The organism is Pseudomonas sp. FP597 (assembly GCF_030687435.1).
In the GTDB taxonomy this organism is placed as follows: domain Bacteria; phylum Pseudomonadota; class Gammaproteobacteria; order Pseudomonadales; family Pseudomonadaceae; genus Aquipseudomonas; species Aquipseudomonas lactucae.
Genome location: NZ_CP117432.1, coordinates 4,879,453 through 4,991,437, shown reverse-complemented (window position 1 = coordinate 4,991,437; position 111,985 = coordinate 4,879,453). Strand labels below are relative to the sequence as shown.

Sequence of the window (111,985 nt, the reverse complement as noted above, 5' to 3'; positions counted from 1 at the left end):
AGAGCGTTTCGCTGGTGCTCAGTGATGAGAATTACAAAACGCTGACGACGGCGGCACGCACATTGGGGCTTCAGGTGCTGGGGTGTCCCGGCGACAGTGGCGACAACAACATTGTCCATAACGTTAATGTGCTGTGGAATGGGTTTGGTGAGCGCACCCTGATCGAAATAGTAGGGCCTAAAACATCGGGAGAGCCGGCTGCGCGGCTTGAACTGGATCGACAAGGTGTCAGCGTTCTGAAAGTACTGGACGTAAAGACGCGTCGCTCAGTGTCTTACAAGGCGTGCCTGAACCTGGAGGCGGGCTCCTTATTTGAAAGCAATGGCGCCGAGCCTACAGCCTTGGGCAAACGCAAGATCAATGAGTTTCGGCGGCAGCTACGGGCTTTTGCAAAAACATCTGGCTTATCTGTGGTCGAAGCTTCGATTACCGGCTACGCAGACCGACAGCCATTGAAAGCCAAGGGTGATACCAACCTCGAATTGTCCAGGCGCCGCGCCCTCAGCGTCAGCCAGTACCTGGGCTCGATACTGGTGCCGCTGAGTGAGGACAACAAGAGCATCGTGGGCCGCGGTGTCGCGCAAACGCGTGCTGAATGTCCTGCGGGACTGGCCCCTGCCGATATGTCCAGTTGTTTGTCATCTGATCGGCGTGTAGAAGTCGTGGTGGAGTTTGGTTTGCGACCGTAAAGGTGGGACATAGCGTGCTCCCACCGTTGATTCTTCGTCGGGTCAGAACAGCTTGGTGAACAGCCAGTACAGGCTACCCGACAGCAAAATCGCCGCCGGCAACGTCAGCACCCAGGCCATCAACAAATTGCGGATGGTCCGCATCTGCAACCCACCGCCATTGGCCACCATGGTTCCCGCCACACCGGACGACAACACATGGGTGGTCGACACCGGCAACCCATACATATCCGCCGCGCCGATGGTCAGCATCGCCACGGTTTCCGCTGAAGCGCCCTGGGCGTAAGTCATGTGGGTCTTGCCGATTTTCTCGCCGACGGTGACCACGATGCGCTTCCAGCCGACCATCGTGCCCAGGCCCAATGCGATGGCCACGGCGATCTTCACCCACAGCGGAATAAAGCGCGTGGAGTTGTCGATCTGCTGCTTGAACAGTTGCAGTTTGCCTTGGGTGTCGGCGTCGAAATTGCCGACTTTGCCCTTGTCCATCAAGCGAATGGTTTCGCTGGTCAGGTACATGTCGTTACGCACGTTGCCGACCGCTTCGGCGGGGACCTTGGCCAGGGAGCCGTAGCCTTTTACCTCTTCACCGATATGCCCGGTGAGGGCGGCGAGGGCCGGTACCAACTGCGGGGTGGCTTCCTTGGTGCGCACGTAGGTCGACAGGATCGGCCGCGGATCACCCGGCAACGCCTGCGGCGCGGTTTTCATCAACGCCACCTGGGTCACTTCCGCCACCGCCGCAAACTGCAACGACTGCTCGGCCGGCATGGTGCGGTTCAACGCATACGCCATCGGCAGGGTGCCGACCAGGATCAACATGATCAGGCCCATGCCTTTTTGCCCATCGTTGGAACCGTGGGCGAATGACACGCCGGTGCAGGTGGCGATCAGCATGCCGCGGATCCACCATGGCGGCGGGGTGTCGCCTTTGGGGGCCTTGTACAGCGAGCGGTTTTTCACGAAGGCGCGCAGGGCCAGCAACAGCAAGGCGGCAAACGCGAAGCCGATCAGCGGCGACAGCAGCAGCGCGTAACCGATCTTGATCGCTTGGCTCCAGTCCACACCACTGGTGCCGTCACGCCCGTGCATCAGGGCATTCGCCACGCCCACGCCGATGATCGAACCGATCAGCGTATGGGACGACGAAGCCGGCAGCCCCAGCCACCAGGTGCCGAGGTTCCACAGGATCGCGGCGATCAGCAGGGCGAAGATCATCGCAAACCCGGCCGAGGAGCCGACCTGCAAAATCAGCTCCACCGGCAGCAGGGCAATGATGCCGAACGCCACCGCGCCGCTGGAGAGCAGCACGCCGAGGAAGTTGAAAAAGCCCGACCACACCACCGCGAAATGCGGCGGCAGCGAGTTGGTGTAAATCACCGTCGCTACGGCGTTGGCGGTGTCATGAAAACCATTGACGAACTCGAACCCCAGGGCAATCAACAGCGCCACGCCCAGCAGCAGGAACGGGGTCCAGGTGGTGACCACGGTGCCAAGCTCCTTCATGTCGTGCATCAGGCTGTAGGCGGTGAACAACAGGCCCATGGCGAGCACGGCGAAGAACATGATCACAGTGACCAGCCCGGGTTTCTTGTCCAGCCTGGGTTTGGGATTGGCAGTCGAGGTGTGGGTGGAGGCAGTCAGGGAAGGGGTAGCCATGCCGGAGCATCCAAGTAATGAAGGATGTCGTTCATAGTCATTGCAGAATGTTACAAAGATGCTGCGATAGATCAGTGTTTGTGGAATCGGCTATGTCGCTGGTCTAAAAAACACCGCAGAACCCTGTGGGAGGGAGCAAGTCGAATCGTCGCACCGCCCCTCCCACAGTCGACCGCATTTCAATTAGAGAATTTGCGAAAGGCCCAGCGCCCGGCAATCAAGGTAAACGTCGCGACCAACGCCACCAGAATCCAGAAGCCCTCCGGATCCTGGGATAGCGGCACACCGCCCACGTTCATGCCAAAGAAACCGGCGATGATGTTGATCGGCAGCGCCAGTACCGTCACCACCGTAAGGGTGAACAGGGTGCGGTTGGTTTGCTCGTTGAGGTTGGCGGCGATCTCTTCCTGCAACAACTTGATGCGCTCGCCCAGGGCCGTCAGGTCGTTGATGATCAGCGCGAACTCCTCGGTGGATTTGCGCAGCTCCTTCACGTCTTCCTTTTGCAGCCATTGCGGCGGGCGATTGAGCAGGCGCAGCAGTGAGCCCGGCTCCAGCGCCAGCAGGCGTTGCAGGCGCACCAGCACCCGGCGTGCCGCGCCCAGTTCGGCGCGGTTGGTGGACAGGCGCGAGGACAGCAACTGGTCTTCGATATGGTCGACGCTGATGCTGGTCTTGCGCACGATCTGCGTCAGCACTTCACCCTGGTCGCGCAGCAGGTGCACCAGCAGTTCCAGCGGCGAGCGGAAGTGTTCACCGGCCTTGACCGACGAGCGCAACTTGTCCACCGAGTGCAGCGGTTGCAGGCGCGCGCTGATCAACAGGCGACTGCGGGCGCACACCCACAGCGTGGAAATGTCGGACGAGACCATGCTGCTGAAGTTGAACACCACGTCATTGACCACCGCCAGCAAGGCCGAGTCGACGTGTTCGATACGCGTGGAGCGTGAGCCCTCATGCAGGGCTTCAAAGAATTCTTCCGGCAACTCCAGGTGCGCCTGCATCCAGCGCTCGCAGGCGGCGTGGGCCAGGTTCAGGTGCAGCCACAGGAATTCTTCCGGGTTCTGGGGGCCTGTGAGCGCCGCGAGTGCGGTGGCCGAATCAATCTGTTCGCCCTTGACGCCAGGACGAAAACGAAAACCGTAAAGCAAGCCAAACAGATCGGAATCCTGGTGGCTGTGGTCAATGCTGTGGTTCATGGAGGCTCGCAGAGAAAGCGCCTGTAGGACGTTTCACAGGATCGCGTGGGCGAATCATTGCAAGGCGGTATGACGGTTATGTGACGGTTTAGCGGTGCCCATAAAAAAACCGCGCCACCCGAAGGTGGCGCGGTTTTTATTGGGCTCAACTCAGGTGTCTAGCTTGTCTTCAAGCACAGCACCTGTCTTGGCATTGAGCTTCACTTCAAAGTTCTTGCCAGCGGTGTCGGTCAGATCAACTTCGTAGACCAGTACGCCGCTGTTGTTGTAGTCCAGCTCGGTATCGTTGATGGTGGCGCCAGCATGTTTGGCCACGGCGGCAGCGTTGAGTTTCTCGAAAGGCATCACGGCGCCGGATTTGAGCAAGCCTTCAATCTGGTCCGGACGAACATCAGCCTGGGCCAGGCCGGCAGTCACGGTCAGGGCAGCGGCGGCGAACAAAGCGGTCAAAGTTTTCATGGTGTGTCCTTCTTGGGTGAGCTGTTTAAGTGGCGCCAGATTAACCAGCGCAACTTAACTCATCCTTAATGGCGCACAGCCACCGACCACGTTAGTACTTATAGTCGTTGAGCAGATCCTGCACGCTCGACGACGGCCAGCGCTTGTAGAACTTCAACAGTTCGGCGGCGCGGTTGGTGAAGATGCCATCGACGCCGGCCTTCATGACTTTTTCGAAGTCCACCGGTTCATCCACGGTGTACACGTGCACCAGCAGGCCCTTGTCGTGGGTCAGCTTGTTCATTTCAGGCTTCACCAGGTCGGTGTAGCTCTGGTCACCATGGTCGGTCAGTTCCGCCGACGGGCCGGTGCCGATGGCGCCGAAGCTTTTGGCGTCGTCGACCCATTTTTCGAACTCGGCGGCGTCCTTCGGCTCCTGTTTGGCGTAGTAGGCGGCCTTGGTCGGCTCGCCGGATTCGGCGAAGGTCTGCTTGGATTTCGGCTCGATGCTGCCTTCACCCACCCACAACAGCAGGATCTTCGGGGTATTGGGCATTTCTTTCTGCAGCTCTTTGAGGCTGGCGGTTTCGAAGGTTTGCAGCACCACGCGGCCTTTACCCTGGCCAACGCCGGTGTTGCTCTTGCCGAGCTTGGAGCCGGCGGAGCTCAGCCAGCCTTTGTCCAGCAGCTTGTTTTTCAGGTCGGCTTCGATGCCCGGGAATTGCTTGGGCTCCTTGGTTTCGATGTACAGGCCGGGTTTGTGCTGCGGGTTGCCCTCGGCAATCTTGATGATGTCGTCCAGGCTCAGGATCTTCAGGCCGACGAAGCCAGGACGCGCGCGGTCCGGGTAGGCGGCGTTGAACCAACTGCCGGCGTCGAGGGTTTGCAGTTCTTTCCAGGTGAACTCGTTGGCCGGCGCGTCTTTGCGCTCGGGGAACTTGGTGGCCACGTCAGTGGTGCGTTGCAGGTTGTTGTCATGCAGGGCGAACAGCACGCCGTCCTTGCTGCGCTGCAGGTCCAGTTCCAGATAGTCGGCGCCCAGGTCGCGCGCGACCTTGTAGGCCGCGGCGGTGGATTCGGGCGCGTCGTACGAGGCGCCACGGTGGGCGATCACGGCGGGGTAGGGAATGCCTTCGTTTGTGGCCAGTTCAGCCGGGCTGATCGGGTCGGCAGCCTGTGCCTGGCCCAGGCCGAGCATCAGCGCCAGCAGCAAGGCGCTCTTGGTAAACGTGACCGGCATATGCGAAGTCCTTTCGTGAAGGTAGCTTTGAGAAGGCCTCCTTTTTAACAATTGCTTGCGAAAGGCGCTATCACCAAACCCACATTAACGTGCGCGGACACCAATTTTCTTGGTTTTTTGGCGGCGCATTGCAATACTCCTGCCCCAAACCGGCCCGTTAGAGGCCGGTAATTTCTGCCACGCGTGTAAACCATCTTTCCAGTCCCTGTGGGGCTTTTCATTGAGGTTTACCATGCGCATCACGTCCGAACTTATCTGCCAGGCCGCCGACCAACTCCAGGGTTTTGTCGGCCTCAACCGCAAGACCGGCCAGTACATCGTACGTTTCAGTGAAGACTCCTTCGGCATGGACGTGGCCGACGACGGCATCATCCCCACCGCCGAATTCGTCTGGCTGCCGGGCCCCGAGCAAACCATGACGCTGTCGCGCGAGCGCATCCAGTTGCTGCTCGACCAGAACATCGACGACCGCATCAACATCACCGAGCCGTTGCGCGTGTATATGCGGCGGGTGGAGATTCCACAGATCAGTGCGGTGCGCAGTTTGGTGAGCTAGATGGATACGATTGGTTGAACGACGCAGGATCAAATGTGGGAGCTGGCAAGCCCCTCCCACACATTTTTGCGGTGTTTGCCAGGCAGTGTTTCAACGCTTGAAGCTGTAGGCCCTTTCCACTTTGCACACCCGCGTCTGAAACGCCGAGTACCAAGTGGAGCGCCCCTGCTCACGCACAGCCCGGTGCTCGGCCTGCTGCTTCCAGGCCAGGATCGCCGCCTCGCTGCGCCAATACGACACGGTAATCCCCAGGCCATCCTCACGCGCGGATTCCACCCCGAGAAACCCCGGTTGTTCCCGCGCCAGTTCCAGCATGCGGCCGGCGGCATCAAAGTAACCTTGATCGCCGTCGGTGCGCAGTGAGCTGAAAATCACCGCATAGTAGGGCGGGGCGGGTGTCTTGGCGATCATGCCGACTGCGCCTGGCAGGCCTGGAGCAGGGCGATCGCCAGGGGCGGTGTGATGCCTTTGAGCGCCGCGCGTTCGGGTTGGAACAGGGTGGCGACGTAGAAGGGGTGATCGAGCAACTCCACGGCCCGCAGGTCGCCTGCCGAGTCATGGCCGGTGGGGATCAGGTCGCCCTCCAGCAATGCGCTGGCGAATGCGGGGTTCATGCCGTAGCGACAGCGATAACCTTCTTCGATATCCAGGTGGCCGTAGGCTTCGGCAATGCGCGTGTAGGGCGCCAAACGCAAGGTATCGGTGGTTTCCACCAAGGCGCAGCTCAGGGGCGTGATGACGGCGCGCTTGGCATCGGGCGCCAGTTCGCCATGCTCGGCGTCGACCCAGCCCATTACATTGCGGGCATATTCGAGCACCGCATGTTGAAAACCGCCGCAGGTGCCCAGGAACGGTCGGCGTTGTTCGCGGGCAAAACGGATCGCCCGCAGTGCGCCGTCGGTGTCACGGTAGGGGCTGGCGGGCACGCACCAGAATCCGTCGAAATCGTGCAGGGTGTCGGGGAGTCTGTCCGTGTCGAGCCATTGGGGACGCACGCTCAGGCCCAGGGCGCCGGCGGCCTGCTCCAGTGCCACGGGAATGGCCTGGTGAGCGATGACTCCGGGGTTGTAGTCGCCGATCAGGGCGAGGTGCACAGTGCGAGTGTTCATTGTGTGTATCCCATGGCTTGTGGTGTCCTGGTACGCACTATAGATTGGCGTCCACGCAATCAATATTGGCGTTTGCCCACATGCTCAATGCAGCGACGCACTACTCAATTGACTACCCCGACCTGTCCCTGATCCTCGCCCTGGTGCGTGGCGGCAGCCTGGCGCGGGCGGCGGCGCTGTTGCGGGTGGACGTGTCGACGGTATTTCGCGCGATACGCCGCCTGGAGGCGGCGCTCGGCCAGACGCTGTTTGAAAAAAGCCGCGCCGGTTACTTGCCCACCAGCCTGGCCAGCCATCTGGCGCAGCAGGCCGAGCGCGCCGAGCAAGCCCTGGAAGCCGCGCGCATCGGGGTGGAGCAGGGCGGTGAAGTGATCAGCGGCACGGTGCGCCTGACCTGTACCGACTCGGTACTGCAAGGTCTGTTATTGCCGGCTCTGGCGCAGTTCATGCCGCAGTATCCGGCGCTCACGCTGGAGCTGAGCACCTCCAATGATTTCGCCAACCTCAGCCGCCGCGATGCGGATATCGCCCTGCGCCTGACCAGGACACCGCCCGAGCATCTGGTAGGACGTTGCCTCGGTACGGTGGCGTACCAAGTCTGCGCCAGTGCCGACTACGCCCGTGACCATGCAGGCCGCGCGCTGGCCGAGCTGGCCTGGATCGCGCCGGATGACTTCCTGCCCGACCACCCCACCGTCGCCTGGCGTCGCGAGCATCTGCCGGGCGTACGCCCCAGCTATCGTTGCAACAGCATGTTGTCTGTCACCGAGTTGGTGCGTGCCGGGCTGGGGGCGGCGGCGTTGCCGGATTTTTTACTGGATGAACGCCTGCAAACACTGGGTCCTGCATTGGCCGGGCATGACACCGCGCTGTGGTTGCTCACGCGCCCGGATTGCCGGGCACTGCGCTCGGTGGTGACGCTGTTTGATGAGCTGGCGCGGCATGTGCGCTTAAACACCGGACACAACCAAGTCTAAATGTAGGAGTGGATTACTGAGGTTTTCGTACGAAGTGCTCATGCATTTCGCACGTCAGGCTGTCGATGTGTTCCGTCAGTTGCTTGGTCATTTCGGTCAGCCGGGTGTTTTGTTCCAGCAATTCGAGCAACTGTTTGGTGGTTTGTTCGGCCTGGGCCTGACGCTCGGTATTGGCGATCGCCAGCGCTTCGCGGTGCTGGGCGTCGGCGTCGGATTGGGCTTTGTCGCGTGCGGCCTGGCGCGTCTGGGCCAGCAGGATCAAGGGCGCGGCATACGCCGATTGCAGGCTGAAGGCCAGGTTGAGCAGGATGAACGGGTAGACATCAAAGTGGGTGACGCCGGTCGCGTTCAGCGCCACCCACAGCACCACGATCGCCGTTTGCGCACCCAGAAAGGTGGGGGTGCCGAAGAAGCGTGCGAAGGCTTCGGCCTTGAGCGCAAAGGTGTCGTTGCCGAACGTGGGGGCCAGGTGGGCATGCGGACGGTGGAAACGCAGGTGGTCGACAGGCGCGGTTTTGGGTTTTTCTGGGATCATGGCGAACTCGGGTCATCAACGTTGAGACAGGGTTTCACTATAGCCGTGGCGACCTGTCTGACGCATGAATAACCAAGGCCTGCTCAGCGGCCACCACGCTCATTGGCAAACGCGCTCACCGCCTGCACCGCCTCGCTGGTGCCTTGGCGAATCTGCAGGATCACCGTGCCGGCGCGGTTGGCCAGGTCCACACCCTGGGCGGCGCGGTCGCGGGTGCCGTCCATGCTGTCGATGGCCTGGCGGGTCTCGTCCTGGATCATCGCGATCATGCTGGAGATTTCCGTGGTCGAGCCGCTGGTGCGCGCGGCCAGTTGCCGAACTTCATCGGCCACCACGGCAAACCCGCGTCCTTGCTCGCCCGCCCGCGCCGCCTCGATGGCCGCGTTGAGGGCCAGCAGGTTGGTCTGGTCGGCGATGCCGCGAATGGTGTTGACGATGGTGCTGATTTGCTGCGAACGCTCGCCCAACTTGGCAATCAGGTGTGATGAACTGTCGATGTCGGCGGCAATGTTGCGCATATCGTTGGCGCTTTGCTGGATCACCTCGGCGCCTTTTTCAGCAATGTCCCGGGTGTTGAGGGAGATGTGATACGCCTGGGCGGCGCTTGCCGTATCGGCGGCATGTTGCTGGACCATGTCCGTCACGTCCGAGGCGAACTTCACCACCTTGCACAGTCGCCCGCTGGCGTCGTACACCGGGTTGTAGTTGGCTTCGAGCCAGACCGGCCGGCCGTTTTTATCCACGCGCTCGAATTGGCCGCTGAAGAACTCGCCCTGGTTCAGGCGCTGCCAGAAATCGCGGTATGCCGAACTGTTGGCCAACGCCGGGGTACAGAACAGGCGGTGATGCTGGCCCTGGATCTGCGCCAGGCTGTAGCCCATACGCTGCAGGAAGTTTGCATTGGCCGTAAGGATGCTGCCATCGAGGTTGAACTCGATCACCGCCATCGCCCGGCCGATAGCTTCCAGTTTGGCGTTGGCTTCGCTTTCGGCTTGCAGGCGCGAGGTGACATCCATGGCGTACTTCACCACCTTGACCACTTGGCCGGTGTCATCGCGCACCGGGTTGTAACTGGCCTCCAGCCATACCGATTGACCGTTGCCAGCCACGCGTTCGAACGTCCCGGATTGGAATTGACCACTGCGCAAGTTTGACCATAACTGCTGGTACTCGGCGCTACGGCTGTACGTCGGTGTACACAGCATCCGATGGGGCTGGCCCACGATCTGCTCGGCGCGGTAGTGCAGGGTCTTGAGCAGATTGTCATTGGCCCGCAGCACCGTGCCTTGCAGGTCGAATTCGATCACCGCCATGGAGCGCTCGATCGCGTCCAGCATGCTGGCCTGATGAGCGACCATGTGTTGCAGCGAATGGATGGTTTTTTTATGGGCGTTGAATAGCATGTTCGGTGGCTCGGGCAAGCAAACGTCGTCGGGGTTTTCCATGCGTGGGCGCCTGCCCCGTTCGGCGCCGGGCCTACGGTTGACGTGCTCATTGCCAGCGTCCTGATGCTGACAGCGGGGGGGTAACAGAGGGTTAAGAGTGATCAGCCTGACGAGAAGTTCGCCTCAAGGGCAGGACCTTTTTTGGGATGGCGACCAGTGGTGGCATTTTGCTTTTTTTGCCACCGTCAGCCAGGACATTCAGCCGCGATGTGGTGCGACGGCTTCAAGCCGTATGGGCAATCTGCGCGTCGCTCACATTCACGCGGTTGCGCCCCGTGTCCTTGGCTGCATACAGCGCCCGGTCCGCAGCGTTGAGCCACATGGCGGCATCACTGAAGAAGGGCTGGTAATCCGCCAAACCAATACTCAGGCTCACGCGCAGTTCGGGGATTTGCGGGTTGCGGTAGTTGCTGAAGATTTCGCGCATGCGCTCCATGCGTCGCGCTGCTTCTTCCTGGCGCATTTGCGGAAGAATCACACAGAACTCATCGCCACCGTAACGCCCTGCCAGGTCGTCGTCCCGCAGGTTGCGACGCAACTCCAGGCTCAGTTGGCGCAGTACGGCGTCACCGACAATATGGCCATGGGTGTCGTTGATCCGTTTGAAATGGTCAATGTCGATCAGCGCGATGGTGGCCTGGCTGTGTTGCTGCTGGCATTGGTGGAATTTGAGGTGCAGCAGGTCTTTCCACGAACCGTGATTGAGCAGCCCGGTGAGACTGTCGATGCGGCTCAGGGCACTGAGCGCGCGTTTATGTTCCGACAATTTGATCGCCAACTGGTAGCAGACCATGCCGATGGCCATAGGATAGAGGGTCAGCATCGGCAGGCAGGCATACACCTGCTCCAGGCTGACAGAGGGGTTGAACTTGAAGCCGAACAGCAGAGCGGCCACGGCTGCGCCAAGCAACTGCGCCAGGGCGCCGCGCAACAGCAGACGTTTGCCGCCGGCGGCGACGTTGTTCATCGACACCATCGACAGCAGCGTCACCGTCGTTAACGGGGTGAATTGCAAGGCGGCGGCCCAGAACCCGCTGAACAGGGCGTCATACACCAGATTGCGCTGTTCGGCGTCGTAGGGGACTTTGGCATGGGTTGCCAATTGATACGCCAGGTGCGGCCAGACAACGCCATTGATCAGCAGCAGCACCCAGATCCAGCCAGGCATCGGCAGTGGATACAGGGCGGCGATCACGCCGATGCTGCACATGGCGGCGCCGATGATCCTTGGCCTGTAGATACGCCTGGCGAACGAAAGCCCTTTGCCTTGTCTGTTTTCCATAGATTCCTGGGGCAGCTCGTTTTTGCAGTACGACAGCACGCGCTCGCGGGGCTAACCGTTGATCGGATAAGAAGGGTGAATATTGTCTGTGATTCGCGCAGGAATAATCAGTGGCCTTAGAGGCCATTTGCGCAAAACAGAGGGCGAATGCGTCAAAAGCGACCTTAAATGTCGCGCATACAACCGAGGTTTACGCCTGCCGAGGAGAGACGATTTCGTAACCGGCCAGGAACAGGTCGATGGCCGACTCAATCACGCTGGCCTGGCTGGCTGCATCGAGGGTGGGTTGGCCCAGGGTGATCTGTGGCCAGAAGGCGAAGGCCTTGAGCATGCTCTGGATCTGGTGGGCGGCAAACGCCGGGTCTGTGCAGGAGAGGCGACCGTCTTGCTGGGCGGCGCGTACCCATTGGGTGAAGCCTTCTTCACGCTGGCTCAGGCGGTTGACCATGTCTTGCGCGCGTTCCGGCGAATGGATAGTGGCGGCAATGGCAACTCGGGCCAGATCAAGGAAGTTGGCGTCCGACATCATCTTCATCTTCGCTTCCAGCAAACCGCGCAATTGTTCGCGCAGGGGGCGTTCGCTGGCGTAGCTGACGTCCAGTTGCGCTGCGCTGCTGGCCCAGAGCTGGTGAAGGATCTCGGCGAACAGCTCTTCCTTACTGGGGAAGTGGTTGTACACCGTGCGCTTGGAAACGCCGGCGGTGGCCGCGATCTTGTCCATGCTGGTGACCTCGAAGCCGTTGGCCCGAAACTCGGCGATGGCGGCAGCCACGATGGCTTCGCGTTTGCGGTCGGTGAGGCGTAGAGGGGCAGTCATGGGTAGCGTTCGGCTCTTGGGCGGCAAAATTACACTCGGTAGTTTACTTGCTCCGGATTTTGTTGCAATCTTGAAACTACACTGTGCAGTGTAATTCGTGAGCGGACCGTAGGAGTCACTCTGTAATGGCAACTATCTCTTCCCGTGTCGACCCTTCGCCTGTCGCGCTCCAGCCTGCCGAGCAAGGCCAGGGGCACTTCAGCAACAACCCGCCGGTGCCACACGGTGGGTTTGGCAAAACCTTGCGTATCTTCTGGAACATGCTGTTCAACAAACCACGCAGCACGCGACCGGTGGGAACGATCCCGGTGCAGCCGCTGACCCGCGAGCAATTGTTGGCGGCGCCTGACCACAGTGTGTTTCGCCTTGGGCATTCCACGGTATTGCTGAAAATGCGCGGCAAGTTCTGGGTAACCGACCCAGTGTTCGCCGAACGCGCATCGCCGTTCAGCTGGGCCGGTCCCAAGCGCTTCCATCAACCGCCGATCAGCCTTGAAGAACTGCCCGCCCTGGAGGCGGTGATTCTTTCCCACAATCACTACGACCATCTTGACCGCAAGGCCGTCATGCAGTTGGCCGACAAGACCCAGTACTTTCTTGCGCCGCTCGGCGTGGGCGACCTGTTGATCAAATGGGGGGTGGAGGCCGGCAAGGTCCGTCAACTGGATTGGTGGCAGGGCACCGAGGTAGATGGCCTTCGTTTTATCGCCACCCCTGCGCAGCATTTTTCCGGGCGCGGCCTGTTCGATGCCAACCAGACCCTGTGGTGTTCCTGGGTAATGATCGACGGCCCACGCCGAATCTTTTTCAGTGGCGATACCGGTTACTTCGACGGCTTCAAGCGCATTGGCGAACAGTACGGCCCGTTTGACCTGACGTTGATGGAAACCGGCGCCTACAACGTCGATTGGCCCCACGTGCACATGCAGCCGGAGCAAACCCTGCAGGCGCATATCGATCTCAGGGGCCGCTGGCTGCTGCCGATCCACAACGGCACCTTCGACCTGGCGTTTCATGCCTGGCATGAACCGTTTGATCGCATTATGGCGTTAGCCTGGGAACGCAATGTGTCGATTACCACGCCACCGATGGGGCAGGCATTCAGCCTGAGCCAGCCCGAGCGCGGCTGTGCATGGTGGCTGGAGGTGGAAACACTGGGCGCGCAGGCGCCACTCATGAGCTGATAGCGCTGCTGTCGGAAAAAGGAGTTTGCAAGCTGTTTCAGAGCTGCGACAAGCGCCGGTGAAGGGTGCGATCATCCCCCGAAACAGACTTTTCAGGGGGCGTTCTGATGGAATGCAGCTGTAGGAAATACTGGCGTGCGGGGCTGCCTTGCCCGACGATGCAACCGCCGCCTGCGTTAATGGAACCCGCAGGCACCGCGGCTGCCCATCCTCCCGCCGAGCGCGCGAGCCCGCGCAGTATTGCTTTTGATGTCGAGCCTGCACCGGCTCATCCTGGCGTTCTGGTCCCTGGATACAACGCCCTCGCGCTTCCCCTCAAACCCCTGCGTGACCCTGCGTTGTCATTGATCGCCTTGAGCGGGGTAGACCCGTCAGAGCCCGTGATGGTGGAAGTGCCGCTGGTGCAAAACAACAGCGCTTTTACCTGCGCACGCACCTTGGCTGGCAGGCGCGTGGGGTTTGCCGACCGATATCAGCGTGGCGATGAGCATTGCCCCATCGAACACCGTGCTTCGTTCAGTCGCGCGCTGGATGTGTTGCGCAGCGCCGGTGCGCAGCTGTTGCCGGTGCCGGCACAACTGCCGGATGATGGCCTGTACTTCAACCTGCATACCCGTAATGAAATCGATGAACGGGTGACTGAATATCGGCTGGATGCCCTGGTGTCGGACAGCCAGAGCGATGCCTTCCATGCGGCCTGCTGGAGTGGCTATCCGGTCATCCGCGAGCCACTCGATGACGGCGCGACGCTGTGGTTCTACGCCGCTCGCTGGTCGAGGGATTCGCTGGCAGACCTGGTACAGAGTTATCGCAGCGTGCGTGACCTGATGGACTTACGGCATGGCTTATAGAATTCACATCCTCGGCGCTGCGGGTGCCGGCACCACCACCCTGGGCATTGCCCTGGCCAGACGACTGAACGTCGATTACTTCGACACCGACGACTTTTACTGGCAGCAAACAGAATCCCCCTTCACCGTGGCCCGGCTCAAGGGTGAACGCATCCGTTTGTTGCAGGAGCACACCGCCGGGCTTGAAGGCTGGGTGCTGTCCGGCTCGCTGTGCGGCTGGGGTGACCCGATGATTGAGCAATTCACCCACGTGGTCTTCCTGCGCCTGGACCCGCAAGTACGCTTGCAGCGCCTGCGCCTGCGGGAAGTGCAACGCTATGGTGACCAGATCCTCAAAGGCGGCAGCCGCCATGACAACAGCATCGCCTTCCTGGCCTGGGCCGCGCGCTACGACGAAGGCAACCACAGCCTGCGCAGCTTGCGTCGGCATGAAACCTGGTTGAAGGCGCTGGAGTGTCCGGTGATCCGGTTGGACTCTACGCACCATTCGGTTGAGGCGTTGGTGGATCGATTGATACCGTTGTTGAGCCCATCCACCGAGCGATGACGCCTTGTGCAGTCGGTTCGGCAGGGGGGGTCTCGAATCGCCGAGCACTCATACCCCACCCCGGCGCAAACCCCGGAAAAAACACCAACCCTTCAGCCTCCAGCCGAAAGGCCAATGCCAGGCGGGTCTCATCACCCACGTCAGCCTGGCTTTCAAACTGTTGAATCGCTTCCACCGCTACGCCCGCCTGGCGGGCCAGGTCTTCGCGGCTCCAGCCCAGCATGGCGCGGGCCTGTACGCTGTGTTTGGCGGTGAATTGATGCAGGACGATCTGCTGTTCTACGAAAGAGCTCATTGCCAGAGAGGACATGGGGTTCTCCAGGATTCGACGGGGGAGGGCAAACTATACTGTGTTTTTGTACAGTTGTTTTGACCGCTCATCAACTGATTATTTTTTATTGCTGTCCCGTTTGCGTTACTTTTAGCGATGCCACTCACTTGTCCCCGGAATCTGCTGTGCTCACGTTCAATTGCTCTCAAGCCGCCTGCGACTTTTTCAGCCGTATCCACAAGGGCAAAAAAATCACACCTATTGAAAAAGTCGTAGCCTTGAGTGCTGGCGACACTGAGTTGCAGGCGGACCCTGAGCAATGGTTGGTCCACGCCGCAACGGTCAAACGCAAACATGTGTTGGTAGTCATCCATTTGAAGACGCGCTACAGCATGTTGTTCTTTGATATGGCAAAGGCCGATGACGCAAGCTTTGTGCAGGCCTTTATCCATCGCTGGGTAGACGGCGTGATGGACATGGCTTTGAAGTGCGGCGTACTGGACATGATCGACCCGCAGGCTTGCGCACGTCTAATGAGCGACGCAGGGCAATCCTATCGCCTGCTCCAGCGCGGCGACCGTAGCAGCCAGACGCAAATCAATGAAATCCTCCGAGTGTTCAAATGGAACGCCGAAGACTTCGACTTCGTGACGCAGCCATGGAGCGCAAGGCGCTATGACGTGGGGATCAACCGCACACCCAGAACGATCGCCGGGATAAAAGGCTATGGATGGCCCGACCAGGAAATGCTCATCCATTGGTTGACGGCAGTGGGCGGCGTGGACGCGGCAACAGCCCAACGAGCCCGCGAGCAATATCGGCAGGCATCTCTGTCAGGCGCAATGCCCTGACATGCTTATAGCCCCGGCGCCTCCCGAATAATCAGGTGGTCCAGGTTCTCGATATTGGCACTGAACACGCCGAACGTCTGCTCGGGGTTTTTCTTGCTGGGCACCTGTTTCAGTTCCGGCGTCACGCCGTAGAAGAAGCAATACAAGGCCCGCTCGCTGTCCACCGCGGCCTTGATCTGTTCCAGGAACGCCGTGCGTTTGCGGTAGTTCTCGATAAGTTTTTTGCTCAGGTAGACGTTGACTGAGTAAGGCTTTTTATCGAGCCACACCTTCTTTTCGAAGTCGATGCGAAAGCTGCTGGTGTAATCCTTGATGGCCTTGATCTTGCCCCAGTAGATCAAGCCCTTGTTGTCCTGCAGGTACTCGATCTTCTTGAAAAACGTCCAGTAGGTCGCGGTGTGGTCGCCGATTTTCAGCGGCATGGACTTGAGCGTGTCCTTGTCGTCGATATTGGAGACGTAGCATTCCACCGGGTGGGCGAACACACTGGTTTTGTCCGGGGTGGTGTCGCTGGCACTGTGAGAGGCGGTCACCCGATGCGCAGGAGACTTGGCGACCTCTTGTGGGACGTTTCCTTCGATACCACTCGCTGGGGGTTTACGTTCGTATTGGCGGCGCGTCAGTACGAACTCCGACGGGAAGTGGTCCTCGCGCTCGTCATCACTTTCACCCGTAGCGGCCTTGTGATTGCTGGCGTAGCGGCAGCCGTCGATATGCCGGGTGCTGGTCTTGTTCTTGAAGTGCGGCGTGCGCAGGTAGTTGACGTTCTTGGCGTTGAAGGTGCTTAGCGCATTACCCGCCTCGAACGCCAGGCGGCAGGCATCGTTGGGGCACAGGAAGCTGTCCTGCTCCGAATCGTAGGCGGCGGTTTCGTCGAAATTCAGGTCTCTTACGTCGTAGATCGACAGTTTGTCGTCGAGACTCAGGCTGTAGGCCGTGTCGAATTTCATGGGGGCTCGGGTCCGTCAGAGGTATGACTGGATATTACGCAAATATCAGTCTTTACGAAGCACAAATGTGGGAGCTGTCGAGCCCCAGCGAGGCTGCGAAGGGAGCGCCTCGGTTCACTTGGCGAGCGCGCTATTTGTATCGATACATTTTTCCGCATAGGCAGCAAGCCATCTGACTTTTATTGTCTTTCCCATCCCGGAGAAGGGTGCCTATGCATCAAACAAAAATCACCTCAGGCAATCAGCGAATTAAAGAGCCCTTCAACGACTGAACGTGTTTGGAAAAGCTGCAATCGCTCCGTCAGCCGCTTGTAGTTAAGCGAAAAAAAGACCTAAATAACGACCTATTTTAAAGGGGGATCTCCATGCAACTCATTCTGGCTGACGTGGCTGTCAGCGTATCCGAACTCAAAAAGAACCCGTCATCCGTCATGAACGGAGCCAACGGCTCGGCGGTGGCTGTCCTGAACCACAATCGCGTGATGGGTTATATGGTACCGGCAAGCGTCTACGAGGCAATGGTTGAACGCCTTGATGAGCTGGAGCTGGTGCAATTGGTCAAGGAGAGGCTGGACGCCAAGGAGGTGCTGATTCGGGTGTCCCTTGATGAGCTGATTGCTGAGGCAGAGGCGGATATCGCCAATGGGCATTGAGTTTAGTATTGAGTGGGATCCAAAGGCATTAAAGGAACTCAAAAAACTGGACGGTACACTTCGTCATCAGTTTTTGCGCAAACTTCAAGAGCGCCAAGATCACCCGCGGGTTCCAGGTGATGCGCTTTATGGAATGAAGGATTGCTACATGATCAAATTACGTGGGGCCGGCTACCGGCTGGTTTACCGTGTTGAGGACGATCGAATAGTCATCCTCGTATTAGCGGTGGGTAAGCGCGAGCGTAGCACTGTCTACGATTCGGCCAAGAGCCGATAAGTATTGAGTTAACCTGGTTTAACCGCTCAACCCCAAGCACCCCATGCTAGTGCGCGACCCTCAAGCCTAAACCGCTCAACTGTGGGAGCTGTCGAGCCCCAGCGAGGCTGCGAAGGGATCGACTCGGTGTTCCACCGATCCCAATTACCCGCATCACCGCTGCAACCGGGCCCGCTTTTTCTTCTTCGCATGAAAGTGCCGAAAATGCGCATCCTGCGCCGCCGCCAACAATTCCCTATCCCCCCGCGTATCGCCCCAGGCCCTGAGCCGATACTCCCCCAGGTCCCCATACACCGCCTCAAGCCGCAGCACCTTGTTCTCACAGCGGCAATTATTCCCCGTGAGCTTGCCGGTCAGCACCCCGTCCACCACCTCAAGCTCAGTCCCGATCAAGCGGATCCCAAGCCGATCGGCAAACGGCTGCAACACCAACGCCGGCGACGCCGAACACAGCGTCACCACCGCCCCCGAGCCCAGCTCCTGCTCCACCGACAACACCCCAGCCGGGCGCATCAACCGCGCCCAATTACGCTGGCAATACTCCTCGGCCTTCTGCTGCACCCAGGTCTTTTCCACGCCCGTCATAAAGGTGCGAATCAACTGCGCCTTCAACTCATCCCGGCTGATCTGCCGCACCAGAAAGCGCAGCCCCGGCACCGCCAGCTTGACCATCCGGCCATAGAACGCGCCGGTGCCGAAGGCAAACTTGAGGAAGGGCACGAAACTGTCGTGGTGGGTGAGGGTGCCGTCGAAGTCAAAGACGGAAAGTACTTTGGCGTCAGCGGGGCCGGCTTCGAGCATGTCTGGGTTCACGGGTTGGCCTCGGTCCTATTTAATAGTTTTAGCGTGCATCAGCTGTGACAGCAGGAGTCTACTCCTGTGCCAATCTTCCGATTTTGGCGTAAAGCCCTTCGGTAAATGCCTCCCGGTCGCTCGACCGGTGACAACGCTGATGGCAGTTGGGGCACAAGGCTACAGCATTGGTGATGCGATCCGAACCCTTCTGGGCCAGGTGCTTGACGTGATGTACTTCAAGAAATGGCAGACCATCGACCTCGAACGGCGCGTTAGAGCCACAGCCTTCGCAGATGCCTTTGGCTTCCTTCAGCACCCAGGCGCGTACTTTTGGATCGCGAACGAAGGAGGTGCTGACGGTGGATACTTTCTGTGGTTGGGCAATGCCGTCCGGTAGTTTTGGGAAAGGTTGTTGCTGCAGTTTGGACGCGCGGCGGATAAGCGTTTGCTCGTCTGCTGTTTGGGCGGCGTCTTCGGATTCGAATACACCCTGCGCTGCGAGGGCTTGGCGGATGCGTTGTTCTACGCCGGTGCCAACATTTTTGGCAGGCTTATAGCCTTCGATGCGGTCCCAGCCCATACGCACAAGCACGGTGGAGATGTTTTGCATGCGGAATTCGATGGAGCCCTTTGCACGGCCTGCCACCGGACCTTCTCGCAGAAGTCGGTTCTCGAGGGCTTTGTTGAAAGGTTGGCCGTTTTTTTCCCAGGCCAACATCTTTAAGTAAGCCTCCACCGCAGCTGCCAGCTCCGCGTCACTCCAGTCCGTTTTGTCTTTCGTTATGTCCATACAGCCGCCGAGGGTAGAAAACCCTCGGACGATACTGAGTAGCCACTATTGAGTCTACGAAATTTCCTACGGGCAGGTCGGAATTGGCAGTCGTCTGTGCTAGTAGATTCGCTGCTTCATTCGGAACGGTTGCATGAGCTTTCGCCACCACGGCGTCTTTGCTCGCTCTCTGCATCAACCGATCCATGGCTGATGTTTTCGTAGGAAGGGTCTTGTTCAATCCAGTGAGCATAAAAAAGCCCTGAACAAGTCAGGGCTCTTTAGTGTTACTTGATTTGGGAATCAATCCCAGCTCAACGCCCCACCCGTCTGATACTCAATAACCCGAGTCTCAAAGAAATTCTTCTCTTTCTTCAAGTCCATAATCTCGCTCATCCAAGGGAACGGGTTAGTCGTCCCTGGATACTCTTCCTTCAAGCCGATCTGCGACAACCGACGGTTAGCAATGAACTTGAGGTAATCCTCCATCATCGCCGCATTCATGCCCAACACACCGCGAGGCATGGTGTCGCGAGCGTACTCGATCTCCAGCTGCGTCCCCTGCAGGATCATCTGGGTCGCTTCTTCCTTCATCTCGGCATCCCACAGGTGTGGGTTTTCGATTTTGATCTGGTTGATCACATCGATACCGAAGTTCAGGTGCATCGACTCATCCCGCAGGATGTACTGGAACTGCTCGGCCACGCCGGTCATTTTGTTGCGGCGGCCCATGGAGAGGATCTGGGTGAAGCCGCAGTAGAAGAAGATGCCTTCCAGCACGCAGTAGTAGGCGACCAGATTGCGCAGCAGTTCCTTGTCGGTGTCGACGGTGCCGGTTTCGAACTTCGGATCGGAGATCGAGCGGGTGTATTTCAGGCCCCAGGCTGCCTTTTTGGCGACCGATGGAATCTCGTGGTACATGTTGAAGATCTCGCCTTCATCCATGGCCAGCGATTCGATGCAGTACTGGTAGGCGTGGGTGTGGATCGCTTCTTCGAAGGCCTGGCGCAGGATGTACTGGCGGCACTCCGGGTTGGTGATCAGGCGGTACACGGCCAGGACCAGGTTGTTGGCGACCAGGGAGTCGGCGGTGGAGAAGAAGCCGAGGTTGCGCATGACGATGCGGCGTTCGTCGTCGGTGAGGCCTTCGGGGTTTTTCCACAGGGCGATGTCGGCGGTCATGTTGACCTCTTGCGGCATCCAGTGGTTGGCGCAGCCGTCGAGGTACTTCTGCCAGGCCCAGTCGTACTTGAACGGCACGAGTTGGTTGAGGTCGGCGCGGCAGTTGATCATGCGTTTTTCATCAACGGCGACGCGGGCGGAGGCGCCTTCGAGTTCGGCGAGGCCTTCGGCGACGTCGAGTTTGTCCAGGGCGGCCTTGGCGCGCACGATGGCGGCCGAATCATTGGCGGTGACGGCGCGGGCTTCCACGGCGGCAGCGGCGCCGGCACCGTCGAGGCGGTCCATGTTGGCTTCGCTGGCGTGGCCGGCGTTGGCGCCTTTGGCGGTTACTTCGCCTTCTTCTTCTTTGTCGAATTCGTCCCAGCTCAGCATGACGTGTCGTCTCCTGCGTGAGGGCTCAAAGGTGCCCGTGTGAAACCGGATGGTTGGGTGTTCACACGGCCCAGGGCCGCGGTGGATCTTAAGGAATCGTTTGTTGCAGCAGCTCGCGCAGGCAAATAAACGGAAATGGCGTAGCGGGTCCTGCATGAGGCTGAGGGGCGCAGCGGTAGGTGCAAGCTCGCGCGCAGGCCTCGGTCTGGTGCTTCGTCCCTGTGTAAAGGGATATTGCAGGCCCGATTTACCCGCGCATTATAGGGAAAAATTCGGGTTTGTGTTGCGGCGGATGGTCTCGGCGAGCGGACAAAAAGGCTGCTATTTGGGCCAGAGTGAGGGTTTGCAGGGGTTTGGCGGGGTAGGAGATTTTTGACGGGCGGTGGCGGTTTTTTACTGAGGCGAGCAATGGTGATCAGATTGTAGATATTTGCATTGCTCTACGATGACGCGCTGCCATAAATTGCTGCAGATCAGCGAGGGGGGCGCTCTAATGCGCACAATTTCAATCATAAAGGATGGCGACGGGCAGAGAATTCATCTGCCGGCGGATATGGCTTACGACGGTGTGGATGAGTTGGACATTAGTCGGGAGGGCAACACGATTATCTTGCGGCCAGCCAGACCCAGTTGGTTATCTCTGGCGGATTTGCCTAGGGCGGATGAGGGTTTTTTGCAAGAGAGGGAAGAGATAATTAAGGGTGTGAGGCCGGAATAGGGGGCGTTTGGCGCTATTGCATCGGTACGGCTGACACCGCTATCGGGGGCAAGTCGAATCGTCGCACCGCCCCTCCCACATTTGAACCGCGTCGTGCCAGGGGCCGGGCCTTTGCCGCAAGAACGATTTCTTGCGGCGAATAAGCTTCCAGCTTGAAAACTGTTTATCCGTTAGAGCAACCATCGCCCATCACGTGATAATTAAGAACATGGCGCTGGCCTTGGGAATCGTCATATTCCATCTTCACCGGTACAACTTCGCAGACATTCGGAACATTGCTCATGGATATAACTTTGGCGACGTCCAGATGGGTGCTGTAGGTGTAGTCCTCAACAACCGGCGCATTCTGGCCGGCCAGTTCGGTGGGGGCTTCGTCGGCCAGGGCGGCGGTTGCACACAGGCTGCTCAGGGCCATCACTACTAACGCTTTCATTTCTCTATTGACCTTCTTCAGGGCGAAAGGGGTCACGGGGCCCTTATGAGGCCGCGTGCGTAACTTAAAAGTTGGGAAGTTCGGATTAACGTTGCCTTCGTGGGGGCTGTTGCGTTGTTAATCTCAGTGCCGGTTGGCGGAATCGATTTTAGGCGTGCGGGTTATATTCATATACCCGTAGTTTTGATAAACACTTTTGGCGGTTTTTGTAACAATCCTGTGGTAAAGGTTTTTTCACAAACTGGCAAAGCGCCGCAGGCCGCGGGCCAGAGGGGCAAAGGAGGATGTCGGGGTAATTTGTAGGGGCTTGTTACTACCATCGTCGAATGGTTCTATAGGCCAGCCCCGGCTACAACAGGGCCATACAAAAACAACGATTGTCACCGAGGTAAGAAAGATGAGTGCGGCTTCCCTGTACCCCGTTCGCCCCGAAGTAGCAGCCAACACGCTGACCGATGAGGCGACCTACAAGGCCATGTACCAGCAGTCGGTGGTCAACCCCGACGGTTTCTGGCGTGAGCAAGCCAAGCGCCTTGACTGGGTCAAGCCTTTCACCGCGGTCAAGCAGACCTCTTTCGATGACCACCATGTCGACATCAAGTGGTTCGCTGATGGCACCCTGAACGTTTCCTACAACTGCCTGGACCGTCACCTCGCCGAGCGTGGCGACCAGGCGGCGATCATCTGGGAGGGCGATGACCCTGCCGAAAGCCGCACCATCACCTACCGCGAACTGCACGAAGAAGTCTGCAAGTTCGCCAACGCCCTGCGTGGCCAGGATGTGCATCGCGGCGACGTGGTGACTATCTATATGCCAATGATCCCCGAAGCCGTGGTTGCCATGCTGGCGTGTGCCCGCATCGGTGCGATCCACTCGGTGGTATTCGGCGGTTTCTCGCCGGAGGCCCTGGCCGGTCGCATCATTGACTGTAAGTCGAAGGTGGTGATCACCGCCGACGAAGGTGTTCGCGCCGGTAAGAAGATTCCGCTCAAGGCCAACGTCGACGACGCCCTGACCAACCCGGAAACCAGCAGCATCCAGAAAGTCATCGTATGCAAGCGCACCAACGGCGCGATCAAGTGGAACCAGCATCGCGACATCTGGTACGAAGACCTGATGAAAGTGGCGGGCACCGTGTGTGCGCCCAAAGAGATGGGCGCCGAAGAAGCGCTGTTCATCCTCTATACCTCCGGCTCCACCGGCAAGCCCAAAGGCGTGCAGCACACCACCGGCGGCTACCTGTTGTATGCGGCCCTGACCCACGAGCGCGTGTTCGACTACCGTCCGGGCGAAATCTACTGGTGCACCGCCGACGTCGGTTGGGTCACCGGCCACACCTATATCGTCTACGGCCCGCTGGCCAATGGCGCGACCACGCTGCTGTTCGAAGGCGTGCCGAACTACCCGGACATCACCCGGGTGGGCAAGATCGTCGACAAGCACAAGGTCAACATCCTCTACACCGCGCCGACCGCGATCCGCGCGATGATGGCGTCGGGCACTGCCGCTTGCGAAGGCGTGGATGGCAGCAGCCTGCGCCTGCTGGGTTCGGTGGGTGAGCCGATCAACCCCGAGGCGTGGGACTGGTACTACAAGAACGTCGGCCAATCCCGTTGCCCGATCGTCGACACCTGGTGGCAGACCGAAACCGGCGGCAACATGATGAGCCCGCTGCCGGGCGCCCATGCGCTCAAGCCGGGTTCGGCGGCGCGGCCGTTCTTTGGCGTGGTGCCGGCGTTGGTGGACAACCTGGGCAACCTGATCGAAGGCGCCGCCGAAGGCAACCTGGTGATCCTCGATTCGTGGCCGGGCCAGGCGCGTACGCTGTACGGCGACCATGACCGTTTCGTCGACACCTACTTCAAGACCTTCCGTGGCATGTACTTCACCGGTGACGGTGCGCGTCGTGACGAGGACGGTTACTACTGGATCACGGGTCGTGTGGATGACGTGTTGAACGTGTCCGGCCACCGCATGGGCACCGCCGAGATCGAAAGCGCCATGGTTGCCCACCCGAAAGTCGCCGAAGCGGCGGTGGTGGGTGTACCGCACGACATCAAGGGCCAGGGCATCTATGTGTATGTCACCCTCAAAAATGGCGAAGAGCCGAACGAGGCGCTGCGCCTGGAGCTGAAGAACTGGGTGCGCAAGGAGATCGGGCCGATCGCTTCGCCGGATGTGATCCAGTGGGCGCCGGGCTTGCCGAAGACGCGTTCGGGCAAGATCATGCGGCGGATTCTGCGCAAGATTGCTACGGCTGAGTATGACGGGTTGGGGGATATCTCCACCTTGGCCGACCCGGGTGTGGTGGCGCATTTGATTGAAACGCACAAGACCATGAACGTCGCGTAAGGCGGGGTAGGTGGGAAAGAGCCCCATTCGGTGTACGCCGAGTGGGGCTTTTTTATGATCTCTCAAAACCACTGAGGATCCCATGTGGGAGGGGGCTTGCCCCCGATGGCGGTGTGTCAGTGCTAACTATGCCAACTGACCCACCGCTATCGGGAGCAAGCCCCCTCCCACATTTGGATTGCATTTCAAGGTTTGTACAAGTGGTGGGTTTGATGGTCTGCGTGTTCATCAGTCCAATAAATATCGGTTTATCACGTAGGAGGTTTCTGAATGTTACCGAGCGGCGCAAATGTGTAACCCGTCGCCCAAACATGAGGCAAAGCGCTACGCCCTTGCCTGGAAAAACCCCATTCCAGACATCCCCTGAAATAAGATTAAACGCCACACTTGCCGTGCCAGAAGGCTTTGCGAATAATAGGCCCGCAATTTGCAGCGTCTACAGGTTTACTGTCTTTTGTCTCTGCATAAATTTCAGAGGCTGTCAATGAGCTGGAACTGCTTTCTCGGTGCTTCTGTAAATTGTTGTCGCATTGAGGAAATATCGGCTTCCGGCCTGTCGTTAGAATGCCGATCACTCGCTCGTCGTCTCCAGTGTTGAACTGGCGTAGGACGCAGCACCGCTTTCGGTTTCACCTTCGCCGCATCGTGGGCCATGGCTCATACTGCTGTTTTGCCCTATACCGATGGAGTCCCAAGATGAAGAAACTCGTGCTGTTGGGCGCCCTGGCGCTGTCCGTGCTGTCCATGCAGGTCTTTGCTGAAGGCAAGCCTCTGAAAATTGGTATCGAAGCGGCTTACCCTCCGTTTGCCTCCAAGGCGCCGGATGGCAGCATCGTCGGTTTTGACTACGACATCGGCAACGCCCTGTGCAAGCAGATGGACGTGAAGTGCACCTGGGTCGAGCAGGAATTCGACGGCCTGATCCCTGCGTTGAAAGTACGCAAGATCGACGCGATCCTGTCCTCGATGTCCATCACCGAAGACCGCAAGAAGTCCGTCGACTTCACCAACCGTTACTACCTGAGCCCGGCGCGCCTGGTGATGAAGGAAGGCACAACCGTCAGCGACAGCCTGGATGAATTGAAGGGCAAGAAGATCGGCGTGCAGCGCGGTTCGATCCACGACCGTTTCGCCAAGGAAGTCCTGGCCCCTAAAGGCGCTACCGTCGTTCCTTACAGCACCCAGAACGAAATCTACCTGGACGTGGAAGCCGGTCGCCTCGACGGCACCGTGGCCGACGCCACCCTGCTGCAGGACGGTTTCCTGAAAACCGACGCAGGCAAAGGCTACGCGTTTGTAGGCCCGTCGTTCACCGACGCCAAATACTTCGGTGACGGCATCGGCATCGCGGTACGCAAGGGCGACAAGGAAAACCTGGACCGCATCAACGCCGCTATCGCCGCGATCCGTGCCAATGGCGAGTACAAGAAAATCCAGGACAAGTACTTCGACTTCGATATTTACGGCGCTGACGCCAAGTAAATCGTCGCAGCTGTCTGTCCGAAATGGCGCAAGCAACAGAACACTCTGAAGTTTGCGCCATTTTTTCATCCCCCTTTTCGAGGACCTGAATCATGTTGAAAGGCTACGGGGCTGTCATCCTCGATGGCGCATGGTTGACGCTTCAGCTCGCCTTGTCGTCCATGGCCTTGGCCATTGTTCTGGGTCTGATCGGGGTCGCGTTACGCCTGTCGCCGGTGCGCTGGCTGGCCTGGCTGGGTGACTTGTACTCCACGGTGATCCGCGGGATCCCCGACCTGGTGCTGATCCTGTTGATTTTCTACGGCGGTCAGGACCTGCTCAACCGCGTCGCGCCGATGCTTGGCTACGACGACTATATCGATTTGAACCCCTTGGCCGCCGGTATCGGCACCCTGGGTTTCATCTTTGGCGCCTACCTGTCGGAAACCTTCCGCGGCGCCTTCATGGCCATTCCCAAGGGCCAGGCCGAAGCGGGCCTGGCGTATGGCATGAGCGGTTTCCAGGTGTTTTTCCGGGTGATGGTGCCGCAGATGATTCGGCTGGCGATCCCTGGTTTCACCAACAACTGGCTGGTACTGACCAAGGCCACCGCGCTGATTTCGGTGGTGGGCCTGCAAGACATGATGTTCAAGGCCAAGCAGGCGGCAGACGCCACCCGCGAGCCTTTTACCTTCTTCCTCGCAGTGGCGGCGATGTACCTGGTGATCACCAGCGTATCGTTGCTGGCCTTGCGTCATCTTGAGAAGCGCTACTCGGTAGGCGTAAGGGCGGCTGATCTATGATCTTCGACTACAACGTCATCTGGGAGTCCATGCCGCTGTACCTTGACGGCCTGCTGACCACCCTGAAACTGCTCGCCATCTCGCTGTTCTTCGGCCTGCTCGCCGCCTTGCCCCTGGGCTTGATGCGTGTGTCCAAGCAGCCGATCGTCAATGGCGCGGCATGGCTCTACACCTACGTGATCCGCGGCACGCCGATGCTGGTGCAGCTGTTTTTGATCTACTACGGCCTGGCGCAGTTTGAAGCGGTGCGTGAAAGCTTCCTGTGGCCGCTGCTGTCCAGCGCCACGTTCTGTGCGTGCCTGGCCTTTGCGATCAACACCAGCGCCTACACCGCCGAGATCATCGCCGGCAGCCTCAAGGCCACGCCCAATGGCGAGATCGAAGCGGCCAAGGCCATGGGTATGTCGCGTTACAAGCTGTACCGCCGCATCCTACTGCCGTCGGCCCTGCGCCGCGCACTGCCGCAATACAGCAACGAAGTGATCATGATGCTGCAGACCACCAGCCTGGCCTCCATCGTTACCCTGATCGACATCACCGGTGCGGCGCGCACGGTGAATGCGCAGTTCTATCTGCCGTTCGAGGCCTACATCACCGCCGGTGCGTTTTACCTGTGCCTGACCTTTATCCTGGTGCGCCTGTTCAAGTTGGCCGAGCGCCGCTGGCTGAGCTACCTGGCTCCACGGAAGCATTGAGATGGAACGTATCGATCACCTGTTGCCCTGGGGTCACCTGGGCTGCGAACGCCAGCTGAGTGTGTTTCGCTTTGGCAGCGGCGAGCGCAAGGCCTATATCCAGGCCAGCCTGCATGCCGATGAACTGCCCGGCATGCGCGCCGCCTGGGAACTGAAAAAGCGCCTCACCGAGCTGGAACAGCAGGGCGCGCTCAACGGCGTGATCGAGCTGGTGCCGGTGGCTAACCCGATGGGCTTGGGCCAGTTGCTGCAAGGCAGCCACCAGGGGCGTTTCGAGGTGGGCAGCGGCAAGAATTTCAACCGCGATTTCGTCGAGTTGAGCGAACCGGTCGCGGCGCTGCTGGACGGCAAGCTGGGCGATGATGCCCACGCCAATGTGCGCATGATTCGCCAGGCCATGAGCGATGCGCTCACCGCGCTGCCCGCGCCGAGCAGCCAGTTGCAAGGTATGCAACGCATCCTGCTGAGCCACGCCTGCACCGCCGACGTGGTGCTTGACCTGCACTGCGACGCCGAAGCCGCGCTGCACATGTACGCATTGCCTCAGCACTGGCCGCAATGGCGTTCGCTGTCGGCGCATTTGAATGTGAAGGTCGGCCTGCTGGCGGAAGACTCCGGCGGCAGTTCGTTTGATGAAGCGTGCTCGCTGCCGTGGTTGCGGCTGTCGCGCAGGTTCCCCGAAGCGCAAATCCCGCTGGCGTGCCTGGCCACGACCCTCGAGTTGGGCGGCCAGGCCGACACCGGCCGCGATGAAGCGATCTTCCACGCCGAAGGCATCCTCGCGTTCCTCGCCGAGCAGGGCCTGATCAAGGGCGAATGGCCGGCGCCGCGGTTTGAGCCGTGCGAAGGCCTGCCGTTCGAAGGCACCGAGTTACTGTTCGCGCCTCACGCCGGGGTGATCAGCTACCTGCGTAAAGCCGGCGACTGGGTTGAGAAGGGCGAAGCGATTTTTGAAGTGATTGACCCCCTGGAAGACCGCGTGAGCATTCTGTGCGCGGGCACCTCGGGGGTGTTGTTTGCCGTTGAACGGCTACGTTATGCCCAAGCGGGTTTTTGGCTGGCCAAGGTGGCGGGGCGCGACGCGCTGCGACACGGGCGCTTGCTCAACGACTGACCACCTGTTTTTGTGAGAACCGACCGCATGTACAAGCTTGAAGTCCAAGACCTGCATAAACGCTATGGCAGTCATGAAGTGCTCAAAGGCGTGTCCCTGGCCGCCGCGGCCGGTGATGTGATCAGCATCATCGGTTCCAGCGGTTCGGGCAAAAGTACCTTTTTGCGCTGCATCAACCTGCTGGAACAACCCCACGCCGGCAAGATTCTGCTCAACAACGAAGAGCTGAAACTGGTCGCCAACAAAGACGGCGCGCTGAAGGCCGCCGATCCTAAACAGCTGCAGCGCATGCGCTCGCGCCTGTCCATGGTGTTCCAGCATTTCAACCTGTGGTCGCACATGACCGCGCTGGAAAACGTGATGGAAGCCCCCGTGCACGTGCTGGGCGTTTCGAAGAAAGAAGCCCGCGAAAAGGCCGAGCACTACCTGGCCAAGGTCGGCGTGGGCCATCGTAAGGATGCGTTCCCCGGCCACATGTCCGGCGGCGAGCAACAGCGCGTGGCGATCGCCCGTGCCCTGGCGATGGAACCGGAGGTGATGCTGTTCGATGAACCCACCTCGGCGCTCGACCCGGAACTGGTCGGTGAGGTGCTCAAGGTGATGCAGGACCTGGCCCAGGAAGGCCGCACCATGGTGGTGGTGACCCACGAAATGGGCTTTGCCCGTGAAGTGTCCAACCAGTTGGTGTTCCTGCACAAAGGCATTGTTGAAGAGCGCGGCAACCCGAGGGAAGTGCTGGTCAATCCCCAATCCGAGCGGTTGCAGCAGTTCCTCTCCGGCAGCTTGAAATAGCCCTTTCCTGTTGGCGCTGCTTTATGTGGGAGGAGCCAGGCCCCCCTCCCACATTTGGATCTTCATCGTTTTTGAGATTTGTGCTGGTTTACCGGCTAGCATTGGCCTTTGTCTTCATTACCGTTACTCGCTTCGGATAGCCCTCCATGACCGCCCATAAAATTGGTTTCCTGATTTGGCCCAGCACAAAAGCACTCACGCTTGCGCTGGCTGAGGAGGCCTTGCGCGTTGCTCAGCGGGTGCATCCGGAGGTGATCTACGAGTTGTCGTTTTTGCTCGCCGAGCCGGCCACCGATGGCGCCTGGCAACTGCCGGGCGAGCCTTGGGCCGGCAAGCTGGAAGGGTTCCAGAAGCTGTTCCTGCTGGCGGACGAACCGCCGACCGTGATCGCCTCGCAACTGAGCTCTGCCCTCAAGCAACTGGTGCGCGCCGGTTGTGTGATCGGCGGTTTGTCGGCGGGTGTGTACCCACTGGCCCAGCTCGGTCTGCTCGATGGCTACCGCGCCGCCGTGCACTGGCGTTGGCAGGACGATTTTGCCGAGCGCTTCCCCAAGGTCATCGCCACCAGCCACCTGTTCGACTGGGACCGTGATCGTTTGACCGCCTGTGGTGGCATGTCGGTGCTCGACCTGCTGCTGGCGGTACTCGCGCGTGATCACGGCGCCGAACTGGCCGGCGCGGTGTCGGAGGAGCTGGTGGTGGAGCGCATCCGCGAAGGCGGCGAGCGCCAGCGTATCCCATTGCAGAACCGCCTGGGTTCCAGCCATCCGAAGCTGACCCAGGCGGTGCTGTTGATGGAGGCGAATATCGAAGAGCCGCTGACCACCGACGAAATCGCCCAGCACGTGTGCGTGTCGCGACGACAGCTTGAAAGGATCTTCAAGCAGTACCTCAACCGCGTCCCCAGCCAGTACTACCTGGAACTGCGCCTGAACAAGGCGCGCCAGATGCTCATGCAAACCAGCAAGTCGATCATCCAGATCGGTTTGTCATGCGGCTTTTCCTCGGGGCCGCACTTTTCCAGCGCCTACCGCAACTTCTTCGGCGCCACCCCGCGTGAAGACCGCAACCAGCGGCGCAGCAGCAGCCCGTTTGAATTGTCTTCGGTGCCGTCCGAGCGCGGCTGAGGATGCGCGTGCGTGCGTTGCTGTCGCGATAGCGCAAAATTCCTACGGTGCTGCCGCAAATCCCTGTCATCCGTTTAAACTGCGCCATTGCGATGCTATATGTCGCATTGGCGTAAACCCGTGTAAAACCTGGGTTTGCGCTATAAGAAGTTGTCGCTTGGCGGCAAGGCCGCGCTGAAAACTGTCCTTACAATCCCTGCATCGCCCGCCAGTTCCAGGCAGGCGTTCCTCTTCAGGAGACTCCGATGTCCGTTGAGCAAGCCCCGGTGCAACGTGCCGATTTCGACCAGGTCATGGTTCCCAACTACGCCCCTGCCGCGTTCATTCCTGTGCGTGGCGCAGGGTCCCGCGTGTGGGACCAGGCGGGTCGCGAGCTGATCGACTTTGCCGGCGGCATCGCGGTCAACGTGCTGGGCCACGCCCACCCGGCGCTGGTCGGTGCACTGACCGAACAGGCCAACAAGCTCTGGCACGTCTCCAACGTCTTCACCAATGAGCCGGCCCTGCGCCTGGCCCATAAGCTGATCGACGCCACCTTTGCCGAGCGCGTGTTCTTCTGCAACTCCGGCGCCGAGGCCAACGAGGCCGCGTTCAAGCTGGCCCGTCGCGTGGCGTTCGACCGTTTCGGCACTGAAAAGTACGAGATCATCGCTGCACTGAACAGCTTCCACGGCCGCACCCTGTTCACCGTCAACGTCGGTGGCCAGTCCAAGTATTCCGACGGTTTCGGCCCGAAAATTACCGGTATTACCCACGTGCCGTATAACGATCTGGCTGCGCTCAAAGCCGCCGTGTCGGACAAGACCTGTGCGGTCGTGCTGGAGCCGATCCAAGGCGAGGGCGGTGTCCTGCCGGCCGAACTGGCCTACCTGCAAGGTGCCCGCGAGCTGTGCGACGCCAACGACGCGCTGCTGGTATTCGACGAAGTGCAGACCGGCATGGGCCGCAGCGGCCATCTTTTTGCCTACCAGCATTACGGCGTGACGCCGGACATCCTCACCAGCGCCAAGAGCCTGGGCGGTGGTTTCCCGATCGCCGCGATGCTGACGACCGAAGCGTTGGCCAAGCACCTGGTGGTGGGCACCCACGGTACCACCTACGGCGGCAACCCGCTGGCGTGCGCGGTGGCTGAAGCCGTGATCGATGTGATCAACACCCCCGAAGTGCTGGCCGGTGTGAAAGCCAAGCACGACCAGTTCAAGGCGCGCCTGGAACAGATCGGCAAACAGTACGGCATCTTCACCGAAGTGCGTGGCATGGGCCTGTTGATCGGCTGCGTGCTGAGCGATGCGTTCAAAGGCAAGGCCAAGGACGTGTTCAACGCGGCCGAAAAAGAAAACCTGATGATCCTGCAAGCCGGCCCGGACGTGGTGCGTTTCGCGCCGAGCCTGGTGGTGGAAGACGCGGACATCAACGAAGGCCTGGATCGTTTTGAGCGGGCTGTAAAAACACTGACGCAAGCATGATGGACCGTTCGATGCCCGAGCGATTGAGCATCGAACCCGAATTTTTGTGCCGGGCCCGTCAGTTGGAGCGGTGAAGATCCAAATGTGGGAGGGGCGGTGCGACGATTCGACTTGCTCCCGATGGCGGTGTGTCAGTCAATTCGTTTATCAACTGACACACTGCCATCGGGAGCAAGTCGAATCGTCGCACCGCCCCTCCCACACTGGACCTCACTGGTTTGTGGATTGTGCCTGGTATTTTTTCCTATGAGTTTTTCGAGTTAAGGAGTGACACCATGCTGGTGATGCGCCCCGCGCAAATGGCTGATCTGGGCGAGGTACAGCGTCTGGCTGCAGACAGCCCGATTGGTGTCACCTCCTTGCCGGACGATGTGGAACGCCTGAGCGACAAGATCGCCGCCAGCGAAGCTTCCTTTGCGGCCGAGGTGAGTTTCAACGGTGAAGAAAGCTATTTCTTCGTGCTCGAAGACACCGAGACCGGCAAGTTGGCGGGCTGCTCGGCCATCGTCGCCTCGGCTGGTTATTCAGAGCCGTTCTACAGCTTTCGTAACGAAACGTTCGTGCACGCCTCCCGCGAGCTGAAGATCCATAACAAGATCCACGTGCTTTCCCAATGCCACGACCTCACCGGTAACAGCCTGCTCACCAGTTTCTACGTGGTGCCCGAGCTGGTCGGTTCGCCGTGGTCGGAACTCAACTCCCGTGGCCGCCTGTTGTTCGTCGCCAGCCACCCCGAGCGCTTTGCCGACTCGGTAGTGACCGAGATCGTCGGCTACAGCGACGAGAACGGTGATTCGCCGTTCTGGGACGCCATCGGCCGCAACTTCTTCGACCTCAACTACGCCGCCGCCGAGCGCCTGTGCGGGCTGAAAAGCCGCACCTTCCTCGCCGAACTGATGCCGCATTACCCGATCTACGTGCCGTTGCTGCCGGACGAAGCCCAGGAAGCCATGGGCCAGGTGCACCCGCGTGCGCAGATCACCTTCGACATCCTGATGCGCGAAGGCTTCGAGACCGACCATTACATCGACATTTTCGACGGTGGCCCGACGCTGCATGCGCGCGTCTCGGGCATTCGCTCGATCGCTCAGAGCCGCGTGGTGCCGGTGAAGATCGGCGAGATGGTCAAGGGGGTCGGCCGCCAGTACCTGGTGAGCAATGCGCAGTTGCAGGATTACCGCGCGGTGATGCTGGAACTGGACTACGCGCCCGGCAAGCCCGTGACACTGGACTTGGCGGCAGCCGAAGCCTTGGGTGTTGGCGAAGGCGCCAGTGTGCGTCTGGTTGCGGTTTAAAAAGAGAGTTTCGCGGGTGGCTGACAACAGCGGCCCGTTCGAGGAGATAGCATGATCGTTCGTCCCGTACGCAGCAGCGATTTACCGGCCCTGATTGATCTGGCGCGCAGCACCGGTACCGGCCTGACCACCTTGCCGGCCAACGAAGAGCGCCTGACCCACCGCGTGGGCTGGGCCGAAAAAACCTTCCGCGGCGAAGCCGGGCGCGGGGATGCCGACTATCTGTTCGTGCTGGAAAACGACGAAGGCCGCGTGGTGGGTATTTCCGCCATCGCCGGTGCCGTGGGCCTGCGCGAGCCCTGGTACAACTTCCGGGTGGGCCTGACGGTCAGCGCCTCCCAGGAGCTGAATATCTATCGCGAGATTCCGACGCTGTTCCTGGCCAACGACCTCACCGGCAATTCCGAGTTGTGCTCGTTGTTCCTGCATGCCGATTACCGCAACGGCCTCAACGGCCGCATGCTGGCCAAGGCGCGCCTGTTGTTTATCGCGGAGTTCCCGCAACTGTTCGGCAACAAGATCATCGCCGAGATGCGCGGCGTGTCCAACGAGGCCGGGCGTTCGCCGTTCTGGGAAAGCCTGGGCCGGCACTTTTTCAAGATGGAGTTCAGCCAGGCCGACTACCTCACCGGCGTCGGCAACAAGGCGTTCATTGCCGAGCTGATGCCGAAGTTTCCGTTGTACAGCTGCTTCCTGTCCGAGGATGCGCGCAACGTGATCGGCAAGGTGCATCCGGACACCGAACCGGCGCTGAGCATGCTCAAGAGCGAAGGCTTCAGCTATCAGGGCTATGTCGACATCTTCGACGCCGGCCCGGCGGTGGAATGTGAAACCGCCAAGATCCGCGCGGTGCGCGACAGCCAGTCGTTGGTGTTGGCCATCGGCACGCCCGGGGACGACGCCACGCCGTTCCTGATCCATAACCGCAAGCGCGAAGACTGCCGTATCACCGCCGCGCCGGCCCGCCTGGCCGCGGGCACCCTGGTGGTTGATCCTCAGACCGCCAAGCGCCTGCAACTGGTGGTGGGTGATCAAGTGCGCGCCGTACCGTTGTCCGCTGCTCGGGAGTCGAAATAATGAATTCGCTGTATATCGCAGGAAGCTGGCTGGCCGGCCAGGGTGAGTTGTTTGAATCACGCAACCCAGTGACCCAACAAGTGCTGTGGGCCGGCAATGGCGCCAGCGCCGAGCAGGTCGAGTCTGCCGTGCAGGCGGCGCGCCAGGCGTTTCCGGCATGGGCGCGGCGCTCGCTGGAAGAGCGCATCAGCGTGCTGGAGGCCTTCGCCAACACCCTTAAAAGTCGCGCCGATGAAATCGCCCGCTGCATCGGCGAGGAAACCGGTAAACCGCTGTGGGAGTCGGCCACCGAAGTCACCAGCATGGCCAACAAGATCGCGATCTCGGTGCAAAGCTACCGCGAGCGCACCGGCGAGAAGAGCGGCCCCCTGGGTGACGCCACCGCCGTATTGCGCCACAAGCCCCACGGCGTGGTGGCGGTGTTCGGTCCTTACAACTTCCCTGGGCACTTGCCCAACGGGCATATCGTCCCGGCCTTGCTGGCGGGTAACACCGTGCTGTTCAAGCCGAGCGAGCTGACCCCCAAGGTCGCCGAACTGACCGTGCAGTGCTGGATCGAAGCCGGTCTGCCGGCGGGCGTGTTGAACCTGCTGCAAGGCGCGCGGGAGACCGGCATCGCCTTGGCGGCCAACCCAGGCATCGACGGTTTGTTCTTCACCGGTTCCAGCCGTACCGGCAATCACCTGCACCAGCAGTTCTCCGGGCGCCCGGACAAGATCCTCGCGCTGGAAATGGGCGGTAACAACCCGCTGGTGGTGGATGAAGTGGCCGACGTGGATGCGGCGGTCTACACCATTATCCAGTCGGCGTTTATCTCGGCCGGCCAGCGTTGCACCTGCGCCCGCCGCCTGCTGGTGCCGCAAGGCGCCTGGGGCGATGCATTGCTGGCGCGCCTGGTGGCGGTGAGTTCGACCATCGAAGTCGGCGCATTCGATCAACAACCGGCGCCGTTCATGGGCTCGGTGATTTCCCTCGGTGCTGCGAAAGCCTTGATGCAAGCCCAGGAATTGATGCTGGCCAACGGCGCCGTGGCGTTGCTGGAAATGACCCAGCCCCAGGATCAGGCCGCCTTGCTGACCCCAGGCATCATCGACGTCACCGGCGTGGCCGAGCGTGAAGACGAAGAACTGTTCGGCCCGCTGCTGCAGGTGATTCGCTACGCTGATTTCGAAGCGGCGATTGCCGAGGCCAACAACACCCAGTATGGGTTGGCTGCCGGTTTGCTGTCGGACTCCGAAGCGCGTTACCAGCAGTTCTGGCTGCAAAGCCGCGCCGGCATCGTCAACTGGAACAAACAACTGACCGGCGCCGCCAGCACCGCGCCGTTCGGTGGGGTCGGGGCCTCAGGCAACCATCGCGCCAGTGCCTACTACGCGGCGGATTATTGCGCGTACCCGGTGGCGTCGCTGGAGACCCCGAGTTTGGTAGTCCCCGCCACGCTAACCCCCGGTATTACGCTGGCCTAAATGTGGGAGGGAGCAAGTCGAATCGTCGCACCGCCCCTCCCACATTGATTTGTGGTGTATTCAAGTAATTTGAAACCTATAAAAACAGATGTTCGTGGAGCCTCGCCGATGAAATCCTATGAAGTCAATTTTGACGGTCTAGTGGGGCCGACCCATAACTACGGCGGTTTGTCCTTCGGCAACGTCGCGTCCCAGAGCAACAGCCAGCAACATTCCAACCCCAGGGAAGCGGCGTTGCAGGGCCTGCAGAAAATGAAGGCCCTGATGGACATGGGCTTTGTGCAAGGCGTGCTCGCTCCTCAGGAACGCCCGGACGTGGCGGCCTTGCGCGGCCTGGGTTTCAGCGGTACCGATGCCCAGGTGATCGAGCAGGCGGCCAGGCAGGCCATGCCGTTATTGGTCGCGAGCTGCTCGGCGTCGAGCATGTGGGTGGCCAACGCCGCCACCGTCAGCCCCAGTGCCGACACGGCTGACGGTCGCGTGCATTTCACGGCCGCCAACCTTAACTGCAAATACCACCGCAGCATCGAACACCCGACCACCAGCCGTGTGCTGGGGGCGATGTTTGCCGATGGCAAGCACTTCGCCCACCACGCCGCATTGCCGGCGGTGGCGCAGTTCGGTGACGAAGGCGCCGCCAACCACACGCGTTTCTGCCGTGAATATGGCGAGGCGGGCGTGGAGTTTTTCGTGTTCGGGCGCAGCGCCTTCGACCCGCGTTACCCCGCGCCGCAGAAATACCCGGCGCGCCAGACCCTCGAAGCCTCCCAGGCCGTTGCGCGCCTGCATGGCCTGAAGGAGGGTGGCGTGGTCTACGCCCAGCAGAACCCGGCCGTGATCGATGCCGGTGTGTTCCACAACGACGTGATCGCGGTGGGCAATGGCGAAGTGCTGTTCTATCACGAGGATGCGTTCCTCAACACCGAACAGATGCTCGCCGAGCTGCACGGCAAATTGGGCGCGCTGGGTGGCAACTTCCAATCGGTGTGCGTGCCTCGTGCCCAGGTCAGCGTCGAGGACGCGGTGCGCTCCTACCTGTTCAACAGCCAGTTGCTGACCCGCCCTGACGGCTCGATGTTGCTGATCGTGCCCGAGGAGTGCCGCGCCAACGAACGCGTGTGGCGCTACTTGCAAGGCCTCACCGCCTCAGGTGGGCTGATCCGCGAAGTGAAGGTGTTCGATCTCAAGCAAAGCATGCAGAACGGCGGTGGCCCGGCATGCCTGCGTTTGCGTGTGGCGCTGAACGAAACCGAGCTGGCGGCGGTGAACCCAGGGGTTATCATGACCGCGCCGTTGTATGACACGCTGACCCAGTGGGTCGACAAGCACTATCGTGACAGCCTGCGCGAAACCGACCTGGCTGACCCGCAATTGCTGCTTGAGTGCCGCACGGCATTGGATGAACTGACGCAAATCCTTAAACTGGGCTCGGTTTATCCGTTCCAGATCAATTAACGCCGCACGGCTGAGACATTTTATTTATGACCGATACCCTGAAACTGATCCTTGAAGACACCGACGGCACCCAGCTGGAAACCTCCTGCACCCGCGTTGCCGTGGTCTGGCAGGGCAAGGAGATCTGGATCCAGCACGACGGCCGTGGGCAACTGCTGATCGGCGTGGACGTGGAAGAAGGCGACGCCGAGTACGCCAACCTGCTGATGCGCCCGCTGGCCACCAACCTGATGAGCCTGCAACTGGAAATGGAACCGGCCGACGTCGAAGGTGATGACGACGATCACGTCCACGGCCCAGGCTGCAACCACTAAGGAAGCTGCGTATGCTCGCCCTCGGCAAACTGCTTGAACTGACCCTCGCCGGTCGCGAACCGGCGCAAAAAATTCAACTGACTGTCGACGGCGTGCAGATGCGCTGGCTCAGCGAGGGCGCGCTCGAAGTGCGCCCGCCGCAGGCTCGGGACAACGGCTGCGACCTGCTGCTGTCGTCCGGCATCCATGGCAACGAAACCGCGCCGATCGAACTGCTCGACCGCCTGTTGCATGGCATCGCCCGCGGGGAGATCAAGCCCCGTACCCGTATTCTGTTTCTGTTCGGTAACCCCGAGGCCATGCGCCGCGGTGAGCGTTACCTCGAACTGGACGTCAACCGGCTGTTCAACGGCCGGCATGAAAGCAACATCGGCCCCGAAGCCATGCGCGCCGCCGAGCTTGAACAGCTGGCGCGCAGCTTCTTCAGCCAGCCGGGTCGCTCGCGCCTGCATTACGACCTGCACACCGCCATTCGTGGTTCGAAGATCGAGCAGTTCGCCCTGTATCCATGGAAGGACGGGCGCCAGCACTCGCGGCGTGAGCTTGCGCGCCTGCGCGCGGCCGGCATGGAGGCGGTGCTGATGCAGAACAAGGCCTCGATCACCTTCTCGGCCTTTACCTACGAGCAGCTGGACGCCGAGGCCTTCACCCTGGAACTGGGCAAGGCGCGGCCGTTCGGGCAAAACCAGGGGGTGAACGTTTCGCGCCTGGAGCTACGCCTGCAGCAGATCATCGAAGGCACCGAGCCCGAGACTGACAACCTCGACGGCCTGCAACTGTTCGCCGTTGCCCGCGAAGTGATCAAACACAGCGACGCGTTCCTGTTGCACCTGCCGGCAGACGTGGAAAACTTTTCGGAATTGGAAAAAGGTTATTTGCTGGCCGAAGACGTGGCCAAGACGCGCTGGGTGATCGAGGAGGAGGGCGCACGCATCATCTTCCCCAACCCGAAGGTCAAGAACGGCTTGCGCGCGGGGATATTGATCGTGCCGACCACGGATGCCGGATTGGCATAGTTCCTGAGGTCTGGTGAGATCCAAATGTGGGAAGGGGCAAGCCCCTTCCCACATTGGTTTTGCAGTGTTGCTTAGACCGCTACCGCACGCGGCTCGCTGCGACGGATCGCGCGTACCTTGTGCAGGGTGTCGGCGCAGGTGCGCGCCGCTTCCTGGCCCTTGTGCACGAAGTGATCGTGGAAGAACGCATGGTGCTCGCTGCCCGCATGGAAGTGATGTGGGGTCAGCGATACCGAGAACACCGGCACTTCCGTTTCCAGCTGCACCTGCATCAGGCCGCTGACCACCGATTGGGCGACGAACTCGTGACGGTAGATGCCGCCGTCCACCACCAGCGCGGCAGCTACGATACCGGCGTAGCGGCCGGTCTTGGCCAGCAGTTTGGCGTGCAGGGGCATTTCAAAGGCGCCGCCGACTTCGAAGAAGTCGATGTCCGATTCCTGGTAGCCCTGGACGAGCATTTCGGCGAGGAAGCCTTTGCGCGATTGGTCGACAATATCCTTGTGCCAGCAGGCCTGGATAAACGCGACGCGCTCGCCGTGATGGTTTTTGCTTTTGCTGTCGATAGCGGTGGGTTGCATGTTCTGACTCCTGTTTAAGAAAAAAACAGGGCGTTATGAATCGAATGGGATTTAAGGGTACGCGTGCGCAAACAGGCGCGCGGCCCTTAGGTGCCAATCCCGTTCTCTCTTCATCCGGACTATGACCGTCGGCCCCGGGATCACACCGGGTCTGCTGACCTTGTCGTCGTCCTGCGTGAGCAGTTCAAGACGCCAAGCGCTCGCGGGCTATACACATTGCGTGTAATTACCGCCGGTGGGGAATTGCACCCCGCCCTGAGAACGTTGCCACCAGAACCCTGGCGGCGGAGAGTTTTTAACATGGTTTTTCAAAAACTGCACGAGCGCCGTATCGATACCCTATATCGGTTTGTTTGGTTGGTATTCGATTGAATGCATACGGGGCTTGATATTCCGTGGCGTTGCCCGCAGTAATCATCACTACGACAGCATGCCCACCCCCTCAGAGGCCAGTTTGATGACTGTGATAGACCTGCGCAGCGACACCGTGACCCAACCCACCGCCGGCATGCGTGATGCGATGGCCAGTGCCGTCAGCGGCGACGACGTCTACGGTGAAGACCCCAGCGTCAATCTGTTGGAAGCCGAACTGGCCAAGCGCCTGGGGTTTGCGGCGGCGCTGTTCGTGCCCACCGGCACCATGAGCAACCTGCTGGCGTTGATGGCCCACTGCGAGCGCGGTGAGGAATACATCGTCGGTCAACAGGCCCACACCTACAAATACGAAGGCGGTGGCGCAGCGGTGCTGGGCTCTATCCAGCCACAGCCGCTGGAGGTGCAGGCGGACGGCTCTCTGGACCTGAGTCAAGTGTTGGACGCCATCAAGCCCGACGATTTCCACTTCGCCCGCACCCGCCTGCTGGCCCTGGAAAACACCATGCAGGGCAAGGTGTTGCCGTTGGGGTACCTGGCCAGGGCGCGCGCCTTCACCCGTGAGCACGACCTGGCCCTGCATTTGGATGGCGCGCGCCTCTACAACGCCGCGGTCAAGCTTGGGGTCGACGCGCGGGAGATTGCCCGGCATTTCGATTCGGTGTCGGTGTGCCTGTCCAAGGGCCTCGGTGCGCCGATTGGTTCGGTGCTGTGCGGCTCCACGGCGCTGATCGCCAAGGCTCGCCGGTTGCGCAAGATGGTCGGCGGCGGCATGCGCCAGGCTGGCTCCCTGGCGGCGGCGGGGCTGTATGCCCTGGATCACCAGGTGCGGCGCCTGGCCGACGACCATGCCAACGCCCAGTGGCTGGGGGATGAACTGCGCAAGGCCGGTTACGACGTGGAGCCGGTGCAGACCAATATGGTCTACGTGCAGATCGGCGACCAGGCCCAGGCGTTGAAGGCCTTTGCCGACGAACGCGCGATCAAGTTGAGCGTCGCGCCACGCCTGCGTATGGTCACTCATCTGGATGTCAGCCGGGCGCAGATGGAGCAGGTGCTCAAGGCGTTCGTCGATTTTTCGCGCAAATGAGCCTGCAGACCGTCTAATTGAACTGCTCTATCGCATAAACACGCTGTACCACCGGCAAAGGGCCGATATAATGCGGCCTTTTGCCGTCGCTCCGTCTGATGATGTTGCGCACTGGCCTTTGGCCGCAGCCTCCGTGGAAGAACCTAATGAAAAGCGCAGAAATCCGTGAAGCCTTCCTTCGCTTCTTCGAAGAGCAAGGTCACACCCGTGTCTCCTCCAGCTCCTTGATTCCAGGCAATGACCCCACCCTGCTGTTCACCAACGCGGGGATGAACCAGTTCAAGGACTGCTTCCTGGGCCAGGAAAAGCGTGCTTACACCCGCGCCACCAGCAGCCAGAAGTGCGTACGCGCCGGCGGCAAGAACAGTGACCTGGAAAACGTCGGTTACACCGCTCGCCACCACACATTCTTCGAAATGCTGGGCAACTTCAGCTTCGGTGATTATTTCAAGAAAGACGCGATTACCTTCGCCTGGACCTTCCTGACCGGCGTGTTGAAGCTGCCCAAGGAAAAGCTCTGGGTCACCGTGTACGCCACGGACGACGAAGCCTATGACATCTGGACCCAGCAAATCGGCGTGCCCGTCGAGCGCATGATCCGCATCGGCGACAACAAGGGCGCGCCGTACGCCTCCGATAACTTCTGGACCATGGGCGATACCGGCCCGTGCGGGCCCTGCACCGAGATTTTCTACGATCACGGCGCCGACATCTGGGGCGGCCCACCGGGCTCGCCGGAAGAAGACGGTGACCGTTACATCGAGATCTGGAACAACGTGTTCATGCAGTTCAACCGCACCGCCGACGGCGTGTTGCATCCGTTGCCGGCGCCGTCGGTCGACACCGGCATGGGCCTGGAGCGGATCAGTGCGGTGATGCAGCACGTTCATTCCAACTATGAAATCGACCTGTTCACCAACCTGTTGAGCGCCTCGGCGGCGGCCATTGGTTGCGCCAATGAAAGCCAGTCCTCGCTCAAGGTGGTGTCGGACCACATCCGCTCCTGTGGCTTCCTGATCGCCGACGGCGTGCTGCCGTCCAACGAAGGCCGTGGCTATGTGCTGCGCCGCATCATCCGTCGCGCCTGCCGCCACGGCAACAAGCTGGGCGCTACCGGCAGCTTCTTCTACAAGATCGTGGCCGCGCTGGTGGCCGAGATGGGCGATGCCTTCCCGGAACTCAAGCAGCAGCAGGGCAATATCGAGCGCGTGCTCAAGGCTGAGGAGGAACAGTTCTCCAAGACCCTGGAACACGGCCTGAAAATTCTGGAACAGGACCTGGCCGAGCTCAAAGGCACCGTGGTGCCGGGCGACGTGGTGTTCAAGCTCTATGACACCTACGGTTTCCCGATGGACCTGACCGCCGACATCGCCCGTGAGCGCGAGCTGACCATCGATGAGGCCGGTTTCGAGCGGGAAATGGAAGCCCAGCGCGTGCGCGCGCGTTCCGCCAGCTCTTTTGGCCTGGACTACAACACCCTGGTCAAGGTCGACGTGGCCACCGAGTTCACCGGCTACAAGGCGACCGTGGGCTCGGCCAAGATCGTGGCCCTCTATAAAGATGGCAAGTCGGTCGACGTGTTGAACGAAGGTGACGAAGCCGTTGTGGTGCTGAACCAGACCCCGTTCTACGCCGAGTCCGGTGGCCAGGTCGGTGACTGTGGTTTCCTGAGTTCGACGTCCGGTCGTTTTGAAGTGCGCGACACCACCAAGACCGGCGGTGCGTTCCTGCATCACGGTGTGCTGGTGCTGGGCAACCTGACCATTGGTGCGCCGGTCGACACCCAGGTCGATGCCGACGTACGCCACGCCACTGCGCTGAACCACTCGGCGACGCACTTGCTGCACGCCGCGCTGCGCCAGGTATTGGGCGACCACGTTCAGCAGAAAGGTTCGTTGGTCGACAGCCAGCGCCTGCGTTTCGACTTCAGCCACTTTGAAGCGATCCCGCCCGCGCAGATCAAGGCCCTGGAAGACATCGTCAACGCCGAGATTCGCAAGAACACCGCCGTGCAAACCGAAGAGACCGACATCGAGACCGCCAAGGCCAAGGGCGCCATGGCGCTGTTTGGCGAGAAGTACGGCGACAGCGTGCGCGTACTGAGCATGGGCGGCGATTTCTCGGTAGAACTGTGCGGCGGTATCCACGCCAACCGTACCGGCGACATCGCCTTGCTGAAAATCATCAGCGAAAGCGGCGTGGCGTCGGGTGTGCGTCGTATTGAAGCGGTCACCGGCGCTGCGGCGCTGGCGTACCTCAATGCGGCCGAAGAGCAACTCAAGGAAGCGGCCAGCCTGGTCAAGGGCAGCCGTGACAACCTGATCGACAAGCTGTCCGCTGTGCTGGAGCGCAACCGTGCGCTGGAGAAACAGCTGGAGCAACTGCAGGCCAAGGCCGCCAGCGCGGCGGGCGACGACCTGTCGGCTTCGGCGGTGGACGTCAAGGATGTGAAAGTCCTGGCGGCACGCCTGGACGGTCAGGATGGCAAGGCGTTGTTGGCCCTGGTCGATCAGTTGAAGAACAAGCTCGGCCGCGCAGTGATCCTGCTCGGCAGTGTCCATGAGGATAAGGTCGTGCTGGTTGCCGGTGTAACCAAAGACCTGACTGGCCAACTCAAGGCCGGTGATTTGATGAAGCAAGCCGCTGCGGCAGTGGGCGGGAAGGGCGGTGGTCGTCCGGACATGGCGCAAGGCGGTGGTGTGGACGCCGGTGCCCTGGACGCGGCCCTGGCCCTGACCGTGCCGTTTGTCGAGGCAGGTATTTAAGGCACTGTTAACCGGCCCGTGATTCAGTCGCGGGCTGTTCAGTGTGGGTTGATTGGATATTAGGCGCCCCTTTACGGGCTGAGGCGGCTTGGAAATGGCTTTGATCGTACAGAAATTTGGAGGCACCTCGGTCGGCTCTGTCGAAAGAATCGAGCAGGTGGCCGACAAGGTTAAGAAATTCCGCGATGCCGGCGATGACCTGGTCGTGGTGCTGTCGGCCATGAGCGGCGAGACCAATCGCCTGATCGATCTGGCCAAGGCCATCAGCGGCGACCAGCAACCGCTGCCGCGTGAGCTGGATGTGATCGTGTCCACCGGCGAGCAAGTGACCATCGCGTTGCTGGCCATGGCGTTGAACAAGCGTGGCGTGCCGGCCGTGTCGTATACCGGCAGCCAGGTGCGCATCCTCACCGACAGCGCACATACCAAGGCGCGCATCCTGCAGATCGACGATCAGAAAATTCGCACTGATCTGCAAGCCGGTCGCGTGGTAGTTGTAGCGGGTTTCCAGGGTGTGGACGAGCAGGGCAACATCACCACCCTCGGGCGTGGCGGTTCGGACACCACCGGCGTGGCCCTGGCGGCAGCGCTCAAGGCTGACGAATGCCAGATCTATACCGATGTGGACGGCGTCTACACCACCGATCCTCGCGTCGTGCCCGTGGCCCAGCGCCTGGACAAGATCACCTTTGAAGAGATGCTGGAAATGGCCAGCCTCGGTTCCAAGGTATTGCAGATTCGTGCGGTGGAGTTCGCCGGCAAGTACAACGTTCCGCTGCGCGTATTGCACAGCTTCAAAGAGGGTCCGGGCACCCTCATTACTATTGATGAAGAGGAATCCATGGAACAGCCGATCATTTCCGGCATCGCTTTCAACCGCGATGAAGCCAAGCTGACTATCCGTGGCGTGCCAGACACCCCGGGCGTCGCGTTCAAGATTCTGGGCCCTGTCAGCGATGCGAATGTCGAAGTCGACATGATCGTGCAGAACGTCTCGCACGATAACACCACCGACTTCACCTTCACCGTGCACCGCAACGAATACGATGCGGCGTTGAAAATCCTGCAGAACACCGCGAGCGAGATTGGCGCCCGTGAAGTGATCGGCGATACCAAGATAGCCAAGGTCTCGATCGTGGGTGTGGGTATGCGTTCCCATGCCGGCGTTGCCAGCCGTATGTTTGGAGCTCTGGCCAAGGAAAGTATCAACATCCAGATGATCTCCACCTCGGAAATCAAAGTCTCGGTGGTGATCGAAGAAAAGTACCTGGAGCTGGCTGTACGCGCGCTGCACACCGCTTTTGAGCTGGACGCTCCGGCCCGACAGGGCGAGTGACGTAATGCCAGGAAGGCGCGGTCTACCGCGCCTTTGCTTTTTTTGTAGGGCGCATGGTCTTTTACGTGCGCTCGACAATACTTAGGGGGTTAGGACGGTGACCATCCGGTCGCGGGTCGAACGCCTTTTTTTGCAGACTGTTGTTCCTGAATGAAATGCGTGAGGAGAAAGGTATGCTGATTCTGACTCGTCGGTGCGCAGAAAGCCTGATTATCGGTGATGGCGAAATCACCGTGACCGTGCTCGGCGTCAAAGGCAATCAAGTACGTATCGGGGTTAACGCTCCGAAAGAGGTAGCGGTCCATCGCGAGGAAATCTACCTGCGGATCAAGAAAGAGAAGGACGAAGAACCAAGCCTTTAATTTTTATCGTTTTTTATGTTTGCAAACGGGGATGAACGTGGTTAATATACGCCCCGTGTTGCGGAGAGCTGGCCGAGTGGCCGAAGGCGCTCCCCTGCTAAGGGAGTACACCTCAAAAGGGTGTCGGGGGTTCGAATCCCCCGTTCTCCGCCATTATTTGCTTAGTACGTTGCAATCTGGTTTTTTCGTTAAGTGGTTGAAATTAAACGAAAAAATAGCTTTACATAGAGATTGAACGGCCTATAATGCGCGGCAACAAATGCACTCGTAGCTCAGCTGGATAGAGTACTCGGCTACGAACCGAGCGGTCACAGGTTCGAATCCTGTCGAGTGCACCATTTAAGAGTTAGTTGCAGCAATGCAGTTAGCTTGGCTTCAACCAGTTGTGATCTGGTCTAAAAACACACTCTGCACTCGTAGCTCAGCTGGATAGAGTACTCGGCTACGAACCGAGCGGTCACAGGTTCGAATCCTGTCGAGTGCACCATACAAACAAAAAGCCCGCCAAGTGCGGGCTTTTTGCCGTCTGGGATTTGGGTAGGATTTATCCCGGCCTCTGGTTTTTCTCCGGTCTCCATGTGTTTTCTTTTGCCATTGCGTCGTCGCAGTTCATAGATGCAGCCAATACTCAACTTTGTCTCGCAAGCGCTTGTTCTTTCCAGTTTTTTAACGTTAAAGACGCACGCAACGTGTATCATTGCGCCCGTCAGCCCCGCCGGGGCTTATGGAATACCTCCATGGACTTACCCAGTAGTGACTCAGTACCCCGTTTTACCAATCATGAATTGACTGATTGATCCTTCCGGCGTGCCCCGCTGCTGGGAGTGGAGTTCGCCTATGACCGAAGTAGAAGTAAAGAAAACACAAGAAAGCCTGCAGGATCGCCTGGCTCAAGTCGTCGAGCTGCTGCAGCGTCAACGTGTGGTCGAAGACCTTACACATCGCCAGGAAGGTCCGAATAACGACCTCGTCGAAAACCTGGTGCACCGGCAAAATCTTGTCGAGTTGCAACGCAAACTCGATGACCTGCACTCCGCCGACGTTGCTTATATCCTCGAGGCGCTGCCGCTCGATGATCGACTGACCCTCTGGCAGTTGGTCAAGGCCGACCGCGACGGCGATATCCTGCTCGAAGTATCCGATTCGGTCCGTGAAACGCTGATCGCCGACATGGACGATCACGAGCTGCTGGCTGCGGCCAAGGAAATGGACGCTGACGAACTGGCGGATCTCGCGCCGGAACTGCCCCGTGATGTCGTCCATGAGCTGATGGAAGCGCTGGACACGCAGCAGCGTGAGCGCGTGCGCTCCGCGCTGTCTTACGACGAGGATCAGGTCGGCGCGCTGATGGACTTCGAGATGGTCACCATCCGCGAAGACGTCAGCCTGGAAGTGGTATTGCGTTACTTGCGTCGCCTCAAGGAGCTGCCGGGTCATACCGACAAACTGTTTGTGGTCGACTACGAAGGTATTCTCAAGGGCGTACTGCCGATCAAGCGGCTGTTGGTCAACGATCCGGATAAGAAAGTCGCGGATTTGATGGCCAGCGATACGGTGAGCTTTCACCCCGACGAGGATGCCTACGACGCCGCCCAGGCATTCGAGCGTTACGACTTGATCTCGGCCCCGGTGGTCGACAAGAACGGCAAGCTCATTGGTCGTTTGACCATCGATGAAATCGTCGACTTGATCCGTGAAGAAAGTGAAACCGAAGTCCTCAACATGGCAGGTCTGCGTGAAGAGGAAGATATTTTTGCCTCGGTCTGGCGTTCGCTGCATAACCGCTGGGCCTGGCTGGCCATCAACCTGATTACCGCGTTTATCGCCTCCCGTGTGATCGGGCTGTTCGAGGGCTCCATCGAGAAGCTCGTGGCCCTGGCGGCGTTGATGCCGATTGTGGCGGGTATCGGTGGCAACTCCGGTAACCAGACCATCACCATGATTGTGCGGGCGATGGCGCTGGATCAGGTGAGCACGGCTAACTCGTCGCGGCTGCTGCGCAAGGAGTTGGCAGTGGGTCTGGTCAACGGCCTGGTGTGGGGTGGGGTGATAGGCGTGGTCGCCTACCTGCTCTACGGCAGTTGGTCCCTGGGTGTGGTAATGACAGCCGCCATGACGCTGAACCTGTTACTGGCTGCGTTTATGGGGGTGCTAATCCCGATGACGCTGGCACGCCTGGGCCGAGACCCGGCCATGGGCGCCAGTGTCATGATCACTGCCATGACCGACAGCGGCGGGTTCTTCATCTTCCTGGGCCTGGCGACGATCTTCCTGCTCTGACCCGGGTAGCTTTTCTCTAACATAGCTGCTGTCGAGCCCCGGCGAGGCTGCGTCAGCGGTGTATCAGACACACCGCTGACGCAGTCTCGCTGGGCTCGACAGCGGCTGCGTGCGATACAAAATCTATCCAAACTCCAGGCAAAAAAAAGCCAGCACATGGCTGGCTTCGGCTTTCAGTTGCAGATCAATTGGCTTCTGCGGCCGCCTCGACGTCGTGCGCGATAAGCGAGACGAGGGCATTTTGCTGGCGGTGGGAGAGTTGGCGAAAACGCTGCAGCAGCTCGCGTTCGTGCAGCGACAACTCGGGGCTGTCCAGGCGCATGCTCAGCTCGTCACCCAGCGCACCTTCCTGAATAAGGCTCTGTTCCAGGCGCGCGATGATTTCGGAGTTCATGCTGCGGTGATGATTGCGAGCCACCTCGGCAATGCGTTCCCGCATTCCGTCTGGCAGACGTACGACGAACTTGTCAGCCGTACGGCTGGAATAAATTGCCTGTTTCAATGGGCGCATATATTTAACCGGTTAGTTCAGGGGAGCGGTTTTTGGAATTGGCCGCAAGATGAGTGTTAAGACAAGACTCACGACCAAAGTTCAACCCGAATTGCAAAGAGGCCGCATCATGCCTCAGATTTGCCAGTTCCTTGGCGTCAATTCTGTGACAAATATTGAACTGCCTAAAGGCTTTATGCCAGCACTCATTTGCATTTTTGCGGACTGGTTGGAAAACTTTTTCTCCGCGGCTGCCAGCGCTCAATTCGTACGCAGACCCAGGCCGCACAGGGGTTGAGGCCGCACATCGTATAGCAAAGTGGCCCTTTGCCCTTAACTATAAGACTAGTGGCAATTTGCCGATTTACTAGGGCAGGCGACGTAAGGTAGGGCGGGGAGGGGGGGCTGGACTCAGCGCAGAACCGGGTCGAATTTGATACGGCGCCCTACGACAAGCGTCATCAGCAGCACACAGGCGCAAACCCCGCTGGCGACGAATGCGCTGGTCTGGGCGTCCGGCGAATCGCTGATCAACGCCAGTACGCAGGTGGCGGCGGTGAGGCACAGAAATAGCCAGGCAGATTTGCTCATGAAGTGGTTTCCTCAGAAAACCCAGCGTTCGGATGCGGGCGCAGCCTGGTTGCCTTGGGCCAGGCGTACTGGCGACTGAGCATTGGGCGTCATCACCGCCAGCAGTGGGCGTTGTTGCAGGTGGTGGGGCACGGCCTGGCTGATCTGCGCCGGGTCGCTGTTGTTCGATTGGATATGGAACATCACCAGCGCGGCCAGGGCTACGGCGTTGAGGGCTAACAGAAGGGCACTGTTCATGATCACATTCTCCGTTTGACGCCGTGGCTGGGTAGGTGGTGTGGAAGATATATAGCAGGTCTCGTGCCAATCCATTAACTCAGTAAAATCAATGAGTTAGTTGAGTTCTGGAGAGGGCTTTCGTTGCAAATTGCAATGATGGCATTTTGGGGTAGTGCGTTTTGCACGACCTGCCATCGATGCCCGGGTTTGCGGGGCGAAGTCGGCGTGAGCGGGCCAAGGATCGCCCTACATTCAAAAAGCCCACGGACGACATGACAAAACCCACCTCGGCCGTTAACATGCACGCCGTCCGTCGCAACGCCCCTGGTCGTGCGGCTGTCATTTGTCCCAGTAGCTCAATTGGATAGAGCATCCCCCTCCTAAGGGGAAGGTTGGCCGTTCGAACCGGCCCTGGGACACCAGATTAGAAGCCTCGCCGAGTATTTGCGGCGGGGCTTTTTTATGCGCGTCAGGTCTTTTCAAGAGCCGATCGAACCTTGCCGCCGATCGAGGTTCACAGCAGGTGCGTCGTGTATTTCTCGACAGGGTGTACCTCGCATGCCACTCGGCAGCGTCTGAGCTGTTCTAGCAAAATAATCCCCGGAATCAGACTTTACCGCCTGTCCGGAACCGGCCACCCGGGACTATCATGCCGATAGCCCTGTCTCTCACCGCAAGGAGCCGCTCGGACCGCCGATGCGCCAGATCTGGAAATCTTTTCGAGCCCTTTATTTCGCCTCCTTGATGATGCTGATCGGCTCCGGCCTGCTCAGTACCTACCTGGCCTTGCGCCTGGCGGCCGACCATGTCGACAGCCTGTGGGTGGGTGCGCTGATGGCGGCCAACTACTTCGGCCTGGTGTTGGGCGGCAAGATCGGGCATCGTCTGATTGCCCGCGTCGGGCATATTCGCGCCTATGCCACCTGTGCCGGCATTGTCGGCGCGGCGGTGCTGGGGCATGGGCTGGTTGACTGGCTGCCGGCCTGGATCGTACTGCGGGTGATTGTGGGCCTCGGGATGATGTGTCAGTACATGGTCATCGAAAGCTGGCTCAATGAGCAGGCCGATGCCAAGCAGCGGGGCGTGGTGTTCAGCGGCTATATGATCGCGTCCTACCTGGGCCTGGTGTTGGGCCAACTGATCCTGGTGATGCATCCCCAGCTCGGCCTCGAATTGCTGATGCTGGTGGCGCTGTGCTTTGCCCTGTGCCTGGTGCCGGTGGCCATGACGCGACGTATTCACCCGGCGCCCCTGCACCCAGCACCGATGGAGCCGCGCTTCTTTATCAAGCGCGTGCCGCAGTCGTTGAGCACGGTGCTGGGCGCGGGGTTGATCGTCGGTTCTTTCTATGGCCTGGCGCCGCTGTATGCCTCGCAGCAGGGGCTCACCACCGAGCAGGTCGGCTTGTTCATGGGTAGCTGCATTTTTGCCGGCTTGCTCGTGCAGTGGCCGCTGGGCTGGTTGTCGGACCGTTATGACCGAGCGCTGCTGATTCGCTGTTTTGCCCTGTGCCTGGCGGTGGCGGCGTTGCCGCTGGCGATCATGACCCGGGTGCCGCTGGAAATGTTATTCGTTGCGGGTTTCCTGTGTTCGCTGGTGCAGTTCTGCCTGTATCCACTGGCGGTGGCGTTCTCCAATGACCATGTGGAAGGCGATCGCCGGGTATCGCTGACCGCCATGCTGCTGGTGACCTACGGCGTCGGCGCCAGCATCGGACCGCTGTTGGCGGGTGTGGTCATGAAGCTGTTCGGCAGCCAGATGCTCTATGCGTTTTTCAGCTTGTGCGCATTGATCCTGGTGTGGCGCATTCGGCCGAAGGCGGTGACCAACCTGCATCAGGTCGAGGATGCGCCGCTGCATCACGTGGCGATGCCTGACAGTATGTCCAGCTCGCCACTGGTGGCGGCCCTTGACCCGCGGGTGGATGAGCAAGTGGTGCAGGACCAGATGCAGACGACGGTGGAACCTGAGCCTGCGGCTGAGCCGGAGCAGCCGATGGCCGAGGAGCCCGCCGCCGACGCGCCGCCCGACCCCCTTGACCCGGACGAACACCCCCACGACTTGAGCAGGGCGCGCCCCTGAATGCAAAAACGGGCAGATCCTCAAAGGGTCTGCCCGTTTTTTGTTACGCCGTTTATGCTTTAAAAGTCGTCGTCTTTGTCGAAGCGCCGCGCTTCACGCTGCAGCTGATACACAAAACGCTCAACCTGGCGCTGCACCAGGCCGCTCATGTTGTGGAAGCGCACGCCGGCGAACGTGGTGTTGATCTTATCTTCGAAGTGCAGATAGCGCAGTTCCACGGCGGTGGTCATGCTGCCAAAGGGCAGTGCGGCGACGAAGCGGTCGTAGACCTGGCCCAGTTGCAGGCGTTCGGAAATGTCGCCTTCAAAGCGCAACTTGCAGCCGGTGGCGGAAATATCCAGCAATTTGCCGCTGACCGGCGCCTTGAGTTTTTCGCCACCCAGTTCGATATTGACCAGTTGTGCCAGTTTCAGCGCGGCCCGGAAGGCGTTGCGACGCTGGTGGTAGACCACTTCGTTCGGCAGGCTGCCGGTGTAGATGCGGTGGCCGTCTTTTTCGCTGGTGGTCAGGCTGCCGTTGCTTTCCCAGGCGACGCGTACGCCATCGTGGAAGCCTTCGATGCGAAAGGGCTCGCCGTTTTCGAGGTGGCGCTCGCCGTCGCGCGGGATCATTTCATCCAGCGCCAGGGTACCGCGTTCACGGTTGACGTCCACCAGATAGCTCTGGAAGCGTTGGCTGCGCTCATGGAAGGTGATGATCAACGGATCATGACTGTCTTGCAGCATCCGCAAGGTGCCGGCGATTTCCAGAGGCGTGGTGAGCACCTTGGGTGGCTGCGGAGCATCTTCCGCATTAAGGGCGTTGAACACGGTTCTTCCATCTCCAGACAAAGTACGACTGCACGCAGAACCGGCATTTTGCCAGCATCTTGCACGCCTTGGATAGGCCGCGCTGTAAACCGGTGTCAGGCTTGGCTGCGGGTGCTTGGCTTGACCAGACGCGAGGTGGAGCCTTGTGCGTTATACAGGGCTGGAGGCTCCCCGCCGTGCAGTATACGCAACTGGTTGGCCGTCGTAGCTTGCTGAAGCTGGATCGACTGACCGTTATGCAGGTTGGCTTCCTGGCACTGGGCGAGCAATTGAGTGAGTTCTATGCTCTGGGAGAGCAGTTGGTCGCCGACCGAGGAGTGGCTGGCCAGTTGAGCCAGGCCGTCGTGGTCTGCCGGCAGGCCAAGGCTGATGAGGATTTGGCTGCGTTTCTTGCCGTGCTGTTCCAGCAGGACAATCAACGACTGCTTGCGCGCCAGGATTTCTTCCAGCAGCGGCATGTCCCGGCCATAGAGGGCCAGGGATTCTTCTTTGAGCAGCTCGAGCAATTGTTGCGTCGGCGCTAGATCATCAATGATCAGTTGCAGCAAATTTTCGTCGTGATGCATGGCTGGCCTTGGGGTTTAAGCGTCCAAAAGCCCGGCGCAGGCATTTGCCTAGCGCTCGGCTTCGAAATTAAGCAGCTTGCTGGCTACACGGTTGCTGTCGACTGTATAGCTGCCATCGGCGATTGCCTGTTTCAATTCGGCCACACGGGCTTTATTGACCACCGGTTGATCGCGCAGCGAGTCAGTGACCTTCTGCAACTGTTGAGCCTCATTGCTCAGGTGTACGGATTCCCCGCTCTGGCTGGCACTTGCCTGTTCTGCCTTGGCGGGCAGTGGCTGGGCCTTGGCTTCGACGCTTTCTTTGGCACCGGTAGTGCGCGTAGAGCCTGACGTCGACGGGGTGTTATTCAAACGTGTGAAATCGATGACCATGATAAAAAAACCTCTGGGTATTTGGACGCTTGCCATGTTTTCGGCAATACCCGGACGAACTTTAGGCGCGAATGACAATAAATCTGCGCAGAGAATACTTCGCACACAGTGTAGGAAAACCTGGCGTCCTGTACCAGCAATCTATAGCGCCACCTCGACTTGGCCGGGCGCCGTGACCCGCGCCTTGATCACACGATTGGAATTGAGGTTCTTTACCCGAATCTGTTCACTCATGCCGCCGTTGGACAAGGCTTCACCCGGCATTTTCACGTTCAGAGTGCCGCTGCTGGCGGAAATCACCACCTGGTCGCCCTTGCGAATCACCTCGGCCTGTTCCAGGTGCACCAGGGTAATGACTTGGTCGGTGACCACTGGTCGGGTCAATTTTTGCCCGAGCGCCTGATCGAGCGACGTCAGGTAGCCCTGGTTGATCTGGCTGATATCGCGTTCGCGCAGCACGACGTCCTCGAAACCGATGATGCTGGTGCGTTTCAGCGGCCGGGCAACCACCACCACATCGCGGTACAACTTGACCTGAGCCGGCACGAACACCGTCCACGGCGAGGCGCCGTCGCAGCGTACGCGCACCGTCACGCGACCGATGGGTTGGGCGGGGCTTTCCAGGGTCGCTGTCAATTCCTTGTCGCACATGGGCATGCGCAGGCGCGGGTCCAGCGGGTTGACCTGGATTTCATAACGCCCCGGTGTCTGTGTGGTTGCCAGATAATCTTCTACAGTGAACTCAAGAAAGCCCTGAGTGACGCCGATAAGGAGATCAGGCAAGGTGACGTTGTCTGCGCGGGCCGTGGCGCCCATGCACACAGCAAGCAGCGCCACCGAGACGCAGAGCCATCTGCGATACCGTGGGAACCTGGGGCGTCGGGAAACTGTCGTTTTAATGTCCATGGCCAGTAAATAGCAAAGCTCGTGCCGTTTAGTGTCGGGTGCGCGTCGCACCTCAAAGGTTTTAGCGTAGGAGTCTGGGCATGGCAGGTGTAATGGATTCAGTAAACCAGCGCACACAGCTTGTAGGGCAGAATCGCCTGGAGTTGCTGCTGTTTCGTCTGGACGGCAAGCAGCTGTATGGCATCAACGTGTTCAAGGTGCGGGAAGTGCTGCAATGCCCCAAGCTGACGATCATGCCCAAATCCAGCCCGGTGGTGTGTGGGGTGGCAAACATTCGGGGTGCGACCATCCCGATTCTTGACCTCGCGCTGGCGACGGGGTCGGCAGGTTTGCAGGACCGCGAAAACCCGTTCGTGATCATTACCGAATACAACACCAAGACCCAGGGCTTTCTGGTGCGCTCGGTGGAGCGCATCGTCAACATGAACTGGGAAGAGATCCATCCGCCGCCCAAGGGCACCGGCCGCGATCACTACCTGACGGCGGTGACGCGGGTGGATAACCAGTTGGTGGAAATCATCGACGTGGAGAAGATCCTCGCCGAAGTTGCCCCGACCTCGGAGAATATTTCGGTCGGTGTGGTGGATGCCGAGACGGCACACAAGGCGGTGTCACTGCGTGTGCTCACGGTGGATGACTCCTCGGTGGCGCGCAAACAGGTGACCCGTTGCCTGCAGACCGTCGGTGTGGATGTGGTGGCGCTCAACGATGGCCGCCAGGCGTTGGATTACCTGCGCAAGCTGGTGGAGGAAGGCAAGAAACCGGAAGAAGAATTCTTGATGATGATTTCCGACATCGAGATGCCGGAAATGGACGGTTATACTCTCACGGCCGAGATACGCAGCGATCCACGTATGCAGAAATTGCATATCGTCCTGCATACTTCATTGTCAGGTGTATTCAACCAGGCGATGGTCAAGAAGGTCGGTGCCGATGACTTCCTGGCCAAATTCCGGCCTGATGACCTGGCATCCCGGGTAGTTGACCGGATCAAGGCAGCAGATCACGGCTAGGGCTTTTTTCCCTGGCGGTCATACGATTTTAGAGGCGGTATCAGTGTCGACAGGTAATTTGGATTTTGAGCAGTTCCGGGTATTCCTGGAAAAGGCCTGTGGCATATTGCTTGGTGAAAACAAGCAATACCTGGTGTCCAGCCGTCTCAACAAGCTGATGGAACAGCAGGGTATCAAGTCCCTGGGCGAGTTGGTCCAGCGGATCCAGGGCCAGCCTCGCGGCGGCCTGAAAGAGATGGTGGTCGACGCCATGACCACCAATGAAACCTTGTGGTTTCGCGACACCTATCCGTTCGAGGTGCTCAAGAGCAAAGTGCTGCCCGAGGCCATCAAGGCCAGTCCGGGCCAGCGTTTGCGCATCTGGTCGGCGGCCTGCTCTTCGGGGCAGGAACCGTATTCGATCTCGATGTCCATCGATGAGTTCGAACGGACCAACATGGGCCAGCTGAAGGCCGGCGCGCAAATTGTCGCCACCGACCTGTCCGGCACCATGCTCACCAACTGCAAGACCGGTGAGTACGACAGCCTGGCGCTGGGCCGTGGGTTGTCCCAGGAGCGCCTGCAACGTTACTTCGAGCCCAAAGGGGCCGGACGTTGGGCGATCAAGGCGCCGATCAAGAACCGCGTGGAGTTTCGTTCGTTCAACCTGCTCGACAGCTACGCCAGTTTGGGCAAGTTCGACATGGTGTTTTGCCGCAATGTGCTGATCTACTTTTCCGCCGAGGTGAAGAAAGACATCCTGTTGCGCATCCATGGCACCCTCAAGCGCGGCGGCTACCTGTTCCTTGGTGCGTCCGAGGCGCTGAATGGCTTGCCGGATCATTTCCAGATGGTGCAGTGCAGCCCGGGCATCATCTACCAGGCTAAATAAGCCGTCGTACCAGTCAAAATGTGGGAGGGGGCTTACCCCCTCCCACATTTTTTTTGCGGCAAGTTTCGAACGAGCGGCAACTCCCCATTGCCGCTTTACTGGCACCACGCGGAAACCGATTGCCGCTTTTCTGGCATTGCCGCCGGCAAGCACCTCGCAAACCCTTGGTATACGGGCCTTCGGAGAATTGGCATGCGCCTTGCTATAGCCCTGTTAACGAACAGCAGGTCAGCCTAAAGGTTTCCGCCATGAGCATCAGCTTCGATAAAGCGCTCGGTATCCACGAACAAGCCCTGGGCTTCCGCGCCCAGCGTGCCGAAGTCCTGGCCAACAACATTGCCAACGCCGACACCCCGAACTACAAGGCTCGGGACCTGGACTTCTCCGCCGTGCTCGCCGCACAGCAGGACAAGACCAAGAACGGCACCTTCGCCCTGAACATGACCAACAGCCGTCATATCGAAGCGCAAGGCCTGAGCAGTGGTGACGAGTCGTTGCTGTATCGCACGCCGATGCAGCCGTCGATCGACCAGAACACCGTCGACGCCCAGCTGGAGCAATCGGCCTACGCCGAGAACTCGGTGAACTTTCAGGCCAGCTTTACCCTGCTCAACAGCAAATTCAAAGGGCTGATGTCAGCCCTGCGTGGAGAGTAAGCCATGTCCCTGTCCAGTGTTTTCAATATTGCCGGTAGTGGCATGAGTGCCCAGACCACGCGCCTCAACACCGTCGCCAGTAACATCGCCAACGCCGAGACCGTGTCTTCGAGCATTGACCAGACCTACCGCGCCCGTCACCCGGTGTTCGCCACCATGTTCCAGGCCGGCCAGAACGGTGGCAGCGATTCGCTGTTCCAGGAGCAGGACGCCGCCGGCAAAGGCGTGCAGGTGCTCGGCGTGGTCGAAGACCAGAGCAACCTTGAAGCGCGTTATGAGCCCAATCACCCGGCGGCGAACGAAAAAGGCTACGTGTACTACCCGAACGTCAACGTGGTCGAGGAAATGGCAGACATGATTTCCGCCAGCCGTTCGTTCCAGACCAACGCGGAAATGATGAACACCGCCAAAACCATGATGCAGAAGGTCCTGACCCTGGGTCAGTGATAAGGGGCGCCAATAATGGCCATCGTTGATACGTCTACCAACACGGCAGTCCAGGACCTTTTCAATTCCAAGGTCAAGACTGCAACGGACAACAGCAGCCTGGGTGACGCTTCCAAGGCCGCGACGGGCAACCAGTCGCTGGGCAAGGACGCGTTCCTGCAGCTGCTGGTGACCCAACTGAAAAACCAGAACCCGCTGTCGCCCCAGGACAACGGTGCCTTCGTGGCCCAGCTGGCGCAGTTCAGCAGCCTGGAAGGCATCAATACCCTGAACGATTCGGTGAACAACATCTCCAGCAACTTCAGCTCCTCGCAGGCGCTGCAGGCTTCGTCGCTGGTGGGGCGTTCGATCATCACCCAGACCGACAAGGCACTGGTGGATACCAGCAAGAGCATGACCGGTTCGGTGGCGGTGACAGCGGCGACCGGCAACGTCGCCGTGAAGATCACCGACAAAGACGGCAACGTGGTGCGCACTCTCGATCTGGGTGCTCAGAACGCTGGTACGTCGGACTTTATCTGGGATGGCAAGAACGACAACGGCGAGGTCGCGCCAGCCGGCACCTACACCTTTGCGGCCACGACCAAGAATGACAAGGGCGACTCCGTGGCCCTGGCGACTTCGCTGCCGGCAACGGTGACCAGCGTGACGTTGAGCAAGACCGGCGGCGAAATGCTGCTGAACCTTGCAGGTGGCATGGGCAGCGTGAAGCTGTCGCAAATTCAGACTATTGGTACATAGAGCCGGCTAGATACGGCAGAGGGAGAGAAACATGTCTTTTAACATCGGCCTTAGCGGCCTCTATGCGGCCAACAAACAGCTGGACGTGACCGGTAACAACATTGCCAACGTCGCGACCACTGGCTTCAAGTCGTCCCGTGCGGAATTCGCCGACATCTACGCGGCGTCCAAGCTGGGCACCGGCCAGAACAGCATCGGCAATGGCGTGAACCTGGCGGCGGTGTCCCAGCAGTTCACCCAGGGTGACGTCAACGGCAGCGGCGGTATTCTGGACATGGCGATCCAGGGCGGCGGCTTCTTCGTGCAGAAGGGCAGCGACGGTTCGCTGGAGTACACCCGCAGTGGTGCCTTCCGTGCCGACAAGGACGGCTTCATCACCAACAACACCGGCACCTCGCGCCTGCAAGGCTATGCGGCGGATGATGACGGCAAAATTATCAAGGGCGGCCTGACCGACCTGCAACTGAACCTGTCGAACCTGCCGCCGAAGGCGTCCACCAAAGTCGACTCCACCAGTAACCTGAACTCCTCGGAGCCGGTGATCGACCAGACGCTCAAGCCGTTCGATCCCTCCGATACCAGCACGTTCACCACTCAGTACAGCACCACCTTGTATGACTCCCAGGGCAATGCGCACCCCATGGTGCAATACCTGGTGAAAACCGACGGCAACAAGTGGAACGCCTACACACTGATTGACGGTCGCAACCCGAACGGTTCGTCGCCAACGGGCGGTACCCCGCCTACGCCGCCTGTAGCGTCGACCTTGACCTTTGACGGCGCTGGCAAGCTGTCGAGCATTGTCACCGGGGGGAGCTCCAGCACCACCCTGACCCTGACCGGTTGGGTGCCCGGTACTGTGACCAACGGTGTATGGAAGGCAAACGGCGCGGATGCCAACCCTACGGGTATCGCCATCAATATGGCGAACATCACCCAGTACAACTCGGCCACCTACCGTAACCCACCGATCACCGACGGCTATGCCACCGGTCAGATCACCGGCCTGAAAATCGACGGCAACGGCGTCATGTTCGCCACGTTCAGCAACCAGCAGAGCAAGGCCATCGGCCAGATCTCCCTGGCCAGCTTCAACAACGAACAGGGCCTGCAGCCTGCCGGCAGTACCACCTGGAGAGAGACGTTCGCCTCGGGCCAGCCGGGTTACGACACCCCGCAATCCGGTACCTTGGGGTCGATCGTGGCCAACTCCCTGGAGAACTCCAACGTCAACCTGACCAACGAGCTGGTGGACCTGATCAAGGCCCAGAGCAACTATCAGGCGAACGCCAAGACCATCTCCACCCAGAGCACCATCATGCAGACCATCATTCAGATGACCTGATGCCTTAGGTGCCCGATAAAAACCCTCGTTTGAGGGTTTTTTTTACCTTTCAATCGACTCAAGCGCCAATTCTCACCGCCCGGCCAATCGCAAGCTGACAACGATCGGTTGGAACGCCTTCGACCTGTTTCGCCACCCATCGTGCCTGGGGCCGCTGAGCCTGTGTTGATGGGGAAGAAGGTATGGACGGTGTAAGGGCGGTGGGCGGCGGCCATAAGGTCGGGGGCGTGCGTTTCGATCCAGCAGGGGCGGGGTACTCCCTGAGGGGGAAAGCGCCGACAGACATTCCCAAACAAGATCCGACGGCCGATAAAGACACCGTCGTGAAACTGCTCAAGGCACTTGAAGATGCGCAGATGACCGGCAAGGACCAGACGGTTCGGGACCTGCGCGACAAGCTCAAGGATATTCGCGAGCAATTGGGTGACGAGAAGCTCAGGCAGATACTTGAGCAACTCAAAGAAGAAAGGCTGCGCAGTTGGATCGAGCTGTTAAAGAAGCTGTTTCCTGATTTGTTTCCAGATACACCTTCGCCTTCACCGTCTCCGCAGCCATCGCCAGGTGGTGGTGGTGGTGGTGGTGGTGGTGGTGGTGGTGGTGGTGGCGGCGGCGGCGGGGCTAGGCCCAACCCAAACCATTTCGGTCCCCGCGAGCCCATGAGTAATCTGCCGATTACCGAGGGGGCCAGACACTTCAATTACACGCCTGACCAGAGTAATCCAGGGAAAAAACCCGAGAACATTTGGAGTGGATTCAGCCAGGGGCCGGATGGCAACTGCGTCACTGTTTCAGCGATAAAGGGGGCGATGATGAAGTTTGGGCAGAAGCCCACCGACGTTTTCCGCGAGGTCACGGAAACGGGAGAGGGTTATAAGGTGAAAATGCGCGATGGATTCGAACTGTATTTATCCAGGAGCGAATTGCAGCAGGCGGCGAGATACGCGCAGTTCAAAGGGGATAATCCAGCCATGATGACCGACGCCAACTTCATGTTCGCAGCGAGTGCCAAGCGTGCGCAGATGGAGGGCAACGGTTTGGATGATCACCCCCTCGAGGCGAGAAAGAGTTTTGCCCATGCGATGCAAAGCTTGAACAACGGCGAAATACCTCATGAGGCATTGGACCGTCTGGGGCTGAAAGGCCTCTATCGGCAATCTTCAAGTAGTGAGCTTGCGAGCGGCAAGCTTGGGGTGGTGGCCTACGATCGCCACTCAATGGCGGTCATCGACGGACGGGTGGAATTGTGGGGGCGACGAGGCGGCTCGCCAAAGCAGGGGGTGGCGTACGCCTTTCTCTAGGCGACAAACGAAAAAGCCAGATATCCCCCCTTGCAGTGGGCTATCTGGCTTTTTCAATCACGGGCGGCGTACGCCCGCAATCCGCTCAGCTTATTGGCAAGCTTCGCAATCCGGCTCGTCAATCGCGCAGGCTTTTGGCACTGGCGCCGGACCGGCTGGAGCAGCCAGGACCGAATCATCACCGTGGTTGCCGCTGGATACAGCGTTCAGCTTACCGGTGTTGATGGTCGACTTCTCGGTGCTGGTCGCGGCCAGGGCACGGAGGTAATAAGTGGTTTTCAAGCCACGGTACCAAGCCATGCGGTAGGTCACGTCGAGCTTCTTGCCCGAAGCGCCGGCGATGTACAGGTTCAGGGACTGCGCCTGGTCGATCCACTTCTGACGACGGCTGGCGGCGTCAACAATCCACTTGGTGTCCACTTCGAACGCAGTCGCGTAGAGCTCTTTGAGCTCTTGCGGGATGCGCTCGATCTGCTGCACGGAACCGTCGTAGTACTTGAGGTCGTTGATCATCACCGAGTCCCACAGGCCACGGGCTTTCAGGTCGCGAACCAGGTACGGGTTGATCACGGTGAATTCGCCCGACAGGTTCGATTTCACATACAGGTTCTGGTAGGTCGGTTCGATCGACTGCGACACGCCAGTGATGTTGGCGATGGTCGCGGTCGGTGCGATGGCCATGATGTTGGAGTTACGAATACCTTTCTGCACACGGGCACGTACCGGCGCCCAGTCCAGGGTTTCGTTCAGGTCAACGTCGATGTACTTCTGGCCACGCTGCTCGATCAGGATCTGTTGCGAATCCAGCGGCAGGATGCCCTTGGACCACAGCGAGCCCTGGAACGTCTCGTAGGCGCCGCGCTCGTCGGCCAGGTCGCAGGACGCCTGGATCGCGTAGTAGCTGACCGCTTCCATGGACTTGTCGGCGAACTCGACCGCCGCATCCGAACCGTACGGAATGTGCTGCAGGTACAAAGCGTCCTGGAAGCCCATGATGCCCAGACCGACCGGACGGTGCTTGAAGTTGGAGTTCTGCGCCTGCGGCACCGAGTAGTAGTTGATGTCGATCACGTTATCAAGCATGCGAACTGCGGTGTTGACGGTGCGTTCCAGCTTGGCGGTGTCCAGCTTGCCGTTGACGATGTGGTTCGGCAGGTTGATCGAGCCCAGGTTGCAAACGGCGATCTCGTCCTTGTTGGTGTTCAAGGTGATCTCGGTGCACAGGTTCGAGCTGTGGACCACGCCCACGTGCTGCTGCGGGCTGCGCAGGTTGCATGGGTCCTTGAAGGTCAACCATGGGTGGCCGGTTTCGAACAGCATGGAGAGCATTTTGCGCCACAGGTCTTTGGCCTGGATGGTCTTGAACAGCTTGATCTTGCCAGGGTACTGGGCCAGGGCCTCGTAGTACTCGTAGCGCTCTTCGAAGGCCTTGCCGGTCAGGTCGTGCAGGTCCGGCACTTCGGAAGGCGAGAACAGGGTCCATTGGCCGTCATCGAAGACGCGCTTCATGAACAGGTCGGGGATCCAGTTGGCGGTGTTCATGTCGTGGGTACGACGACGGTCATCACCGGTGTTCTTGCGCAGCTCGATGAACTCTTCAATGTCCATGTGCCAGGTTTCCAGGTAGGCACACACCGCGCCTTTGCGCTTGCCGCCCTGGTTGACCGCTACGGCGGTGTCGTTCACGACTTTGAGGAAGGGTACGACGCCCTGGGACTTGCCGTTGGTGCCCTTGATGTACGAACCCAACGCACGAACCGGCGTCCAGTCGTTACCCAGGCCACCGGCGAATTTGGACAGCATGGCGTTGTCGTGGATCGCGTGATAGATGCCCGACAGGTCATCCGGCACGGTGGTCAGGTAGCAGCTCGACAGCTGTGGACGCAGGGTGCCGGCGTTGAACAGCGTAGGGGTCGACGACATGTAGTCGAAGGACGACAGCAGGTTGTAGAACTCGATCGCACGGTCTTCCTTGTGCTTCTCTTCGATCGCCAGGCCCATGGCCACGCGCATGAAGAACACCTGCGGCAGTTCGAAGCGGATGCCGTCCTTGTGGATGAAGTAACGGTCGTACAGGGTTTGCAGGCCCAGGTAGGTGAACTGCTGGTCACGCTCGTGGTTGATCGCCTTGCCGAGTTTTTCCAGGTCGAAGGTGGCCAGGACCGGGTTCAGCAATTCGAATTCGATACCCTTGGCGATGTAGGCAGGCAGGGCCTTGGCGTACAGGTCGGCCATTTCGTGGTGGGTGGCGCTGTCGGCCACGCCGAGGAAGCCCAGGCCTTCGGCGCGCAGGGTGTCCATCAGCAGGCGCGCGGTGACGAACGAGTAGTTCGGCTCACGCTCCACCAGGGTACGGGCGGTCATCACCAGGGCGGTGTTGACGTCGGTCAGGGCCACGCCGTCGTACAGGTTCTTCAGGGTTTCGCGCTGGATCAGGTCACCGTCGACTTCTTCCAGGCCTTCGCAGGCCTCGGTGATGATGGTGTTCAGGCGGCCCAGGTCCAGCGGCGCAAAGCTGCCGTCGGCCAGGGTGATACGGATCGATGGGTGAGCTTGCACGGCTTCGGCGGCCGGGGCGTGCACGGCACGCTCCTTGGCGCGCGAGTCGCGGTAGATCACGTAGTCACGGGCGACTTTCTGCTCGCCGGCACGCATCAGGGCCAGTTCGACCTGGTCCTGGATTTCTTCGATGTGGATGGTGCCGCCCGATGGCATGCGACGTTTGAAGGTGGCGGTGACTTGTTCGGTCAGACGGGCAACGGTGTCGTGGATGCGCGACGAAGCGGCAGCGTTGCCGCCTTCAACTGCAAGGAACGCTTTGGTGATGGCGACGGTGATTTTGTCATCGGTGTAAGGAACGACAGTGCCGTTGCGCTTGATCACGCGCAGTTGACCAGGTGCGGTGGCGGACAGATCCATATTCGAATCAGCGGCCTGCGGCACGGAGCCCTGCGGGTTCTCGCGAGTTGTGTCGGTTTGCATGGGGGGTTGTCTCCACGTTCTATATTTGATTGCGAGTGCCAGGCTGGTCCTGCAACACCCGTACCGTTTTCCATATCGGGATGGAGAAACAGGTGCCATCCGCGTGAGCGGTTTGGTCTACTGAAAATCGATTGGTTCCACGCTGTGCCAGCAATAAAACGCTTGAATTTCGTGCCACTTGTGTGGTTGGGCAATTTGCTCGAAAACCCTACATGTAGGGTCTCTGTTGTCGCCGAGCTACAAGATAATGCGTTTTGGACGCCTTAGCAACGCACTAACCTGTGGATAACGCTGTGAGTAAAATGTGTATGAAAGGTAGAACTACCGTGTAGGCCGCATGACTGCTGGATTGCGCCGTTTGTCACTAAATGTTCCAAGGACCAAACAGCCCGGCGAATTTCGAAGGGCGCGAACCCTATCACAAAAAAATGCGATCACCGAATGGATTTCCCGGCTTGTGCGCAAGGGTTGGGACATGGCTACAATCGACCCTTGTTATGCCCTCAAAACATGACAGACAGGGTATGCCTGGTGAAGATCAAAATGTGGGAGGGAGCAAGTCGAATCGTCGCACCGCCCCTCCCACATTCGAACGCGCTGGCCAAAAGAATGCTTATAACAATGAGGACAGCGCATGGAGCAAGAAGCCTGGCAAATACTGATCGTCGAGGACGACGAGCGATTGGCCGAGTTGACTCGCGAGTACCTGGAGAGCAACGGCCTGTGCGTGTCGGTCGAAGGTGACGGCGCCCTGGCCGCCGCGCGGATCATCGCCGAGCAGCCGGACCTGGTGATCCTCGACCTGATGCTGCCCGGCGAAGACGGCCTGAGCATCTGCCGCAAGGTGCGCGAGCGCTATGACGGCGTGATCCTGATGCTCACCGCGCGCACCGACGACATGGACCAGGTGCTGGGCCTGGACCTGGGCGCCGACGACTATGTGTGCAAACCCGTGCGTCCACGGCTGTTGCTGGCGCGCATCCAGGCATTGTTGCGGCGCAGTGAGCCGACCGAGCCTGCGGCGGTGGAACAGCTGCGCCGCCTGCAATTCGGCCCGTTGGTGGTGGACAACGCTTTGCGCGAAGCCTGGCTGCACGACGGCGGCATCGAATTGACCAGCGCCGAATTCGATCTTTTATGGCTGCTGGTGGCAAACGCCGGGCGCATCCTGTCCCGCGAAGAAATCTTTATCGCCTTGCGCGGCATCGGCTATGACGGCCAGGACCGCTCCATTGATGTGCGCATCTCGCGTATTCGCCCCAAAATCGGCGACGACCCGATCCACCCGCGGCTGATCAAGACCATCCGCAGCAAAGGCTACCTGTTCGTCCCCGAAGCCGCCGCCGACATGCCCCTGTGAACTCGATCTTCCTGCGCATCTACGGCGGCATGTGCGCGGCGCTGATCCTGGTGGCGTTGCTCGGCGTACTGGCGCTGCACTTGCTCAACGAAGTGCGCAGTGGACAGTATCGCGAGCGCCTGGCCCACGGCACCTTCGCCTTGATGGGCGACAACCTGCAGCCCATGAGTGCCATCGAACGCCAGCGCGCGTTGGCGGTATGGGAACGTTTGCTGGGGATTCCCCTGGAGTTGCGCACCCTCACCGATGCGCAGTTGGACCTGTCGCAGCGTACCCGCCTGCAACGTGGCCAGGTGCTGGTGGAGCAGACGGGCCCCCACGCCGCGCGCGTGTTGCGTCTGGTCAGCGATAAGGAACCGTGGGTGCTCACCGGCGAAGTGCAACAGATCAGCGAACAACTGGCCCGTGCGACGATTTACCTGTTGGCCGACGAATTGGTGCGCTTTCCCATGGCTGAGCAGCCGCAACGCCTGGCCGATATAAAGGACGCCAAGGGGTTTGGGTTCGACATGCATTTGTTGACGCTCGACCAGGCCGATATGGATGAGGATCAACGTCGGCGCGTGGCGGAAGGCGACACCGTGATGGCCCTGGGCAAGGGCGGCGATTCGATCCGCGTGTTTGCCGGCATGGTCGGCACGCCCTGGGTGCTGGAGCTCGGCCCGCTGTATCAGATGAACCCGTACCCGCCGCAATGGCTGATCCTGATCGCCTTGATCGGCCTGACTCTCATCGGGTTGATCGTCTATCTATTGGTGCGTCAGTTGGAGCGCCGGCTGCGCGGCCTGGAAGCCGCCGCCACGCGTATCGCCAAAGGCAACCTGGAAGTACGCGTACCGGCCCGAGGCGCTGATTCTGTCGGGCGTTTGGCGGCGGCGTTCAATGGCATGGCCGAGCACTTGCAGCAATTGCTGGCGATCCAGCGTGAATTGGTGCGCGCGGTGTCCCACGAACTGCGCACCCCCGTGGCGCGCCTGCGTTTCGGCCTGGAGATGATCGGCGACGCCGCCACCCCCGAGGCGCGGCGCAAGTACCTTGAAGGCATGGACAACGATATCCAGGACCTCGACGGCCTGGTGGATGAAATGCTCACCTATGCAAGGCTGGAGCAGGGCGCGCCGGCGCTGGATTTCCAGCGGGTCGACCTTGATGCGTTGCTCGATCAGGTCATCGGCGAATTGTCGCCACTGCGGCCACAGGTGACGGTCGCCCGGGGTATTTGCCTGTCATCGGCCCACTGGGACGACGCCTGGGTTGACGCCGAGCCGCGCTACCTGCATCGGGCCCTGCAAAACCTGGTGAGCAACGCCATGCGTCACGCCCAGGGGCAGGTGCTGATCAGCTATCAAGTGGGGCAGGTGCGCTGCCGCATCGATGTGGAAGACGACGGCCCCGGCGTGCCGGAGAGTGCCTGGGAGCGAATTTTCACGCCGTTCCTGCGCCTCGATGACAGCCGCACCCGCGCCTCCGGCGGGCATGGCCTGGGCTTGTCGATTGTGCGGCGGATTATTTACTGGCATGGCGGGCGGGCGTTGATCGGCAAGAGCAATAATCTGGGCGGGGCTTGCTTCAGCCTGAGTTGGCCCAGGGATCAAGAGAAACCCTGACACCGCCCGATGGCGGTCTATCAAGCACCGACCGCCACCAGGCTCAACAACTGCTCCCCATCCACCGCAAACTGCCCCACCAACTCCTTGCCATGGCACCACTCGGCAGACAGGTCCGTCAGCAACCGCAACCGCACGTGACCGGTGTCGGACCACTCCAGCACCTCGGCATGCTCAAAGTAAAAGCGCTTCCGCACAATCGGATACAGCGCCTTGAACAGGCTTTCCTTGACCGAAAACGTCAACGTCACCAGCCGCGCGATCTGCTCACGCGGCACGCAGGCCATGCGCAGCAGCTCATCGGCGGTGAGGATTTCGCCGGCCAGGCGCTCCGCCCGTTCCAGTGTCAGTACATTTTCAAGGTCCATCCCCAGCCCGCGCCACTGCGCCTTGTGCCCGACAATCGCGGCGGCATGCCCGGTGCTGTGGGTGATCGAACCACTGATGTGCAAGGGCCACACCGGTGCACGGTCTTCGCCGATCGCGGGGATGCAGTCCAGGTGATCGAGCTGTTGCAGTGCCGCGCGAGCACAGACTCGGCCGGCGAGAAACTCGGCCTGACGCTTGGCCACCGAGCGCTGGATGCTGGCCGGTGGCGGCACGGCGCTGCGCTGGAAGTCCCCCGCGGTTAATAAAACCGGGTCGAAGCGGGTGCTGAGAAACACTGTGCCAGGCAAAGGTTCGGGCAATGGCCAGTGGGCGTCGAGTGGGGTGCAGCAAGCGGGTAGGGGCGTCATGGGCGGTATTTTGCCGAGTTGAGGCGCCTGCGGATAGCCCACAGCGCTTGGGCGCCCGTTCAGGGGGAGTTCAGGGGCGTTTGCGTAGGCTGGTCGCAACAGCCCAAACGCGTATGAGGTAACACACCATGACTGCGATCAAAAAGCTGATGTTGGCCTTGACCCTGCTCAGCGCCACCGCCGGGGCCCAGGCCTCGGAAGGTGCCTTCGCCGAGTTCGGCAGGGAGAAAACCAAGAAAACCAGTAGCCTGATCCAGCGTGTGAGCTTCGAAGATGCTGGCAGTCAGTCCATGCCTTGGGGTCAATCCCTGGGTCTCACGACCTCGCAGCCAACCTACCGCGTCGGTTATGAACACCTGACGGGTCAGTTCAATGGCATTAAACTGCGCCCGCAAGACCTGCAGGGCCGCTATGATGTCCCTCTGTCGGACAGTTGATCTGCTTTGGAGAGCCTTATGAAATTGCTGGTGGTGGAAGATGAGGCGCTGCTGCGTCATCACCTGTTTACCCGCCTGACCGACAGCGGCCATGTGGTCGAGGCCGTGGCCAATGCCGAAGAGGCCCTGTACCAGACCGGCCAATTCAACCACGACCTGGCGATCATCGACCTGGGCCTGCCCGGCATGGGCGGCCTGGACCTGATCCGCCAGTTGCGCACCCAGGCCAAGACGTTCCCGATCCTGATCCTCACCGCGCGCGGTAACTGGCAGGACAAGGTTGAGGGCCTGGCCGCCGGCGCCGACGACTATGTGGTCAAGCCGTTCCAGTTCGAAGAGCTGGAGGCGCGGATGAACGCCTTGCTGCGTCGCTCCAGCGGTTTCACCCAGTCGACCATCGTCGCCGGGCCGTTGCTGCTGGACCTCAACCGCAAGCAGGCGTCCCTCGACGAAGAGCCGCTGGCGTTGACAGCCTACGAATACCGCATCCTTGAATACCTGATGCGCCATCATCAGCAGGTCGTCGCCAAGGACCGCTTGATGGAGCAGCTCTACCCCGATGACGACGAGCGTGATCCGAATGTCATTGAAGTACTGGTCGGCCGCCTGCGTCGCAAGCTGGAGGGGCCGTCCGGGTTCAAGCCGATCGACACCGTGCGCGGCCTGGGCTACCTGTTCAATGAGCGCTGCCGTTGATTCGCTCGTTACGCGTGCGCTTGATGCTGGCGGCCGCCACCCTGGCCGTGCTGTTTATGCTGGGCTTGTTGCCCGCGATGCAAGGCGCGTTCAGCCTGGCGCTGCAGGATTCCATCGAGCAGCGCCTGGCGTCGGACGTGACCACCCTGATTTCCGCCGCACGGGTCGAAAACAACCGCCTGCTGATGCCGGCGCAATTGCCGGACGAGCGCTTCAACCTCGCCGACAGCCGGCTGCTCGGTTATATCTACGACCGTGAAGGGCACTTGGTGTGGCGCTCGCGCGCGACCCGTGAAGAAAACATCAACTACAAACCGCGCTATGACGGTCGCGGCAATGAGTTTGCGCGAATCCGTGAGGCCGACGGTCAGGAATTCTTCGTCTATGACGTCGAGGTGCGGTTGCTCGGCGGCAAGAGCGCTGCATTCAGCATCGTGGCCCTGCAACCGGTGCGCGAATACCAATTGACCCTCGAAGGCCTGCGCGAAAACCTCTATTTGGGTTTCGGCGCGGCGTTGCTGGTGCTGCTGACCTTGCTGTGGCTGGGCCTGACCTGGGGGCTGCAAGCCCTGCGGCGTTTGAGCCAGGAGCTGGACCAGATCGAGGGAGGGACCCGTGAAAGTCTCTCCGAGCAACATCCTCGTGAATTGCTGCGCCTCACCGGTTCCCTCAACCGCCTGTTGCACAGCGAGCGTGAACAACGGGCGCGCTACCGCGACTCCCTCGACGACCTGGCCCACAGCCTGAAAACCCCGCTTGCCGTGTTGCAGGGCGTGAGCGAAGACATGGCCCAGCGCCCCGAAGACCGCGATCAGGCGTGGGTGCTGCAAGCGCAGATCGAACGCATGAGCCAGCAGATCAGCTACCAGTTGCAGCGTGCCAGCCTGCGCAAAAGCGGCCTGGTGCGCCACCAGGTGCGCCTGGAACCGGTGGTGCAAAGCCTGTGCGATACGCTGGACAAGGTGTACCGCGACAAGGGCGTTTCGGTGTTTTTTGACTTGCCGCAGGAATGTGATGTGCCGATCGAGAAGGGCGCCTTGCTCGAATTGCTCGGCAACCTGCTGGAAAACGCCTACCGCCTGTGCCTGAGCGAAGTGCGCGTCAGCCTGGTGGAAAACCTTGAAGGCATCGAGTTGTGCATCGAGGATGACGGCCCCGGCGTACCGCCGGATCAGCGCGCGCGGATTCTGCAGCGCGGTGAGCGGCTGGACCGTCAGCATCCAGGGCAAGGGATCGGGCTGGCGGTGGTCAAGGATATTATCGAAAGCTACGGGGCACGGCTGACCCTGGGGGATTCACCTTTGGGTGGGGCGGCGTTCAGGATTCATTTTCCGGCTGTTTGATCCTTATTGGCTGTAATGGTCTCATCGGGGGCTTGCCCCCGATGAGGCCCGGCCAGACGACACATCTTTAACGCTCCTGCGCTCTGTAGGCTCCCGGCGTCAGCCCCGTCCACTTCTTGAACGCCCGATGAAACGCTGACGGCTCGGAAAATCCCAACTGCTCGGCGATGGCCTGCAGTGACACGTGCGCACGGCCCAAATGATAGATGGCGATATCTCGCCGCAGCTCATCCTTGAGCGCCTGAAAACTGCTGCCTTCTTCGCGCAAATGTCGTCGCAGGGTCTGCGGGCTGATATGAAGGTGCTGGGCGATGGCTTCCAGGTCCGGCCAGGGCGTGTGGTCGCGGCTGAGCAAGCGGCGTATCTGGCTGCTCAAGCTGTCGCCTTCGTCCGGGCGCGCGAGCAAGTCGGCGGGGGAGCGTTCGAGGAAGTGCTTGAGGGTGCGTTCATCCTGCAACAGCGGCAGGCTCAGGTAGCGCGCGGGAAACACAAGGCTGGTGTCCGGCGCACCGAACACCAGGGTGCAGGGAAACAGCAGGTCATATTCACTGGCGTGGGCCGGCATCGGGTAACTGAACGTGGCCTGGTGCAGACGGATGCGCTGGCCGATCAACCAACTGCCCAGGCGATGCCAGATCACCAGCAGGCATTCGCTGAGGAAGTGGTCCGGGTCCCACAATGGCGAGTCATCCAGGCTCAGGCGGGCCATATCGCCTTCGCGTGTCAGCTGCCAGCGCGGGCCTTGCGGGAATAGGCTATAAAATAACAAGCCGCGCTCCAGTGCTTTCTCCAGGGTGCGGCAGTGGATCAGCGCGTGGCACATCATGGCGAAGGTGCCGCGTTTGCTCGGGCCATCGGCGAACCCCATGTATTCGTCGTCCAGCCCCAGCCAGAGCAGTTGCAGCAGCCGGGTAAATTGTTCCGGAGCGATGCGGGCGCGGGGTTCGGCCAGCAGTTCCGGTGTGATGCCCACCTGTTGCAACAGGCCCGAAGCATCGTAACCGGCCCGACGCGCACCGCCGAGTGCGGCTCGGGCATAGTGACTGGCGATGGTACGTTCACGCATGCGAGGCCCCCGGTCCATGAAGTGGCGGATGGTAGTCACCAGCGGGAGCGGGCGACAAGGCGGATATCCGCCAAATTGTAGGACGGGATTGGGTAAGTGGGCGGAAATCCGCCACCTGACTTGGCGCATGGGAGGGCGCCTGGAAACCGCCAACCCTGATGTCTAAAGGCCTTTAGCGCTTTTGCGCAAAGTGGCACGACGTTTGCGATAAGGACTACAGCGCAGGCCTGGAGCACAGTCCTCGCAAACAACAAATCCCTCCAGTGCAGGAGGGTTCGCAATTCAAGTGTCGTGGGCAATGGCGGATATTTGCCACACGGGACGATTGAGGAACTTTGCAATGACGACTCGTCAGCCACTCTACAAATCCCTGTATTTCCAGGTGATCGTCGCAATCGTTATCGGTATTTTGCTCGGTCACTTCTACCCCCAGACCGGCGTGGCTCTCAAGCCGCTGGGTGACGGGTTTATCAAACTGATCAAAATGGTCATCGCCCCGATCATCTTCTGCACCGTTGTCAGCGGCATCGCCGGCATGCAAAGCATGAAATCGGTGGGCAAAACCGGCGGCTACGCGCTGCTCTACTTCGAAATCGTGTCCACCATTGCCCTGCTGATCGGCCTGGTTGTCGTGAACGTCGTGCAACCGGGCGCCGGCATGCACATCGATGTGGCGACCCTGGACGCCTCCAAAGTCGCGGCCTACGTGACCGCCGGTAAAGACCAGAGCATCGTCGGCTTTATCCTCAATGTGATCCCTAACACCATCGTCGGCGCGTTCGCCAACGGCGATATCCTGCAAGTGTTGATGTTCTCGGTGATCTTCGGTTTCGCCCTGCACCGCCTGGGCGCCTACGGCAAGCCGGTGCTGGACTTCATCGATCGCTTCGCCCACGTGATGTTCAACATCATCAACATGATCATGAAGCTCGCGCCGATCGGTGCCCTGGGTGCCATGGCGTTCACCATCGGTGCCTACGGTGTGGGTTCGCTGGTGCAGCTGGGCCAGCTGATGATCTGCTTCTACATCACCTGCATTCTGTTCGTGGTCGTGGTGCTTGGCGCCATCTGCCGCGCGCATGGCTTCAGCGTGTTGAAGCTGATCCGCTACATCCGTGAAGAGCTGCTGATCGTGCTGGGGACTTCGTCTTCGGAATCCGCACTGCCACGCATGCTGATCAAGATGGAGCGTCTGGGCGCGAAAAAATCCGTCGTCGGCCTGGTCATTCCGACCGGCTACTCGTTCAACCTCGACGGTACCTCGATCTACCTGACCATGGCGGCCGTGTTCATCGCTCAGGCCACTGACACCCACATGGACATCACCCACCAGATCACGCTGCTGCTGGTGCTGCTGCTGTCCTCCAAAGGCGCTGCTGGCGTGACCGGCAGTGGTTTCATCGTACTGGCTGCGACCCTGTCGGCTGTCGGCCACCTGCCGGTTGCCGGTCTGGCGCTGATCCTGGGTATCGACCGTTTCATGTCCGAGGCCCGTGCGCTGACCAACCTGGTGGGTAACGCCGTTGCCACCATCGTTGTGGCCAAGTGGGTCAAGGAACTGGACACCGACAAGCTGCAAAGCGAGCTGGCGTCCGGCGGTACCGGTATCTCCGAAACCCGCGAAATCGACGACCTGGGCGTGGCCGAAGGCCCTGCACCTACTGTCAAGTAAGTCGCTGATGGCGTGAATGCACGCTGACAGTTATCCGCAAACGCCCCGACTGGTTCGGGGCGTTTGCTTTTGTGGCGGGGAACTTGGGTTTTTTTTGGTTTACAGTGGGCACGACATTGCTTGTGGGAGGCCTGATGGACAGTGTGGATCTGAATGTCCTGCGCAGCGTGCTGGAATGGCGTCGCGCCGGGCAGCGTGTGATGTTGTACAGCGTGGTGCAGACCTGGGGCAGCGCGCCGCGCCCGCCGGGAGCGATGCTGGCCCTGCGCGGTGACGGCGTGGTGATCGGCTCGGTGTCGGGCGGTTGCATCGAAGATGACTTGATTGCCCGACTGCAGGATGGCCGCTTGCCCGCTGACGGCCCGCCCGTGCAACTGGTGACCTACGGCGTAACGCGTGATGAGGCGGCGCGGTTTGGCCTGCCCTGCGGCGGCACCCTGCGCCTGACCGAAGAGCGTGTGGACGATTGGGCTTGGGTCGAGGCGCTGCTGGCGCGCTGTGAGAATCATCAGGTCGTCGCGCGTGAGCTGAACCTGGCCACGGGCGAGGTGACGCTGAGCGACGCAAGCAAGACCGATGTGGTGAGCTTCGACGGTGAGCGCCTGCGTGCCATCTATGGCCCACGCTGGCGCCTGCTGTTGATCGGTGCGGGGCAGCTGTCGCGTTACGTGGCGGAGATGGCGCGCCTGCTGGATTTCGAAGTGCTTATCTGTGATCCACGCGAAGAGTTCGTCTACGGCTGGGAAGAACAGCACGGCCGCTTCGTGCCGGGCATGCCCGATGAAGCGGTGCTCACGGTCCAGACCGATGAACGCACGGCCATCGTCTGCCTGACCCACGACCCGCGCCTGGACGATATGGCGTTGTTGACGGCGTTGAATTCCAGGGCTTTCTACATTGGCGCGCTGGGGTCGCGGGTCAATACCCAGAAACGCCGGCAAACCCTGGCCGCGCTGGGGTTGTCAGCCGAGGCGATTGCACGTTTGCATGGGCCGATTGGCTTGCATATCGGCAGCCATACGCCGGCGGAGATTGCGTTGTCGTTGATGGCGGAAATCGTCGCGATCAAAAACGGCGTCGCGCCAATGCAGAAAAAGCCGCTGCCGGTAGCTGCTGAGTGACGGTGACGGCGATTGTGCTGGCGGCGGGGCAGGGGAGCCGGTTTCGTGCCGAGGCGGGGGCTGATCAGGATAAATTGCTCGCGCCCTGCGTAGGTCGGGACGGCGTGACGCGGCCGGTGATCGAACAGGTGCTGGTGAATCTGCCGGGCAGTATCGTGCAGCGGTGGTTGGTGACCTCGCCGGAGCGCCTGGAGGTGATTCGATTGGCCCAGGTGCATGGTTGCCAGGTTCTGCTGCTGGAATCGGCCGGTATGGGCCACAGCATCGCCGCAGCCGTTGCGGCCAGTGCTTCGGCAGACGGCTGGCTGGTGCTGCTGGGGGATATGCCGTTTATTCGATCCTCGACCATCGAGCGTGTGCTGGCCGATCCGGCAGACATCACCGTGCCGGTGTATGCCGGGCAGTATGGGCATCCGGTGGCTTTCGGTCGTGTATTGGGGCCGAAGTTGATGGCGTTGACCGGGGATCGTGGCGCGAAGCCTTTGTTTTCACAGGCGCAGGTGCGGGACGTGCAGGTGGATGATCCCGGCGTGCTGTGGGATGTGGATGTGCCGCGGCGGTTGGCGTTCAGCGCGGACTGAATGGGGGGAGGGACGGTGTGTTTGAATTTTTTGCAAGAAAAAGCCCCGCCTGATCACTCAGGCGGGGCTTTTTAGTCACTGCTGGAATCACACGAGGGGTTTAGTCTCGAGCTTCTGTTTCCTGTGCAGCAGCTGCAGCCGCGGCTTCAGCTTCCTTGCGACGACGACGCACTTCACGTGGGTCGTTCGGTGCGCGACCGTTTTCGGTCAGGGCGCTGGCCGGTGCGGCTTCAACCACTGGCGCGACAACTTCGGCAACCACCGGCGCTTCAACCACAGGCACTGGTTCAACGACCGGAGCCGGCTCAACCACTGGCGCAGGTTCGGCAACCACGACATCAACAACCGGTGTTGGCGCTTCTTCTACCACAGGGGCAGGGGCGGGCGCTTCAACCGGAGCGGTGGGTTCGGCAGTCCATTGGAAGGCGGTCTGTTCTTCACGAACTTCTCGCACTTGCGGGGCCGCTTCTGCTTCCACAACGGCTTCCACCACTGGCTGAGGCTCAACCACAGGGGCCGGTTCAGCAGCGGCCACTTCCACTTCCGGTTGCGCTTCAGGCGCCTGGGTCACTTCCACATCCGGAACCACTGGGGCTTCGATTGGGGTAGTGGCCTCGACAACCGGTGCTTCCACGACTGGCGCTTCAACAGCCGGCGCTTCAACCTCTGGGGTTTGGGCGGCAGGTGTTTCGACAACGGCGCTTTCTTCGACAGCCGCAGTGGCGCGTTCAGCCTGCTCGTGAGCCTGGGCTTCGGCAGGTGCGCTGATGACCGAGCTGGCAACGGCGGCGGTCACGGCCAGGCCGGCAGCCAGTTCGGCGCCAGTCGGTTCGTTGGCTTGAGTTTCTGCGCTCTCGCCGGCTTCTTCCGAACCTTCGATCACATTGCCGTTGGCATCACGCTGACGCTCACGACGGTTGCTGCGACGACGCTGGCCACGGGAGCGGCGGCGTGGACGATCGCCTTCGGCGCCTTCCTGCCCGTCTTCCTGCAGTTGCTCTTCGCCGGTCAGTACTTCTTCTTCGCTGGCGGCAGCGGCTTGCTCTGCGCGTGGTTGACGCTCTTCACGCGGAGCGCGTGGTTGGCGTTCCTCGCGTGGCGCACGTTCTTCACGCGGCTGGCGAGCCGGGCGTTCTTCGGTGGCCACGGCGGCGGCAGCGGCAACAGCTGGCGCTGCGTCCAGCGGCTCGCGCAGTTCACGCACGCGTTCTTCACGCTCGCCACGTGGCTTGCGATCTTCACGCGGGGCGCGTGGGGTACGTGGTGCGCGCTCTTCACGCGGTGCACGTTCTTCACGGGCTACGGCCGGGGTCTCTTCACGGGCTTCGCGAGGTGCACGCTCTTCACGTGGCGCGCGTTCTTCGCGAGGTGCACGCTCTTCGCGCGGCTTGCGCTCTTCGTCACGACGACCGTTGCGGTTTCGGCTCTGCTGGCGACCGTTGCGACGTTCTTCGTTGCGCGCCGGGCGTTCGGTAGCAGGTTTTTCAACCACGACCGGCGCTGCGGGCTCTTCCTTGGTGGCGAACAGGCTCACCAGCGACTTCACCAGGCCCTTGAACAGGCTTGGCTCAGGCAGGGCGGCCGGCGCGGCAACCGGCGCCGCAGGTTCAACCGGCATCGGTGCGTTGGCACGGGCAGGTGCGGTCTTCACGGCCGCTTCCTGGCGAACCAGGGTGCGGGTTGCGGCGGCTGGCTGGACTTCTTCCACTTCGGCGGCGGCCGCGGCGATTTCATAGCTGGACTGGCCGCTGTGGGCTTCCGGGCTGTCATCACGCAGGCGCTGCACTTCGAAGTGCGGTGTTTCCAGGTGATCGTTCGGCAGAATCACGATACGGGCACGGGTGCGCAGTTCGATCTTGGTGATCGAGTTGCGTTTTTCGTTGAGCAGGAACGCGGCAACCGGGATCGGCACTTGCGCGCGAACCTCGGCGGTGCGGTCTTTCAGGGCTTCTTCTTCGATCAGGCGCAGGATCGCCAGGGACAGCGATTCAACGTCACGGATGATGCCGGTGCCGTTGCAACGCGGGCAGACGATGCCGCTGCTTTCGCCCAGGGATGGACGCAGGCGCTGGCGGGACATTTCCAGCAGGCCGAAGCGCGAGATGCGACCGACTTGCACGCGGGCGCGGTCGGCTTCCAGGCATTCACGGACTTTTTCTTCCACGGCGCGCTGGTTCTTGGCCGGGGTCATGTCGATGAAGTCGATCACGATCAGGCCGCCGATATCACGCAGGCGCAGCTGGCGGGCGATTTCTTCAGCCGCTTCCAGGTTGGTCTGCAGGGCGGTTTCTTCGATGTCGCTACCCTTCGTGGCGCGTGCCGAGTTGATGTCGATGGACACCAGGGCCTCGGTCGGGTCGATCACGATGGAGCCGCCGGAAGGCAGTTCGACCACGCGCTGGAAGGCGGTCTCGATCTGGCTTTCGATCTGGAAACGGTTGAACAGCGGAACGCTGTCTTCGTACAGCTTGATCTTGCTGGCGTACTGCGGCATCACCTGGCGGATGAAGGTCAGGGCTTCGTCCTGGGCTTCAACGCTGTCGATCAGCACTTCGCCGATGTCCTGGCGCAGATAATCGCGGATAGCGCGGATGATCACGTTGCTTTCCTGGTAGATCAGGAATGGCGCGGAACGATCCAGCGAGGCTTCTTTGATGGCGGTCCACAGCTGCAGCAGGTAGTCGAGGTCCCACTGCATTTCTTCGCTGCTGCGGCCCAGGCCGGCGGTGCGCACGATCAGGCCCATGTCGGCCGGTGCAATCAGGCCGTTCAGCGCTTCGCGCAGTTCGTTGCGCTCTTCGCCTTCGATGCGACGGGAAATGCCGCCGGCACGTGGGTTGTTCGGCATCAGCACCAGGTAACGACCGGCGAGGCTGATGAAGGTGGTCAGGGCGGCGCCCTTGTTGCCACGTTCTTCTTTTTCGACCTGGACGATGACTTCCTGGCCTTCGCTCAGGACGTCCTTGATGTTCACGCGGCCTTCGGGGGCTTTCTTGAAGTATTCGCGGGAGATTTCTTTGAGGGGCAGGAAGCCGTGGCGCTCGGAGCCGAAATCGACAAAGGCAGCCTCAAGGCTTGGTTCGATGCGAGTAATACGGCCTTTATAGATGTTGGCCTTCTTTTGCTCGCGTGCACCGGATTCGATGTCCAGGTCGTAGAGGCGTTGGCCATCTACCAGTGCAACACGCAACTCTTCGGGTTGAGTTGCGTTAATCAGCATTCTTTTCATGTTGTACCGTCGGTTTCCGGGCTGCCGGAAACGGCGTTCGGCACACACGACTTCTCACGGTCGGTGTCAGGTGCGTCAAGAGTGGTTGGCCACTCCAGTGTCCAGCAATAACTCGCCAATTGGGGCGGTATCGCGACGGACGCGTCCTGCTTGTTAGCGGTGGTGACAAAGGCACCACTTCAACAAAAGCTAAGGTCAGGAGGAGGAATCAACCGGCGACTGTGGACGAGATGAAGCGTCTAAATATAAGCCTAGTGCTACACGGTCCGACGGTTGTGCATCTCCACCCTACACGTATCCCTGATAATTCGGGTGCTGCCGCGCGCAGAATCCGCAGCGGGTTGGCATTTACCGTGTTCTCCAATGGGGAGTCCACGCTCATGGCTAAACAAGACTGAATGCGGGCGGTTGCGCTCTCACTCAGCTCTTAACAGGCGTTGTTTCCGAAGCATTCGCCATGGTCTGGCTCAAGGCTGACTGCACTTTGTGAACTGGCCGTAAATATCGGCGCAAAAGACGAGTATTCACTCTGCTTCTTGCACTCGCTTCAGGCCTCATGTCACCTGCGCTTGTTACAATCCTGAGCCTTCCAAGGTGGCCAAAGCCCCGTAGGACGGCCTCGCGTCCTGATGAATTGCGATGGTCAGGGCCGGCAGTTTGCCGCTAGTCCTCTGTCCAGGCCGCTTTTGGCGGCGTTCGCGACTATAGCAGCAATGATTAAGTGCTTCAATTCCATAAAAAATTGTTATCATCGCCGCCATGACGACTAACGCCCCCCCGACCCCCAGCGTCCAGCTGCTTGAGGTCTCGCCGGAATATGCCGGCCAACGCATCGACAATTTTCTCCTGGCCAGGCTCAAAGGCGTGCCCAAGACCTTGATTTATCGCATCTTGCGTAAAGGCGAAGTGCGCGTGAACAAGGGGCGGATCAAGCCCGAGTACAAGCTGCAGGCGGGCGATATCGTCCGTGTGCCGCCGGTGCGCGTGCCTGAGCGCGATGAGCCCGTGCCGCTGGCCCAGGGCCTGCTGCAACGCCTGGAAGCGTCGATTGTCTTCGAAGACAACAAGTTGATCGTGATCAACAAGCCGTGCGGCATTGCGGTTCACGGCGGCAGCGGTCTTAACTTCGGGGTGATCGAAGCGTTTCGTCAGTTGCGCCCCGATGCCAAGGAACTTGAGCTTGTGCACCGCCTGGACCGTGACACTTCCGGCCTGCTGATGATCGCCAAGAAACGCAGCATGTTGCGCCACTTGCACACCGCCCTGCGTGGCGATGGCGTGGACAAGCGCTACATGGCGCTGGTGCGCGGCAACTGGGCCAGCTCGATCAAAAGCGTTCGCGCGCCGCTGCAGAAGAGCAACCTGCGTTCCGGCGAGCGCATGGTTGAGGTGGACGAGGAGGGCAAAGAGGCCCTGACCCTGTTCAAAGTGCTGCGCCGCTTCGGTGACTTTGCGACGATGGTCGAGGCCAAGCCGGTGACCGGGCGCACCCACCAGATTCGCGTGCACACCTTGCATGCGGGTCACTGCATTGCGGGCGATACCAAATACGGTGACGAGGGTTTCTCCAAGGAGATCCGCGATCTGGGCGGCAAGCGCCTGTTCCTGCACGCCTACATGCTGACCGTGCCGCTGCCCGATGGTGGCGAATTGAAGCTGCAGGCGCCGGTCGATGAAATGTGGGCCAAGACCGTGGAGCGCCTGAGTGTCGCACCCTGAATACAAACTGCTGATTTTCGACTGGGACGGCACCCTGGCCAATTCCATTGGCCGCATCGTCGAGTCGATGCACGTGGCGTCGACTCGCTCAGGCTTGCAGTTGTGCAGCGACCTGGCGGTCAAAGGCATTATCGGCCTGGGCTTGCCCGAAGCGATTCGCACCCTATACCCGCAGATCGCCGACGATGAGCTGGTCGCGTTCCGTGAGCACTACGCCGATCACTACATTGCGCTGGAGGCCGAGCCTTCGCCGTTGTTCGACGGTGTGGTGCAATCGCTGGAGGCGTTTCGTGCCGATGGCTATCAGTTGGCGGTCGCCACTGGAAAGGCGCGTCGGGGGCTGGATCGGGTGCTCAAGGCGCATGGCTGGGAAGACTATTTCGATATCACCCGTGCGGCCGATGAAACTGCCAGCAAGCCTCACCCTCTGATGCTGGAGCAGATCCTGGCCCATTGCGGTGCGTCGCCGCGCCAGGCATTGATGGTGGGGGATGCGTCTTTTGACCTGATGATGGCGCGCAACGCGGGCATGGACAGTGTCGCGGTCAGCTATGGGGCGCAGTCTGCCGAGGCGTTGCAGTCTTATGAGCCCAGGGTCACGATCGATCATTTTTCGCAATTGCAGGCCTGGCTCAGTCGGGCCCGATAAGTATTAGCTGGGGTTGATGACACATGAGTGACGACTGGAAAGCGCCCGAAAAGGCTGAAAGCGGTGATGGCAAAAGCTGGCAGCTGCTGGAGAAAACTCTCCTGGCCAGCGTCCAGGAGCAGCGCCGCGCACGGCGCTGGGGAATTTTCTTCAAGCTGCTGACCTTTACTTACCTGTTGCTCATGCTGGCGCTGTTCAGTCCGCTGATGGACATGGAAAAAAGCGCGACCCGTGGCGCCCACTACACCGCCTTGATCGAGGTGCGTGGGGTGATTGCCGACAAGGAGCCAGCCAGCGCCGACAACATCGTCGGCAGCCTGCGTGCCGCGTTCGAGGACCCTAAGGTCAAGGGTGTGATCCTGCGTATCAACAGCCCGGGCGGCAGTCCGGTGCAGTCGGGTTATGTGTATGACGAGATTCGCCGTCTGCGCGGGCTGCACCCGGATATCAAGCTGTATGCGGTAATTTCCGACCTGGGCGCCTCGGGTGCCTATTACATCGCCAGCGCCGCTGACCAGATCTACGCCGACAAGGCCAGTCTGGTGGGCTCCATTGGTGTGACGGCGGCCGGTTACGGCTTTGTCGGCACCATGGAAAAGCTGGGAGTGGAGCGTCGCACCTACACCTCGGGCGAGCATAAGGCGTTCCTGGACCCGTTCCAGCCGCAAAAGGCGGATGAAACCCAGTTTTGGCAGGGCGTGCTCGATACCACCCACCGCCAGTTCATCGCCAGCGTGAAGCAGGGCCGTGGCGATCGCCTGAAGGATAAGGAGCATCCCGAGCTGTTTTCCGGCCTGATCTGGTCGGGTGAGCAGGCATTGCCGCTGGGTTTGATCGATGGCCTGGGCAGTGCCAGTTCGGTGGCGCGGGATGTGATTGGCGAAAAAGACCTGGTGGATTTCACGGTTGAGGAATCGCCGTTTGATCGGTTTTCCAAAAAACTTGGTGCCAGCGTGGCCGAGAAGCTAGCCCTGTACATGGGCTTCCAGGGTCCGAGCCTGCGCTGATAGCTCAAGCCTGCTGTAGATCAAATGTGGGAGGGGCGGGCTTAAGGGATCTGCACGCCTTCGCTCAGTAGCATATCCACCAGTCGAATCAGAGGTAAACCGACGAGGCTGGTCGCATCCGGGCCTTCGGTGCTCTGAAACAGGCTCACGCCGAGCCCCTCGGCCTTGAAGCTGCCTGCGCAGTCATAGGGCTGCTCGATCCGCAGGTAACGCTCGATACGCGCCGCATCCAGCTCGCGCATATGCACGGTAAAAGGGATGCAGTCGACCTGGCAGTGCCCCGTCTCGCTGTTGAGCAGCGCCAGCCCGGTGAGGAAGCTCACGCGCTGGCCGCTGGCCGCCAGCAGTTGCTCGCGGGCGTTCTCGAAGGTGTGAGGCTTGCCGATGATCCGGCCTTGCAGTGTGGCGACCTGATCGGAGCCGATGATCAGGTGCCCTGGATGGCTGGCGGCAAGCGCACGGGCCTTCTCTTCGGCCAGGCGCCTGACCAGCGCCTCGGCGGGCTCGTTGGCCAGGTGGCTTTCGTCGATATCCGGCGAGCTGCAGATGAACGGCAGGTGCAGGCGGCTGAGCAATTCCCGGCGATAAACCGAGCTGGAAGCAAGTAATAAAGGCAGCATGGGCATCTCCTTAAAGCCGCTGCGGATTCTAGCGGGGCGACCAGCTGACGCACAGGGCTGAATTTCCTTTGACATGGCCGGGTGCATCCCTATAATGCTGCGCCTATGTTGAATGACCCGATTCCACCTCACGTTGACCCGCGCAAATTGGCTGATCGTGGCACCACCCTCCAAGGTGAAGTGCTGCTGGCCGATTTGGAGAGACTCTGCGACCCGCTTTCCGACACTGTCGGTACGGTGCAGGCCAAATTCGTTTTTGAACGAGATGAACGTAAATCTGTGGTAATCCACAGCGTTATCGACACCGAAGTCAAAATGGTTTGCCAGCGTTGTCTTGAGCTGGTCACCCTGCCGATCCACAGCGAATGCAGTTATGCTGTGGTGAAAGAGGGTGCGAATACCCAGTCGTTGCCGAAAGGTTATGACGTGCTGGAACTGGGCGAAGATCCATTGGATCTGCATGCACTGATCGAGGAGGAGCTTTTGCTCGCCTTGCCCATTGTGCCTGCTCATCATCCGGAAGAATGCCAGCAGCCGGAGGGTCTCGATGACGAGGCCGAGCCGAGCGAGGACGAGGTAACGCGGTCCAACCCGTTCAGTGTATTGGCGCAGTTAAAGCGTGACCCAAACGTTTAGGAGTTAATCAATTATGGCTGTTCAGCAGAACAAAAAATCCCGCTCCGCCCGTGACATGCGCCGTTCGCACGACGCTCTCGAGGCTAGCACCCTGTCCGTGGAAAAGACCACTGGTGAAGTTCACCTGCGTCACCACGTATCGCCAGAAGGCGTATACCGTGGCCGTAAAGTGATCGACAAGGGCGCTGACGAGTAATCACTTGTCTGCTCAAGTCATCGCGATTGACGCAATGGGCGGGGACTTCGGTCCCCGCAGCATTGTTCAGGCCTGCATTGCCAGCCTGTCTGCAACACCCTCGCTGCACCTGACCCTCGTCGGTCAACCCTCCCTTCTTGAAGCACTGATTGCCAGCCATCCGGTTGTGGATCGCGCGCGCCTGACGATTACGCCGGCCAGCGAAACCATCACCATGGATGAAAAACCGGCGACGGCCCTGCGCGGCAAACCCGACTCCTCCATGCGCGTGGCGTTGGAATTATTGCGTGACGGCAAGGTGCAAGCCTGCGTCAGCGCCGGCAATACCGGGGCCTTGATGGCGTTGTCGCGGCATGTGCTCAAGACACTGCCGGGGATTGACCGGCCGGCGATGGTGGCGGCGATTCCGACGCAGAAAGGCTATTGCCAGCTGCTGGACCTGGGGGCGAACGTCGATTGCAGCGCCGAGCACCTGTTTCAATTTGCCGTGATGGGCTCGGTGGCCGCCGAAGCGCTGGGTGTCGCCCGTCCGCGGGTGGCTTTGCTCAATATCGGCACCGAAGACATCAAGGGCAACCAGCAAGTCAAGCTCGCCGCCACCTTGCTGCAGGGCGCGCGAGGCTTGAACTACATCGGTTTTGTCGAAGGTGACGGTTTGTACCGGGGCGAGGCCGATGTGGTGGTGTGTGACGGGTTTGTCGGCAATATCCTGCTCAAATCCAGTGAGGGCCTGGCGACCATGATCGCCACGCGCATCGAGGCATTGTTCAGGCGGAATCTGGCCTCGCGGCTGGTCGGTTTGCTGGCGCTGCCGTTGATGCGTCGCCTGCAGGCCGACCTGGCCCCGGCGCGGCATAACGGTGCGAGTTTCCTGGGGTTGCAGGGCATTGTGGTGAAAAGCCATGGCGCGGCCGGTGTGGAAGGCTTCCAGAGTGCGATTGCGCGGGCCTTGATCGAGATCCAGGAAAACCTGCCGCAACGCTTGCACGGCCGTCTTGAGGACCTGTTGCCTTAGGCGAATCGGCCCGAGAGTGCTTAAATGTGACCGGCCAGTTCAATTGACCATCCAATCTGTCAGTTTCGTGCGCTCCCATCATTCATTTTAAGATCGGGAGCGACTATTTCCGACGACCCGATCATTTAGGGGCTTGTTAAATGTCTACATCCCTCGCATTCGTCTTTCCAGGGCAGGGTTCGCAGTCCCTCGGCATGCTGGCCGAGCTGGGCGCGCAATACCCGCTGATCCTGGACACCTTCAAGGAAGCTTCCGATGCCCTGGGTTACGACCTGTGGGCGCTGACCCAGCAAGGGCCGGAAGAGCAACTCAATCAAACCGATAAAACCCAACCGGCCATCCTGACCGCTTCGATCGCCCTGTGGCGCTTGTGGCTGGCCGAAGGTGGTGCGCGTCCGGCATTCGTTGCCGGTCACAGCCTGGGCGAATACAGCGCCCTGGTTGCCGCCGGTAGCCTGACCCTGGGTGAGGCGGTCAAGCTGGTCGAGCGTCGTGGCCAACTGATGCAGGACGCTGTTCCGGCGGGGCAGGGCGGCATGGCCGCTATCCTGGGCCTGGACGACGCGGTGGTGATCGAAGCCTGTGCCGAAGCGGCCCAGGGCGAAGTGGTCAGCGCGGTGAACTTCAATTCCCCTGGCCAGGTGGTGATCGCCGGTGCCAAGGCAGCTGTCGAGCGTGCCATCGAAGGCTGCAAGGCCCGTGGCGCCAAGCGTGCGTTGCCGTTGCCGGTGAGCGTGCCTTCGCACTGCGAGCTGATGCGTCCGGCGGCCGAGCGCTTTGCCGAGTCCATTGCTGCGATCAATTGGCAGGCGCCGCAGATCCCGTTGGTGCAGAACGTCAGCGCGGCCGTTGCCGCCGACCTCGAAACCCTCAAGCGTGATCTGCTGGAGCAGCTCTACAAACCGGTGCGCTGGGTTGAATCGGTCCAGGCCCTGGCTGCCAACGGCGCCACCGAGCTGGTCGAGTGCGGCCCGGGCAAAGTCCTGGCAGGCCTCAACAAGCGCTGCGCCGATGGCGTGTCGACCGCTAACCTCAATACCCCTGAAGCCTTCGCTGCCGCTCGCGCGGCACTGGCCTGAATCCCTTACTTAGGAGAAGCCTGCATGAGTCTGCAAGGTAAAGTTGCATTGGTTACCGGCGCAAGCCGCGGCATTGGCCAGGCGATCGCCCTGGAACTGGGCCGTCAGGGCGCCGTTGTGATCGGTACCGCCACGTCCGCCTCGGGCGCCGAGCGTATCGCCGCGACCCTCAAGGAAAACGGCGTTGAAGGCACCGGTCTTGAATTGAATGTGACCAATGATGAATCCGTCGCCGCCGTGCTGGCTGCCATCACTGCACAGTTTGGCGCGCCCGCGATCCTGGTGAATAACGCCGGTATCACCCGCGATAACCTGATGATGCGCATGAAAGACGACGAGTGGTACGACGTGGTCGATACCAACCTGAACAGTCTGTTTCGCCTGTCCAAGGGCGTTTTGCGCGGCATGACCAAGGCGCGTTGGGGTCGAATTATCAATATTGGCTCTGTAGTGGGTGCCATGGGCAACGCAGGCCAAGTAAACTATGCAGCCGCCAAGGCCGGTCTGGAAGGTTTCAGTCGGGCACTGGCGCGTGAAGTCGGTTCGCGGTCGATTACGGTCAACTCGGTGGCCCCAGGGTTCATCGACACCGATATGACCCGCGAACTGCCCCAAGCACAGCGTGAAGCCTTGCTGACGCAGATTCCGCTGGGCCGTCTGGGCCAGGCTCAAGAGATCGCGAATGTGGTCACTTTCCTGGCATCCGACGGTGCGGCATACGTGACTGGGGCTACAATCCCGGTGAACGGCGGGATGTACATGAGTTAAATTGTGACGGATCGCTTCAAAAAAATGTAATACGAGCTGTCTAAAATCCGTTATAAAGCTGCAACTTAATTTATAGGCCGGTGGCCGAGCGGGTACAGGGTGAAGCTTTCAGTTGAAAAGCTGAAATGGCTTTCTATACACTTACCCACTGGCCAGCTGCCTGAATTTGTCCATTAGGAGTTAAACAAGGTATGAGCACCATCGAAGAGCGCGTCAAGAAAATCGTCGCCGAGCAACTGGGCGTTAAGGAAGAAGAAGTGGTCAACACGGCTTCCTTCGTAGAAGACCTGGGTGCCGATTCCCTTGACACCGTTGAGCTGGTGATGGCTCTGGAAGAGGAATTCGAGACCGAAATCCCGGACGAAGAAGCTGAAAAAATCACTACTGTTCAAGCTGCCATCGACTACGTTACCAGCCATCAGGCGTAATAGTTTGTAGTCGTCGCTTGCTGTCAGGGAAAAACCGCACTGCTGTAACGGCGTGCGGTTTTTTCTTTAGCGGCGATGAAAAAGTGTCGTCATTAGAAAAAGGAGAGTGCTGTGTCGCGTAGACGCGTCGTAGTCACCGGTATGGGTATGTTGTCGCCACTGGGTACGGATGTGCCGAGCAGTTGGCAGGGCATTCTGGCTGGCCGCAGTGGTATTGGTCTGATCGAACACACGGACCTTTCTGCCTATTCCACCCGTTTCGGCGGCTCGGTAAAGGGGTTCAATGTCGAGGAATATCTCTCGATCAAAGAGTCCCGCAAACTCGACCTGTTCATTCAATACGGTCTGGCAGCCGGTTTTCAGGCCGTGCGTAACGCCGGGCTGGAAGTCACCGACGCCAACCGTGAGCGCATCGGCGTGGCCATGGGGTCGGGTATTGGTGGTCTGACCAATATCGAAGAAACCAGCCGCATCCTGCACGAGACCGGTCCGCGTCGAATTTCACCGTTCTTCGTGCCCGGCTCGATCATCAATATGATTTCCGGTTTCCTGTCCATCCACCTGGGCGCGCAGGGGCCTAACTACGCGATTGCCACGGCGTGCACCACGGGCACCCACTGCATCGGCATGGCGGCACGCAACATCGCCTATGACGAAGCGGATGTGATGATTGCCGGCGGCGCCGAAATGGCTGCCTGCGGCCTGGGCATGGGCGGTTTTGGCGCTTCCCGTGCACTGTCGACCCGCAACGACGAACCGGCGCGTGCCAGCCGTCCGTGGGACAAGGGCCGTGATGGCTTTGTGCTGTCCGACGGTGCCGGTGCCCTGGTCCTGGAAGAGCTGGAACACGCCAAGGCGCGTGGCGCCACCATTTACGCCGAGCTGATCGGCTTCGGCATGAGCGGCGACGCCTACCACATGACTTCGCCACCGTCCGACGGTGCCGGTGCTGCGCGTTGCATCACCAACGCCCTGCGCGATGCGAAGGTGAACGCGGACCAGGTGCAATACATCAATGCGCATGGCACCTCGACCCCGACCGGCGACCTGGCGGAAGCCCAGGCCATCAAGTCGGTATTCGGTGAGCATGCCTACAAGCTGGCGGTCAGTTCCACCAAGTCCATGACCGGCCACCTGTTAGGTGCGGCGGGCGCGGTCGAGGCAATCTTCAGTGTGATGGCCATCAAGGATCAGGTCGCTCCGCCGACCATCAACCTGGATGAGCCGGACGAAGGCTGCGACCTCAACTTCGTGCCGCACGAAGCGCAACCGATGCCGATCGATGTGGCGATCTCCAACTCCTTCGGGTTTGGTGGCACCAACGGTTCCCTGGTGTTCCGCCGGTTCGCCGAGTGATGCACAGCTGGGTCGACGGTCAGCCAGCGGACACCGTGCCCCTGAAAGATCGCGGCCTGGCGTATGGCGATGGGGTGTTCGAAACCATCGCCATCAGGAGCGGCCGGCCGGTACTGCTCGATCGTCACCTGCAGCGCCTCGATGAGGGCTGCAGGCGCCTGGCTCTGGTGGTTGATCAAACGCTGATCCGTAACGAAGTGCTGGCCTATGCCACCGCCCTCGGCGACGGCGTCCTCAAGTTGATCCTTACCCGTGGCGACAGCCTGCGCGGTTACGGCGTCAACCCCGGCGCGCCGGTGCGTCGTATCTTGCAGGGCAGTCCGCCCGCTACCTATCCCCACGCCCATGCAACCGATGGCATCCGCCTGTTTGCGTGCGCCACGCGCCTGGCCGAGCAACCGCTGCTGGCCGGTCTCAAACACCTCAATCGCCTGGAGCAGGTGATCGCCCGCGCCGAATGGCAGGATGCCGAGCACGCCGAAGGCCTGATGCTGGATATGTCCGGACGGGTCATCGAAGGTGTATTCAGCAACCTGTTCCTGGTAAGCAACGGCTTGTTACTAACCGCCGATCTGAATCGTTGCGGGGTTGCCGGGGTGATGCGCGCCGAAATCCTGGCCCAGGCACAAACGCTGGGCGTCCCGGTGGCCGTGGCCGACATCGGCATCGAGCAGTTGCGACAGGCTGACGAAGTCTTCGTCTGCAACAGCGTTTATGGCATCTGGCCGGTGCGCGAGTACGCTGCGATGCGCTGGCCGGTTGGCCCGCTCACCCGTAAACTGCAGGGCATTGTTCGCGCGCTATTGGATATTTGAGTTGATACGAAAACTGGTTGTACTGCTGCTGGTCGGTCTGTTCTCGGCGGCGCTGCTGTTGGGCTTTGCTGCCTGGAAATACGACGCGGCCTTGAAGCAGCCGTTGCATCTGACCCAGGAGCAATTGCTCGATGTACCGGCAGGGGCCACCCCCACTGGCACCTTCAATCGCCTGGAAACCGACGGCGTGCTCGACGGCGCCTTCTGGTTGCGTCTGTATTGGCGTTTCAACCTCGACGGGCAGCCGCTGCACAGCGGCGAATACCGCATGACGCCCGGCATGACCGCCCAAGGCCTGATCGGCCTGTGGCAGCGTGGCGAAGTGGTGCAATACAGCCTGACCCTGGTGGAAGGCTGGAATTTCCGCCAAGTGCGCGCGAGCCTGGCCAAGCATAAAAAAATCGTGCAGAGCCTCTCGGGGCTGAGCGACAGCGAAGTGATGGACAAACTCGGCCATCCTGGCGTGTTCCCCGAAGGGCGGTTCTTCCCCGATACCTACCGCTTCGTGCGTGGCATGACCGATGTCGAATTACTGAAAAAAGCCTACAACCGCCTGGATGACGTCCTCGCCCAGGAGTGGAGCAAGCGCGCCGCCGATGCGCCCTATACCGACCCTTATCAGGCGCTGATCATGGCTTCCCTGGTCGAGAAGGAAACCGGCGTACCTGAGGAGCGCGGGCAGATCGCCGGTGTTTTCGTGCGCCGGTTGAAGGTCGGCATGTTGCTGCAAACCGATCCGACGGTGATCTACGGCCTGGGTGAGCGCTACAACGGCAAGTTGACCCGCGCTCACCTCAAGGAAGCCAACCCCTACAACACCTATATGGTGGCCGGCCTGCCGCCGACGCCGATCGCCATGGTTGGTCGCGAGGCAATCCATGCCGCGCTCAACCCGGTGCCGGGCAGCAGCCTGTATTTCGTGGCACGGGGCGACGGCAGCCATATTTTCTCCGATGACCTGGATGCGCATAATGCCGCCGTGCGTGAGTTTCAGCTCAAACGCCGCGCCGATTACCGCTCCAGTCCGGCACCCGCATCCGTGGCAAAACCTGCCGAAGACGTGATGCCGCCCGCTGATGCACCCGCCGAGCCCGCGCCGGACACCGCCGCGCCGCAAAGCCCGCAATGACTCTGACTAAGGACCGCCTGTGACTGGCTTGTTTATTACCCTGGAAGGCCCGGAAGGCGCCGGCAAAAGCACCAACCGCGATTACCTGGCCGAGCGCTTGCGCAGCGAAGGTATCGAAGTGGTGTTGACCCGGGAGCCTGGCGGTACGCCGCTGGCCGAGCGCATCCGTGAAGTGCTGCTGGCTCCAGGCGAAGAACAGATGAACCCGGACACCGAGTTGCTGCTGGTGTTTGCCGCCCGTGCGCAGCACTTGTCCGAGGTGATTCGCCCCGCCCTGGCCCGAGGGGCCGTGGTGATTTGCGACCGTTTCACCGATTCCACCTACGCCTACCAGGGCGGTGGCCGCGGTTTGTGCCTGACACGTATCGCTACCCTGGAAAGCTTCGTGCAGGGCGATTTGCGCCCGGACCTGACCCTGTTGTTCGATCTGCCGGTGGAAGTGGGCATGGCCCGTGCCAGCGCGCGGGGCCGCCTCGATCGTTTCGAACTCGAAGGCCAGGCGTTTTTTGACCTGGTGCGCAGCGCGTTCCTCGCGCGTGCCAAGGCTGAGCCTGCGCGCTATCACCTGCTGGACGCCGCCCAACCATTGGCCCAGGTACAACAAGCCATCGATGCGCTGCTGCCCTTGTTGCTGGAGCGCGCCCGTGGCTGAAGCCTACCCGTGGCAGGACAGCCTCTGGCAGCAGCTGGCCGGCCGTGCCCAACACGCCCACGCCTACTTGTTGCACGGGCCGATCGGTATCGGTAAGCGCGCCCTCGCCGAGCGCCTGATGGCCAGCTTGCTGTGCCTGCGTCCGGTCAATCTGCATGCCTGTGGCGAGTGCAAATCGTGCCTGCTGCTCAAGGCCGGCAGCCACCCGGACAACTACCTGCTGGAGCCCGAGGAAGCCGACAAGGCGATCAAGGTCGACCAGGTGCGCGACCTCGTCAGTTTCGTGGTGCAGACCGCGCAGATGGGCGGGCGCAAGGTGGTGCTGATCGAGCCCGTGGAGGCGATGAATATCAATGCCGCCAACGCTTTGCTCAAAAGCCTGGAAGAACCGTCGGGCGATACTGTGCTGTTGCTGGTGAGCCACCAGTCCAGCCGCCTGTTGCCTACCATTCGCAGCCGTTGCGTGCAGCAGGCATGCCCCTTGCCAAGCGAGGCCATGAGCCTGCAGTGGCTGGGGCAGGCGTTGCCCGAATGCTCCGAGCAAGAGCGCATCGAGTTGCTGACTCTGGCGGCCGGCTCGCCGCTGGCTGCGGTAAAACTGCACGGTCAAGGCGTGCGTGAGCAGCGGGCGCTGGTGGTGGACGGCGTTAAAAAACTGCTCAAGCAGGAACTCTCCGCGACACAACTGGCCGAGAGCGCCTGGAAAGATATTCCACTGTTGCTGCTGTTCGACTGGTTCTGCGACTGGTCGAGCCTGATCCTGCGCTACCAGTTGACTCAGGATGAAAGCGGCCTTGGCCTGCCGGATATGCGCAAGGTGGTGCAGTATCTCGCGCAGAAGAGTGCACAGGACAAGGTGCTGGCTATCCAGGACTGGATTCTCGCCCAACGCCAGAAAGTGCTCGGCAAAGCCAACCTCAACCGCGTGCTGTTGCTCGAAGCGCTGCTGGTGCAGTGGGTGGGCTTGCTCGGCCGACGTTAATTTCGGTGGCTGACGGGTTTATCGTTGGTCAACTCTCTTTGAATGACTCAAGTTGTAATTGCCTATGCTCGTAGATTCCCATTGCCACCTCGATCGCCTCGACCTTGCCCGGCACGACGGCTCACTCGACGCTGCGCTGGAAGCGGCGCGCCAACGCGGGGTAGGGCACTTCCTGTGCATCGGCGTCAGCGCTGAAAACGCCGCCGACGTCAAAGCCCTGGCTGATCGCTATGCCGACGTGGATTGCTCGGTGGGTATCCACCCGCTGGACCTCAAGCCCGGTGAAGCCCCCGCCCTCGATTGGCTGCTGGGTGAACTCAACCACCCGCGCGTGGTGGCCATTGGCGAGACTGGCCTGGATTACCACTACGAGCCCGAAGCCGCCGAGCTGCAGCAGGCGTCCTTCCGTCTGCACCTGCAAGCCGCCCGGCAGACCGGCAAGCCGGTGATCGTCCACACCCGTGGCGCGCGTGCCGATACCCTGGCCCTGCTGCGCGAAGCCGCGTTGCCCCAGGCCGGCGTGCTGCACTGCTTCACCGAAGACTGGGACATGGCCAAGGCCGCCCTCGACCTGGGTTTCTACATCTCGTTGTCGGGCATCGTGACCTTTCGCAATGCCGACGCCCTGCGCGATGTGGCGCGCCAGGTGCCGGCCGATCGTCTGCTGGTGGAAACCGACTCGCCGTACCTGGCGCCGATCCCGCATCGCGGCAAGCCGAACCTTCCTGAGTACGTGCGCGACGTGGCGGACTACCTGGCGATGCTGCGGGGTGAGTCCTATGAGCGTTTCGCCGAGCAGACCACCGAGAACTTCAAGCGTCTGTTCCCACTGGCTCATGTCAGTGCGTAGCAGGTCAAGCCGCAGGCAAAAAAAACCCGGCTTCTGGGGGGGGAATCCGGGTTAAGACCATTAGGAGTAAAACAAGGGCACGCAGTCCGTCGGTACCCAGGTCGACGCTTCACTTGGGGGAGATGTCGCGCCGACAGTTGAAGTATTGATCATGTTCTCATTCAGTCCAGTCGCGACTGATCGTTTTTTAAACAGATTTGGAATACAGGCGCTTTGCTTGAGTTCTCATTGGACGGGCGTACGGCGGCAGATGTTGCGTATTATTTCTGACTGAGAGTCATGAAAACGTTGGCGTGCTGAAAGTAAAGTGCATGGCCGGTTCACATAGGCGTTGCCCAACGACCGTTCAGTCGGGATAATCCCTCGCACTGGGTAAATCGTATCGCCATGTATTCGTGGTCGTGCGCAACCCTCCCTTTCCCGACCTTTGCAGACCTCTTCCTCATGCACAAAGAACCCCGTAAGGTCCGTGAGTTTCGCCGCCGTGAGCAGGAAATTCTCGACACCGCGCTCAAGTTGTTCCTCGAACAAGGCGAAGACAGCGTCACCGTCGAGATGATCGCGGATGCCGTGGGTATCGGCAAAGGCACCATCTACAAGCATTTCAAATCCAAGGCCGAGATCTACCTGCGGCTGATGCTCGACTATGAGCGCGACTTGAACGAGCTGCTGCATTCGGCCGATGTCGACAAGGACAAGGAAGCGCTGTCCCGCGCCTACTTCGAGTTCCGCATGCGCGACCCGCAGCGCTACCGTCTGTTTGACCGCCTCGAAGAAAAAGTGGTCAAGGGCCATCAAGTGCCGGAAATGGTCGAGGAACTGCACAAGATCCGTGCCTCGAACTTCGAACGCCTGACCCTGCTGATCAAAGGCCGTATCAGTGAAGGCAAGCTTGAAGACGTGCCGCCGTATTTCCACTATTGCGCCGCCTGGGCCCTGGTGCATGGCGCCGTGGCGCTGTACCACTCGCCGTTCTGGAGCAATGTGCTGGAAGATCAGGAAGGCTTCTTCCAGTTCCTGATGGACATCGGCGTACGCATGGGCAACAAGCGCAAGCACAGCACCGAGCCGGCACTGGTCGAGACGGCATCGATCGATACGCCTGCCCCGTAATGATTTGCTGCCAGGCGCAGTACCCCAGGAATATACTCAGGCAAGGACCTTGCTAAAAGCTGATTTATAAGTCAGCTTTTAGTGCGCCCGAATTATCCTCTGCCGGAGTGATCCATGATCGTTGATCGTCAAGGCAGGCGTTTTCGCAATTTGCGGATCAGCCTGACCTCAGCCTGCAATTACGCGTGTACCTACTGCGTGCCCAACGGCAAGCGGCTGGTGGCTGCCCAGGACGAACTCTCGGCCGAGGCCATGGCCCGTGGCGTGGCGTATCTGATCGAAGCGGCGGGCATCGACCGCTTGCGCATCACTGGCGGTGAGCCGCTGGTGAGCCCCAAGCTGGAAGCCTTCATGGGCGCCGTGGGGCAAATGGGCCTCAGTGATATCAGCCTGACCACCAATGGCCAACTGCTCGCCCGCAAACTGCCGTTGCTGGTGGAGGCCGGGATCAAGCGCATCAACGTGTCCCTCGACACCCTCGATGCCGATGCCTTCCGCAGTATCGCCCGGGGCGGCGACCTGGCTACCGTGCTCGATGGCATGGACCAGGCTCGCGCCGCCGGAATCAAGATCAAGGTCAATATGGTGCCGTTGCGCGGCCAGAACCTGGACCAGGTGATGCCGCTGCTCGACTACTGCCTGGAGCGGGGCTACGAGCTGCGGTTTATCGAGTTGATGCGCATGGGCCACCTGGCCAAGGATTCCAATGCGTTTGTGCAGCAATTCGTCAGCCTGCAACAACTGCTCGGCTTGATCGGCGAACACCACGAATACCTGCAAGCCAACGCTCCCGTGGATGCCACGGCGGTGCGCTATGAGGTGCCGGGCAAAGGTTTCTTTGGCGTGATCGCCAATGAGAGCGTGCCGTTCTGCCGGACCTGTTCGCGGTTGCGGTTGTCGTCCACGGGCTGGCTGCATGGTTGTTTGTCGTCGAGCAATCGTCATTATGTCGGCGACCTGCTGGACAAGCCGCGTCATCAAGCGCTGCCGGCGCTGCAGGGGCTGCTGATGAAGGCTTTGGGCGACAAGCAGGAAGTGGCGTTCTCGGGTGGGGCCACCATCATGAAGATCATTGGCGGCTGACCCTATCCCAGAAATTTCACGTAATTGAATGTGGGAGGGGCTAGCTCCCACATTTAGTTATGCGTTGTTTCCAAATGGCGCGGTTTCTGCATCTCACGCCCATTCGCCGGTTTTCCGTCACCGGCTTCTGGAGGATTAGGATGCGTAGTCTGGTTTTGTTGCTGGCGTCGTTGGTGCTCAGTGGTTGCATGACCGTCAGCGATATGGCCGAAGGCACCCGCTATCAGATGAGTGACGCCGGGTTGCTCGACCATAGCGATACCCGTCGTACCGCCTCGGTTCGTATACAGCCGGACTCCTTTGTGTTTATCGCCCAGGGCTCGTTCGTGCCGCCGGGCAGCGCCTACCCGCGCCCGAACGTAGTGGCCGAGGAAGCCTTCAACGGTTTTGTCGAATACTTCCCCATGGTGCGCCGCGCCCGCCACCCCGAAGGGCTGGAGCAGGCCATGGCCGAAGCCCGTGCGGCGGGTGCGCATTACTTGTTGTACTGCCGCTTCGCCAAGGCGGATGACCGTATCGGCAACGCCGATGAATGGGCGGACCAAGAGGCCTTGGACCGTGTCGGCCTGGACAACGGCGTTATCCAGATCATGTTGATCGAGACCAGCACCCAATATTTGATCGATACTGCACGCATTCGCAGTCGTGGCGGTTTACTGACGTTCCATGATAACAAGCCCGAGGACCTGATCGCCCGCCCGCTGGCCCAGTACGCTCGAGGCCTGCTCGGTATGAGTGATCAGTAGGTCCTGCACGTAAAAAAGGGAGAACCCCATGACCGATTCCGCCAAGGCCAACGATCTGCTGGCCCAACTGCCCAAAGGCAAGGGGCCGGCACCGGTGCACCTGTGGAACCCGGATTTCTGCGGTCACATCGACATGCGCATCGCCCGTGACGGCACCTGGTTCTATCAGGGCACGCCCATCGGGCGTAAGCCGATGGTCAAGTTGTTTTCCAATATCATTCGTCGCGATGGCGATGATTACTTTTTGGTCACTCCCGTAGAAAAAGTCGGCATCAGCGTCGATGATGCGCCCTTCGTCGCGGTAACCCTTGAGGTTGAAGGGCAGGGCGAAAGCCAGGTGCTGCGCTTTACCAGCAACGTTGACGAGCAGATCGAAGCAGGCCTCGAACACCCGCTGCGGGTGGTGATCGACCCTGTCACCCAGGAACCGTCACCCTACCTGCATGTGCGCGCCAACCTTGAAGCCCTGGTGCATCGCAACGTGTTTTATCAGTTGGTGGAGCTGGCGGTAAGCCGTCCGATCAACGGCCAGAACTGGCTTGGCGTATGGAGCGGTGGCGAGTTCTTGCGCATTGGCCTGGAGCCCTGAGGCCGGGTTTTCATCACACTGAAATAATTCGCTTGCCCTGACTCGCGGCTTTCGGTTATCAATTTGTACATGATTAGACATGTTCGATTTGATAAGAAAAAACGCGTCGTCGACGAGCTCATCCGCCGTATCGAAGGTGGGGTGATGGTCGACGGTTTCCTGCTGCCCGGTGAGCATCAATTGGCCGAGGAGTTTGCGGTCAGTCGCGGCACGCTGCGTGAGGCCCTGGCCGAACTCAAACGGCGCAATTACATTGCGACGCAGAGCGGTGTCGGCTCCATCGTCACTTTTGACGGCATGGTGCTGGATCAAAACAGCGGTTGGGCCCAGGCCCTGGCTGACACCGGTGCACGGGTGACCACCGATATCCTGCGCCTGGAAGCGGTGACCCGGCCGGACCTGTTCAGCCGCTTCGGCAGCGACCAGTTCATCGCCCTCGACCGCCGCCGGCGCACCACTGACGGTACCGCCGTGTCCCTGGAGCGCTCGTTGATGCCCGCCTGCGGTGGGCTGGAAAGCCTGCCCCGGTTGGGCCTCATCGACGACTCCCTGACCATTACCCTGGCCGCCTACGGTTTCATCGGCGCCGAGGGTGACCAATGGATCGGTGCCGAACCCCTGAACGATGAAGACGCCGAATTGCTCGGCCGCTCGACGGGCAGCGTGTTTCTCAAGGCGTCGCGTACCACCTACGACCGTCGCGAGCGTTTCATGGAGTACGTCGAGAGCTTGCTCGACCCGCTGCACTTTCGCCTGCACCTGCAGTTTGGAGCGTCAAAATGACCCCGCAAGCCCGCGCACTCGGCGCCTTCTACGGCTTGGCCCTGGGCGATGCTTTGGGCATGCCTACCCAGTCCCTGAGCCGTGAGCAAGTGCAACAGCGCTTTGGCAGCATCACCACCTTGGAAGACGCCGGCTCTGATCAGCCCATCGCACCCAACATGCCGGCGGGCTCCATTACCGACGACACCGAACAGGCGATCCTGGTCGGTGAGTTGCTGGTGGAAGGCCAGGGCAAGATCGAACCCGGCGTACTCGCTCAGCGTTTGATCGACTGGGAAGCGGTGATGCGCGCCAAGGGTTCCCAGGATTTGCTCGGGCCCTCGACCAAGCGCGCAATCGACATGGTCCTTGCCGGGCATACGCCGCAGGAATCCGGACGTTTCGGCACCACCAATGGCGCCGCCATGCGCATCACGCCGGTGGGGATCGCCGCGGATGTGCGCGAGCCGGCGCAGTTTATCCAGGCGGTGATCCAGGCGTGCCAGGTCACCCACAACACCACATTGGGCATCTCCAGCGCGGCGGCGGTGGCGGCGGTGGTGTCCGCCGGCATCAACGGTGCCGACCTGGGCGAAGCCTTGAACATCGGCACCCAGATCGCCCAACAGGCGCAAGGCCATGGCCATTGGGTTGCCGGCGGGCGTATTTCCACGCGTATCAGTTGGGCGCGCACCTTGAGCGTCGGCAGCGGCGACAAGGCCCTGTTTGCCGACTTGTTGTATGAGTTGATCGGCACCTCCGTGGCCTCCCAGGAGTCGGTCGTCGTGTCGTTTGCCCTGGCCCAGCAAGTGGCGGTGGGAGACATGAACGCGTTCGAAGCCCTGTGCCTGGCCGCCAGCCTGGGCGGCGACACTGACACCATTGCTGCGATTCTGGGAGCGATGCTGGGGGCGTGCCTGGGCATGCAGTGCTGGCCCGAGGCGATGATCGAGCAGGTCAAACGGGTCAACGGCCTGGATTTGCAGCCGCTGGTTCAGGGGCTGATCAAAATTCGCCAAGCGCCGCTGCCACACTGAACTCGTTGCGTCAGGAAGACCAAGAGTCGATCCACCTTAAGTATCTGCCACAACCACAACAATACAGGCACCAGGGAGCATCTTCATGAGCAGCACCTCTTCCGGCCAAAGCGCCGGCCAATTGGAAACGCGTGGCATCGAACCAGTCCCCGAAGGCGAGTGCAACGGCCATCCGCTGCAACTGTTCTGGGTATGGTTTGCCGCCAATATCAGCATCCTCGGTTTGCCGCTGGGCGCGACGCTGGTGGCGTTTCGTGGCCTGGCGATCTGGCAGGCGATCATCGTGGCGATCCTCGGCGCCGCCGGTTCCTTTGCGGTGGTGGGCATCATCTCGATTGCCGGCCGTCGTGGCCGTGCGCCGAGCCTGACCTTGTCCCGCGCGATCTTCGGCGTCCGCGGCAATATCGGGCCCACGCTGGTGTCGCTGATGTCGCGCCTGGGCTGGGAGACGGTCAACACCACCACCGCCGCATTCGTGTTGTTGTCGTTGTGTTCGATCCTGTTCGGTTCGGCGGTAGAGGCGAAAAGTGCACCGCTGCTGACGCTGATCTTTATCGGCATTTTCGTGCTGCTGACCCTGGCGGTTTCCGGCCTGGGTCATGCCACGCTGCTGGTGATCCAGAAGTGGGCCACCTACGTGTTCGGTGCGTTGAATATCCTGGTGGGCGGTTTCCTCTGCGCCACCATCGACTGGAGCGCCGTATTCAACGCCACACCGGCCCCGCTGAGCGCGATGATCATCGGCATCGGCACCATGGCCGCCGGTACCGGTATCGGTTGGGCCAATGCCGGCGCCGATATGTCGCGCTACCAGCACCGCAGCGTCAAGGCCGTGCGCCTGGTGGCATCCGCCGCGTTCGGTGCGGGCATTCCGCTGGTGTTGCTGATCACCCTCGGCGGCCTGCTGTCGGTGGGTAACCACGACCTGGCCTCGGCCACCGACCCGATCATCGCGATCCGCGATATGTTGCCCACCTGGATGGCCGTGCCGTACTTGATCACCGCGTTTGGCGGGTTGCTGCTGTCCAATAACCTGTCGGTGTACTCCGCCGGTCTCACTACCTTGACCCTCGGTTTGAAGGTCAAGCGCGTGCATGCGGTGATTGTCGACATCGTGGCGATCTTCGCCGGTTCGATCTACTTCATGCTGATCGCCGACAGTTTCTACGGCCCGTTCATCACCTTTATTTCGTTGCTGGCCGTGCCGATTACCGCGTGGGTCGGCATCTTCGTGGTCGACCTGATCCACCGTCACCACTACAGCGCCAAGGACCTGCTGGACGTCAGCCCAAGCAGCGCCTACTGGTATCGCGGCGGTGTGGAGTGGCGCGCATTCGGCGCCTGGGCCGTGGCCATCGTGCTGGGGTTCTGCTTTACCACCATCGGCACCACGGCCGAGAACATCTGGTTCGCCGGACCGTTGTCCGACTCCTGGCTGGGCCATAACGGCCTGGGCTGGATCGTCACCTTCCTGGTTGCCGGCGGGATATATGCGGTACTGGGCGGCGCGACTGACCGTCGCCGGGCGTCGGTCGAGAGTGCCCATGTCTAGATTGCTGCACACCGGCCAGGTCATCGTCGACCTGGTCATGGCCTTGGATACCTTGCCCGCGAGCGGCGGTGATGTACTCGCCAAATCGGCCAGCTTCGAGGCCGGCGGTGGCTTCAATGTGATGGCTGCGGCGCGGCGCAACGGTTTGCCGGTGGTGTATCTGGGGCGCCACGGCAACGCTCGTTTTGGCGACCTGGCGCGCGCGGCGATGCAGGCCGAGGGGATTGAGATGGCTTTGGCGGCCAGCAGTGACAAGGACACTGGCGTGTGTGTATCGCTGACCGAAGCCAGCACCGAACGCACCTTTATTTCCCACCTCGGGGCAGAGGGCGAACTCAGCGCCGAGGACCTGGCTCGGGTCGTGCCGCAGGTTGATGACTACGTCTATGTCAGCGGCTACAGCCTGCTCCTTGAGGGTAAGGCGCAGCCGCTGTTCGACTGGCTGTTGGCATTGCCACGGGCAATCGTGGTGGTGTTCGATCCGGGACCGTTGGTCAAGGCAGCGGATTCGACCTTGATGCGCCGGCTCTTGCCGCGTATCGACATCTGGACCAGCAATGGGCCGGAAGCGCTGGCGTTTACCGGTGCGTCGGACATCAGCGCCGCGCTGCCCGCGTTGAGCCGGCACCTGCCCGCCGACACCCTGCTGGTGGTGCGCGATGGGCCGAATGGCTGTTGGGTGGGGCGTGTGGGGCAGGTTGAGCGCGTGCCGGGTTTCAAGGTGCAGGCCGTGGACAGCAATGGCGCAGGCGATGCGCATGCCGGGGTGTTTATTGCGGGATTGGCCAACGGTCTGGCGCCGGCTGTGGCCGCACGCCGAGCGAACGCGGCGGCGGCGTTGGCGGTGACGCGCTGGGGGCCGGCGACCTCTCCCGGCACCACTGAAGTTGACGCATTGCTAGCTGAATAAACACGAACAAAAATGTGGGAGGGGGCTTGTTCCCTCCCACATTTTGAGCTGTGTTCAACCGGCCTTTTTCAGCGCCGCGATCAGCTCATCCTTGCGCATCGTCGACCGTCCGGGAATATCCTTGGCCCGTGCTTCTTTCATCAGGCTTTCCTTGGTCTGAGTCCCCAGCGAAGCACCGCTGTTGCGCGGATGCCCCTCCCGGCTGGCCGCCGCTCGCTTGGCCGAGTCCTGTCGGTCCTGGGCCTTCTTCGCCGGCGCCTTGCGCAGGCCCCCACCGGCCTTTTCACCACCGCCGGACTGCTTGTTGACGGTGGCCCAGGCGCGGGCTTCGGCTTCGTCCTTGGAGACGCCCTTGTGCTCGTAGCTGTCCTCGATATGAGCGGCTTTGCGCTTCTGTTCAGGGGTGTATTTGGCTTTGCTTCCACGAGGCATCGCAATACTCCTTCTGGCCCTGATCATCGGGCCAGGCCAGATCAATGGATTACTGAGTGCGCTCACCGTCGAGCTTGCGCGCCTCATCCACTCCCGACGCGGTCAGCTTGATCGGCAAGTTCAACGCATATTCGCCGGCGTCGTCGGTGGTCACATGACCATCCTTGATAAAACCGCGGTCCTGCAGGCCGGCCAACACACCGGCCACTTCCTTTTCGCCACGGTAGTTGTCCAGCACCTCCTTGCCCAGGCCCTGTGGGTGGGCGTGCAACAGGCGGGTGAGGACTTCTTTTTCAAGGTTTTTATCGACGTTCATGCATACCTCTTCACTGGAAAATGATCGGGTGTCGGTCTTGCGTACGCAGGCTCAAGGCGCGGGTTGTTTCGGTGCGCCAGGGACGTTGGAATCATCACCCTTATTGACGCCGGGCTGATTAACGCCCGGGCCCATCTTGCCATTGCCGACAGCAGCAGGCGCCTGGCGCTGGGTGTCCTGGCCACGAGTGCGTGGGTCGGCGCCGTTATCGATGATCGCGCCACCATTGGTGTCGAGACCGGTACCCATCGAATCCTGGGATTCCTGAGTAGCGGGGCTTGGCGGGCTACCGACCGGATCGGTAGGGCCGGTGGTCGAGCCGGCGGCAAATGCGCTCAGCGAAGCGGCGGACAGCAGGCCGGTGAGGGCGAGGGCAGCAAACTTGGCATTTTTCATGAGTGCGTCTCCATAGGATTAATGTCCTTACCCTTAATTGGTCAGTTTTCAATTATTGATCGTGCCTTGACGGCGACGAACGGTTTGCCCTCACCTGTAAGTTTTTGTGTGCCGGCGTCAGTAATTGCACTGCAATCAGTCATCAAAGCGCCTTAGTATGTGCACTTCGACATTGCCCAAGGCTTGCCCATGACCATCGAGATTCGCCCTGCGGTGCCCAGCGATGCTGCGCAGATCCTGACGTTCATCACTGAACTGGCCGAGTACGAGAAAGCCCGGCATGAAGTGATCGCCAGTGTGGTGGACATTCAGCGCAGCCTGTTCAGCGAAGGCGCAACCGCCCATGGCCTGATCTGCTTGCGCGATGGCTTGCCGATTGGCTTCGCGGTGTTCTTCTTCAGTTACTCCACGTGGCTTGGCAGCAACTGCCTGTACCTGGAAGACCTGTATATCAACCCCGAACAACGCGGCGGCGGGGCCGGCAAGAAGTTGCTGCGCCACCTGGCGAGGATTGCCTTTGATAACGGTTGCGCGCGTTTCGAGTGGAGCGTGCTGGACTGGAACGAACCGGCGATTGCGTTCTACAAATCCATCGGCGCCCAGCCCCAGGAAGAGTGGGTGCGCTACCGCATGGAAGGTGATGCATTGCGCGACTTTGCCTTGGGCTGATTCACGTCGCCTTCAAAAAAACCGGCCTTGAACAGGTCGGTTTTTTTATTGTTTTGTTCATAATATGGGATGCAAATTTATATATTGAGATATTTCTGAATCTGGGTTTATAGTCGACGGCATCAGCACTCACTACCAAAAATAAAACAGGTGAAGCGATGCAGGCACAACCGTTGTCACTCCCTGCCGTGCCCGAGCCCACTTACGGCGAGCGGCTCAAAGGCAAGGTGGTGATCATCACCGGCGCCGCCCAAGGCATTGGCGAAGCGATCGTCGCGTGTTTCCAGGCGCAGCAGGCGCGGCTGGTCATCGCCGATATCCAGGGCGAAAAAGTCGAGCGCGTTGCCGCCCATTGGCGCGAACGCGGCGCCGAGATTTACGCGCAAGCCATCGACATCACCGCCAACGAGCAGTGGCGGGCGTTGGTGAATATGACCATCGAGCGCTTTGGTCGCGTGGATGTGCTGGTCAACTGCGCCGGCGTCAACGTGTTCCGCGACCCCCTGGAAATGACCGACGAAGACTGGCGCCGCTGCTTCGCCATCGACCTCGACGGTGCCTGGTTCGGCTGCCGCGCGGTACTGCCGCACATGATCGAGCAGGGCATCGGCAACATCATCAACATCGCCTCCACCCATTCCAGTCACATCATTCCCGGTTGCTTCCCGTACCCGGTGGCCAAGCACGGCTTGCTCGGCCTGACCCGCGCCTTGGGCATCGAATATGCGCCCAAGGGCATTCGCGTCAATGCCATCGCGCCGGGTTATATCGAAACCCAGCTCAACGTCGATTACTGGAACGGCTTCCCCGACCCCCACGCCGAGCGTCAGCGCGCCTTCGATTTGCACCCGCCCAAGCGCATCGGCCAGCCGGTCGAGGTGGCGATGACGGCGCTGTTCCTGGCTACCGACGAAGCGCCTTTTATCAATGCCACTTGCCTGATGATCGATGGCGGGCGGTCTGTGATGTACCACGACTAGTCCTTGAAACGCTCAATAACAAGAAGAGGTGCTCCATGCTTGGCAAAAACAGGTTCAAGAAGACACTCGGTGCCCTGGCACTGGCGATGGCGTTCAGTGGCGTTGTATCGGCTGAAGAAGTGAAGATCGGCTTTTTGGTCAAGCAGGCTGAAGAGCCGTGGTTCCAGACCGAATGGGCCTTCGCCGAAAAAGCCGGCAAGGAACACGGTTTTACGGTGATCAAGATCGCCGTGCCCGACGGTGAGAAAACCCTCTCGGCCATCGACAGCCTGGCCGCCAACGGCGCCAAGGGCTTTGTGATCTGCCCGCCGGACGTGTCCCTCGGCCCTGCCATTGTGGCCAAGGCCAAGCTCAACGACATGAAAGTCATGGCGGTGGACGACCGTTTCGTCGATGCCAAGGGTAATTTCATGGAAGACGTGCCGTACCTGGGCATGGCTGCTTTCGAAGTGGGCCAGAAACAGGGCGCCGCGATGGCCGCCGAAGCGAAAAAACGCGGTTGGGACTGGAAGGAGACCTACGCGGTAGTCAACACCTTCAACGAACTCGACACCGGTAAAAAACGCACCGACGGTTCGATCAAATCCCTGGAAGAGGCCGGCATTCCCAAGGATCACATCCTCACCGCCGCGCTGAAAACCCTCGACGTCCCCGGCAGCATGGACGCCACCAACTCGGCGCTGGTCAAACTCCCAAGCGGCGCAAAAAACCTGATCATCGGTGGCATGAACGACAACACCGTGCTCGGCGGCGTGCGCGCCACCGAAAGCGCAGGCTTCAAAGCGGCCAACGTGATTGGCATCGGCATCAATGGCACCGACGCCATCGGCGAATTGAAGAAAGCCGACAGCGGCTTCTTCGGCTCCATGCTGCCCAGCCCGCACATCGAGGGTTACAACACCGCGCTGGCGATGTACGAGTGGGTCACCGCCGGTAAAGAGCCCGCCAAGTATACCGCCATGGACGAAGTGACCCTGATCACTCGTGCCAACTTCCAGGAAGAACTGACCAAGATCGGGCTGTGGAAATGACTGCTGCGGCCCTGCGGTTTGACGGTATCGGCAAAACCTTTCCCGGGGTCAAGGCGCTCGACGGCATCTGTTTCACCGCCCACCCGGGGCAGGTACACGCCTTGATGGGCGAAAACGGCGCCGGCAAGTCGACGCTGCTGAAGATATTGGGCGGTGCCTATATCCCCAGCAGCGGCACGCTGCAGATCGGCGAGCAGACCATGGCCTTCAAGTGCGCCGCCGACAGCATCGCCAGTGGCGTGGCGGTGATCCACCAGGAGTTGCACCTGGTGCCGGAAATGAGCGTGGCCGAGAACCTGTTCCTGGGGCATTTGCCGACGCGTTTTGGCGTGGTCAACCGGGGCCTGCTGCGTAAGCAGGCCCTGGCCTGCCTCAAGGGCCTGGCCGATGAAATCGACCCGGACGAGAAGCTCGGGCGCTTGTCCCTGGGCCAGCGCCAATTGGTGGAAATCGCCAAGGCGCTGTCCCGTGGCGCCCATGTGATCGCCTTCGACGAACCCACCAGCAGCCTCTCGGCGCGCGAGATCGATCGCTTGATGGCGATCATCACGCGCTTGCGCGACGAGGGCAAAGTGGTGCTCTACGTGTCGCACCGCATGGAGGAGGTGTTCCGTATCTGCAATGCGGTCACGGTGTTCAAGGACGGCCGCTACGTGCGCACGTTCGAGGACATGAGCGCGCTGACCCACGACCAGTTGGTGACCTGCATGGTCGGTCGCGACATTCAGGACATCTACGACTACCGCCCGCGCGAGCAGGGCGAGGTGGCGCTCAAGGTCGACGGTCTGCTCGGCCCTGGCCTGCGTGAGCCGGTGAGTTTCGAAGTGCGCAAAGGCGAAATTCTTGGCCTGTTCGGGTTGGTCGGGGCAGGGCGCACGGAGTTGTTCCGCCTGCTCAGCGGCCTGGAACGCGCCAGTGCCGGCAGCCTGGAACTCTGTGGCGAGCCGTTGCAGTTGCGCTCGCCTCGCGACGCCATTGCCGCCGGTGTCTTGCTGTGCCCGGAGGACCGCAAGAAGGAAGGCATCATTCCGCTCTCCAGTGTGGCCGAGAACATCAACATCAGTGCGCGGGGAGCCCATTCGACCTTCGGCTGGCTGCTACGCGACGGTTGGGAAAAGGGCAACGCCGAGCATCAAATCAAGGCGATGAAAGTCAAGACGCCGAACGCCGACCAGAAAATCATGTACCTCTCCGGCGGCAACCAGCAGAAGGCCATTCTCGGCCGCTGGCTGTCGATGCCGATGAAGGTGCTGCTGCTGGACGAACCAACCCGAGGCATCGATATCGGCGCCAAGTCGGAGATTTACCAGATCATCCACAACCTGGCGGCCAACGGCATCGCAGTGATCGTGGTGTCCAGCGACCTGATGGAAGTCATGGGCATTTCCGACCGCATCCTGGTGATGAGCGAAGGCGCCCTGACCGGTGAAGTGACCCGCGACCAGGCGGACGAAGCACGGCTGCTGCAATTGGCACTTCCGCGTACGCGGGCTTGAAGAATAAGAGGGTGTAGGCATGTCTCAGGTAAAAACCGCAAAAAGCTTCTGGCCAGGGTTCAACCAGCGCAAGTTTCTCGATGACTGGGTGATGTTGTTGGCTGCCCTGAGTATCTTTTTGCTCAGCGCGTTGTTCATCGACAACTTCCTTTCACCCCTGAACATGCGCGGGTTGGGCCTGGCGATTTCCACTGTGGGTATCGCCGCGTGCACCATGCTGTTCTGCCTGGCGTCGGGGCACTTCGACTTGTCGGTGGGTTCGGTGATCGCCTGTGCCGGCGTGGTGGCGGGGATTGTGATTCGCGATACCGACAGCGTGGTGCTTGGCGTATCGGCAGCGTTGGCCATGGGCCTGGTGGTGGGGCTGATCAACGGCATCGTCATCGCCAAGCTGCGGGTCAATGCGTTGATCACCACCTTGGCGACCATGCAGATCGTACGCGGCCTGGCCTATATCTTCTCCAACGGCAAAGCGGTTGGCGTCATGGATGAACGCTTCTTTGTGTTCGGCAACGGCCAACTGATGGGCGTGCCGGTGCCGATTATTATCACCGTGTTGTGCTTTGTGTTCTTTGGCTGGCTGTTGAACTACACCACCTACGGACGCAACACCATGGCGATTGGCGGTAACCAGGAAGCCGCGTTGCTCGCTGGGGTCAACGTTGATCGCACCAAGATCATCATCTTTGCCGTGCACGGCTTGATCGGTGCGTTGGCCGGGGTGATTCTCGCGTCGCGCATGACCTCGGGCCAGCCGATGATTGGGCAGGGTTTCGAGCTCACGGTGATCTCGGCGTGCGTGCTGGGCGGCGTGTCGCTGAGCGGCGGTATCGGCATGATTCGGCATGTGATTGCCGGGGTGCTGATCCTGGCGATCATTGAGAACGCGATGAACCTGAAGAACATCGACACGTTTTATCAGTATGTGATCCGTGGTTCGATCCTGCTGTTGGCGGTAATCATCGACCGCATGAAACAACGCTGATCAAAAGCCCTATGAGGGACAAATGTGGGAGGGAGCAAGTCGAATCGTCGCACCGCCCCTCCCACAATGGATCTCCTCTGTTCCGAAGGGCAGCATTTGCCATAATGGCGCCGTTTTCGTACTTCCCAATAGGCCCGATATGCAGGAAACCCCTCACACCCCCGTCAAAGACGCCGCCCCCACCGGCACCCAGACCCTGCTGCGTGGCCTGGGCGTGGTGCAAGCGGTAGCGGCCGGTGCGCGGGATCTGAAAGAGATCGCCAAGCGCATCGGCACCACCCGCAGCACCACCCACCGCCTGGCCAGTTGCCTGGTGGAAGAGCGTTACCTGCGCGTGGTGCCGCAAGTCGGTTATCTGCTGGGGCCGAAGTTGATCGAGCTGGGGTTCCAGGCCCGCGAAGAATTGCCCTTGGTGACGCTGGCGGTGCCGTACCTGGATGAATTGTCGGCACTGACCGGCGATACCATCCACTTGGCCATTCGCGAATACGACGACGTGCTGTACCTGCACAAGAACCCTGGCCGCAACGGCCCGGAAATGCGTTCACGGGTCGGCCATCGCATGCCGTTGGCGCGCACGGGCGTGGGCAAGGCGATGCTGTTGGATGACTCGGTTCAGGAGTGGCAACGCCTGTACGAAACCAGCTTGCCGGCGGGTGGGAAAAACCTGCAATGGCCGCAGCACCCGGAACAGTCCTGGGCGCAGTTCGAGCAGCGCATGCACGAGTATGTGCTGGGTGGTTATGCGTTCGATCTGGAAGACAACGAACCGTCGATCCGTTGCGTCGCCGCACCGGTGCGCGATGCCAGCCGGCGAATCGTCGCCGGCATCAGCATCGCCAGTACCGTGCCCTACATGCCGCTGGAGAAAATGGCCGAGCTGATACCCGTGATCAAGCAGGTCGCAGCGCGGCTGTCGGCGGAGTTGGGCGCGAAGGCCTGATCAGGCCTTCAAGGTCGCCATGTCGATGACAAAACGATACTTCACATCACCGGCGATCATGCGCGCATAGGCCTCGTTGATCTGACGGATGTCGAGCATCTCGATGTCGCAGGTGATGCCATGCTCGGCACAGAAATCCAGGACTTCCTGGGTTTCGGCAATCCCGCCGATCAGCGAGCCGGCCAGCACTTTACGGCCCAATACCAGTTTGGCGGCGTTGACCGGCGGGTCCACCGGCTCGATCAAACCGACCAGAATATGCACGCCATCAAAGCGCAGCACGTCGAGGTAGGGGTTCAGGTCGTGCTGCACCGGGATGGTGTCCAATAGGAAGTCGAAGTGCCCGGCAGCGGCTTTCATCTGCTCGGCGTCGGTGGACACGATCACATGGTCGGCGCCCTGGCGGCGGCCTTCTTCAGCCTTGCTCGCGGAGCGGGTGAACAAGGTGACTTCGGCGCCCATGGCCTTGGCGAACTTGATGCCCATGTGGCCCAGGCCACCCATACCGAGAATCCCCACCTTGTCGCCGGCCTTCACACCGTAGTGCTTGAGCGGCGAATAGGTCGTGATGCCGGCGCACAGGATCGGCGCGGCGCTGGCCAGGTCAAGCTTGGCCGGGATCTTCACCACGAAGTGTTCGCTGACCACGATGCTGTCGGAATAGCCGCCCATGGTGTTGCTGCCATCCACACGGTCCGGGGTGGCGTAGGTCATGGTCGGGCCTTCGAGGCAATATTGCTCAAGGTCTGCTTTGCAGGCGTCGCAGTGGCGGCATGAATCGACCATGCAGCCGACGCCGACCAGGTCGCCGACTTTATGGGCGGTGACGCTGGCGCCGACGGCGGTGACTTTGCCGACGATCTCGTGGCCCGGCATCAGTGGGTACACGGCGATGCCCCACTCGTTGCGCGCCTGGTGAATGTCGGAGTGGCAGACGCCGCAGTATAGAATCTCGATGGCCACGTCATCGGCGCGTGGGCTGCGGCGTTCAAAGGACATCGGGGCGAGGGGAGTGGTGGCCGACTGGGCGGCGTAACCGATGGCGGTGTACATGGGGGAACCTCGCAAAAGCAGTGAAAAGTGAGGCGGGCCATTCTCCCCACCGCGCCTGCGGGCGGCCATGGCGATTGCTCCGAGTCTCATGCCTAAAGCTCCGGGGGAGCAGTTGAAAGCGGCAAGCGCCAAGCTACACGCGATAAACTGCGAACTTTCTTGCAGCTTGTGGCTGAAAGCTTGCCGCCCTGCACCGAGTCGTGAATTTTCCGAGAACTGCTTTTATGCTGCTGACCCGCCATCTCGACGCCAACGCCACGCTGGTTTCCTTGATCGAAGGGCTTACGTCCCGCGACGGTTTTTCCCCCACCCACCTGCCTGGCGTCAGGGTATTGCGCGCCAGTTGCGACGTGGCGCGCGGGCCGCAGATCTATGAGCCGAGCCTGATGTTCGTGGCCCAGGGCAGCAAAGTCGCGTACCTGGGCCCGCGCACGCTGGAGTACGGCGCCGGGCATTACCTGATCCAGGCCATGCCGGTGCCGTTCGAATGCGAGACCTTCGCCATGGCGCCGGGTGCGCCGTTGTTGGGGGTGACGGTGGGTATCGACCGGGTGGTGCTGGGTGAATTGGTGATGGCCATGGGCATGCAGGCCGGGCCGCCGCCGACGGCGCAGACCCTGGCGTCGATGAGCTCGGTGGTGCTCGATGATGCGATGCGCGGCTGCGTCGAGCGGCTGTTGCAGTGCCTGCACGATCCGCTGGAAAGCCGGATCATCGGGCCGGCGCGGGTGCGCGAATTATTGTTCACCGCGTTGCGCGGGCCCCAGGCCGATGTATTGCGCGCGCTGGTGGAGCAACAGGGGCAATTTTCACGCATCGCCACTTCATTGAACCACCTGCATGCGCATTTCGCCGAGCCGCTGAATATCGAGACATTGGCCGGGTATGCGCACATGAGCGCGTCGACTTTTCACGAGCACTTCAAGCGCTGCACCTTGTTGTCGCCGGTGCAGTATCTGAAGCGCCTGCGCTTGCTCAAGGCCCAGCAGTTGCTGCTGGTGGAGGGCGTAAGTGTGGCGCAGGCGGCGCACAGCGTAGGGTACCAGAGCACGTCGCAATTCAGCCGCGAATACAAGCGCTACTTCGAGCGTAACCCGGGCGAGGAACGTGCGGCCTAGTAGTAACGACGGGGGTCGGATTCAATCAGGCTGGCCAGTTTGGTCAGGGCGAAGCGCAGTTCGTCCTGGCTGGTGGGCGACATCAGCACCAGTCGCACACTGCGTGTCGTCCCGGAGCGTTCGGCCTGGAATTGCGTGCCACTGAGTACCAGCACGCCATTGGCCCGCGCCAGCATGGTGAACTCGTCGCTGGTCCATGGCTCCGGCAAGGTCAGCCAGGCATGGTAGGAGTAGGGCTGGGCCTTGAGTTCGAACCTGGCGAAAATCTCGCGGGCAATCGCTTGCCGCGCGGCCGCTTCGTTGCGGTGGATGCTGATCAGTTTTCTGTCCATGCCTTCGCTGATCACATTGCTGGCCAGTTGCGCGGTCAGCGGTGATGGCATCCAGACGCTGCTGCGCACCATCGAGCTTAGGCGCGACAGCCATTTTGGCGGGCTATGCAGATAGCCGATACGCAGCGCGGGCATTACAGACTTCGACAGGCTGGTGAGATACACCGAACGCTCCGGCGCAAACGCCGAAAGGGGTTTGATGGACGGGTCGGTGGCGAGAAAACCGTAGATGTCATCGTCAAGAATGATGAAGTCGAACTCTTCAGCCAGCGCTGCGATTTGCGCCCTGCGCTTTTGCGACATGATCGCCGCCGTCGGGTTCTGGCAAGTCGCCACGCACACCAGCATCGCCGGTTTTTCCCGCAGGCACAGTTCGCGCAGCGCCTCGGGAATGATGCCTTCGTCATCCATCGGTACGCCACGTAGGCGACGTTCAAGGCCGTGAGCCAGGGAAATGATGCCGGGATAGCACAGCGCTTCGCAGAGCACCAGGTCGCCGGCGTTGGTCAGGGCGCTCATCGCCACCATCAAGCCATGCTGGGCGCCAGCGGTGATGATCACTTGCTGCCATTGTGCATCGGGCAATGCATGCCGCAGCCACTGTGCCCCCGCCTCGCGATGCGCCGGGTGACCGCCGTCCGGGGCGTAATCCAGGGCGCCGGCGAAATCGGTGCTCCTGGCCAGGTTCACCAGCGCGTCGCGCAGCCAGTGCTCCAGGGTTTCGCTGCCAGGCTTGATGATCGACAGGTCGAGCAGTTCCGGCTGCCCCAGATTCAGCGACGCCGGGCTGTTGCTCGTCGCCGGTTCCGGTTGTTTCTGACTGAGCACGTACGTACCGCGGCCCACTTCCCCCTGCACCAGGCGACGGCGCTGCGCTTCGCTGTAAGCGCGGCTGATGGTGCCCGGCGTTACATCCAGGGCCGTGGCCAGCTCCCGCAGGGTCGGCAGGCGATCGCCTTTGTTCAACACGCCATTGCTGATGTCGCGCGCCAATGCGTCGGCAATCGCCAAATACATCGGCTGGTTGAACTCGCTTAGCTGGGGAACCCACATGAATGATCAATGCCCATCGTAGAAATGATGAAGGGGCGAGCATATCACAGGCGGTTTTCTGCTAATGACGCGACTTAATCCATTGATTGAGTCGATTGAGTCAATTTTTTGGAGTGATGCCTGTTTTTTGGTAAATATTTTCTATGAAATTATTGATACGAAAATCAATAGGTTAATTGGATATTGCGGAAAGATTTCAGCTGTGGCCATAAGGAATTTTGGGTGATGGTTTTGTTATGTGTTGAATCCATTCAATTTGATCAAATACACTCGCATTGAATCGAGTCAATCGACTCAATCATCCCCTGGCCACTGCGCGACGCTATCGCGCCAAGTCGAGACATCATGAACACACTCAGAAAGGATCTATCCCTGTCAGCTGTGATTGCCGGTTTTATCGCCGTGATCATTTCGTATGCCGGTCCCTTGATCATCGTGTTTCAGGCGGCCAAGGAAGCGCACCTGCCCAATGACGAGGTGTCGTCGTGGATCTGGGCGATTTCCATCGGCAGCGGCATTACCGGCCTGTTCCTGAGCTGGCGCCTGCGGGTGCCGGTGATCACCGCGTGGTCGACACCGGGAGCGGCGTTGCTGGTCTCGATGCTGCCTACGGTGACCCTGGCGCAGGCCATCGGCGCGTACGTGGTTGCGTCAGTGATTATTGCGGTGGTGGGCTTGTCCGGCGCATTCGACAAACTGATGAGTCGCCTGCCCAAGGCCATTGCCGCCGCCATGCTCGCCGGCATCCTGTTCCGCTTCGGCGCCGAGCTGTTCACCTCGATCAAGCTGCAACCGGCGCTGGTGTTGGCGATGCTCGCGACTTACCTGGTGTTCAAGCGCTTTTCGCCGCGTTACGCGATTCTCTCGGTGCTGATCATCGGCTGTGCGGTCGCTGCCTCGTTTGGTGAATTGAACAGCGGTGCAATCACCATCGCCGTGGCCCAGCCGGTGTTTATCGCGCCGCAGTGGAGCTGGCACGCCATCATCAACATCGGCCTGCCGCTGGCGTTGGTGACTCTGACCGGTCAGTACGTGCCGGGCATGGCGGTGTTGCGCACCGCAGGCTACAACACGCCGGCGCGCTCGATCATTTCAGTGACGGCGATCGGCTCGATCCTGATGGCGCCGTTCGGCTCCCATGGTTTTAACCTGGCGGCGATTACCGCCGCCATCTGCACTGGCCGCGAAGCCCATGAAGACCGCGACAAGCGTTACATCGCCGGGATCGCCTGTGGGGTGTTCTACATTCTGATGGGCATCTTTGGCGCGACCCTGGCTTCGGTGTTCTCTGCCTTGCCCAAGGAACTGATTGCTTCCTTGGCGGGCCTGGCGCTGTTCGGTGCAATCAGCGCCGGGCTGACGGGCGCCATGGCCGACGAAAAACAACGCGAAGCGGCACTGATTACCTTCCTGGTCACCGCTTCGGGCATGAGCTTCCTGGGCCTGGCCGCTGCGTTCTGGGGCCTGATCTTTGGTCTCGTCGCGCACTTCGTGCTGAGCTACACCCGGCAAAGTAAAGCCACCGCCGTTGCCGAGGTCAGCCGGTCATGATCGCGTCGGTTTAGCCGCCGTGCGGATACAAAAAAGCCAACGCATGAAGCGTTGGCTTTGGTGTGTGGCGAAGGGCTTTGTGAGGAGTCGTCTTACATATTCGGGTAAGTCGGCCCACCTGCGCCTTCCGGCGTGACCCAGGTGATGTTCTGCGAAGGGTCCTTGATGTCACAGGTCTTGCAGTGCACGCAGTTCTGGGCGTTGATCTGGAAGCGCTTCTCGCCGTCTTCTTTTGTGATCACCTCATACACGCCGGCCGGGCAGTAGCGCTGTGCCGGTTCATCGTAGAGCGGCAGGTTGGTGCCGATCGGGATGCTCGGGTCTTTCAACTTCAAGTGGCATGGCTGTTCTTCTTCATGGTTGGTACCGGAGATGAACACCGAACTCAGCTTGTCGAAGCTCAGCTTGCCGTCAGGTTTGGGGTAGTCGATCTTCGTGCTGTCCTTGGCCAGCTTCAGGCAGGCATAGTCCGGCTTGGTGTCGTGCAAGGTAAACGGCATTTTGCCGCCGAGGATGTTCTGGTCGAACCAGTTGAAGCCGGCACCGATGATCGGGCCGAACTTGTGCATCGCCGGGCCGAAGTTGCGGGTGGCGAACAGTTCTTCGTAGAGCCAGCTGGCTTTGAAGCTGTCGACGTAGTTGGTCAGTTCATCACCGCCTTCGGATTCGGCGAACAGGCGCTCGGCGACGGCGTCGGCGGCGAGCATGCCGGACTTCATCGCGGTGTGGCTGCCTTTGATCTTGGCCACGTTCATGGTGCCCAGGTCGCAGCCGATCAGGGCGCCGCCCTTGAAAACCATCTTCGGCAACGAGTTGATGCCGCCCTTGGCCAGGGCGCGGGCGCCGTAGCTGATGCGCTTGCCGCCTTCGAGGTACTGGGCCAGCACCGGGTGATGCTTGAGGCGCTGGAACTCGTCGAATGGCGACAGGAAGGCGTTGCTGTAGGACAGGTCGACGATCAGGCCGACCACCACCTGGTTGTTTTCCAAGTGATAGAGGAACGAGCCACCGGTGTTCTCGTTGCTCATGATGTCCAGCGGCCAACCGGCGGTGTGCACCACCAGGCCAGGTTGGTGCTTGGCGGGGTCGATTTCCCAGATTTCCTTGAGACCGATGCCGTAGTGCTGGGCGTCGGCGTCGCTGTCCAGGTTGAAGCGCTTGATCAGTTGCTTGCCGATGTGGCCACGGCAACCTTCGGCGAACAGCGTGTATTTGCCGCGCAGCTCCATGCCTGGGGTGTAGACGCCTTCTTTGGGGTGGCCTTCGCGGTCGACACCGAGGTCGCCGGTGATGATCCCGCGGACCACGCCGTTTTCGTCGAACAACGCTTCCTGGGCGGCGAAGCCTGGGTAGACTTCCACGCCCAGGTTCTCGGCTTGCTGGGCCAGCCAGCGGCACAGGTTGCCCAGGGAGATGATGTAGTTGCCTTCGTTGTGCATGGTCTTGGGCACAAAGAAGTCAGGTACCTTGGTGGAGGCATCGCTGCTGCGCAGTACATAGATGTCATCGCGCACCACAGGGGTGTTGAGCGGGGCGCCGAGGGCTTTCCAGTCCGGGAACAGTTCGTTCAGGGCGCGTGGTTCAAACACGGCGCCGGAGAGGATGTGCGCACCGACTTCGGAGCCTTTCTCGACCACGCAAACGCTGATTTCCTTACCGGCTTCGGCGGCCTTCTGCTTCA

General features: G+C 60.5%; 110 protein-coding genes, 4 tRNA genes, 2 pseudogenes and 1 riboswitch (2 of these 117 running past the window's edge). Of the genes and pseudogenes, 80 read left to right on the top strand and 36 right to left on the bottom strand.

Features of this window, described 5'->3' with window-relative positions; all coding sequences use genetic code 11:
* On the top strand, positions 1–689 hold the 3' portion of the coding sequence (locus tag PSH66_RS22805) for a hypothetical protein (RefSeq protein WP_305427694.1). The gene continues 625 nt to the left of window position 1, outside the view; 689 of the gene's 1,314 nt are visible here — the last part of the coding sequence; its start codon lies beyond the left edge, outside the window; the stop codon is at positions 687–689.
* A 42-nt stretch (positions 690–731) separates the two neighbouring features.
* Here PSH66_RS22805 and PSH66_RS22800 read toward each other — a convergent pair whose 3' ends face one another.
* From PSH66_RS22800 to PSH66_RS22785, 4 genes are all read right to left on the bottom strand, one after another.
* Positions 732–2,348 (bottom strand): inorganic phosphate transporter, encoded by a 1,617-nt coding sequence (locus tag PSH66_RS22800; protein WP_003175687.1) that lies wholly within the window; start codon positions 2,346–2,348, stop codon positions 732–734.
* 179 nt (positions 2,349–2,527) lie between these two features.
* Positions 2,528–3,547 (bottom strand): transporter, encoded by a 1,020-nt coding sequence (locus PSH66_RS22795; protein ID WP_003175686.1) that lies wholly within the window; start codon positions 3,545–3,547, stop codon positions 2,528–2,530.
* A 150-nt stretch (positions 3,548–3,697) separates the two neighbouring features.
* Positions 3,698–4,006, bottom strand: coding sequence for a PepSY domain-containing protein (locus PSH66_RS22790; protein WP_003175685.1), 309 nt, complete (start codon positions 4,004–4,006; stop codon positions 3,698–3,700).
* Between the two features lie 91 nt (positions 4,007–4,097).
* Positions 4,098–5,225: a glycerophosphodiester phosphodiesterase family protein gene (locus PSH66_RS22785; RefSeq protein ID WP_003175684.1), complete on the bottom strand. Its 1,128-nt coding sequence runs from the start codon at positions 5,223–5,225 to the stop codon at positions 4,098–4,100.
* A 232-nt stretch (positions 5,226–5,457) separates the two neighbouring features.
* On the opposite strand from PSH66_RS22785, the gene PSH66_RS22780 reads away from it, so the two are divergent.
* A complete protein-coding gene (locus PSH66_RS22780; RefSeq protein ID WP_003175683.1) occupies positions 5,458–5,781 on the top strand; it encodes a DUF2025 family protein in 324 nt (107 codons plus the stop codon).
* Between the two features lie 90 nt (positions 5,782–5,871).
* Here the strand turns inward: PSH66_RS22780 and PSH66_RS22775 are convergent, their stop codons facing one another.
* Both PSH66_RS22775 and PSH66_RS22770 read right to left on the bottom strand, forming a co-directional pair.
* Entirely contained in the window at positions 5,872–6,192 is a 321-nt protein-coding gene (locus PSH66_RS22775) for an antibiotic biosynthesis monooxygenase (protein WP_003175682.1), read from the bottom strand.
* Positions 6,189–6,890: a CTP synthase gene (locus PSH66_RS22770; protein WP_305427693.1), complete on the bottom strand. Its 702-nt coding sequence runs from the start codon at positions 6,888–6,890 to the stop codon at positions 6,189–6,191. Before PSH66_RS22770 ends, PSH66_RS22775 begins: the two co-directional genes overlap by 4 nt.
* 80 nt (positions 6,891–6,970) lie before the next feature.
* Here PSH66_RS22770 and PSH66_RS22765 point away from each other — a divergent pair, with 80 nt between their 5' ends.
* The gene (locus PSH66_RS22765) at positions 6,971–7,867 is read left to right on the top strand and encodes a LysR family transcriptional regulator (protein WP_305427692.1); all 897 of its coding nucleotides are present in this window, start codon (positions 6,971–6,973) and stop codon (positions 7,865–7,867) included.
* A gap of 13 nt (positions 7,868–7,880) precedes the next feature.
* Here PSH66_RS22765 and PSH66_RS22760 read toward each other — a convergent pair whose 3' ends face one another.
* From PSH66_RS22760 to PSH66_RS22745, 5 genes and pseudogenes are all read right to left on the bottom strand, one after another.
* The gene (locus PSH66_RS22760; protein ID WP_141063301.1) at positions 7,881–8,402 is read right to left on the bottom strand and encodes a DUF1003 domain-containing protein; all 522 of its coding nucleotides are present in this window, start codon (positions 8,400–8,402) and stop codon (positions 7,881–7,883) included.
* A gap of 83 nt (positions 8,403–8,485) precedes the next feature.
* Positions 8,486–8,920 (bottom strand): annotated as a pseudogene (locus PSH66_RS30255) (methyl-accepting chemotaxis protein); the annotation flags it as partial.
* Between the two features lie 162 nt (positions 8,921–9,082).
* Positions 9,083–9,715, bottom strand: a pseudogene (locus PSH66_RS30250) (PAS domain-containing protein); the annotation flags it as partial.
* 355 nt (positions 9,716–10,070) lie between these two features.
* Positions 10,071–11,129 (bottom strand): diguanylate cyclase, encoded by a 1,059-nt coding sequence (locus PSH66_RS22750; RefSeq protein WP_042945174.1) that lies wholly within the window; start codon positions 11,127–11,129, stop codon positions 10,071–10,073.
* Positions 11,130–11,319: 190 nt separating this feature from the next.
* Positions 11,320–11,946, bottom strand: a complete 627-nt coding sequence (locus tag PSH66_RS22745; protein ID WP_003175676.1) for a TetR/AcrR family transcriptional regulator — start codon at positions 11,944–11,946, stop codon at positions 11,320–11,322.
* A 125-nt stretch (positions 11,947–12,071) separates the two neighbouring features.
* Here PSH66_RS22745 and PSH66_RS22740 point away from each other — a divergent pair, with 125 nt between their 5' ends.
* The 3 genes from PSH66_RS22740 to PSH66_RS22730 all read left to right on the top strand — a co-directional run bounded on the left by PSH66_RS22740 (position 12,072) and on the right by PSH66_RS22730 (position 14,528).
* Positions 12,072–13,130 (top strand): MBL fold metallo-hydrolase, encoded by a 1,059-nt coding sequence (locus tag PSH66_RS22740; RefSeq protein WP_003175675.1) that lies wholly within the window; start codon positions 12,072–12,074, stop codon positions 13,128–13,130.
* A gap of 107 nt (positions 13,131–13,237) precedes the next feature.
* A complete protein-coding gene (locus tag PSH66_RS22735) occupies positions 13,238–13,981 on the top strand; it encodes a hypothetical protein (RefSeq protein ID WP_181408580.1) in 744 nt (247 codons plus the stop codon).
* Positions 13,971–14,528, top strand: a complete 558-nt coding sequence (locus tag PSH66_RS22730; RefSeq protein ID WP_003175673.1) for an AAA family ATPase — start codon at positions 13,971–13,973, stop codon at positions 14,526–14,528. Before PSH66_RS22735 ends, PSH66_RS22730 begins: the two co-directional genes overlap by 11 nt.
* Here the strand turns inward: PSH66_RS22730 and PSH66_RS22725 are convergent.
* Positions 14,458–14,838, bottom strand: a complete 381-nt coding sequence (locus PSH66_RS22725; RefSeq protein WP_080547118.1) for a helix-turn-helix transcriptional regulator — start codon at positions 14,836–14,838, stop codon at positions 14,458–14,460. The two genes, PSH66_RS22730 and PSH66_RS22725, sit on opposite strands and share 71 nt — an antisense overlap.
* A 59-nt stretch (positions 14,839–14,897) precedes the next feature.
* Between PSH66_RS22725 and PSH66_RS22720 the strand changes: the two genes are divergently transcribed.
* On the top strand, positions 14,898–15,650 hold the full coding sequence (locus PSH66_RS22720; protein WP_305427690.1) for a hypothetical protein: 753 nt from the start codon (positions 14,898–14,900) through the stop codon (positions 15,648–15,650).
* 5 nt (positions 15,651–15,655) lie between these two features.
* On the opposite strand, the gene PSH66_RS22715 is transcribed toward PSH66_RS22720, so the two are convergent.
* A complete protein-coding gene (locus PSH66_RS22715; RefSeq protein ID WP_003175671.1) occupies positions 15,656–16,600 on the bottom strand; it encodes a hypothetical protein in 945 nt (314 codons plus the stop codon).
* 365 nt (positions 16,601–16,965) lie between these two features.
* Between PSH66_RS22715 and PSH66_RS22710 the strand changes: the two genes are divergently transcribed.
* Positions 16,966–17,253, top strand: coding sequence for a type II toxin-antitoxin system Phd/YefM family antitoxin (locus PSH66_RS22710; RefSeq protein ID WP_003175670.1), 288 nt, complete (start codon positions 16,966–16,968; stop codon positions 17,251–17,253).
* On the top strand, positions 17,243–17,530 hold the full coding sequence (locus tag PSH66_RS22705; protein WP_370694816.1) for a type II toxin-antitoxin system RelE/ParE family toxin: 288 nt from the start codon (positions 17,243–17,245) through the stop codon (positions 17,528–17,530). The genes PSH66_RS22710 and PSH66_RS22705 overlap by 11 nt, the downstream gene beginning before the upstream one ends.
* 153 nt (positions 17,531–17,683) lie before the next feature.
* On the opposite strand, the gene PSH66_RS22700 is transcribed toward PSH66_RS22705, so the two are convergent.
* The 3 genes from PSH66_RS22700 to PSH66_RS22690 all read right to left on the bottom strand — a co-directional run bounded on the left by PSH66_RS22700 (position 17,684) and on the right by PSH66_RS22690 (position 20,648).
* A complete protein-coding gene (locus tag PSH66_RS22700) occupies positions 17,684–18,331 on the bottom strand; it encodes an HAD-IB family hydrolase (protein WP_042945170.1) in 648 nt (215 codons plus the stop codon).
* Positions 18,332–18,401: 70 nt separating this feature from the next.
* Complete coding sequence (locus tag PSH66_RS22695) at positions 18,402–19,115, bottom strand: HNH endonuclease signature motif containing protein (protein WP_305427689.1); 714 nt, start codon at positions 19,113–19,115, stop codon at positions 18,402–18,404.
* Positions 19,116–19,397: 282 nt separating this feature from the next.
* The gene (locus PSH66_RS22690) at positions 19,398–20,648 is read right to left on the bottom strand and encodes a ribonucleotide-diphosphate reductase subunit beta (protein WP_141063294.1); all 1,251 of its coding nucleotides are present in this window, start codon (positions 20,646–20,648) and stop codon (positions 19,398–19,400) included.
* 445 nt (positions 20,649–21,093) lie between these two features.
* On the opposite strand from PSH66_RS22690, the gene vapB reads away from it, so the two are divergent.
* Positions 21,094–21,366, top strand: a complete 273-nt coding sequence (gene vapB / locus PSH66_RS22685; RefSeq protein ID WP_370694815.1) for a type II toxin-antitoxin system VapB family antitoxin — start codon at positions 21,094–21,096, stop codon at positions 21,364–21,366.
* 163 nt (positions 21,367–21,529) lie between these two features.
* Here vapB and PSH66_RS22680 read toward each other — a convergent pair whose 3' ends face one another.
* On the bottom strand, positions 21,530–21,799 hold the full coding sequence (locus PSH66_RS22680; RefSeq protein WP_305427688.1) for a DUF2790 domain-containing protein: 270 nt from the start codon (positions 21,797–21,799) through the stop codon (positions 21,530–21,532).
* A 397-nt stretch (positions 21,800–22,196) separates the two neighbouring features.
* Between PSH66_RS22680 and acs the strand changes: the two genes are divergently transcribed.
* The 14 genes from acs (at position 22,197) to astE (ending at position 38,233) form a co-directional block, all read left to right on the top strand.
* Entirely contained in the window at positions 22,197–24,152 is a 1,956-nt protein-coding gene (gene acs / locus PSH66_RS22675; RefSeq protein ID WP_305427687.1) for an acetate--CoA ligase, read from the top strand.
* Positions 24,153–24,848: 696 nt separating this feature from the next.
* Entirely contained in the window at positions 24,849–25,634 is a 786-nt protein-coding gene (locus PSH66_RS22670; RefSeq protein ID WP_003175663.1) for an ABC transporter substrate-binding protein, read from the top strand.
* A 92-nt stretch (positions 25,635–25,726) separates the two neighbouring features.
* Complete coding sequence (locus PSH66_RS22665; RefSeq protein WP_003175662.1) at positions 25,727–26,416, top strand: ABC transporter permease; 690 nt, start codon at positions 25,727–25,729, stop codon at positions 26,414–26,416.
* Entirely contained in the window at positions 26,413–27,111 is a 699-nt protein-coding gene (locus PSH66_RS22660) for an ABC transporter permease (protein WP_003175661.1), read from the top strand. The genes PSH66_RS22665 and PSH66_RS22660 overlap by 4 nt, the downstream gene beginning before the upstream one ends.
* 1 nt (position 27,112) lies before the next feature.
* Entirely contained in the window at positions 27,113–28,225 is a 1,113-nt protein-coding gene (locus PSH66_RS22655; RefSeq protein ID WP_078734376.1) for a succinylglutamate desuccinylase/aspartoacylase family protein, read from the top strand.
* A 27-nt stretch (positions 28,226–28,252) separates the two neighbouring features.
* Positions 28,253–29,017, top strand: a complete 765-nt coding sequence (locus PSH66_RS22650) for an ABC transporter ATP-binding protein (RefSeq protein ID WP_003175659.1) — start codon at positions 28,253–28,255, stop codon at positions 29,015–29,017.
* Between the two features lie 146 nt (positions 29,018–29,163).
* Positions 29,164–30,144, top strand: a complete 981-nt coding sequence (gene argR, locus PSH66_RS22645) for a transcriptional regulator ArgR (RefSeq protein WP_003175658.1) — start codon at positions 29,164–29,166, stop codon at positions 30,142–30,144.
* A 245-nt stretch (positions 30,145–30,389) separates the two neighbouring features.
* Positions 30,390–31,610 carry an aspartate aminotransferase family protein gene (locus PSH66_RS22640; protein ID WP_003175656.1) on the top strand — a complete coding sequence of 407 codons (1,221 nt, stop codon included), beginning with the start codon at positions 30,390–30,392 and terminating at the stop codon, positions 31,608–31,610.
* Positions 31,611–31,885: 275 nt separating this feature from the next.
* Complete coding sequence (gene aruF / locus PSH66_RS22635; RefSeq protein WP_003175655.1) at positions 31,886–32,905, top strand: arginine/ornithine succinyltransferase subunit alpha; 1,020 nt, start codon at positions 31,886–31,888, stop codon at positions 32,903–32,905.
* A 51-nt stretch (positions 32,906–32,956) separates the two neighbouring features.
* Positions 32,957–33,982, top strand: coding sequence for an arginine N-succinyltransferase (gene astA, locus PSH66_RS22630; RefSeq protein ID WP_003175654.1), 1,026 nt, complete (start codon positions 32,957–32,959; stop codon positions 33,980–33,982).
* Positions 33,979–35,448, top strand: coding sequence for a succinylglutamate-semialdehyde dehydrogenase (gene astD / locus PSH66_RS22625; protein ID WP_305429641.1), 1,470 nt, complete (start codon positions 33,979–33,981; stop codon positions 35,446–35,448). Before astA ends, astD begins: the two co-directional genes overlap by 4 nt.
* A gap of 108 nt (positions 35,449–35,556) precedes the next feature.
* Complete coding sequence (gene astB / locus PSH66_RS22620) at positions 35,557–36,903, top strand: N-succinylarginine dihydrolase (protein ID WP_003175652.1); 1,347 nt, start codon at positions 35,557–35,559, stop codon at positions 36,901–36,903.
* A gap of 26 nt (positions 36,904–36,929) precedes the next feature.
* Positions 36,930–37,217 carry a hypothetical protein gene (locus PSH66_RS22615; RefSeq protein ID WP_003175651.1) on the top strand — a complete coding sequence of 96 codons (288 nt, stop codon included), beginning with the start codon at positions 36,930–36,932 and terminating at the stop codon, positions 37,215–37,217.
* Between the two features lie 11 nt (positions 37,218–37,228).
* Complete coding sequence (gene astE, locus PSH66_RS22610; protein ID WP_003175650.1) at positions 37,229–38,233, top strand: succinylglutamate desuccinylase; 1,005 nt, start codon at positions 37,229–37,231, stop codon at positions 38,231–38,233.
* 71 nt (positions 38,234–38,304) lie between these two features.
* Here astE and PSH66_RS22605 read toward each other — a convergent pair whose 3' ends face one another.
* Positions 38,305–38,814: a 6,7-dimethyl-8-ribityllumazine synthase gene (locus tag PSH66_RS22605; RefSeq protein WP_003175649.1), complete on the bottom strand. Its 510-nt coding sequence runs from the start codon at positions 38,812–38,814 to the stop codon at positions 38,305–38,307.
* Positions 38,815–38,911: 97 nt separating this feature from the next.
* A riboswitch (FMN riboswitch) is annotated at positions 38,912–39,081 on the bottom strand.
* 190 nt (positions 39,082–39,271) lie between these two features.
* Here PSH66_RS22605 and ltaE point away from each other — a divergent pair.
* From ltaE to mgtE, 8 genes are all read left to right on the top strand, one after another.
* Positions 39,272–40,276: a low-specificity L-threonine aldolase gene (gene ltaE, locus PSH66_RS22600; RefSeq protein WP_305427686.1), complete on the top strand. Its 1,005-nt coding sequence runs from the start codon at positions 39,272–39,274 to the stop codon at positions 40,274–40,276.
* A gap of 146 nt (positions 40,277–40,422) precedes the next feature.
* A complete protein-coding gene (gene alaS, locus PSH66_RS22595) occupies positions 40,423–43,041 on the top strand; it encodes an alanine--tRNA ligase (RefSeq protein WP_003175647.1) in 2,619 nt (872 codons plus the stop codon).
* A gap of 94 nt (positions 43,042–43,135) precedes the next feature.
* Positions 43,136–44,377: an aspartate kinase gene (locus PSH66_RS22590; protein WP_003175646.1), complete on the top strand. Its 1,242-nt coding sequence runs from the start codon at positions 43,136–43,138 to the stop codon at positions 44,375–44,377.
* A 173-nt stretch (positions 44,378–44,550) separates the two neighbouring features.
* On the top strand, positions 44,551–44,739 hold the full coding sequence (gene csrA / locus PSH66_RS22585; protein ID WP_003175645.1) for a carbon storage regulator CsrA: 189 nt from the start codon (positions 44,551–44,553) through the stop codon (positions 44,737–44,739).
* 62 nt (positions 44,740–44,801) lie between these two features.
* Positions 44,802–44,892, top strand: a tRNA-Ser gene (locus PSH66_RS22580).
* Positions 44,893–45,000: 108 nt separating this feature from the next.
* A tRNA-Arg gene (locus tag PSH66_RS22575) sits at positions 45,001–45,077 on the top strand.
* 72 nt (positions 45,078–45,149) lie between these two features.
* Positions 45,150–45,226, top strand: a tRNA-Arg gene (locus PSH66_RS22570).
* Between the two features lie 350 nt (positions 45,227–45,576).
* A complete protein-coding gene (gene mgtE / locus PSH66_RS22565; RefSeq protein ID WP_003175644.1) occupies positions 45,577–47,019 on the top strand; it encodes a magnesium transporter in 1,443 nt (480 codons plus the stop codon).
* A gap of 184 nt (positions 47,020–47,203) precedes the next feature.
* Here mgtE and PSH66_RS22560 read toward each other — a convergent pair whose 3' ends face one another.
* The 3 genes from PSH66_RS22560 to PSH66_RS22550 form a co-directional block, all read right to left on the bottom strand.
* Positions 47,204–47,530 carry an Arc family DNA-binding protein gene (locus tag PSH66_RS22560; protein ID WP_003175643.1) on the bottom strand — a complete coding sequence of 109 codons (327 nt, stop codon included), beginning with the start codon at positions 47,528–47,530 and terminating at the stop codon, positions 47,204–47,206.
* Positions 47,531–47,920: 390 nt separating this feature from the next.
* The gene (locus tag PSH66_RS22555; protein WP_003175642.1) at positions 47,921–48,100 is read right to left on the bottom strand and encodes a PA3371 family protein; all 180 of its coding nucleotides are present in this window, start codon (positions 48,098–48,100) and stop codon (positions 47,921–47,923) included.
* 12 nt (positions 48,101–48,112) lie between these two features.
* Positions 48,113–48,337: a hypothetical protein gene (locus tag PSH66_RS22550; protein WP_003175641.1), complete on the bottom strand. Its 225-nt coding sequence runs from the start codon at positions 48,335–48,337 to the stop codon at positions 48,113–48,115.
* 327 nt (positions 48,338–48,664) lie between these two features.
* Between PSH66_RS22550 and PSH66_RS22545 the strand changes: the two genes are divergently transcribed.
* A tRNA-Arg gene (locus PSH66_RS22545) sits at positions 48,665–48,741 on the top strand.
* A gap of 274 nt (positions 48,742–49,015) precedes the next feature.
* Positions 49,016–50,401 carry an MFS transporter gene (locus PSH66_RS22540; RefSeq protein WP_141063288.1) on the top strand — a complete coding sequence of 462 codons (1,386 nt, stop codon included), beginning with the start codon at positions 49,016–49,018 and terminating at the stop codon, positions 50,399–50,401.
* 59 nt (positions 50,402–50,460) lie between these two features.
* Here PSH66_RS22540 and PSH66_RS22535 read toward each other — a convergent pair whose 3' ends face one another.
* The 4 genes from PSH66_RS22535 to flgA all read right to left on the bottom strand — a co-directional run bounded on the left by PSH66_RS22535 (position 50,461) and on the right by flgA (position 53,054).
* On the bottom strand, positions 50,461–51,210 hold the full coding sequence (locus PSH66_RS22535; RefSeq protein ID WP_305427685.1) for a flagellar brake protein: 750 nt from the start codon (positions 51,208–51,210) through the stop codon (positions 50,461–50,463).
* 95 nt (positions 51,211–51,305) lie between these two features.
* Entirely contained in the window at positions 51,306–51,776 is a 471-nt protein-coding gene (locus tag PSH66_RS22530; RefSeq protein WP_305427684.1) for a flagella synthesis protein FlgN, read from the bottom strand.
* A 48-nt stretch (positions 51,777–51,824) separates the two neighbouring features.
* Positions 51,825–52,148: a flagellar biosynthesis anti-sigma factor FlgM gene (gene flgM / locus PSH66_RS22525; RefSeq protein WP_003175637.1), complete on the bottom strand. Its 324-nt coding sequence runs from the start codon at positions 52,146–52,148 to the stop codon at positions 51,825–51,827.
* Between the two features lie 141 nt (positions 52,149–52,289).
* Positions 52,290–53,054 carry a flagellar basal body P-ring formation chaperone FlgA gene (gene flgA, locus PSH66_RS22520; protein ID WP_003175636.1) on the bottom strand — a complete coding sequence of 255 codons (765 nt, stop codon included), beginning with the start codon at positions 53,052–53,054 and terminating at the stop codon, positions 52,290–52,292.
* An 80-nt stretch (positions 53,055–53,134) separates the two neighbouring features.
* Between flgA and PSH66_RS22515 the strand changes: the two genes are divergently transcribed.
* The 7 genes from PSH66_RS22515 to PSH66_RS22485 all read left to right on the top strand — a co-directional run bounded on the left by PSH66_RS22515 (position 53,135) and on the right by PSH66_RS22485 (position 59,425).
* A complete protein-coding gene (locus PSH66_RS22515) occupies positions 53,135–54,067 on the top strand; it encodes a chemotaxis protein CheV (RefSeq protein ID WP_305427683.1) in 933 nt (310 codons plus the stop codon).
* A gap of 43 nt (positions 54,068–54,110) precedes the next feature.
* The gene (gene cheR, locus PSH66_RS22510; protein ID WP_003175634.1) at positions 54,111–54,938 is read left to right on the top strand and encodes a protein-glutamate O-methyltransferase CheR; all 828 of its coding nucleotides are present in this window, start codon (positions 54,111–54,113) and stop codon (positions 54,936–54,938) included.
* 248 nt (positions 54,939–55,186) lie between these two features.
* Positions 55,187–55,594 (top strand): flagellar basal body rod protein FlgB, encoded by a 408-nt coding sequence (gene flgB / locus PSH66_RS22505; protein WP_003175633.1) that lies wholly within the window; start codon positions 55,187–55,189, stop codon positions 55,592–55,594.
* A gap of 3 nt (positions 55,595–55,597) precedes the next feature.
* Complete coding sequence (gene flgC, locus PSH66_RS22500; protein ID WP_003175632.1) at positions 55,598–56,041, top strand: flagellar basal body rod protein FlgC; 444 nt, start codon at positions 55,598–55,600, stop codon at positions 56,039–56,041.
* A gap of 15 nt (positions 56,042–56,056) precedes the next feature.
* Positions 56,057–56,782, top strand: coding sequence for a flagellar hook assembly protein FlgD (gene flgD, locus PSH66_RS22495; RefSeq protein ID WP_141063284.1), 726 nt, complete (start codon positions 56,057–56,059; stop codon positions 56,780–56,782).
* Positions 56,783–56,813: 31 nt separating this feature from the next.
* Complete coding sequence (gene flgE, locus PSH66_RS22490; protein WP_003175630.1) at positions 56,814–58,127, top strand: flagellar hook protein FlgE; 1,314 nt, start codon at positions 56,814–56,816, stop codon at positions 58,125–58,127.
* A 182-nt stretch (positions 58,128–58,309) separates the two neighbouring features.
* Positions 58,310–59,425 carry a hypothetical protein gene (locus PSH66_RS22485; RefSeq protein WP_305427682.1) on the top strand — a complete coding sequence of 372 codons (1,116 nt, stop codon included), beginning with the start codon at positions 58,310–58,312 and terminating at the stop codon, positions 59,423–59,425.
* Positions 59,426–59,515: 90 nt separating this feature from the next.
* On the opposite strand, the gene PSH66_RS22480 is transcribed toward PSH66_RS22485, so the two are convergent.
* Positions 59,516–62,407, bottom strand: a complete 2,892-nt coding sequence (locus PSH66_RS22480; RefSeq protein ID WP_003175627.1) for a ribonucleoside-diphosphate reductase subunit alpha — start codon at positions 62,405–62,407, stop codon at positions 59,516–59,518.
* A 634-nt stretch (positions 62,408–63,041) separates the two neighbouring features.
* Here PSH66_RS22480 and PSH66_RS22475 point away from each other — a divergent pair.
* Both PSH66_RS22475 and PSH66_RS22470 read left to right on the top strand, forming a co-directional pair.
* Positions 63,042–63,767: a response regulator gene (locus PSH66_RS22475; RefSeq protein WP_003175626.1), complete on the top strand. Its 726-nt coding sequence runs from the start codon at positions 63,042–63,044 to the stop codon at positions 63,765–63,767.
* Complete coding sequence (locus PSH66_RS22470; protein ID WP_003175625.1) at positions 63,764–65,374, top strand: ATP-binding protein; 1,611 nt, start codon at positions 63,764–63,766, stop codon at positions 65,372–65,374. The genes PSH66_RS22475 and PSH66_RS22470 overlap by 4 nt, the downstream gene beginning before the upstream one ends.
* A gap of 20 nt (positions 65,375–65,394) precedes the next feature.
* On the opposite strand, the gene PSH66_RS22465 is transcribed toward PSH66_RS22470, so the two are convergent.
* Positions 65,395–66,111 (bottom strand): 4'-phosphopantetheinyl transferase, encoded by a 717-nt coding sequence (locus tag PSH66_RS22465; RefSeq protein ID WP_003175624.1) that lies wholly within the window; start codon positions 66,109–66,111, stop codon positions 65,395–65,397.
* Between the two features lie 128 nt (positions 66,112–66,239).
* Here PSH66_RS22465 and PSH66_RS22460 point away from each other — a divergent pair, with 128 nt between their 5' ends.
* The 3 genes from PSH66_RS22460 to PSH66_RS22450 are packed head-to-tail and all read left to right on the top strand — an operon-like array spanning position 66,240 to position 68,587.
* Positions 66,240–66,548, top strand: coding sequence for a hypothetical protein (locus tag PSH66_RS22460; RefSeq protein ID WP_003175623.1), 309 nt, complete (start codon positions 66,240–66,242; stop codon positions 66,546–66,548).
* A gap of 18 nt (positions 66,549–66,566) precedes the next feature.
* Complete coding sequence (locus PSH66_RS22455; RefSeq protein WP_003175622.1) at positions 66,567–67,244, top strand: response regulator; 678 nt, start codon at positions 66,567–66,569, stop codon at positions 67,242–67,244.
* Positions 67,241–68,587, top strand: coding sequence for an ATP-binding protein (locus PSH66_RS22450; protein WP_003175621.1), 1,347 nt, complete (start codon positions 67,241–67,243; stop codon positions 68,585–68,587). Before PSH66_RS22455 ends, PSH66_RS22450 begins: the two co-directional genes overlap by 4 nt.
* A gap of 67 nt (positions 68,588–68,654) precedes the next feature.
* On the opposite strand, the gene PSH66_RS22445 is transcribed toward PSH66_RS22450, so the two are convergent.
* Positions 68,655–69,653 carry an AraC family transcriptional regulator gene (locus PSH66_RS22445; RefSeq protein WP_042945162.1) on the bottom strand — a complete coding sequence of 333 codons (999 nt, stop codon included), beginning with the start codon at positions 69,651–69,653 and terminating at the stop codon, positions 68,655–68,657.
* A 340-nt stretch (positions 69,654–69,993) separates the two neighbouring features.
* On the opposite strand from PSH66_RS22445, the gene PSH66_RS22440 reads away from it, so the two are divergent.
* From PSH66_RS22440 to PSH66_RS22430, 3 genes are all read left to right on the top strand, one after another.
* Positions 69,994–71,325, top strand: a complete 1,332-nt coding sequence (locus PSH66_RS22440; RefSeq protein ID WP_003175619.1) for a dicarboxylate/amino acid:cation symporter — start codon at positions 69,994–69,996, stop codon at positions 71,323–71,325.
* 134 nt (positions 71,326–71,459) lie between these two features.
* Positions 71,460–72,446, top strand: coding sequence for an XdhC family protein (locus tag PSH66_RS22435; RefSeq protein ID WP_003175618.1), 987 nt, complete (start codon positions 71,460–71,462; stop codon positions 72,444–72,446).
* Positions 72,443–73,027, top strand: coding sequence for an NTP transferase domain-containing protein (locus PSH66_RS22430; protein ID WP_003175617.1), 585 nt, complete (start codon positions 72,443–72,445; stop codon positions 73,025–73,027). Before PSH66_RS22435 ends, PSH66_RS22430 begins: the two co-directional genes overlap by 4 nt.
* A gap of 100 nt (positions 73,028–73,127) precedes the next feature.
* On the opposite strand, the gene rne is transcribed toward PSH66_RS22430, so the two are convergent.
* Positions 73,128–76,256, bottom strand: a complete 3,129-nt coding sequence (gene rne, locus PSH66_RS22425) for a ribonuclease E (protein WP_305427681.1) — start codon at positions 76,254–76,256, stop codon at positions 73,128–73,130.
* 759 nt (positions 76,257–77,015) lie between these two features.
* Between rne and rluC the strand changes: the two genes are divergently transcribed.
* Genes rluC through PSH66_RS22410 form a run of 3 tightly spaced genes read left to right on the top strand, consistent with a single transcriptional unit; the run spans position 77,016 to position 79,631 of the window.
* Positions 77,016–77,975 (top strand): 23S rRNA pseudouridine(955/2504/2580) synthase RluC, encoded by a 960-nt coding sequence (gene rluC / locus PSH66_RS22420; RefSeq protein WP_305427680.1) that lies wholly within the window; start codon positions 77,016–77,018, stop codon positions 77,973–77,975.
* Entirely contained in the window at positions 77,962–78,624 is a 663-nt protein-coding gene (locus PSH66_RS22415; protein ID WP_003175614.1) for an HAD-IA family hydrolase, read from the top strand. The genes rluC and PSH66_RS22415 overlap by 14 nt, the downstream gene beginning before the upstream one ends.
* A gap of 23 nt (positions 78,625–78,647) precedes the next feature.
* Positions 78,648–79,631, top strand: a complete 984-nt coding sequence (locus PSH66_RS22410) for a S49 family peptidase (RefSeq protein WP_003175613.1) — start codon at positions 78,648–78,650, stop codon at positions 79,629–79,631.
* A 41-nt stretch (positions 79,632–79,672) separates the two neighbouring features.
* On the opposite strand, the gene PSH66_RS22405 is transcribed toward PSH66_RS22410, so the two are convergent.
* Positions 79,673–80,251, bottom strand: coding sequence for a nucleoside triphosphate pyrophosphatase (locus PSH66_RS22405; RefSeq protein ID WP_003175612.1), 579 nt, complete (start codon positions 80,249–80,251; stop codon positions 79,673–79,675).
* Between the two features lie 105 nt (positions 80,252–80,356).
* Here PSH66_RS22405 and PSH66_RS22400 point away from each other — a divergent pair, with 105 nt between their 5' ends.
* The 20 genes from PSH66_RS22400 (at position 80,357) to PSH66_RS22305 (ending at position 97,949) form a co-directional block, all read left to right on the top strand.
* On the top strand, positions 80,357–80,887 hold the full coding sequence (locus tag PSH66_RS22400) for a YceD family protein (protein WP_003175611.1): 531 nt from the start codon (positions 80,357–80,359) through the stop codon (positions 80,885–80,887).
* A gap of 13 nt (positions 80,888–80,900) precedes the next feature.
* Positions 80,901–81,083, top strand: a complete 183-nt coding sequence (gene rpmF / locus PSH66_RS22395) for a 50S ribosomal protein L32 (RefSeq protein WP_003179396.1) — start codon at positions 80,901–80,903, stop codon at positions 81,081–81,083.
* A gap of 4 nt (positions 81,084–81,087) precedes the next feature.
* Positions 81,088–82,098, top strand: coding sequence for a phosphate acyltransferase PlsX (gene plsX / locus PSH66_RS22390; protein WP_078734341.1), 1,011 nt, complete (start codon positions 81,088–81,090; stop codon positions 82,096–82,098).
* Between the two features lie 140 nt (positions 82,099–82,238).
* Positions 82,239–83,177 carry an ACP S-malonyltransferase gene (fabD, locus tag PSH66_RS22385; RefSeq protein WP_003175609.1) on the top strand — a complete coding sequence of 313 codons (939 nt, stop codon included), beginning with the start codon at positions 82,239–82,241 and terminating at the stop codon, positions 83,175–83,177.
* A 24-nt stretch (positions 83,178–83,201) separates the two neighbouring features.
* Complete coding sequence (gene fabG, locus PSH66_RS22380; RefSeq protein WP_003175608.1) at positions 83,202–83,945, top strand: 3-oxoacyl-ACP reductase FabG; 744 nt, start codon at positions 83,202–83,204, stop codon at positions 83,943–83,945.
* A gap of 191 nt (positions 83,946–84,136) precedes the next feature.
* On the top strand, positions 84,137–84,373 hold the full coding sequence (acpP, locus tag PSH66_RS22375) for an acyl carrier protein (RefSeq protein ID WP_003175607.1): 237 nt from the start codon (positions 84,137–84,139) through the stop codon (positions 84,371–84,373).
* Positions 84,374–84,484: 111 nt separating this feature from the next.
* Complete coding sequence (fabF, locus tag PSH66_RS22370) at positions 84,485–85,729, top strand: beta-ketoacyl-ACP synthase II (RefSeq protein ID WP_003175606.1); 1,245 nt, start codon at positions 84,485–84,487, stop codon at positions 85,727–85,729.
* Complete coding sequence (gene pabC / locus PSH66_RS22365; protein WP_141063276.1) at positions 85,729–86,544, top strand: aminodeoxychorismate lyase; 816 nt, start codon at positions 85,729–85,731, stop codon at positions 86,542–86,544. The genes fabF and pabC overlap by 1 nt, the downstream gene beginning before the upstream one ends.
* A gap of 1 nt (position 86,545) precedes the next feature.
* Positions 86,546–87,673: an endolytic transglycosylase MltG gene (gene mltG / locus PSH66_RS22360; protein ID WP_305427679.1), complete on the top strand. Its 1,128-nt coding sequence runs from the start codon at positions 86,546–86,548 to the stop codon at positions 87,671–87,673.
* Between the two features lie 19 nt (positions 87,674–87,692).
* Positions 87,693–88,325, top strand: a complete 633-nt coding sequence (gene tmk, locus PSH66_RS22355; RefSeq protein WP_305427678.1) for a dTMP kinase — start codon at positions 87,693–87,695, stop codon at positions 88,323–88,325.
* Positions 88,318–89,307, top strand: coding sequence for a DNA polymerase III subunit delta' (locus PSH66_RS22350; RefSeq protein WP_305427677.1), 990 nt, complete (start codon positions 88,318–88,320; stop codon positions 89,305–89,307). The genes tmk and PSH66_RS22350 overlap by 8 nt, the downstream gene beginning before the upstream one ends.
* A 64-nt stretch (positions 89,308–89,371) precedes the next feature.
* On the top strand, positions 89,372–90,157 hold the full coding sequence (locus PSH66_RS22345; protein WP_003175601.1) for a TatD family hydrolase: 786 nt from the start codon (positions 89,372–89,374) through the stop codon (positions 90,155–90,157).
* Positions 90,158–90,601: 444 nt separating this feature from the next.
* Positions 90,602–91,270: a TetR/AcrR family transcriptional regulator gene (locus PSH66_RS22340; protein ID WP_003175600.1), complete on the top strand. Its 669-nt coding sequence runs from the start codon at positions 90,602–90,604 to the stop codon at positions 91,268–91,270.
* 114 nt (positions 91,271–91,384) lie between these two features.
* The gene (locus PSH66_RS22335) at positions 91,385–92,353 is read left to right on the top strand and encodes a GTP 3',8-cyclase MoaA (protein WP_003175599.1); all 969 of its coding nucleotides are present in this window, start codon (positions 91,385–91,387) and stop codon (positions 92,351–92,353) included.
* A 140-nt stretch (positions 92,354–92,493) separates the two neighbouring features.
* Positions 92,494–93,099, top strand: a complete 606-nt coding sequence (locus PSH66_RS22330) for a DUF4823 domain-containing protein (RefSeq protein WP_003175598.1) — start codon at positions 92,494–92,496, stop codon at positions 93,097–93,099.
* A gap of 28 nt (positions 93,100–93,127) precedes the next feature.
* A complete protein-coding gene (locus PSH66_RS22325; protein ID WP_003175597.1) occupies positions 93,128–93,688 on the top strand; it encodes a DUF1285 domain-containing protein in 561 nt (186 codons plus the stop codon).
* Between the two features lie 69 nt (positions 93,689–93,757).
* The gene (locus PSH66_RS22320) at positions 93,758–94,471 is read left to right on the top strand and encodes a GntR family transcriptional regulator (protein WP_078825755.1); all 714 of its coding nucleotides are present in this window, start codon (positions 93,758–93,760) and stop codon (positions 94,469–94,471) included.
* Positions 94,468–95,487, top strand: coding sequence for an ADP-ribosylglycohydrolase family protein (locus PSH66_RS22315; RefSeq protein WP_305427676.1), 1,020 nt, complete (start codon positions 94,468–94,470; stop codon positions 95,485–95,487). The genes PSH66_RS22320 and PSH66_RS22315 overlap by 4 nt, the downstream gene beginning before the upstream one ends.
* 85 nt (positions 95,488–95,572) lie before the next feature.
* The gene (locus tag PSH66_RS22310; RefSeq protein ID WP_305427675.1) at positions 95,573–97,039 is read left to right on the top strand and encodes a cytosine permease; all 1,467 of its coding nucleotides are present in this window, start codon (positions 95,573–95,575) and stop codon (positions 97,037–97,039) included.
* The gene (locus PSH66_RS22305) at positions 97,032–97,949 is read left to right on the top strand and encodes a PfkB family carbohydrate kinase (protein WP_305427674.1); all 918 of its coding nucleotides are present in this window, start codon (positions 97,032–97,034) and stop codon (positions 97,947–97,949) included. The genes PSH66_RS22310 and PSH66_RS22305 overlap by 8 nt, the downstream gene beginning before the upstream one ends.
* A 54-nt stretch (positions 97,950–98,003) precedes the next feature.
* On the opposite strand, the gene PSH66_RS22300 is transcribed toward PSH66_RS22305, so the two are convergent.
* Genes PSH66_RS22300 through PSH66_RS22290 form a run of 3 tightly spaced genes read right to left on the bottom strand, consistent with a single transcriptional unit; the run spans position 98,004 to position 99,093 of the window.
* Positions 98,004–98,381: a Rho termination factor N-terminal domain-containing protein gene (locus tag PSH66_RS22300; protein ID WP_305427673.1), complete on the bottom strand. Its 378-nt coding sequence runs from the start codon at positions 98,379–98,381 to the stop codon at positions 98,004–98,006.
* Positions 98,382–98,430: 49 nt separating this feature from the next.
* A complete protein-coding gene (locus PSH66_RS22295; protein ID WP_003175591.1) occupies positions 98,431–98,697 on the bottom strand; it encodes a hypothetical protein in 267 nt (88 codons plus the stop codon).
* Positions 98,698–98,748: 51 nt separating this feature from the next.
* Positions 98,749–99,093, bottom strand: coding sequence for a hypothetical protein (locus PSH66_RS22290; protein ID WP_078734326.1), 345 nt, complete (start codon positions 99,091–99,093; stop codon positions 98,749–98,751).
* Between the two features lie 189 nt (positions 99,094–99,282).
* On the opposite strand from PSH66_RS22290, the gene PSH66_RS22285 reads away from it, so the two are divergent.
* The 6 genes from PSH66_RS22285 to PSH66_RS22260 all read left to right on the top strand — a co-directional run bounded on the left by PSH66_RS22285 (position 99,283) and on the right by PSH66_RS22260 (position 105,197).
* The gene (locus tag PSH66_RS22285) at positions 99,283–99,762 is read left to right on the top strand and encodes a GNAT family N-acetyltransferase (RefSeq protein ID WP_042945927.1); all 480 of its coding nucleotides are present in this window, start codon (positions 99,283–99,285) and stop codon (positions 99,760–99,762) included.
* A 158-nt stretch (positions 99,763–99,920) separates the two neighbouring features.
* On the top strand, positions 99,921–100,742 hold the full coding sequence (locus PSH66_RS22280; RefSeq protein ID WP_003175588.1) for an SDR family oxidoreductase: 822 nt from the start codon (positions 99,921–99,923) through the stop codon (positions 100,740–100,742).
* Positions 100,743–100,828: 86 nt separating this feature from the next.
* The gene (locus PSH66_RS22275; RefSeq protein ID WP_370694861.1) at positions 100,829–101,773 is read left to right on the top strand and encodes a substrate-binding domain-containing protein; all 945 of its coding nucleotides are present in this window, start codon (positions 100,829–100,831) and stop codon (positions 101,771–101,773) included.
* Positions 101,770–103,269 carry an L-arabinose ABC transporter ATP-binding protein AraG gene (gene araG / locus PSH66_RS22270; protein WP_305427671.1) on the top strand — a complete coding sequence of 500 codons (1,500 nt, stop codon included), beginning with the start codon at positions 101,770–101,772 and terminating at the stop codon, positions 103,267–103,269. Before PSH66_RS22275 ends, araG begins: the two co-directional genes overlap by 4 nt.
* A 19-nt stretch (positions 103,270–103,288) precedes the next feature.
* A complete protein-coding gene (gene araH / locus PSH66_RS22265) occupies positions 103,289–104,254 on the top strand; it encodes an L-arabinose ABC transporter permease AraH (RefSeq protein WP_305427670.1) in 966 nt (321 codons plus the stop codon).
* A 139-nt stretch (positions 104,255–104,393) separates the two neighbouring features.
* A complete protein-coding gene (locus tag PSH66_RS22260; protein WP_042945151.1) occupies positions 104,394–105,197 on the top strand; it encodes an IclR family transcriptional regulator in 804 nt (267 codons plus the stop codon).
* Here PSH66_RS22260 and PSH66_RS22255 read toward each other — a convergent pair whose 3' ends face one another.
* The gene (locus tag PSH66_RS22255; RefSeq protein WP_305427669.1) at positions 105,198–106,250 is read right to left on the bottom strand and encodes an NAD(P)-dependent alcohol dehydrogenase; all 1,053 of its coding nucleotides are present in this window, start codon (positions 106,248–106,250) and stop codon (positions 105,198–105,200) included.
* Between the two features lie 224 nt (positions 106,251–106,474).
* On the opposite strand from PSH66_RS22255, the gene PSH66_RS22250 reads away from it, so the two are divergent.
* A complete protein-coding gene (locus tag PSH66_RS22250; RefSeq protein WP_305427668.1) occupies positions 106,475–107,368 on the top strand; it encodes an AraC family transcriptional regulator in 894 nt (297 codons plus the stop codon).
* On the opposite strand, the gene PSH66_RS22245 is transcribed toward PSH66_RS22250, so the two are convergent.
* Positions 107,365–108,753: a PLP-dependent aminotransferase family protein gene (locus PSH66_RS22245; protein WP_305427667.1), complete on the bottom strand. Its 1,389-nt coding sequence runs from the start codon at positions 108,751–108,753 to the stop codon at positions 107,365–107,367. The two genes, PSH66_RS22250 and PSH66_RS22245, sit on opposite strands and share 4 nt — an antisense overlap.
* Positions 108,754–109,098: 345 nt before the next feature.
* Here PSH66_RS22245 and PSH66_RS22240 point away from each other — a divergent pair, with 345 nt between their 5' ends.
* Positions 109,099–110,304, top strand: a complete 1,206-nt coding sequence (locus PSH66_RS22240; protein ID WP_003175579.1) for a benzoate/H(+) symporter BenE family transporter — start codon at positions 109,099–109,101, stop codon at positions 110,302–110,304.
* Positions 110,305–110,396: 92 nt separating this feature from the next.
* Here the strand turns inward: PSH66_RS22240 and PSH66_RS22235 are convergent, their stop codons facing one another.
* On the bottom strand, positions 110,397–111,985 hold the 3' portion of the coding sequence (locus tag PSH66_RS22235) for an electron transfer flavoprotein-ubiquinone oxidoreductase (RefSeq protein ID WP_003175578.1). Its footprint extends 76 nt past the window's final position; 1,589 of the gene's 1,665 nt are visible here — the last part of the coding sequence; the start codon falls outside the window, past its right edge; the stop codon is at positions 110,397–110,399.

Bases quoted from the DNA above. Each gene is read 5' to 3' on its own strand.
- PSH66_RS22765 (WP_305427692.1), top strand. From the start codon at position 6,971: ATGCTCAATGCAGCGACGCACTACTCAATTGACTACCCCGACCTGTCC.
- PSH66_RS22475 (WP_003175626.1), top strand. From the start codon at position 63,042: ATGGAGCAAGAAGCCTGGCAAATACTGATCGTCGAGGACGACGAGCGA.
- PSH66_RS22725 (WP_080547118.1), bottom strand. From the start codon at position 14,838: ATGTCCTCTCTGGCAATGAGCTCTTTCGTAGAACAGCAGATCGTCCTG.
- PSH66_RS22640 (WP_003175656.1), top strand. From the start codon at position 30,390: ATGTCCGTTGAGCAAGCCCCGGTGCAACGTGCCGATTTCGACCAGGTC.
- araG (WP_305427671.1), top strand. From the start codon at position 101,770: ATGACTGCTGCGGCCCTGCGGTTTGACGGTATCGGCAAAACCTTTCCC.
- PSH66_RS22295 (WP_003175591.1), bottom strand. From the start codon at position 98,697: ATGAACGTCGATAAAAACCTTGAAAAAGAAGTCCTCACCCGCCTGTTG.
- PSH66_RS22710 (WP_003175670.1), top strand. From the start codon at position 16,966: ATGCAACTCATTCTGGCTGACGTGGCTGTCAGCGTATCCGAACTCAAA.
- astB (WP_003175652.1), top strand. From the start codon at position 35,557: ATGAAATCCTATGAAGTCAATTTTGACGGTCTAGTGGGGCCGACCCAT.
- flgM (WP_003175637.1), bottom strand. From the start codon at position 52,148: ATGGTCATCGATTTCACACGTTTGAATAACACCCCGTCGACGTCAGGC.
- fabD (WP_003175609.1), top strand. From the start codon at position 82,239: ATGTCTACATCCCTCGCATTCGTCTTTCCAGGGCAGGGTTCGCAGTCC.
- PSH66_RS22670 (WP_003175663.1), top strand. From the start codon at position 24,849: ATGAAGAAACTCGTGCTGTTGGGCGCCCTGGCGCTGTCCGTGCTGTCC.
- vapB (WP_370694815.1), top strand. From the start codon at position 21,094: ATGACGCGCTGCCATAAATTGCTGCAGATCAGCGAGGGGGGCGCTCTA.
- argR (WP_003175658.1), top strand. From the start codon at position 29,164: ATGACCGCCCATAAAATTGGTTTCCTGATTTGGCCCAGCACAAAAGCA.
- PSH66_RS22660 (WP_003175661.1), top strand. From the start codon at position 26,413: ATGATCTTCGACTACAACGTCATCTGGGAGTCCATGCCGCTGTACCTT.
- PSH66_RS22655 (WP_078734376.1), top strand. From the start codon at position 27,113: ATGGAACGTATCGATCACCTGTTGCCCTGGGGTCACCTGGGCTGCGAA.
- astE (WP_003175650.1), top strand. From the start codon at position 37,229: ATGCTCGCCCTCGGCAAACTGCTTGAACTGACCCTCGCCGGTCGCGAA.
- PSH66_RS22790 (WP_003175685.1), bottom strand. From the start codon at position 4,006: ATGAAAACTTTGACCGCTTTGTTCGCCGCCGCTGCCCTGACCGTGACT.
- PSH66_RS22785 (WP_003175684.1), bottom strand. From the start codon at position 5,225: ATGCCGGTCACGTTTACCAAGAGCGCCTTGCTGCTGGCGCTGATGCTC.
- PSH66_RS22255 (WP_305427669.1), bottom strand. From the start codon at position 106,250: ATGTACACCGCCATCGGTTACGCCGCCCAGTCGGCCACCACTCCCCTC.
- PSH66_RS22680 (WP_305427688.1), bottom strand. From the start codon at position 21,799: ATGAAAGCGTTAGTAGTGATGGCCCTGAGCAGCCTGTGTGCAACCGCC.
- pabC (WP_141063276.1), top strand. From the start codon at position 85,729: ATGCACAGCTGGGTCGACGGTCAGCCAGCGGACACCGTGCCCCTGAAA.
- PSH66_RS22735 (WP_181408580.1), top strand. From the start codon at position 13,238: ATGGAATGCAGCTGTAGGAAATACTGGCGTGCGGGGCTGCCTTGCCCG.
- flgE (WP_003175630.1), top strand. From the start codon at position 56,814: ATGTCTTTTAACATCGGCCTTAGCGGCCTCTATGCGGCCAACAAACAG.
- PSH66_RS22695 (WP_305427689.1), bottom strand. From the start codon at position 19,115: ATGGACATAACGAAAGACAAAACGGACTGGAGTGACGCGGAGCTGGCA.
- PSH66_RS22770 (WP_305427693.1), bottom strand. From the start codon at position 6,890: ATGAACACTCGCACTGTGCACCTCGCCCTGATCGGCGACTACAACCCC.
- flgD (WP_141063284.1), top strand. From the start codon at position 56,057: ATGGCCATCGTTGATACGTCTACCAACACGGCAGTCCAGGACCTTTTC.
- ltaE (WP_305427686.1), top strand. From the start codon at position 39,272: ATGACTGTGATAGACCTGCGCAGCGACACCGTGACCCAACCCACCGCC.
- PSH66_RS22400 (WP_003175611.1), top strand. From the start codon at position 80,357: ATGTTGAATGACCCGATTCCACCTCACGTTGACCCGCGCAAATTGGCT.
- PSH66_RS22590 (WP_003175646.1), top strand. From the start codon at position 43,136: ATGGCTTTGATCGTACAGAAATTTGGAGGCACCTCGGTCGGCTCTGTC.
- PSH66_RS22305 (WP_305427674.1), top strand. From the start codon at position 97,032: ATGTCTAGATTGCTGCACACCGGCCAGGTCATCGTCGACCTGGTCATG.
- PSH66_RS22760 (WP_141063301.1), bottom strand. From the start codon at position 8,402: ATGATCCCAGAAAAACCCAAAACCGCGCCTGTCGACCACCTGCGTTTC.
- PSH66_RS22480 (WP_003175627.1), bottom strand. From the start codon at position 62,407: ATGCAAACCGACACAACTCGCGAGAACCCGCAGGGCTCCGTGCCGCAG.
- PSH66_RS22455 (WP_003175622.1), top strand. From the start codon at position 66,567: ATGAAATTGCTGGTGGTGGAAGATGAGGCGCTGCTGCGTCATCACCTG.
- PSH66_RS22240 (WP_003175579.1), top strand. From the start codon at position 109,099: ATGAACACACTCAGAAAGGATCTATCCCTGTCAGCTGTGATTGCCGGT.
- PSH66_RS22550 (WP_003175641.1), bottom strand. From the start codon at position 48,337: ATGAACAGTGCCCTTCTGTTAGCCCTCAACGCCGTAGCCCTGGCCGCG.
- PSH66_RS22280 (WP_003175588.1), top strand. From the start codon at position 99,921: ATGCAGGCACAACCGTTGTCACTCCCTGCCGTGCCCGAGCCCACTTAC.
- PSH66_RS22745 (WP_003175676.1), bottom strand. From the start codon at position 11,946: ATGACTGCCCCTCTACGCCTCACCGACCGCAAACGCGAAGCCATCGTG.
- PSH66_RS22775 (WP_003175682.1), bottom strand. From the start codon at position 6,192: ATGATCGCCAAGACACCCGCCCCGCCCTACTATGCGGTGATTTTCAGC.
- alaS (WP_003175647.1), top strand. From the start codon at position 40,423: ATGAAAAGCGCAGAAATCCGTGAAGCCTTCCTTCGCTTCTTCGAAGAG.
- PSH66_RS22315 (WP_305427676.1), top strand. From the start codon at position 94,468: ATGACCCCGCAAGCCCGCGCACTCGGCGCCTTCTACGGCTTGGCCCTG.
- PSH66_RS22650 (WP_003175659.1), top strand. From the start codon at position 28,253: ATGTACAAGCTTGAAGTCCAAGACCTGCATAAACGCTATGGCAGTCAT.
- PSH66_RS22340 (WP_003175600.1), top strand. From the start codon at position 90,602: ATGCACAAAGAACCCCGTAAGGTCCGTGAGTTTCGCCGCCGTGAGCAG.
- PSH66_RS22335 (WP_003175599.1), top strand. From the start codon at position 91,385: ATGATCGTTGATCGTCAAGGCAGGCGTTTTCGCAATTTGCGGATCAGC.
- PSH66_RS22515 (WP_305427683.1), top strand. From the start codon at position 53,135: ATGGCAGGTGTAATGGATTCAGTAAACCAGCGCACACAGCTTGTAGGG.
- PSH66_RS22730 (WP_003175673.1), top strand. From the start codon at position 13,971: ATGGCTTATAGAATTCACATCCTCGGCGCTGCGGGTGCCGGCACCACC.
- PSH66_RS22485 (WP_305427682.1), top strand. From the start codon at position 58,310: ATGGACGGTGTAAGGGCGGTGGGCGGCGGCCATAAGGTCGGGGGCGTG.
- PSH66_RS22740 (WP_003175675.1), top strand. From the start codon at position 12,072: ATGGCAACTATCTCTTCCCGTGTCGACCCTTCGCCTGTCGCGCTCCAG.
- PSH66_RS22260 (WP_042945151.1), top strand. From the start codon at position 104,394: ATGCAGGAAACCCCTCACACCCCCGTCAAAGACGCCGCCCCCACCGGC.
- PSH66_RS22330 (WP_003175598.1), top strand. From the start codon at position 92,494: ATGCGTAGTCTGGTTTTGTTGCTGGCGTCGTTGGTGCTCAGTGGTTGC.
- rne (WP_305427681.1), bottom strand. From the start codon at position 76,256: ATGAAAAGAATGCTGATTAACGCAACTCAACCCGAAGAGTTGCGTGTT.
- PSH66_RS22690 (WP_141063294.1), bottom strand. From the start codon at position 20,648: ATGCTGAGCTGGGACGAATTCGACAAAGAAGAAGAAGGCGAAGTAACC.
- PSH66_RS22705 (WP_370694816.1), top strand. From the start codon at position 17,243: ATGGGCATTGAGTTTAGTATTGAGTGGGATCCAAAGGCATTAAAGGAA.
- PSH66_RS22345 (WP_003175601.1), top strand. From the start codon at position 89,372: ATGCTCGTAGATTCCCATTGCCACCTCGATCGCCTCGACCTTGCCCGG.
- astA (WP_003175654.1), top strand. From the start codon at position 32,957: ATGATCGTTCGTCCCGTACGCAGCAGCGATTTACCGGCCCTGATTGAT.
- PSH66_RS22285 (WP_042945927.1), top strand. From the start codon at position 99,283: ATGACCATCGAGATTCGCCCTGCGGTGCCCAGCGATGCTGCGCAGATC.
- PSH66_RS22465 (WP_003175624.1), bottom strand. From the start codon at position 66,111: ATGACGCCCCTACCCGCTTGCTGCACCCCACTCGACGCCCACTGGCCA.
- PSH66_RS22320 (WP_078825755.1), top strand. From the start codon at position 93,758: ATGATTAGACATGTTCGATTTGATAAGAAAAAACGCGTCGTCGACGAG.
- rluC (WP_305427680.1), top strand. From the start codon at position 77,016: ATGACGACTAACGCCCCCCCGACCCCCAGCGTCCAGCTGCTTGAGGTC.
- aruF (WP_003175655.1), top strand. From the start codon at position 31,886: ATGCTGGTGATGCGCCCCGCGCAAATGGCTGATCTGGGCGAGGTACAG.
- flgB (WP_003175633.1), top strand. From the start codon at position 55,187: ATGAGCATCAGCTTCGATAAAGCGCTCGGTATCCACGAACAAGCCCTG.
- PSH66_RS22795 (WP_003175686.1), bottom strand. From the start codon at position 3,547: ATGAACCACAGCATTGACCACAGCCACCAGGATTCCGATCTGTTTGGC.
- PSH66_RS22560 (WP_003175643.1), bottom strand. From the start codon at position 47,530: ATGCGCCCATTGAAACAGGCAATTTATTCCAGCCGTACGGCTGACAAG.
- mgtE (WP_003175644.1), top strand. From the start codon at position 45,577: ATGACCGAAGTAGAAGTAAAGAAAACACAAGAAAGCCTGCAGGATCGC.
- PSH66_RS22325 (WP_003175597.1), top strand. From the start codon at position 93,128: ATGACCGATTCCGCCAAGGCCAACGATCTGCTGGCCCAACTGCCCAAA.
- PSH66_RS22530 (WP_305427684.1), bottom strand. From the start codon at position 51,776: ATGCATCACGACGAAAATTTGCTGCAACTGATCATTGATGATCTAGCG.
- acpP (WP_003175607.1), top strand. From the start codon at position 84,137: ATGAGCACCATCGAAGAGCGCGTCAAGAAAATCGTCGCCGAGCAACTG.
- araH (WP_305427670.1), top strand. From the start codon at position 103,289: ATGTCTCAGGTAAAAACCGCAAAAAGCTTCTGGCCAGGGTTCAACCAG.
- PSH66_RS22800 (WP_003175687.1), bottom strand. From the start codon at position 2,348: ATGGCTACCCCTTCCCTGACTGCCTCCACCCACACCTCGACTGCCAAT.
- fabG (WP_003175608.1), top strand. From the start codon at position 83,202: ATGAGTCTGCAAGGTAAAGTTGCATTGGTTACCGGCGCAAGCCGCGGC.
- PSH66_RS22275 (WP_370694861.1), top strand. From the start codon at position 100,829: ATGGCGTTCAGTGGCGTTGTATCGGCTGAAGAAGTGAAGATCGGCTTT.
- PSH66_RS22290 (WP_078734326.1), bottom strand. From the start codon at position 99,093: ATGAAAAATGCCAAGTTTGCTGCCCTCGCCCTCACCGGCCTGCTGTCC.
- PSH66_RS22310 (WP_305427675.1), top strand. From the start codon at position 95,573: ATGAGCAGCACCTCTTCCGGCCAAAGCGCCGGCCAATTGGAAACGCGT.
- PSH66_RS22445 (WP_042945162.1), bottom strand. From the start codon at position 69,653: ATGCGTGAACGTACCATCGCCAGTCACTATGCCCGAGCCGCACTCGGC.
- PSH66_RS22250 (WP_305427668.1), top strand. From the start codon at position 106,475: ATGCTGCTGACCCGCCATCTCGACGCCAACGCCACGCTGGTTTCCTTG.
- PSH66_RS22440 (WP_003175619.1), top strand. From the start codon at position 69,994: ATGACGACTCGTCAGCCACTCTACAAATCCCTGTATTTCCAGGTGATC.
- PSH66_RS22605 (WP_003175649.1), bottom strand. From the start codon at position 38,814: ATGCAACCCACCGCTATCGACAGCAAAAGCAAAAACCATCACGGCGAG.
- PSH66_RS22405 (WP_003175612.1), bottom strand. From the start codon at position 80,251: ATGCTGCCTTTATTACTTGCTTCCAGCTCGGTTTATCGCCGGGAATTG.
- PSH66_RS22435 (WP_003175618.1), top strand. From the start codon at position 71,460: ATGGACAGTGTGGATCTGAATGTCCTGCGCAGCGTGCTGGAATGGCGT.
- PSH66_RS22715 (WP_003175671.1), bottom strand. From the start codon at position 16,600: ATGAAATTCGACACGGCCTACAGCCTGAGTCTCGACGACAAACTGTCG.
- acs (WP_305427687.1), top strand. From the start codon at position 22,197: ATGAGTGCGGCTTCCCTGTACCCCGTTCGCCCCGAAGTAGCAGCCAAC.
- PSH66_RS22615 (WP_003175651.1), top strand. From the start codon at position 36,930: ATGACCGATACCCTGAAACTGATCCTTGAAGACACCGACGGCACCCAG.
- flgC (WP_003175632.1), top strand. From the start codon at position 55,598: ATGTCCCTGTCCAGTGTTTTCAATATTGCCGGTAGTGGCATGAGTGCC.
- PSH66_RS22245 (WP_305427667.1), bottom strand. From the start codon at position 108,753: ATGTGGGTTCCCCAGCTAAGCGAGTTCAACCAGCCGATGTATTTGGCG.
- PSH66_RS22700 (WP_042945170.1), bottom strand. From the start codon at position 18,331: ATGCTCGAAGCCGGCCCCGCTGACGCCAAAGTACTTTCCGTCTTTGAC.
- PSH66_RS22460 (WP_003175623.1), top strand. From the start codon at position 66,240: ATGACTGCGATCAAAAAGCTGATGTTGGCCTTGACCCTGCTCAGCGCC.
- PSH66_RS22665 (WP_003175662.1), top strand. From the start codon at position 25,727: ATGTTGAAAGGCTACGGGGCTGTCATCCTCGATGGCGCATGGTTGACG.
- PSH66_RS22555 (WP_003175642.1), bottom strand. From the start codon at position 48,100: ATGAGCAAATCTGCCTGGCTATTTCTGTGCCTCACCGCCGCCACCTGC.
- csrA (WP_003175645.1), top strand. From the start codon at position 44,551: ATGCTGATTCTGACTCGTCGGTGCGCAGAAAGCCTGATTATCGGTGAT.
- PSH66_RS22780 (WP_003175683.1), top strand. From the start codon at position 5,458: ATGCGCATCACGTCCGAACTTATCTGCCAGGCCGCCGACCAACTCCAG.
- PSH66_RS22750 (WP_042945174.1), bottom strand. From the start codon at position 11,129: ATGGAAAACAGACAAGGCAAAGGGCTTTCGTTCGCCAGGCGTATCTAC.
- flgA (WP_003175636.1), bottom strand. From the start codon at position 53,054: ATGGACATTAAAACGACAGTTTCCCGACGCCCCAGGTTCCCACGGTAT.
- PSH66_RS22410 (WP_003175613.1), top strand. From the start codon at position 78,648: ATGAGTGACGACTGGAAAGCGCCCGAAAAGGCTGAAAGCGGTGATGGC.
- PSH66_RS22300 (WP_305427673.1), bottom strand. From the start codon at position 98,381: ATGCCTCGTGGAAGCAAAGCCAAATACACCCCTGAACAGAAGCGCAAA.
- PSH66_RS22540 (WP_141063288.1), top strand. From the start codon at position 49,016: ATGCGCCAGATCTGGAAATCTTTTCGAGCCCTTTATTTCGCCTCCTTG.
- rpmF (WP_003179396.1), top strand. From the start codon at position 80,901: ATGGCTGTTCAGCAGAACAAAAAATCCCGCTCCGCCCGTGACATGCGC.